Consider the following 115,343-nt stretch of genomic DNA (forward strand, 5'->3'; position numbering starts at 1 on the left):
ATAAAATATATAATTTCTTAGTTGCAACTTCGGGTGTTACATTTCCAAAATTGACGGATTATTTAAACACAGTTGAGTATCACGATGGAACGAATTGGCAACCTATGTTTAATAAAGTTGTTTGGTGAAATTAAATTGATGTTTGTAATTAATTAATTGAATATATTATTAGGGGGGTTCCAAAGTTTTAAAGACAAAAAATGCAATCATCTTTTGAAGGTAGTAGTATAAGCAATAATATTTACATTTGTTTTAATAGTCATGAATGAATGTGAATTTATGATATGTACTACTTCTGTACACCTGAATATTCTGTAATTATGATTAACAAACGAAATTTTACTTTCTGTATCGGAAAATAAAACCTTAATTCCTATTGACCATCCTAAAAACCGTATTAATTACGAAAAATAATAATTGCTAATCCTACATACATCTTTATAATAAGCTAAACAGCTACCTATCTGTATTTTCAGATAAGTAGCTGTCATCTTTATCAGGCCTGAGTGATGGCCGTTTCAATGTCTTCTACAGCTTTCAAAAAACTCGCTTCCCTGAGTTCCGGTATCACTGTACCTTCTGTTTTGAAAACTTCCACATCGGTGATTCCTATAAATTCAAAAAATGTCTTCAGGTATTTTTCCATATTCTCTACGATTCCATTATCATAGACTCCTCCTACCGCAAAATTCAGGTATACTTTTTTATTTTCAAGAAGACCTTTGAGTGTGCCGTCGGCGTAAGAGAATGTTTTCCCTGCAATAGAAATATGATCAATCCATGATTTCAATGTTGAAGGAATCCCAAAATTGTAAAACGGAACACCAATCACAATAATATCTGCTTCCTGGATTTCCTTTATCGCCAGATCTGAGAACCTTGAAACTTCTCTTTCCTGTTCATTTTTTTCTTCGTCTCTTACATTGAAGGCATTGAAGTGCTCGAGTTCCATGTGCGGAATGATATCATTAGCCAGGTCACGAACAACAACCTTGCTCAAATTATCTTTTGCCAATAAATGTTCAATTACTGCCTGTGACAGTTTGCTGCTTACCGAATCTTCACCGCTGATGCTTGTTTTGATATTTAAAATATTTGCCATTTCTAAATTTTTTGTTTTTGACAGGGGCAAAATTATTGTAAATTCACATTCCAAAGTATAGCAGTTACCTAAAGGAAAGCAACATGGAAGAACATCATGATCATAAAGAATGCCTGCAGGCACTTAGACCCATTCGGGATACCCTGGATATCATCAGTGGAAAGTGGAAATTGCAGATTATCATTTCCGTGAATGCAGGAAACAGACGTTTTACAGAAATACGAAAAAGCATTCCAAAGCTGACACCAAAAGTACTGGCAAAGGAATTAAAGGAACTGGAACAGAACGGACTAATTGAACGGATCGTAACGGAGAGTTATCCTGTCATTATTGAATATTTCCCTACAGATTATACCAGTACATTGGATCAGGTGGTAACTTCATTACAGGATTGGGGTGAGAATCATCGAAGACATATTTTTGGGACACCTCATACACCTGCAGAAAAAAGTAAGGTTACCAAAACCACGAATGAACAACACAAAATTATTTCTTCAAAATAGGAATTTACAGGTTGGTTCTTTACCCTCACTACTCCTGGTACATTTCAGTTTCAGAAACGCTCAGTTCAGGAATTCTTCTTTACTCTCCAAGCATAATAATCACTGCAGTTTATTTTTTTAGCCGGAAATAATTTAATTCCCTTTATTTAATCGTTTGCTTTGAAAAATAGCGAAAAAGGGTAATGTTTTAGTATTTGTTTACAGAGGTAACTTTATCAAAAATAAGTACCATGAACACAATTATTAAAAAACTATCCATTTTAAGTGTACTCGTTTCACTTATGGGTTTCTGCTCTATCCTCTTTGCTCAGGTTTATCCTATCGGGCAAATGGTTTTGACCACTTACGGTCAGTCTTTTACCATGTATAACACGGGAGTAATTGTTCAGAATGGAAATCCGGGAAATGCAGGCCAGGCAGTATATGACCAAACCGGAATTAATTATCTGTGTTTGCCTTCAGCAGTTCCTTATCAAAAGGCATTTTTTCTTGACTTTGATAGAAATATTATCGAATTGGATTACCGATTGGGATACCGGATTATTGGTTATTCCACGATTCCTGTCCCTCCCCGACCTGTGATGTTCCTGCCAAAACCAACTTACGATAATCAAATAGGAATTGAAACCGCTGACGGATTGAGACCCTTACCTACACAAATAGTGGATGAACAAAAACCTTTCGGGGACGTCATGATGACAAGCGAACAAACGGCTGTAGACTGTTATAAAAACACCATGAATCCTGACGGAACAATCAATAAGCTGGAATTCGGGGATTGTATGGTAACAAATATGGCTGGCAAAAAAGAACTTGAAATTTATAAGTGTGCAAAAAACTCACAAACGCCTGAGGAACAAAGCCTTTGCATGCTCAGCATATTAGGAGGTTCAAAAGAAAGACAGATTACTCAGGATATGATGAAATGCTATAAAGAATATGGTAATAATTACGAAATGTATCCGCTTTGTTTTGCTGATAAAGTAAATAATCCGGAGTTAAAACAATTAGTTTCCTGCTTTAAAGATCAGGCCAGCAGTGGTCAGGTAACCTTTATGGGAACTGCTGTGTGCTACGGCGCAGGAAAGCTTAATCTGAATACGGAAGCACAAATAGCAGTGGAATGCGCTGTAAGTACCGGAGGCCAGCCTTATGCATTTGCAGGTTGTGCAGGTGGCCAATTAACCTACCGTGAATTAAGCAAATGTTTAACAAACGGTGTAGGTGGAGATCATGGATGTTTTGGAAAGAATAATACAATTGTTAAAGGATTAAATCAAATTGGAGATGCCTTAAAAAATCAGTTCGGACCTAATAATGATATCGTTAAAACATGGAATACGACTGTTCATGATTTACAATACGGTCCCGGAAAAAATCATGAAGCCGTAAAAGTGGTCAGAAACATAAGTAATGAACTGGGGAAAGCAGGAACTAATGTAGCCAAAGAAATAAAAAAAGTAGTTCCTAAAATAAGGATCAAATGGTAATTAAGAAATAAAACAGATGCACTTGTGTAAGTGCATCTGTACACTATTCCTCACTGCATCTACTTCTTCAGCATTTGAAAATTATATTTTATAGGGTTGAAAGGATTGACAGCTGTTCCTTCAACGGTTATTTTACTCGCAAGCAGTTCAAAATTCATATTTTGCTTGCTCTGTTTGGTAAACAATCCTTTTTTGGAAGCTGTGAATGTTATGACAACCTTCTTGTTTACACCATCAATAGGAACCTGAACCGTTAATTCTTTAGGAAGAAGATTAAGTTCTATTTCCTTTTTATACTGATATAAAACTGCTGTATAATCCAGGTCATATTTTATTTTCCCAATGGCTGTTAAGGCTTGATTAGCTTTCACGGGATCAGAAATTACAGAGTAAATAATTTCTTTCATTGGAAATTCTGAATAGGAAATCAAGTTTTTCTTGGCCGTAAAAGCAACCGCTGTTTCTCCGTTTACAGTTCCCTGGGATACACTTGCTTTTCCTGTGTATTCACCATTAAGATCATCAAAACTGATGGTCACAGGATTAGGTTTAGGAGATTCATCATCATTACTGCAGCTTGCCAGAGCAAAAGGAATAGCCAGTAAGATCACAAGCATAGATATCAATTTTACATGAATGAATTTTTTCATTTTGATTTTAATTAATTATTTTGATTAAAAAAATATTTTACTGAGTACTCATCTATATAAATACAGAAATTCCATATCCTTGCTTGGGATTTAAAAAAATAAATTCAATCACCTGATTTACTGTATATTATTTTTAACACCGATTTCTATTGATCATGATTTTTTAAATAAACGTCTCAATATTGAGACATTTGTCGTAAATTTGAGCCAATAAAAAATAATGAGTACTCAACAAAAAATTATTGATACCGCTATAACGGTTTTCAATGAAAACTTTTCGGCAACATTTGAAGAGATTGCAGAACATTGTAATCTTAACAGAAGGACATTGCACCGCTATTTCAAAAACCGGAACGAATTACTGGAAGCCTGCAACAAAAATATGATGCAGGCCTGGGAAAATGCAGCTATTAAAGCTTGTAACAGTTCCACAGATCCGCTGGTACAACTTGAAAACTTATTATATGCAGGAATTGAGAGCGGAACAAAGTATGCTTTTTTGATAAAACTGAATGAAATTGAGCCTACCTATAAAACCGAAACAGGTAAGGAGTATTTAAAAGTAAGAAATGAGCTGTTCAGTACAATTGAAAAACTACAAAAAGAAGGATTGATAGACAGCCAGTTGCCATTAGTCTGGATAAAAATTCTTTTCACAAATACGATCACTGCAACCATCACCGCTTACAGATCCGGAGATATTGCTCCCAATGAAATAAAAAAACTAGCCTGGAATGCCTTTAGCAGAAGCATAGGCATGCAATTAAATAAACAATAATGATACATTCTTTTTTAATGATAGGCCAGTCCAATATGGCTGGGCGCGGCTACGCAAAGGAAGTCCCTCCTATTTTTGACGAACATATTAAAATGCTGAGAAACGGATTATGGCAAATCATGTCAGAACCGATAAATTATGACCGTCCAAGTTCGGGTGTCGGGCTTGCTGCTTCATTTGCAGCAGCATGGAGACTTGATAATACGCAGAATGAAATTGGATTAATTCCATGTGCTGACGGAGGCACCAGTCTTGATGACTGGGCTGTGGATGGTGCTTTATTTGAAAACGCTATATCACAAGCCAGACTTGCCCAACGAACAAGCGAAATCAAAGGAATCTTATGGCATCAGGGTGAGAGTGACTGCTCTCCTGAAAAGGCAGAAAAGTATCAGGAAAAATTTTCTGAAATTATTGAAACGCTGCGTAAAGAATTAAACAGTCCGAAAATTCCTCTTATCATTGGTGGCTTAGGCGATTATCTATCCCATGGAATATTTGGACCGTATTTCATTCATTATCCTTTAGTCAATCAGCAATTGGAACAGTTTGCACAGACTCATGAAAACTGTTATTTTGCCACCGCAAAAGACCTTACTGCCAATCCTGACGGTGTACATTTCAATGCGCATTCACAAAGATTACTGGGAATCAGGTATTATCATGCGTATCGGGATCTGAAAAACATCTTCAATCCTTTACCTGATGAGGACAGCATACTGGAAAAAATCTATAAGCGATCTTACACTAAGACAGAAAAAATCAAACTGCTGGAACACGAATTTGCGGTCGGGAATATTGAAAGTAAAGATTACTTAAACGAACTAAAGGCAATCAGTCAGGAGTAAAAGAGCGCTTTATAATCAGCCATAAAAAATCCAACATCTTTCCGATATTGGATTTTCTTTATTCAATCAATTGATTTTACTTAAAATATAATCTAACAAATCAACAGCAATCTGTATGCTCCATCATTTTCAACAGGTGCTCTGTGAACACAAGGTAAGGCTGATTGCTCAGGATGATCTACAGCAATCCGCCAAAGATGGCCAACACCCAAATTGACAGGCTTTGCATCAGGCTTAGGCTGATAATGAAGATCAAAGAAATACTCTTTCAGGAAGTCTTCAAATTCTTCTTCCGGACCGTCGTGTAATGTTTTGAGCTGTTCCCGGATTTCAGGAATTAAAATTTTCTGTTCAACCTCATCATTGGCTATGATGTCACTTGCTGCCCCGTGATAAGTACATAGAAAAGTATCTGTTCCTACAGGAGAACGGTCTACATGATATGAGTATACATCTGTTGAAATGAAACCAAGTTCTTCGTCACGTTCATAGCATTTAAGTAAATTAAGAACCGGAGATGCACCAAAATCTGTCAATAGCTGTAAATCATTTAAAATAACTCCCCTTGCGATACTGCCTTCTTCTGATAGTTGGAGTGCTAAAAGATCTTCACTGGTGACTTCGGTGATATTATCTTTTAACTGAAGCTTTGCCACAATTTCTTTAAAATCACCCGCCATATTTCGATGCCAGCAAATGGCATTCATCACTCCCTGAAAATGGGTATTTACAAGTTCAGAAAAGGAAGAAACCACCTCAATTTGACGATTATCAGAAAACATATTGTTCATATTTTGGAATAAACAGTTTAGCCATTTAATTCTGTGCAAAAATACGGAATAGGTTATTCAATTACATCAACCAGCAACGATAAAAAAACAGTGCTTTCTTTTGGAGAACACTGCTTTATATATAAGGTTATTAGTTTTCAGTTTTGTTTTTTTTACTTCTTCAATATTTTTTCCGTTACTGTCGAAGATTTGGTTTTAAGTTTAACGTAATATACTCCTGTCTGAAGAGAAGATACTACAATCTGTTCCTGCATCATATTCAAAGTTCCCTGTTTTACCAGTTGTCCCGTAGCCCCAAAAATCTCATAAGAAACCAAAGGCTCTTTACTCTTAATCGTTAATACATCCTGAACCGGATTAGGATATAATTGCATTCCTGCCTGAGCAGCAGTTTCTTCTACTGACATCTGACTGCACGCTGATTTAGCAAATTTTGTAAAAAAAGACTGAGATTTTCCTCCTGCTACATTAACCGCCATTGTATTGACATTGTCATTGGCATCTGTAAATAACTGATCATGAAAAAAACCTCCCACCACATAGTTGCCATCATTATCTGCAGCAACCGCCGTAAATTCATCTATAACATAATAGTTACTGCGGATTTCTCCTGTTCCCAAAACATCTCCGGTATCTTTATTAAGTCTCACCAATAAAGGATCTGATCTGTCTCCATCAGGACGTACCATTGCATAGCTTCCCCAGACATCAGACCAACTTCCTTTAGCAAAGGCTATTTCATTTCCATTTATAGCAATTGTTCCTTTGGTAAAACGATAACCAAACTGAAGACCAGACATTGCTTCCGGAGTTCTTGCCCATTGTACTGTACCTGCTGCGTTCATCTTCATAACAAACGGAACAGCTTCCACATAATTTCTCAGAGGAAAAGTATAGCTTCCGAAAGTTGCAGGCACGGTTATTCCGTTAAAATAACGCCCTGAAATATAAATATCTGAAGTAACCGGGTCTTTTATAATTGCATGAATTTCATCATCCGTACTTGTTGTACCATTATTAAGTTCTTTTCTCCATACCTCAGCTCCGGTAGTACCATCTAAAGCAAGTACATATGCTGCTTTCGTAAATGGAACATTGTTATAGGAAAGATCAACCAGATTACTGAATCCCGGATCCATTCTTTTACCAGCGATATAATAACGATTCAAACTTTCATCGTATACTACATTCACTTTTCCCTCTCTTCCTACAATATTTATTGCTCCTCCTGTAACAGGAAGAAGCAAAGGAGTCGCTGGTGTCATATTCCCATTATCATAATTGAATTTAACGGCATAATACTGATACGTTGATGTAAAGGTTGAAGGCACTGTAATTAATCCGTTTAAATGCGTACCTGCTCTAAACCCCATTATAGCATGAATATTTTTAGATGCATCCATATACATCATCTGAACATCACACATTCGCGTGGAATAGCTAACATCACCCTGTAAAGACTTGCTCCATGCCAATGTACCGTCTGAAGTATTATATTTTAGGAGAAAAGCAGCTTTATGGGCTGGTTCTATCGTTTGGTCATAATAAGTATACAAAGGCTGTGTATGGGTATCATCAAAATGCATAGGAACAGCATTAGGATCTCCTACATATGAATTGTTATAAAGGGTTGCCAGCACATATAATCCTCCGTTATTATCTACTTTAATATGCCATGCATTTTCTCCATCTCCTGAACCTCCTATTGGCCTGGTCCATCTTATATTTCCTGCACAGTCTGCAGAGAACAGAAAAAGATCACTCAGACCGTAATTGGTTACAGAAGCTCCATTCAGATTTTGATCCTGTTCACGCATTGTGGCAAGATAATAGGTATTATTGTTATTATCCACTACAATATCCCTTATAGATTCATCAAATACATAATGAAACCCCGGATCAGCAGAACCTGTTAATCCTCCTGCCTGTTTTCCCCATTGCCATTGATAAGCCTGACTAAAAGATAATCCTGGTACTATCAGAAGTAATCCCCAAAGTTTGTTTTTTAATTGTATCATAAAAATTCATTTAATTATCACATCCTATAAAAAAACAGTGCTCTCCGAAGAGAACACTGCTTTATAAGCTACTAATTTTTAATTAGTTTTCCTTGTAATGAGGTGTCTCCCGTTTGTACGATAACAATATAAACACCCTGCAACCAGCTGGTAACATCCACGTCTACCTCTCCGGAAGCCGTTTTCAGTTCCTTACGGAATTTGACATTGCCCATGGCATCAAAAACTGTAACCTGTTTTGCCTGTAATTTTTCATTGCCCGTATTATACGAGATTTTCACTTTTTCCTTAGCAGGATTTGGGATCATTTTCAGAGAAGAAACTGAAGTCGCTATTACACTTCTTTCTGCACTTTTCATACCCATCCAGTTTGGATCCACCGCTTTGGTAGTAAACTTACATGTCTCATTAGAGAATAAAATCTCATCTGTACCCTGGAAGCCTGAGTTTGGATAGAATGCCAATGGATTAGCGTTCATATCATACACCCCGCCTGCCGGAATCGTAATAATAGATGGAAGATAAATTCCAAATCCATTAAGACTTGAAACGGTAAGACTTATCGGCTGGCTTCCGGTATTGAAGATTACTCCATACACATTATAATGGTCACCAACCCATTTCATATTTTTGATATCTGCTTCCAGTTTACATTCTGTTTCGAATCCACATTCTTTACCTGGATAGTAATTCATGGTTCCGGAAGTAAACTGACATCCCAGATGATCGATTTGCAGCTGATAGGTCCCTGCAACATTGATATACAGCGGATAGATATAATTATTGTTTCCGCTCTGGATGCTGTTTCCGAACAACAGCCAATCATGATGATCGAAGACTCCTTTTGGTCCTAAAACATAATTCTTTCTAAGACATTCATCATAGCATCCCGTTGGGAATACCCACATCAGGCTTTCAAGGCTTAATGGAACCTGTGTATTACCTACAACTTTACATCCACTTGGTGCCGTATAAATAACCTGATAAGCACCACCTTCATTCACTGTAATAGATTGCCCTGTCATCCCGTTGCTCCAGTTATAAACTCCTGCAGACGGTCCAGATGCTGTCAACATCACCTGATAAGGCTGGCAGTTTACCATATTATAAGTTACTGAAATCGGTGCCGGTGGACTATTTACAGTAACTGTAAAGCTTTTGCTGCTTGTACATCCTGAGGTACCCGGAGTTCTTACTTCCAGCGTATACACATAAGTACCAGCAGATAATGGTCCTGTACTTATAGCAATAGGATAAGGAGAAGAAGCCCATGGTACAATCACAGAATTTCCTTTTTTCCACTGATATTCTAGTGTATTATCTGTTACAATACCTGTAAGTACTGTTGAAGATCCTTCGCAGATATTCGCTGTTCCTGATATGTTAACATATGGAGGATTTTTAAGCGTTACCGGTATTGCTTTAGTACTCATAATACTTGTTGTACATCCGTCTGATGATACCAGCACAGGCCAGTAGTTACCTGATTGTGTTGGTGTGAATACAGGAGAGTTTGGTGCTCCTGAAACAGGTTGAGAACCATTCATCCAGATATACTGAGTAGGAGACCCTAGTGTACTGCTGAATATAATATTAGGAGCACTTCCTATACAAGCAACAAGTGTAGGAGGCGCCAAATCTCCATCGAGAGTGGCCTCTTTTACATCAACACCAATTACAGGAGAAAGATATTCACATCCCATAGGAGTTTTAATTTTCAACTGAATTGTTTTTGTTCCTGCTGTATTGTACGTTATTGTAGCACCTGATCCTGTCGTAATATAAGATGTACCGTCAAAAATCCATGTGTAGGTATTTCCGGGAACATAATTTATTGGACTGAACGTTATAGGCGAACGTGCACATAACCAGGCAGGAACCAAGAAAGAGGTATCAGGGATCGGAGCTAATGTAATAGTCTGCGTAGTGGTACATATTGGCTTCCCTGGTGCAGACACCGTCATTGTAAAGGTATAAATCCCTGGTGCAAGATTATAAGTAGCTGACTGCCCTGTTTGAGTAGGCTGTCCCGGCGAAGTGAATGTGTAAGTAATAGACGCCGGATTGATTTCAAATATTGTAGAAGTATTGAAAAGTGTTACACTATAACCATTTCCACTACATACTGTACTGATATTGAATTTAGGTTCATAATTCTTTCTCACTTCTACCCCTTTGCTGTACCAGCATGATCCGTATCTCAGACGTACAAAAACAAGATGTGCTCCTGCAAGATTAGTCTGATATACCGGTGAAGCAGTTCCCTGACCGGAAACCAAAGTAAGCATAGGATCTGACAACCATTGGATTTCATCCGGAGTTCCATTGTATGTTAAACCAGAAACCGTAATATTGTTACAAGCAGACCATGCCGGAACAAAGTTAATCTGAGGATTTGCTGTACAACTTCCACTGCTCGGACAAGACTGAGTCACATTAATATTCTGTGAAGAAACCACACAACCGTTAATATCTACAGCCTGTACTCTATATGTTCCAAAAGCACCTGCTCCTGAAATCGTAAACGAGTTTGTAGTTGCACCTGGTATAATACCATTATTTTTATACCACTGCCAGGACATGATATTGGTAAGTCCTGTAGAGCTGTTAGCCGTAATAGTATACGGTGTCATTGTGGTAGGATCACAAACTGCAATATTATATACCGGAGAAACAGTAATAATGGTTTCAGGATATACAATAAAGTTAGCACTTGCTGTAGGTTTATAGTTACATCCGTTAGTACCTGCATAAGTTACAGTAACTGTGTGGGAAACATTGTTTCCTGAATTATTCTGAATATATCCGTTATTCGGGAAGCTATAAATTCCAGCCGGATTAAAGGCTGTCGTAAACGTTCCGCCAGCAAAAGTGAAAGTAACACTTGTGGCTGAAGTAATAGTTCCCTGATTTACTGTAAAAGTAAGATTTGATCCTAAACAAATTCCACCAACATTGGTAAAGCTTACTACCGGAAGCGTTATTAAAGATACCGGCATAGTGATGATTTTCGTCACTCCACATTTTACTACTTTCAAGATCAGATTGGTAGTATTTGTTGAAGAAATTTCATTGAAGTTTACCGTAATATTAGCTGTACCTTGTCCTCCCACTACACTTCCGAAGTTTGAACTGGCAAATGACCATTCCATAAAATCCGGAACAATACCGTTGAGGTTTGCACTGAAAGTTTGAGTACTACTCGGACAGAAAGGTCCTGAGTTTGGATTAATAACAATCGTGCTAAGATCCAGCTTCGTTACATTGAATGATTTTGGAGCTGAAAGACATGCTGCACTGCTGATTGATTTATTCTGTGCAGACACTGTATATGATGAAGCACCAGCATTAAATATCACCGTAACAGATTGTCCTGCGTTACTTCCCTGAATAGTTCCGTTGGTAACACTCCAAACTGGTACCATTCCTGGATCCACTGTACTGATGGTATAAACATAAGGTTTTCCTGGACACACTTTTGCTTCTCCGGAAATGGTTCCGTTAGGTGCCTGTGGAATTGGTAATACCTTAATAATTCTTCCATTGCTTTCACAACCTCCACCTTGCTTGGTAGCCGTCACAGTATATGTTCCTGCCGTTGCAAAGTTGTAGTTGAATATTCCCGTCATTGGTGGCGAAGTATAGGTAGATGCTCCGGTTGTTACTTTCCAGATCACCGGTACGTTAGGAGAAGCCGTAAATCCCTGGCTTGTTCCGGCGCAGATTTCATCCACACCTCCACTTACCAATACAGGAGCCTCTACTATGATATCTATAGAAGCCTGTCCTTCACATGTCAATAAAGTATTGAAATAATTAGCCGTAAGATGATAAGTCCCTGGCTGATTTGCGGAGAAAACAATTTCATTTCTCTGTTGAGTATTCGTCAACAGACCTCCCGCAGGACCAGAAACATTCCAGTTAACTTTGGTTGTTGGCCACTGAGGAATTGAATAGGTATACTGTCTGCCAGTACATATCACTTCCTGTCCTTTAATTTTTGCATTTTTTAAAACTACAGGAATTTTAATTGTCGTCCACTCAGGACAAGCACATTCTGACATGTACATTACATATCCAAAGCCGTCAGACGGATCTACCTGATCCCAAACCACTTCAATTTCGTTACCGTTATTGTTGACAATTGATCCTCCGATAACTTTCCATTGTCCTTTGTTGCATCCATCCTGTACATTGTATTTTTCAGTACTGCCTTCACATACTACGGAAGCACAGTTAATCTGTACAGGATCAGCTTTTAATACCTTGATCTGTTTTTTAATTTTATCCTGGCAGCCACACTTGTTGGTTACCGTCAGAGTGATCGTATAGTTTCCGGGATTAGCATACAAATGAGACGGCTCAAAAGCGGTAGAAGTTGTACCATCGCCAAAGTCCCAGAAGTAGTTAATGATATCCGATCCACCGTTCTGTTCAGAAAGATTATCGAAATAGATCGTCGTATTTCTACATACAGTATCAGCCAGGTTTAACATTTCGAATTTAGCAATCGGTCTGTTAATCTTTTCGATACAAATGGTCTGGGTTTCAACATTTCCGTCATTATAGGTGATAACCGCCTGTAAAGATCCGTTCCCCGCTGCTCCCCAGCTTACATTCGCTATGGTATTCGCAGGTCCTGAAATAGCTGCAGTACCTCCTGAAACCGTCCATTGGACATTGGAAACATTCGGTCCCTGAATCTCGTATTTTACAGTTGATTGCTCACAGACACGGAGACATTGAGATGAGTTGATGTAGGAATAAGCGATTCCGTTGTCAGGGATCTGACCTTCTTTTTCGCCACGGAATTCCTGGCATCCGACCTGAGCGGTCCATGTAATTCGAGCTTGAGCTTGCAGTACCCAGGGTACCAGAAGCCAACATAGCAGGAGCCATCTGAAGATGTGCTGCCTACCAAAATAGGTGTTGTTTTTCATAGTTATTAAAAAAGTGTTATTAATTTTTTGTCAAATTAATAAAAATAATAATACAAAAATCATTTAATCGTGAAAAAATAACATTATTTCACAGTTGAATTTCAACAATATATATAAATTCATACTTATATGTTATTTCACCAACCTATTAGTTATAAAAAAAAAATCATCTTTTTTTTAATTTCGGGGTTACCAAGGCATTTTCAATCAAATAAAATCCTAAATTTCAAATCAACAAATCCCAAAATCAATAGACAAAATTCAATTTAATTTATTTTTTACTAAATAATATTAATTTTTATTAAAATTAATCACATTCAAAACAGATAAAATAACAAGCTTTTTACCTATTTCTTAATTCTTAAAAAAACTATGTGTATTTCAACAATTTAATCTTCATCTATAAGCTTTTCCCATCCATACCTATATCAATATCGGTAAGGATAATCATTAGAATTGCCGACAAGATTAAAATAATTTATCTTTGTTTTTCAAGGCTTATCATAAACATTATATTCAACAACTCCTATATGAGAAACAAAAACTTTTTATTTTCTGCCAAAGGAATCTGTACTGCAGCTTTTCTTTCCTTAAACACAATCGTTTACGCACAGAAGGCAGCAGATATCTCGACCCTTTCAGAAAAAACATTAAATACCATTCTGGAAAAAAACAGAGCTTATTATGCTCAGGGAAAAGTAGCAGATTACATTCCTGAACTAGGGAAAATGGATGCTAAAGCAATTGCTTTTTCAGTGGTTGATAAAAATGGGAAAGTATTCAATACCGGTGATGTAAGCAAAAAATTTACCATGCAAAGCATTTCCAAAATTATATCCTTAATGGTAGCTGTAAATGAAAAAGGAGAAACTCATATTTTTGATAAAATGGGATACTTTGGATCAGACAAACCCTTCAACCATTTTTCAAACCTTGAAACTACAGGGAAACCGCTTAATCCAATGATGAATGCCGGAGCTATTCTTACCACTTCACTGATCTCAGGAGATGGTGAGAAGCCATTCCTTAAAATACTGGATATGGTAAGGTATATTACCAAAAACCCATCCATAGATTACAATAAATCGGTTTACGAATCGGAAAAATCAACAGGACACCGCAACCGTGGAATGTTTTACATCATGAAAAACAGCGGACTGATTTCAGGAAATGAAGACCAGCTGGACAACTATTTCAAACAATGCTCTATTGAACTTACTGCTGAAGATCTCGCAAAAATAGGATACTTCTTTGCCAACCAGTGTGTAAGATTTGACGGAGATTCCACCTATAAAAACGCAGATATGGCAAAATTAGTAGAATCACAAATGCTTACTGCCGGAATGTATGAGTTCAGTGGGGAATATTCCAGAACGGTTGGTTTACCAAGCAAATCCGGTGTTGGAGGAGGAATTACAGTAAGTGTTCCGGGAAAAATAGGAATCGGGGTATTCAGCCCTGCTTTAGATCAACACGGAAATTCTCTTGCCGGATATCATATGATTTTAGATCTGGCGAAGCAGTACGGATTAAGTATTTTTTAACCCTATTAAAGGTTCAAGAACAATGAATTCAATAAAAGAATATCAATCTCAATTAATTCTTTTAATACAGACTAACAACAAAAATTAAACAATACAAATCCGTTGAAATAAAATATTTCAACGGATTTTTTTATTTTCCAAACTTCACTTTTTCAACAATTTAACATCTACACAATTATATCTTGCCGCCTACACTTAAGTAGTATTATTATATTATCTCAACGGCTTATATCTACAGGATATTTTTTTTAAACATGATTGAATAATATACTTTTACAGAAAGAAAATTCATCTTTATAATTCTCACACCAAGATAAAATACAAACACATGATAAAAATTAAACCAACACTTACATGGTTATTTCCTTTATTAAGAATTACTTCTATTACCATGCAGGCAAATGACAGCTAATTTTAAACAGAAATTTAAATATTTCTTAACGATTCACCGAAAACCTATCTTTTTCTTTATTTTGAAGAAGAGGAAAAAGTCATAAATCTCATTTCATTATTTTATTAACATTACTGTTTTTATGAATTTCGAAATAATATTAATTTATTCTTAAAAATACCTATCTATTTATTTATCAAAAAGATAGAAAAAATTCACAAATAATTCAAATTAAATCACAATATATTGATTAATTTTATTTAAATTCGCCTTGCCATTTTATCAGATTGATAAAGGTAATTCTTACATTTTAGAACCTTATCCATTGTATATTATCTTTTTGTAATATACCTAAAAACAAATCTCTTGTTTTTGAAATATTTTATTTTTTATTCCTATATTTGCTTAACATTTTTTTAACTATAACTATTTATAGTTAAAATTTATAAGATTGTACCGGCCATGTTTCTAAGAATAAGGAAACAATAAATATACTTTAATAGCATTTGAACAATTGATATTTTCATATTAAAAAATCATTATCAAATAGCGTGTATTATTGAAGATATATTATAGTTTTATTATTTTTATTTCCTCATAACAGAAAATTGTTATTTATACGAATAACATTGATGTTTTGCTATGAGATATCATTAATCATTTCTATACCGTAAATGCTATGAAAAACTTGACCAAAATCAGGCTGATGTCTTTTGAAAAGCCGGATATAACTACTACAACCCAAAATCTATCCCATACCGATAGATTATTAAATAATTACCACAAAACAACACCTATTGTTAACGATTTAATAAAAACAATTTTTACTATATCGTAGCAAAGAGTAATGGTCTTACGATCGAAAGACCTTGCATTCTGTTATGGAACTCTTGCTATCATTCAATAATTCAATTAACACGCCATGAAAAAATTAACCATTATTGGACTGACGCCTTTTGAAAAGCCGGACGTTAACCTTATATCTAAACTGCACCAGGCGGGTGCACTTCCCGTTCTAAGTTTAGGAAATGAGCTAGCGAAAGCCCAGGAAGCGTTACATCAACTTGACCAGATAGACGTACCATCGTATGGTATTTATTTTTCTAACGACAATTTCACGACTCTTCAAATTCCGGAAAAAGTACGATTTGCGATCCTACCGTTCGGAATGTCTAAGCCACTCAATGTACCTGTTGTTTATCAGGTAACCAGTTTAGAAGAAGCAAGACAAGCTGAACAGGCGGGAGCACAAGGAATTATTATCAAAGGAAATGAAGCTGGCGGATTAGTAGGCTATGAATCCACGTTTGTATTATTCCAGCGTGTGATCAAAGAAATCCAGAGCATTCCGGTGTGGGTACAAGGAGGAATAGGTCTTCATACCGCAGCCGCAGCAAAAGCTTTGGGAGCAACCGGAGTTATACTGGACAGCCAGCTGGCATTGTTCCCTGAAAGTTCAGTTCCTAAGGACCTGAAAGAAGTATGCTCAAAACTGAATGGTACAGAAACTAAGGTGATCGCGAACCACCGTGTATTGGTAAGACCCAATTCACCAGGTTTACCTGAAAACGTAACCGCTGAAAAGCTGAAACAATATTTTACCGGTTTTGACCTTAGCACATGTTACATCACAATGGGACAAGACATATCCCTTGCAATTGACCTGTATGAAGACTTCAAAACACTGAAAAAACTGATTTTCGGATTTAAAGAAGCCATGTATGGACACCTGAAGCAGGCAAAAGCACTGAATGTCATTGATAAAGGCAACTCTTTAGCTCAGGAACTGGGACTGCAATACCCTATTGCTCAGGGACCAATGACCCGTGTAAGTGATGTCCCTTCATTTGCCAATGCAGTGGCAGATGCCGGAGCTTTACCTTTTGTTGCTTTGTCATTATTAAAAGGAGAATCCGCGAAGTCTTTGGTAATGGACACCAAAAAACTTGCTGGTGAAAAAACATGGGGTGTAGGAATTTTAGGATTCGCACCACAGGAATTAAGAGATGAACAGACATCCTATATATTAGAAGCAAAACCTCCCGTAGTTTTAATTGCCGGAGGAAGACCTGCTCAGGCCAAAGTATTTGAAAAGGCCGGAATAAAATCATTCTTACATGTTCCTTCCCCTGCTCTTCTGGATATTTTCCTGAAAGAAGGCGCTAAAAACTTCATTTTCGAAGGACGTGAATGTGGAGGACACGTAGGTCCACTTTCAAGTACAGTACTTTGGGAAAAACAAATTGAACGTATTTTAAAAGAAGACCATCCTGAAAACATCAGTGTCTTTTTTGCAGGAGGAATTCATAATGCATTTTCAACGGCATTTGTTTCCATTATGGCTGCACCATTGGCTGCAAGAGGAGTAAAAATTGGAGTATTGATGGGTACTGCCTATCTGTATACTCATGAGGCTGTACAAACCGGAGCTATTCAGGAAGAGTTCCAGTCTCAGGCTATGCAGGCAAAAGATACCGTTTTACTGGAAACCGCTCCGGGACATGAAACGCGTTGTTTAAACACTGCATTTGCCCATCATTTCAATACAGAAAAAGCAAAACTTCTTGCTGCCGGAATGGATAAGAAACAAGTCTGGGAACAGCTTGAAAAATTAAATGTAGGCCGTTTGCGTATTGCTGCTAAAGGTATTGAACGCCAAGGCGACAAACTGGTCAATATTCCTAAAGATGATCAACTGGATTTAGGAATGTACATGATAGGACAGGTTGCTACGATGCATAATCGTGTTATCTCATTGGCAGCCCTGCATCAAAGTGTTGTAGACAATTACGAATATATTCAGGATGCTGCATTATCAGAGGAACCTGTTTCAACAGAAAAGCCACTGGATATTGCTATCGTAGGGATGGAATGTATCTTCCCGGGCGCTAAAAACCTGGATGAATACTGGAGAAATATTATTTTAGGAAAAGACAGTGTTACTGAAGTACCAGATGAAAGATGGAATAAAGAATTATATTACCATCCCGATTCTGACGGACCGGATGTATCCCACTCCAAATGGGGAGGATTTATTCCTAAAATTGATTTCGATCCACTGGCATTCGGAATTCCGCCACAGTCCCTTGCAGCAATTGAACCTACACAATTGTTGACCTTATTGGTCGCAAAACGCGCCATGGAAGATGCAGGATATGGTGAAAAACACATCAATAGAGAAAATATCTCTGTAATTATCGGAGCTGAAGGAGGTAATGATCTTGCCAACAGCTATAGTTTCAGAGGATACTATAAACAGGTTTTCGGAGAACTTCATGAAGAAGTAAAAGAAGCCTTCCCACATACCACAGAAGACTCATTCCCGGGTATTCTTGCCAATGTTATCGCGGGTAGAATTACCAACCGACTGGATCTTGGAGGCAGAAACTTTACCGTAGATGCAGCTTGCGCTTCTTCTTTGGCCGCTATTGATCTGGCTTGCCAGGAACTTGTATTAGGTAAATCGGATATGGTTCTTGCCGGAGGAGCCGATTTACACAACGGAATCAATGATTATCTGATGTTCTCCAGTACGCATGCTTTATCCAGAAAAGGAAGATGTGCTACCTTCGATGGTGAGGCAGACGGTATTGCCCTTGGAGAAGGCATTGCCATTCTTGTTTTAAAAAGATATGAAGACGCTGTACGCGATGGTGACCGTATCTATTCAATAATCAAAGGAGTTGGTGGATCCAGTGACGGAAAAGCTTTGGGATTGACTGCTCCTAGACAAATAGGCCAGGTAAGAGCATTAGAACGTGCTTATTCCCAGGCTGGTATCAGTGCTGCTTCTGTAGGTTTAGTGGAAGCTCACGGTACTGGAACCGTTGTAGGGGACAAAACAGAATTAAGTGCCTTAACTAATTTATTCATCCGTTCAGGAGCTTTACCCGGGCAGACTCATTTAGGTTCTGTAAAAACACAGATCGGACATACCAAGTGTGCGGCAGGATTAGCCGGATTAATCAAAGCTTCGCTTGCAGTATATCATGGGGTAAAACCACCTACTCTTCATCTTCAGCAGCCTAATGCTTATTATAATGCAGAAACCAGCCCATTTGCTTTCCATGCAGAAAGTGGACTATGGAGCGAGAAGAACCGTTATGCAGGAATCAGTGCTTTCGGATTTGGAGGAACGAACTTCCATACGGTTATTGCCAACCATCCTAAGCAGGATAATTCAATCGCAATGCAATCGTGGCCTTCGGAACTATTTGTTTTCCGTGGAGATACGTATGAAGAAGCCAAAGGACAGTCAGGCCAGATTAAGGCTTTATTAGAAATTAATGATGGTATTCCATTAAAAGATATTGCTTATAGCTTAAGTATCAGTTCGGAAAAACCAATTCAGTTCAGTATTGTAGCGGATACAGTTGAAGATTTGATGATGAAGCTTGAGCTAGTACTGCTAGGGATTGAGACAAAAGATACTTTTACCGTGAATAAAAAAGAAGGTAAAGTAGCGTTCACATTCCCTGGACAAGGCAGTCAGAGAATCAATATGGCTCGTGATTTATTCGTCGTTTTCCCTGCTATGCGTAAGATTATCGATGAGTATCCTGAACTTGAAAAAGTAGTTTTCCCATCTAAGACCTTTAATGAGGCTGATTTAAAACAACAAAAAGAAACCATTAAAGATACCCGTTTAGCACAACCTCTTTTAGGAATTGTAGACCTTGCCTTGGCTAAATTCCTGGAATCATTGGGTATTATTCCGGATATGCTGGCAGGCCACAGTTATGGTGAAATACCAGCTTTATGTTTTGCCGGAGTATTTGGAGAAGATAAACTGGTTGACTTAAGTGTTCAGAGAGCTCAATCTATTTTAAATTCAGTAGAAGGTGGAGATCCAGGTTCAATGCTTGCAGCAAGTGCCACTGCAGAACGTTTACAGCCTATTATTGCTAAAGTAGAAGGATGCTATCCTGTAAATTTCAATGCTCCTACTCAATGTGTCATTGCAGGAAGTACAGAAGCGATTAATAAATTACTGGAAGTTCTTAAACAGGAAGGTATTTCTGCTAAAAAACTGGAAGTAGCATGTGCTTTCCACAGTCCATTATTGGCAAAATCCAAAGATTTATATGCTGAAGTATTAAAAGATGTTCCTTTCCAGGAAATGCAGATTCCGGTGTGGTCCAATACCACAGCAGAAGTATATCCGGCGAATCCTTCAGAAATAAAAGAAAGACTTACTGATCATCTGGTACAGCCTGTAAGGTTTGTAGAACAGCTTCAGGCAATGTATAATGATGGAGCAAGAATCTTCATCGAAGTAGGACCAGGAAAAGTTCTTACCGGACTCACCAAATCCTGCCTGGAAAAAGATCAGCTGACCTTATATGTTGAAGACAACAGCCGTAATAAATTCAGTCATCTGCTTTGCATGCTGGCTCAATATTTAGGGACAGGCCGCAGCTTCAATATTAATAAACTTTTTGATGGCAGAAGCGTTAAGGTTATTGATATCAACCAACCTGAGCTTTACAAGAAAAGCCCTGCTATCTGGCGTGTTAACGGGCAAACTGCCCATCCAACTACTGGTAATCTGCCATCTAATGGTGCTTTACCACTAATAAACCCTATTCCCATGAACAATTTTACGAATAATCCACAGGCACCTGCAACTGAAGCTCAGTCTACTGCTGAACGTATGCTGCAGGAATATTTAAACAGCATGAAATTAATGATACAGGCACAGCGTGATGTGATGCTTTCCTTTATGGGACAGAATCCTCAGGCATTCCCTGCTCCTGTATACAATTCACCAATACCAACTCCTGCACATCAGCCTGTATCAGCCATTCCGGTTCAGCCTGTTCATCAGGAAAAACCTGTAGCTGTAGCTCCTGTAAAACAAGCTCCGTCAAGAGATATCAAATCCTTATTACTTCAGGTGGTAAGTGACAAAACAGGATATCCACAGGAAATGCTGGGTATGGAAATGGATCTTGAAGCTGATTTAAGTATTGACTCTATTAAAAGAGTAGAAATTATCGGAACACTTCGTAACGAATTGGGAACTCTGGGCAACGGAAACACCAGTGAAGATACCGTTATGGAACAATTAGCCGGAATAAAAACGCTAAGTGGACTTGTTTCATGGCTTACAGAATTCTCAGGAGCAGATACAACAGCTGCCATAGAAAAAAACGGAACAGCAGCTGAATCATCAGTTTCAAAATCACAGGCTCAGCCGGCATTCTCTCTTGAAGATCTTCAAAATGCCATTTTGAATATTGTAAGTGAGAAAACTGGTTATCCAAAAGAAATGTTAGGTCTTGATCTTGATCTGGAAGCTGACCTGAGTATTGATTCCATTAAACGTATGGAAATCATCGGTGATCTTAAAACCAAAATTGGTTTTGGCCAAAACCTTGAACAGGCAGATGATGTTATGGAAAAACTGGCTGCCATTAAAACCCTTCGCGGTCTGGCAAGCTGGATCAGCGAAATGAATGGAGAAACCAACGAAGCAGCTCAGGAAGTGAAAGAAGAAAATATTACAGAGCCAACTCAAAATGTATTGTCACGTCTTCGTTTTGACATCACACCGACTGACGCTTCTTTAGTACAAAATACAGAAGTATTACAGGGAAAACGTTTTGCCATCACTCAGGATGACAGCAAGCAAACCTCAGCGATCAGGGAAGCACTGGAAAAACATGGAGCCATCGTAGAAATAGTAGATACAGAAAAAGATCTTTCAAACATTGACGGATTAATTATGCTGGACCTGTTCTCAACAGTTGATAAACCAAGCATTATCGACCATGTGGATCTGATCAAAAAACTGGATTTTGATAAAGCAAAATGGGTATATCTGATCTCTGATATTCCTGCACATCTTCAGGAAATCTCTGATGTAAGCGTATTACGCCACCACCAGGGATATCCGGGACTTTTCAAAAGTTTAGCAAGAGAATTTGACAATACAACCTGCAGACTGATCAGCCTAAGTACTCCTCAGGAAGTAGATCAGATTGCTGAGATTACTTTAAAAGAGATTTTGACCAACGATAAACCTGCTGAAATCATTTACAAAAATGACCAGCGACACAAAGTAGATATTATCCCTTCTCCATTATCAACAAGTTTGAATGAAGCGCATATTCAATTGGATAAAAAATCTGTGGTTCTGGTATTGGGAGGAGCACAGGGAATCACGGCTGAATTGGTGAAGCATATGTCTCAGGCCTATCCTTGTACTTACATTCTGGTAGGAAGATCAGCTGACCCAAGAAATGAACTTTCTGCGAAAGACTTTGAAGGAATGAAAACCAAAGAAGAAATCAGAAGCTTCTTAATCAAGTCAGGTCAATTCACATCTCCGGCAGAAATAGAAAAAGAAACAACGAAGATTTTCAAAAACAATCAGATTCTGCGTACCATCCGTGATATGGAAAACCTTGGAAATACTATTATTTACCAATCATTAGACCTTTGTGACGAAGAAGGATTAAGTAATCTGATCAGCATTATCTATGAAAAATATAACCGCCTTGACGGAGTCATCCATGGAGCAGGTCTTTTAGAAGATAAACTATTCAAACAAAAGACGACAAGCTCTTTCGGACGTGTATTTGATACCAAAGTGAAACCCCTTCGCGTATTAGCTGAACAGCTTCGTACAGACTGCCAGTTCGTCGTATTATTCTCAAGTATTGCTTCCGTATACGGCAACAAAGGTCAGACAGATTATGCTGCGGCCAACAGTGTACTGGATGATTACGCCAATGCTTTAAATAAAAGATTAAAAGGAAAAGTGATCTCTATCAACTGGGGACCATGGAAAGGTGCCGGAATGGTTTCTTCCACCCTTGAATCAGAATATGAACGCAGAGGTATTTCTATGATTCCATTGGATGAAGGGAAAGAAATCTTCCTTAACGAAATCAAATACGGAACGGAAAGCCAGGTGTTGATCATGTCAGGAAATAATTGGTAAAACACTGCATAAACTCAATATGAAAAAAACAGATGTTGCTGTAATTGGTCTATCCTGTGTCTTTCCCGGGGCACAGGATGCCAACACTTTTTGGCAGAATATTGTCAATAAAGTTGATTCTACCGAGCTCGCTCCGGCAGACCGGATAGATCCTGTTCATTTCAGTGATGCCACAAGTCCCGTTGACCGTTTTTACTGTCAGCGCGGAGGGTTTATCCCTGATTACACTTTCGATCCTACAGCATTTGGTATCTTGCCATTGGCCGTTGAAGGAACGGAACCTGACCATTTGCTTACCCTTGATCTGGTGCAGAAAGCCCTGGAAGATGCCGGCGTATTTCAAAAGAACATTTCTCTTGAAAAAACAGGAATTATCATCGGTAAAGGAAACTATACCGGTCCGGGAGCCACCCGCGCTATTGAAATTGTAAGAACCGGAGAACAGATTTCTTCGTTACTGCAGGAATTACTGCCTCATGTTTCTTCCGCAGATATTGAAAAGGTAAAACATGCTTTCCAACAGCGTAAAGGACGTTTTGCAGCCGATACCGCCATGGGATTAATTCCCAATCTCGTTGCTTCTCTTGTTGCCAACCGTTTCAATTTAGGAGGAGCCGCATTCACTGTAGATGCCGCTTGTGCATCCGCTTTGATTGCTGTAGACCATGCTGTACAGGAACTTCAGAGAGGTCGTTCCGATATCATGATCGCAGGAGGAGTCCACACAGGACAGAACGCTGCTTTCTGGAGTATTTTTGCTCAATTGGGAGCAATGTCCCGCCAGCAGCAGATCAAACCGTTCAGTATGGATGCTGACGGATTACTGATTGGTGAAGGTTGTGGTTTTGTAGTCTTAAAAAGATTGGAAGATGCCGTTCGTGATCAGGATAAAATCTACGCGGTAATCAAAGGAGTTGGGGTAAGCAGTGACGGTACCGGAACCAGCGTGATGAGTCCGGCTGTGAAAGGTCAGTTAAAAGCTTTGGAACAGGCATGGATCAACGCTGATTTAGATAAAAATAAAGTGGGATATCTTGAAGCTCATGGCACAGGAACACCTCTTGGAGATAAAACAGAACTTCAGACCTTAGCTCAGTTCTTCGGAAAAGAAGAAAATGCTCAGGCAGCGGGTATCGGATCTGTAAAGTCCAATATCGGGCATGCTATGCCGGCAGCCGGGATTGCAGGATTAATCAAAACCTGTCTGGCATTACACCATGATATTTTACCGCCAACCCTATACTGTGAAAATCCAACTTCGGATATGCAGAACACAAGGTTTGAACCGGTACAGGAAGCAAAAAACTGGTCAAAAACCGGACTTCCAAAAGTCGCTGCAGTAAATGCTTTCGGATTTGGAGGTATCAATGCACACGTGGTTCTGGAAGGCTATGATATGCCGAAAAAAGACCACGTACTGATATTAGCCAGACCTACACACGAAGAACTGCTTTCCGCATTACAAAATAATGAAACCGCCATTGGTGAAGGAGATTTCAGAGTAGCGATATTCGATCCAACGCCTGCAAGAATAGAAAAAGCCATTAAAATTGTTTCCAAAAATATCATCTGGAAAAACAAACAGGATATCTGGTACACCTCTACTCCATTATTAAAAGATGGTGGTAAAGTAGCCTTTGTATTTCCAGGCTTAGATGGTCTTGCAAAAGGTGAAGTGGAGACAGTAAGCCGTTATTTTGGATTGACAGCACCTATTGAAACAGAAGGTGAAGGTCTTTTAACCGATGCCTTAAACATTTTCAACAACTGCAGTATCCTTGATAATTCATTGAAAAAACTGGGAATTATTCCTGATATGAATGCAGGACACAGTTTAGGAGAATGGCTGGCAGGATATTCATCCGAATTAGCGGAAGCCAATTCTGTAAAAGCGTTAATTGATGTGCTCCACCCTGAAACATTTGAATTAAAAGATTCCAAGTTCATCGCCATAGGAGCCGGAATTGAGGTGATAAAACCTTTTATTACTGAAATTTCAAACCTTTATGTTTCCAATGACAACTGCCCTAATCAGGTGATTCTTTGCGGAAGCAATGCCGCTTTGGAGGAATTGGTTCCTTTGTTAAAGGCAAAACAGATTTTCCATCAGGTGCTTCCTTTCCAATCAGGATTCCACTCTCCTTTTATCGCAGATAAACTGGATGTGATCCTTGCGGGAATGGAAAAAGCGCAGTTCCAGCAGACAAAAATTCCACTGTGGTCTGCAACAACCTTAGAACCTTATCCATCAGATCAGGCAGCGATCAGAAAACTGAGTGCAGAGCATTTGGTTCAGCCTGTTCGTTTCCGTGAACTGACAGATACATTATACGAAGAAGGCGCAAGAGTTTTCATTCAGGTAGGTACAGGAGGATTAATAGGATTTATTGATGATACCTTAAAAGGAAAAGCCTTCAGTACGATTGCTTCCAGCGTTCCTACCCGTTCGGCATTGGCGCAGTTACAACGTGTAGTTGCTTCATTATTTGTAGAAGGGAAAACCATTGCGCTTGACTTTTTAGAAATTCAGAATCATACAAAAAGAGCATCAGGAAAAGGAATTAAGCTGGAATTAGGCTCGCCTATCATCCGTAATTTTAAAGAAGTGAAAGCGTTGGCTCAATCATTTGAGACCCCAAAACAATATACCGCAACAGCTTCAGCTATGGCCACCAAAAGCGGTCATCCGCTGGTACAGGCATTCCAGGACAACGTTGCCGATATGATCCGTATGCAGGAAGAAGTATTGACTTTATTCCAAAACCGTCCGGAGATTACGATCCAACGTCCTGCAGCTCCTATTGCTCCAAAAGCACCGAGAAGTACAACCTTCTCAAAAGACTTATATGTAACGCTTGAAAGTCATCCTTACCTGATTGACCACAGCCTATTGAGACAGCCTAAAGGTTGGGCTCATGTAGCAGATATGGAACCGGTAATTCCGATGACCATGATTTTTGAGCAGCTCGCAGAAATTGCAGAAACCGAAATTCCGGGAACACTGGTTCATAAAATCATGAATGTAAGTGTATTCCAATGGATGAACGTTGCCAAACCTTTCGAAAAAACCGTAAAAGGAGAATGGCGTTCACCGAATCACGCTTATCTTGATATTGAAAACTTTGCGAACGCAGAAGTAATTTTAAAATCCGCTTCAGTTCCAACACCAGCCTTCAATCTTTCCATCGGTAATCTTTTACCTATCGAAAGAACCCCTGAAGAAATCTATGACATGCATATGTTCCATGGAGATAAATACCAGGGAATTACTGAAGTTTCAGCCGTTGGAGACAAAGGAATTATCGGAAAAATAAAAGGTAACGGTGGTAAAGGTTCTTTATTGGACAATGCAGGACAGTTATTCGGACTTTGGCTTCAGCTTACTTTGGTAAAAGACCGTATTGCATTCCCTGTAAAGATCAGAGATATTGAATTCTTCGGTGATATGCATGACCAGGAAGGTATTTTTGAATGCACCTGTATGCTGACCGAACTTAATGATGAATTTGCCATCGCAGATATCATTCTGAAAAGAGACGGAAAAGTATGGTGCGCCATTACCGGCTGGCAGAACAGAAGACTGGAAATAGATGCTCCGTTATGGAATGTTTCCATGTCACCGCTGCACAACCGTCTTTCGGAAGAAATTGCTCCTGAAGTGTTCTTTTTCCATCAGGCGTATACAAGAGTCGCTTCATGGGATTTTATCCTGAAAAGATATTTCAACCAAACGGAAAAACAGCATCACCAGCAGCTATTACCCAACAAGAAGAAAAACTGGATGGTAAGCCGTGTAGCCGTGAAAGATGCTGTAAGAAATCTCCTTCGCCAGGAAAAAAATCATGCCTGCTTCCCGATCACGTTTGAAATTCGTTCCGATGAAGTAGGAAAACCTTACCTCATCAGTGATTTTACAGAAGATATTCATATTTCTTTAGCTCATAAAGGCAAAGAAGCCGTAGGAATCGCGAGATATGGAAAATCTGTAGGAATCGATATGGAACTGATGGAAGAACGCAGTTCAGGATTCTACGACATGGTATTTACCGACAACGAATTAACCTTATTAAAAGACAGAGATCAGGCAGAATGGACCACCCGTTTCTGGGTAGCCAAGGAAGCCTACGGAAAGTTCCTGGGAACAGGACTGAAAGGAAATCCTAAAGCCTTCGAAGTCGAACTTATAAAAGACGATCACCTGTGGATCAACAACATTGAAATCAAAACTATTAAACATAAAAATTATATTATCGGATGGACACTGTAAACGCAACATTAAAAATGAACCACGAAGAACTTTTTACTTTATTAAAAGGTTTTATTACTGAAGTGATAGGGGCTGAATTTGTAGAAGAGATGGATATTACTCCTGAAAGTTCATTCACCAAAGATCTTGAAATGGACAGCATCGAGATTGTCTCTTTCTCTGAAAAGATCAAAGCGCATTTTGGCGATCAGATCGACTTTACAGGTTGGTTATCTTCTATGGATCTTGACCAGCTGATCAATCTTGACCTTAGTATGATCATCAATTATATCTACGAATGCCAATAATCACTGTCAATAACAGACAAGTTCATATACAGGAACTCAACAAAGGAGCCGAACAAACCGTGGTACTGATCCACGGTATGTTCAGTAACCTGTCCATTTATTATTTTAATATTGCCCCTGTGCTGGCGAAGCATTTCCATGTGGTGATGTACGATCTGAAAAGTCACGGTATGAGTGAACGCTTTTTGGATGGGTACGATCTTGACAACATGTCATCCGATTTAATAGGTTTAATAGATCACCTTCAACTGGAAAAAGTACACCTTGTAGGCTATAGCTTCGGAGGTCTTATTGCGCTGAAAACAGCATTAGAATATCCAGACCGTGTAAATCAGCTCGTGGTGATGGAAGCTCCGGATCCTAAGGACGAAAAAGCCCGTAACATCATTGATGAATACAGCAAAGAATTTCTTGAGCATTACGTAGCCAATTTTACAGATACTACCAAAGTGCAGATGGGTAAAAGACAAATGGAAAAGAACCATCGTATGTATGAATTTCTCTTTAATCAGACCACCATTAAAGCAGATATGATCAGGGAAAAACATTTCCTTGGTGAAGCTGACTTCAAGGGATTGGAAACTTCCACTTTATTGCTTTATGGCGCTGATTCCAACTGCAGACCTACTGGTGAGTGGCTTCAGTCTCAAATCAGCCAATCTGAACTTGAATTAATCCAGGGCGATCATAACATTCCTATCCAGGAACCTCAGCTTATCGCTGAAACAATCGCTCAATTTTTATCTAAAATTTTAACACAAAACCATGGCTAAATTTGCATTTATAGTTCCTCCATTGACAGGACATGTCAACCCTACCTTAAGCATCGGTGCTACTCTGCTGGAAAGAGGACATGAAGTAGCCTGGATCAGCCTTGACCCAACATTGGAGGCTAAACTTCCCGAGGGAGGAAAATTATTACTGATCCAGTACGATCAGACCGACGAAGAAAAGAAAGAAAGTGAACAATATCTCGATATTATTTCCAAAAAAGTAGTGTATGGCATAGACAGTGTGAAGTTCCTGTACGAAGAGGTTCTTATTCCGCTGAACAGACATTGCTATAACGGTATTGTTTCATTATTAAAAATAGAGCAACCCGATTTAATTATCGGAGACCACCAGTTATTTGCTGCCCCTGTTGCCGCAAAGACTCTTGGAATCCCTTATGCCACTTCCGTTACCGCTCCGGCCGCCATTAAAATTATGAATGAGCTACCTAAGGTACACGAATGGGAAGTAAATCAGATCATTGAGCTACAGAAAGAACTGGGCTTTCAGGAAGAGCGTTCTCTGGCAACCTCAGACCTTTTAACACTTGTGCTGACCTCTAATTATTTCTTTGGTGAAATGGATGATCTGCCTTCTCAATATCAGTTCACAGGTCCCGTTCTTACCGAAAGACGTGTTTCATGTGAATTCGACTGGGAAAAGTTAAAAAGTAAAAACAACAAAAAGATTCTGGTAAGTATCGGTACTACCTTCGATCACGATCATAAAAAAGCTTTCTTCCAAAAGGTAATTGATGCCTTTAAAGATGAAGATTTAACCGTTATAGTGGTTTCCGATCCGCAGCTTTTCGAACAGTGGCCGGATAACTTTATGGTATATCAGCAGGTTCCTCAACTGGATCTGTTGCCTCATCTTGACAGTGTGGTGTGCCATGGCGGTCACAATACCGTATCCGAAACACTATCACACGGTATTCCTTTGGTAGTGATCCCGATTGCCTATGACCAATCGCACGTTGCAGGACGTGTAGTGCGTACAGAAGCCGGTGAACGTCTTAATTTTAACAGATTTAAAGGAAATCACCTGAGAGAAGCTGTACAGCAGATTCTGAATAACCCAAGCTACAAAGAAGCAGCCCAGAAAGTGGGACAGTCTTTTGTGGAAGCAGGAGGTTCAGCTACGGCAGCCAACTTACTGGAGCAAGCCATATTGAAAGCTTCAAAACCTGAAAAACCGTCTAAGTTTTTATTCGTAGTTCCTCCGTTTTTCGGACATGTGAGCCCTACTTTAAGTGTTGGAGCAAGTTTAATTGCCCGTGGCCACGAAGTAAAATGGTTCGGAATTACGCCTTTAGACAGCAAACATATTCCTGAAGGAGGTTCTTATTTCTATCCCGAAGAAGATCTTATTCCGTATCAGGAGGAAATTGCCCGTATTTTAAAAAGACAGGATGATGGCCCCGCATGCTCCGGACCTGAAGTAATGAAACTGGCACTGGAAGAAACCTATGTTCCTTTCGCTAAAATGATGATGCCGGGACTTACCAGACTGACAGAAAGCTGGATGCCCGATGTGATCGTGAATGACTGTATTACATTCGGAGGTGCTCTTTTCGCTCACAAACATAATATTCCTTGTGTAACCACTACTCCTGTTCCTCCGGATGTAATGGGAGATACAGAAAAAAGTGCCCCTAAAATCTGGGAATGGCAGCAGAACTTAATCAAAGATCTTCAAAAAGAAGTAGGCATTCATGAAGAAGGAATTTACATCCATTCTCATAAATTGAATATGGTCTTTACTTCACAAGCCTTTGCCGGTTTTGAAACCGTTCCGTCTCATATGAAATTCGTAGGTCCGGTAAAAGGCCGTCCGAATGATGCCCCATTCGACTGGGATAAGCTGAACGCTTCCACCACTCCAAAGATATTTGTATCATTGGGAACGCTGCTGGTAGATATTAGAAAAGCTTTCTTCGAAAAGATTATCGCTGCATTTAAAGACCAGCCGGTTACGGTGATTGCCGCTACTCCACCGGAAATCTTTGAAGAATGGCCGGATAATTTTATTGTGAACAGTTTCGTGCCTCAATCTGCAGTGATGCAGAGAATGGATATGGTGATCTGCCATGGTGGTTTCAATACCGTTAACGATACTTTTAGAAACGGATTACCGATGTTAATCACTCCTATTGCTTATGATCATTTCCATATTGCAAAACTGATCGAACAGGCAGGTTGCGGAATCAGTATCCGATACAAAAGACTTCGTGTAGATGCTCTTCGTGAAACTGCTTTTGAATTATTGGAAAATCCGAAATACAGAGCAGCCGCTCAGGAAGTCCGAAACACATTTACCCTTGCCGGAGGGAACGATAAAGCGGTAGAACTGTTAGAAAATTTTGTGCAGGAACATTCAACATTAGCTTCTGTATAGCCTATGAATCAACACATGAAAAGAAAATTGTTATTTGGTGAGCGCATGTTATTGGGAGACGGTACAGAACCCTTTAACGCGGTCATCCCGTTCAGACTGAGAGGTACTTTTACCTTAAAAGAGATCCAGCAGGCTCTGGCTCAAATTCAAAATAAACATCCATGGCTGAGAGCATTGATCAGCCATGATGAAAAAAATATTCCATGGTTTAATGTTCCGGAAAAACCTATTTCTATTCCTGTAAGAATCATCACCCGACAAAGTGAAAATCAATGGCAGGAAGAATCCAGGAGAGAATGGAACACCATTTTTAATTACGAAAAATTACCTTTGATCCGGTTTGTATGGATCAAAGGGGAAAACGTTTCTGACATGCTTTTTGCGTTCCATCATTGCTTATGTGATGGTGGTTCTGCAATGGCTTTTTTAAAAGAATTTCTTCTGGTACTGGATAATCCGGCTGCCGATATTGGAACAGAAAATCCAATCTTAGGCATTCAGGATGTTGTTCCCTCCCATATTCTGAACAGCCGCAGGCAGAAACTGAAAGCTAAGTTTATCGGAAGACTGGCTGCTACTGCAATCAAATGGATTCCGGTAGCTAAAAAAGTCGTTGAAAGACAGAACGACTACCTGATCCACTGGAAACTGGATGAAACCATCAGCAAAGAGTTAATTAATTACTGCAAATTCCAGGAAGTGACCGTCAATACATTTTTGAGCGCATCCGTATTGCAGGCATTTAAAAAAGTAAGAGGAGAAAAATCCTTCAACAAAGTTTCCTGTCCGGTAGATATCAGAAGATTTGCCAATCAGATTAAAGAAGATCATATTTTCGCTTTCGGGCTGATGATTGTGGTTTCTTCTGATGAAAAGCTAAGTTTTGAGGACAATCTAAGGACAATGCAGAAATCTGTGGAACAAAAGACCTCAAAGCTGAATCCTTACATTACAATGATGGTGATGGAATCCGGGCATGATGCACTGAAGAATTTTACCAGGCTGTTAAAAAACGGAAAGTCATCCAATGACTGTATGTTTTCCAATCTGGGACGGATACAGATTCCTCATGAATACAAAGAGTTTACGGTGGAGACGATTTTCAGTCCGTCAGTCATTGGTCCATTAGGAAATACAACGACTCTTGTCGTCTCTACTTACCGTGGAAAAATGGATTTTTCATTCATGGGAAGCGAAGGATATTTGCCTTACACCCATGCTCTGGCAGTCCGTGAGGAGGTGATGCAGATTATACATTCACAACTGAAACAAATGGCAGTATCATGATCAAAAGACCTTTAATGATGGTGGAAAGGATCATGTATGTAGATCCTGAAACGCCTTTAAACTGTGTTTATACAGCAAGAATCAATGGAGAGATTCCCGAAGAAAATTTTAAAACAGCTTTAGTAAGAATTCAGCAGAAACACCCGCTGCTGAGAGCCAACATTGATCATAGCAACGGACGATATCCTTTCTTTATGGGACAAAGAGATATCGAACCCATTCCGCTTCGTATTGTAGAGCGAAAAACGGATGAGGATTGGTTCAAAGAATCTGAAAAAGGATGGTTCCAACTTTTTGAAACTCCTAAAAAACCATTGGCGGAAGTAGTCTGGGTAAAAGGACAGAACACTTCCGAAATCCTTTGGATCATGCCTCACTGTATTTCTGACGGAACTACGGGAGTAACTTTAATGCGTGAACTTTTGAGTTTACTGGATAATCCTTATGCTCCTTTAATTCCTTATGTTGCTTTTGAATCTGTTGATGATTTTCTTCCTTCGGATTTTAATACGGGAATTAAAAAATACAAAGCCAGTCTTTATCTGCTGTTTGCCAAAATTTTCTTTGCCATCCAGCGAAAAAGTAAAAAGAGAAACATAGGAAAAAACTACGCGATTCACTGGAAAATGACACCGGAAGAAACCCAGCAGATCACTGAAAAATGTAAAGCCAACGGAATCTCTGTACATGCTTTACTGTGTTCTTCTGTAATGCAGGCATTCCGCGATGTTCAGGGAGACCGTGCCAAAGGTAAGGTGATCAGCCCTGTAGACGTGCGTCATTTTATTCCGGAAATTAAAGAAGATCATTTATTTGCTTTCGCTCCAACGGTAGAGCTTTCTGTGAAGAAAGACAACAAGAATGTGATGAGCAATGCCAAAGAAATCAAAAGGAATCTCATTGAGAAAATCAGTAAAATGGAAGCCCGTGAACTCCTGTGGATGGGCGAACATATGCATCCCATTGTGGAACGCATGATCCATATGCTGAAATCCAGCGAAGGCGGACATGATGTAACCTTATCCAATATGGGAAAGGTCAATATCCCGAATGATTATAAAAATTTCAATCTGGAAACGGTATTCAGTCCTACTGTGGCTTTCCCATGGCTGAACTCAAATACCTTAGTCACCAGTACGTACAACCAGCAGATGGACTTCACCTTCATGTCCAATGAAAATTTTCTTCCCAAAGAGGAAGCTCATCTGATAAAAGATAAAGCCATTGAGCTTTTGACCACCTCTCTATGAAATTTAAAATAAAACCTCCGAAGCCTAAACCTATAAAGAAAACCACCCTCAAACGCTTTCTCATTAAGCGTACGATTTATTATGTCCTTCCGAATGTATTTTTTAATTTCATTATTGCTTATGCCAGTTTCAAAGAATTAGGCTACACGCATTTTTTCTCTGGAACCCAAAATCTGGCCCGTCTTACCCTGCCAATGGCCATTTTCCTTCCGGTGGTCCTTACCATTGATATCATCAAAAGAGTAACGGATGCCGCCAGTCAGGAAGCCATAGAGTTTACCGTAGATGAACAGCTGAATATAAAAAAACTGATGACCAGACTAAGCATCTTACATGGTTTGATTACAGGACTATTGGTATTATCCCTGCTCTTTATCGGGCAGTATAATTTCTCAAAAGATTATAAGCTGGACGCTACAGCAATGGCTTTGGTCGTGGGAACATTGGCAGGAATTCTGTCGGTAATTTTTGTATATCTCCCGGTTTGGAGGTTGAGAAGATGGATGTGCAAAGTCGCATCAGTACCTGCAGAGGTAAACCCTTGATTTTTGGTTAAAAAACAACTACAGCACTGTATATCATTTAATTAAAATCAAAAAAAAAGATAACGATACCCGGATGATCATGATATCACCGGGTATTTTCATGCACAGACTGTCTTAATTTTTTTCTTTAAAACTAGATATTTGGTAAATTTTTTATATTTATATCAATAATTTACAAGAATTCTTCTTGGACAGAATGACTAACAATGTATGTACAAAATAACGGACCAGTTAAAGAATATAGGATTCAGTATCAATCGTTTAGATTACCTTATCAATAGAAATAAAAACAAAAGAGAATTCAATACCCTGGAATATTTTTGTATCTATATCATTCTGGAAGATATCCAGTTAACGATAGACAATGTTCCTTACCCATTAAAAGGGGGAAATATTGCTTTCGTAGGACCACAAAAAAAAATAGTTTTTGGAGAAACCAAAAGATCGGATGTGTATTCCATTGCTTTTTCATCCAGTTTTTATGAAAGATCAACCAAAGACAGCCTTTTTATCAATTCGCAGCTTTTTTATAATTATAATTCTGAAATATTTATTGCTCCTTTCTTCAATGCAGAACAGATGAGGGTAATATTCCTGGAACGCATGGAAAGTTTCCGGAAAAAAGACGAAAGCCTGTATATATCTGCTGCCCATAATGCCATTGAAAGGCTGATGCTGGATGCCCTTTTACATATTCCCACCGAAGAAATCAAAAAGGACATCAAATTTGACTATATGTACTATGTAAACCGGTTTAAAGTTCTTTTACAAAGAGATTACAAAAAGGCAAAGAAAGTGGCTTATTATGCAGAAGAACTTAATATTTCTTCAAGGAAACTTACCGAGATGACAGAGTATGTACTGGGCAAAACAGCCAAGCATATCATCATTGAAAAACTTATTATTGAATGCCGAAAAGCACTGAATTTTTCAAATTCCACCATCTCTGAAATATCTTACGAACTGGGTTTCAGCAATGAAGGAAATTTTACCAATTTTATTAAAAAACATACCGGAAAAAATCCCTCAGAAATGAAATAATTTGTATATTTACATAAGTAACCTTTTGGGGAAAAATACAGGTTATATGCTTGCAAAGTACATTATATTCATTTTGTTCTATTTTGCTATTACAAAATCATTTGCCCAGGCAGCAGACGGTTTAAGGCTTAATGTAAGGCTTTATCCGGTACAGATGCTCGCTATAGGCTCAGGATTTTCGGACGATGGGAATGAGTCTTCCTTCCGGGAGGTTCAGTCTGTAACCATCTCAAGTCCGACAGGGTTTCAACTGAATGCAAAATATAATGAATATCGCAGTACAATCGGTAATTCCGAAAGCAACCGAGAAAAGTTTGAAGAATATCCTCTTATCAACCATTCTAAAGGAGTGGTTCAGGAGCAATATCCTATCCAACATGAGATTGAAAATGCAATGGAAAATTTAAGCGTTAACAGAAGTGACGACGAAAATTTTTTAATATTAACTCTAATTTCTCAGTAAAAAATTAAGCAAGGCCTGAAAAAATAACTATGCAACGAATAACAATCTTGCAATTTATTCATTCCCTATATATTAAGTAAAATTAATGTTTAAGATTAATAAAACATTCTTTTTACTTTATGGTGATTTTATCAGCATTTAAAAGATACTTTTTATGTAGTTATTCATAAAAAGTACTGATTGGTGCGTGCCTGTTTCTCCGTAAAAATTCACAAATAATAAGTATCTTTTCACAAAGGTCCTGATGTTCTTTGTATTTACCTTTGCATCCGCAATTTTAAAAAAAATTAATACAAAAAAACGTCTTTAACCTTATGAAAAATTTTATCTTAGCATCTTTTGCTATCTTTGGATTCTCAACATTACAAGCACAAAATGTAACACTAAATGTCAGACTTAAGCCCATCCAGACTCTTGTTGTTAACAACGCTCAAAAAGTCGTTAATTTAGACTACATCACTAAAGATGACTATGCCGACGGTGTATCTTCTGTAAACGCAGATCACTTAAGCATTTACAGCACAGGAGGATTCCAGGTAAAAGTAAAAGGAGGTAACGATGTATTAGAGTATGGAGGTAAAAACATCCAGGCTAACAGCATCCAGATTAAAGCAAGCGCAGGTTCTGACGCTGTAAACGGTGCTCAATATGCTCAGAACGTACAGTTATCTACTAACGAAGCAACTTTGGTAACTTCTTCTACCGGAGGAGTAGACAAAAAAATCAACATTGAATACACAGGAGCCGGAGGTAACACTTACCTGAACAATTATATTGCCGGACAGGATCCTACAGTATACACTACTCAACTTACGTATACCATTATTTCTCAATAATAGCTATCATTTTGTAATGATAAAGTGTTGTACCTACCACAGCACTTTATCAACACTTAAAAACTAATCTCCGTCATGAGCAGACTTTCTCTTCTCCTTTTCAGTCTTCTTTTCCTATCCTCTTTTCACGGATATGCACAAACAGGGGTTTCGGTTTCACCGCCAAGACTGTACTTTGAGTCAGGAAACGGAAACAGCAATACCCAGACCATAACGGTAACGAATGTAAGTGCCAAAAATTCTCTGGATCTTGCCATAAGTTTGGGAGACTGGGAATATGACGGCAAAGGTGAGAATGTAACGTATCCCGCCAATACGCTTCCCACTTCCTGCGCAAGTTGGGTTTCGGTCAAAAAAGAAGAGAATTACTTCACGCTGGCTCCGGGAGAAAAAAAAGATATTGAGGTAACTCTTACCGTTCCGAATGCGCTTTCAGACCAGCTGGCTACCCATACGGCAGTTCTGTATGTAAGTCAGATGAATCCGGTAGATGATGTGGATCATAAAGGAGCGAATATCAAAGTAAGCATCCGCTCAGGAATCAAATTATTCCATAAGCTGCCTGCCGCCAAAACGAAAAAACTTGAAATCCAGAATCTGGTATACGGAAAAACAACCAATACAGTCAACCTCTTTTTTGAAAATCAGGGCGATATATGGGGTGACGGAAAAATATACACCGACTTTGTGAATACGCAAACCGGAAAAAAAGTATCTCTGGATCCGGTTATCTTTTACACCATGCCCGGAAATAAAAGGGAGATGAATATCCCTCTTCCGGCAAGCCTTGAAAAAGGAAAGTATACCGCTTCTGTAATGATTGATTATGGAGACAACAACAATCTGGAATTAGGAGAATTAAGTTTCAGCTATGAATAGTAAAAAATTCTTCTATTTCTTTCTGTTGGTTTCCCTGAACTGCTTTTCACAGGTCAATTACAACTCATGGGTAAACAGTTATCTGCAGATTAATTCTTACAGCGGAAATACCAATCCTGATGCTTATACCTTTACTCTGGCTGGTAATGGAGCGTTTAATATTCCTTACTGGAAAATATCCATGAAGCTGAAACAGCCTATCACTTCTACTGACGGAAACTATACGATGCCTGCCAGCAAAATATCATTTCAGCCGGTTTCCACTTCAGGACAGGCTTATCCGGGACCTGTACCCACGATTCCTCAGATCGGAATGCCGCTGAATACTTTTCTTCAGGCCAACCAGGAAGTCTTTTTAATTCCTCAATCCAATGCAGCGTTGTACAATCAGCCGCCACAACCCAACGGCTATTATAACCTGCAGGTAAAATACAGCCTGACCGTTATGGGAGGATCTTATCTGGGAAGCTACCCTTCCTGGACCAGATTTAACGCTCCGGTACAGTTTACAGCGTATGACCAGTACAACAATATTATCGGCAGAGGAGATCACATTTTTCAGTTCCACATCGGACCACTCAGCGGAAGTCCGACCGATGTACCCGAAATGTCGCTTCAATTTTCCGCAAAAGCAGTCAACGGATCACTGGAATTCAAAAGTATGTCGGATTATGTCAACGGAGTAAGTGTCACCTATTCCAATGGACTGATTGTAAAAAGCAATACCAATTACCAGATCAAATTACGTTCTCTTCAGGGGCAGTTCAGCTCTCCGGCCGGAAACTACATTCCTTTAGGAACCGTAAAAATGAATCTCATCCCCGTTTCGGGAAACACAGGTAATGTATATCCTATCCTGCTGAGTGCTTCTCCACAGCTTATTGCAACAGGAGGCTCAACCGGAAGCTCCAGCCTGTATTACGATATCCGATATTCCACCAAAGCTAATGATGAAAGGCTGATTAATGCCAAATCGGAAGAATATTCCACCACCCTTCAATACGAGATTATCCCCCAATAACCATGCTTCAAGACCTGTTCAAAAAAATCTTTTTCATTTTTTTGATTTCGTTCCAGATATGGATTCCGGCACAAAGCAGTTCCGGAATAAGTCTTGATATCCGCAATGAATCCAGAACAGATAAAGCAGGTATTCTGGATCTGATCATCGTTCTTGACAATCAAAGCACAAATGATTTCAAAGGAAAAGTAAACATGACGATTCCTAAAGGCTTCAGAAATATTTCAGGAAACCAGCTTCAGGTCGAAATGAAATCCGGGGAGCATCTTTTTCTTCCTGTAAAGATCGTGGTCAGCAACAATGCTGTTTCAGGAGAATCCCGCCTGGGCTTCCGTCTTTCAGACCAGCAGAATAAAACAATGGCGGAAAAAGAAATACCCTACACCGTCACTGAAAATAATGCCATGCGCATCACAGCAGAAAACCCTCTGATCTATGTGAATAAGGCTACCGATTCGGTAGAAGTAAGGGCAAGAGTTTCCAATCTTGGGAACAGAAAGCAGCATGTAACAGTTGTATTTAAAATCCCCGAAGCAGAACAAGGAAATGCTTTTATAGAGAAAACAGGAAGTATTGGCGTGCAGAAAGATTCGGTATTTGTATTCCGTTTTCTGCCTTCCAGAATCAGATCCCGCAGCACTCAGATTTCCGTCAATATTGCAGGCTTCAGGGAGCCGGACAGAGAAATATTCGGTAACACCAGTGTTTCCATCCAGAACGTTTCTTCGGTACAGCGTTATGAGGATCTTGAATCTACCGCCTTTTCAAATTTCACCAAGAATACCATCACGGCAAGCTACAGACATGCCGGGGAAAATCTGGATATGTATCAATTGGTAGGTTCCGGAGGTTTCAATCTTCCGTCAGGATATATTTTCATCCGGGGGAATATCTATACCATGACGAATCAGAGCGATCCTGTTGTTAACAATACCTATCTGACCTATCGCCGCGAAAACAGTGAATTCACCATCGGAAACATCAACAAAATGCTGGAACTTTCCCTGTTCGGAAGAGGGCTGGAATATGCCTACACTTCTCCCGATAAGGATACCAAAATTGAAGCAGGTTTTGTAGATCAGACCTATAGCCTTATAGAAAGAAATTCATTTCTGAAGTATGGCTACGGGTTCTATACCAGAGGAACTCTTGGAGCCCAAAATGCGTCCCGCAATATCTCCGGAACATATATTTTCAGGGATGATCCTTATGAAAAAGCCAGACATCATGTAGCCGGAACAGATCTTCAGTATGCTTTCGGCAAAGACTGGAAAACCAATACCAAGGTGTATGGCGGACTGAGTTTCTACGAAAACAACCAGCCCGCTAAGCCTTCATTAGCTTTGGAATCCCAATATTCAGGAATGATAAAAAAGGTCAATCTGAACGGAAATTATTTCTACAGCACCGATTATTACCCTGGAAACAGAAGAGGAATTTTACAGATCCAGCAGAATTTTTCTACCATGATTTTCAAAGACCATTATGTATATGCCAACATTGTGGCTTCTCATTTTTCGCCTAAGTTCTACTTTTACGACAACACTCTGAATTCAAGCAATATAAGACTGGACACAGGAATCAATTTCCCTAAAAAAGGGAATTTCGGGATGGGACTTGGGTATCAGTATCAGGAAGAAAATTCCAACTCTTATAATAATTTCTTCAATGCCCAACCTCATGAGAACACCAAACAACTTAAAGCACAACGTTTTACAGAATATCTTACCTGGCTGAGCCCGGATAAACAGCATACCTCTATCCTGAGCATGGAGACAGGATGGGTACAATATCCGGACAACAACAAACAGCAGTTCCAGATGAAAGTAAGTGGAACCTATGGCTACAAATGGCTTACCGTGAACGGGATCTATCAGCATGGAAGCTACTTCCTTTCTGAATATGCTTTTTCAAAAATGATGAACCAAAGCACGCCCTACGAAAAGCTTTCCCTTTCTGCTTTTGTCAATAAAAACTTCTTCAACCGTCAGCTGAATGTCACTTCAGGGGTTTCTTATACGGATGATGTTCTGTACGGAAAATCGCCTTCCGGTTTTATGAACCTGAAGTATTCAAGGGAAAAATATGCCCTGTACCTGAACTCTTCCTACTTCAGTTATACTGCAGGAAGCTTCACCAATAATCTGTTGACCGTGGAAGCTGGTGTGACTGTCAACCTTAGAAACAGCACCCTGGATCCGGGTAAAAAAGGGAACATCAAAGCATTCGTCTATTATGACCTGAACGAAAATAATATCTATGATGAAGGCGACAAAGAAGCGGCAGGTTACCTTATTATGCTCAACAATATTTCATTTAAAACCGACCCTTCAGGTTCTATCAGTTACCGTTCTATCCCTTACGGAAAGTATGCCCTGAAACAGGTGATCCAGCAAGGCTGGTATTATGATGAAACCGAATTTACCGTAGACAAGCACCACTACTCTTTTCAGATTCCCCTTCATCAAAACGGAACGACCCAGGGAAAAGTAACCTACGATTTTGATTCCAAAACCGCAGTAGATTTCACCCCAAAAACCGGAGGTATCCTGTTCAATATTTACCGCAATGAACAGTTAGTACATCATATTATCACCGATGATAACGGAGAATTTGCCTCCTTCCTGCCCTCCGGAAATTACAGAATTGAACTGAACAAAAACTCCCTGCCTGCCAATACCTACTGTGAACATTCTACTAATACTTTCAAAGTAGAAGCCGGGAAAATAGTGCAGCTGGAGTCTTTTGTGATTAAGGTAAGGGAGAAGGTGATTAGGGTGAAGAAGTTTGGGAGTTAACAAGCCGTTATTTCTTTAAAATTCTCAGAAGATTATAAGCTGGATACTAAAGCAATGATTGCCGTGGTTGGGACATTGGCTGGAATTCTATCTGTAGTATTTTCTGGTTGTGGAGATGAATGTGTAGTGGAGTATAGCTATCCGAAATATATCTTATAGAAAATTTATTATTATAATCTTGGTTCTAAAGTGTTTTAAAGCAGAAAATCTTTTATTTATAGCAGGTTTTTACTAAGTTTGTCTTTTACAAGTGATTTTTTAAAAGACGATAACCTATACTATTAAAAACACCTAATGCCATCAAACTTTTTATTCCTAGAATTAAGATATCCTGAATTATTTACAATTTGTGAATTATCTGAAAAGCTTATCCATATAGACCCCAGTTCATCGCTTTCAAAATCCAGACTTTTTTCTGAAAAGTTATCTCAACTTATTTGGGATTTTGAAAACCTAGGATCTTTTGAAGGTAATCAACTTTATCGTATTAATCAATTATTTTATCTAGATATTATCCCTGATATCGTAAAAGAACTACTTCATACTATTAGAAAGTCTGGGAACAAAGCCAGTCATGATGGAAGTGGATCCTATTCTCAAGCTTTATCTATACTTAGAAATTGTTATCAACTTGCCAGATGGTTCTATGAAACATATGAAGATGAAAGCTTTGAAGAAATAGAATATAAACTACCTATAGATAATCAAAAGATTAGTATAGAAAAACTTACTACCCAGCTTGAAAAATTATCTCAAGAAGTTGTAAACTATAATTCTAAAATAGAATCTATTAATGCAACACCTGAGCTCATAAAGGAAAGAAAGAGAAGATCTGTAAATAACGCAAGAAATATTGACAAAACTGAAAGTGAAACACGAGAGTCTATTGATGAAAAGTTAAGGTTAGCAGGTTGGGAATGTGATACCAAGATTCTTAACTTTAAGAAGAATAAATCATTGCCAGAAAAAGGAAAAAATAAGGCAATTGCAGAATGGCCATGTGATGGAAAATGGGCAGATTATGCATTGTTTATAGGAAAGGAACTTTATGGTATTGTCGAAGCTAAAAAATATTCTACTGATATATCCACAGATTTATATCAATCCAAAAAATATGCTGAGCTAATAAAACCTCATGAAAGTTTTATCTTTTTAGGCAATTGGGATTCATATAAGGTTCCATTCTTGTTTTCAACAAACGGGCGGAATTACCTTGAACAACTCAAAACTAAAAGCGGAATTTGGTTTCTTGATATTCGAAATAACAGAAATCAAGCACTTGCTTTAAAAGGATGGTTTTCTCCACAAGGCTTAATTGAACAATATAAAAGAAATATTGATATAGCGAATATTCGCTTACAAGACAGTGAATATAGCTACCTCCAAAATTCAAATGGGTTAGGATTAAGATATTATCAAATTGAGGCTATAAAAGCTGTAGAGGATAAAATTATTCAGTACCCTTATGATAAACGTTCATTATTAGTTATGGCTACTGGTACAGGTAAAACCAGAACTACTATTGGCCTAGCATACCGTCTCATAAAGTCTGATCGTTTTCGGCGTATATTATTTTTAACTGATAGAAAATTACTTGCATCTCAGGCTTTAGGTAGCTTTAAAGACAATAAAGTGGAAGATATTAATACTTTTTCAAATATTTACAAAATTGAGGAAATGAAAAATGTATTTCCTGAGATGGAAACAAGATTACATTTTGCTACAGTTCAAAGTATGGTAAAAAGACTTTTCTACAATGAGAACCCTTTACCTATTGATACTTATGACTGTATTATTATTGATGAAGCTCACAGAGGATATACTCTTGATCTTGAAATCAGTGAGGAAGATCTTAGCTTTAAAGATGAAAACGATTATATAGGACAATATAAAAAAGTAATAGAATATTTTAATGCCTATATTATTGGGCTTACAGCTACTCCAGCGCTTCATACAACAGAAATATTTGGTAAACCTGTACATAATTATTCATATAGGGAAGCTGTAATAGATGGTTATCTGATTGACCATGAACCTCCATATATTATTAAAACTCAATTAAGTGAAAATGGAATATTATGGGAGAAAGGAGAAAAACCTAAAGTTTTAAACCCTGAAACAAATACAATAGAAGAGCTTGCTGAATTAGAAGATGAATTACATATAGAAATTGAGCAATTTAATAAAATGGTTATTACAGAACCATTTAACAGAGCTGTTATCAAAGAACTTATTCAGCATTTGGATCCTGAAAGTGATGAGAAAACATTAATTTTTGCTGCTAATAATCAACATGCAGATTTAATAGTGAAAATTCTTTACGAAGAATATGGAAAAATAGGAATCGACGCTCCCAATAATGCGATTAAAAAACTAACAGGAATAGTATATGAAGTAGAAAAATTGACCACAGAATTTAAAAATGAAAAATTTCCATGTATTGTGGTAACTGTGGATCTATTAACCACAGGAATTGACATACCACAAATTACCAATCTTGTTTTCTTACGTCGTGTACGCTCAAGAATTTTATTTGAACAAATGTTGGGAAGAGCAACCAGACTATGTCCAGAAATTGATAAACAGTATTTCAGAATCTTTGATGCCGTAAGAGTTTATGAAGCGCTTCAAGATTTCACCCAAATGAAAACAGTTACTAATCCTTCTATGTCATTTCAGAAACTTATAGAAGAACTGGAATATATTGAAAAACCAGAACGTGCCAGATTACAATTGGAACAGATTGTGGCTAAGCTTCAACGCAAAAAAAAAGATATTGAAGATTACGGTTTAGAAAACTTTATGTATATGACAAAAGGAGAAACACCAAATGATTTTATAAGAAATCTGTTGGTTATCGAAAATACAGATATACAAAAAGTATTGACAGGATATGCTACTTTATGGGAGTTTTTAGGTACAAGAGTTTCTGAACCAAAGAAACAATTTGTCTCAGATCATGACGATGAAGTTATAGGTATTAAGAGAGGATATGGAAATGCTGAAAAACCTGAAGATTATATTCAAAGTTTTAAAAAATTCATTAATGAGAATCAAAACGTAATATCAGCAATAAAAATTATTTGTACAAAACCAGCTGAACTTGATAGAAAATCACTTAAAGAATTAAAGCTACTTCTTGATCAAGAAGGTTTTAACATTCCAACATTAAATGCAGCTTGGAAAAATGTGAAAAATCAAGATATTGCTGCCGATATTATTTCTTACATTCGCACGTTGGCTTTAGATGCTGTTTTGGTAAGTCATGAAGACAGAATTAAAAATGCGATCAATAAGGTAAAAGCTATGAAGCCTTGGAATAAGCATCAATTAAAGTGGATTGAACGTTTTGAGAAACAAATACTTTATGAAGATATTTTTGACCGTGACTATATCAATCAAACTTTTAGAGAAGATGGCGGAATTCCAAGAATTCAAAAAATTTTCAATAACGAACTGGAAGAGATGATTGGAGTTTTAAATGAACATTTATTCACAGCCTAATTTCTAAAAACAAATTAATTTTCTTTAAAATAAGAGAAATTTAAAGTATAAAAATAAACTGAAATAAAAATGAGTGCACAGGAAATCGCTAACAGATTATGGAACCTCTGTAATGTTTTGCGTGATGACGGAGTAACATATCATCAGTATCTAAACGAACTTACATACATCCTATTTCTAAAACTAAGCGAAGTAAAAGGATTTGAAGATCAAATTCCTAAAGAATATCATTGGAATTATTTCGTCAATGAACATGATAATGCTGAAGCATTTTCAAAATACCGTGAATTTCTAGCAACTGTAAGCAATAAAACAGAAAGCCCTAGCATCAAAGAGATTTATAGCAATGCTTCTACAAGTTTACGTAAACCAGTTAACTTTAATTCATTGGTAGTTGCTATCAATCAGCTTGATTGGTATGAAGAAAATGACCGTGATGTAATGGGGGACATATACGAAAGTCTTCTTGAAAAAAACGCAAGTGAGAAAAAAAGCGGAGCGGGACAATATTTTACTCCACGACCTTTAATCAATGTTATGGTTGATCTAATGGCTCCTAAAATAGGAGAACGATGGACGGATCCTGCAGCAGGAACTTTTGGATTTATGATCTCAGCAGATCATTATCTGCGTGAAAAAACAGATAGCTATTATCATCTTTCTGAAAAAGAAAGAAAATTCCAAAAGTATGACGCTTTTTCAGGTGTTGAATTAGTACCCGATGCTCATCGTTTAGCATTGATGAATGCCCGATTGCATGGAATGGAAAGTACAATTCATTTGAATGATACACTCACAGAATTTGGAAAGAGTCTAAAAAACTTTGATGGAGTGTTAGCTAATCCACCATTTGGAACAAAATTAGGAGGGGAAAAACCTACCCGAGATGACTTCACATTTTCAACTAGCAATAAGCAGCTTAACTTTTTACAACATATATACAGAAGCTTAAAGAAAGATGGAAAAGCAAGAGCAGCTGTTGTATTACCTGATAATGTTCTCTTTGAAGACGGGGATGGACAAAAGATACGTCGTGACTTGATGGATAAATGTAATCTACATACTATTTTACGCTTACCAACAGGTATTTTTTATGCAGCAGGAGTAAAAACAAACGTACTATTCTTTACTCGTGGGAAAACCGAAACGAATAATACACAAAGCGTTTGGTTCTATGATATGCGTACTAATGCTCCAAACTATGGAAAACGCACTCCTTTTACAAAGGATGCCTTTGACTGTTTTGTAAAAGCCTATACCGGAGGTATTGGTATTGATAAAGTAGAAAAAGATTTTGATGGAATTGTATCTGATGAAAAAAGAAAATCCATACAAGATGAAAGATGGCAATGGATTTCCCGTGAAGAAATCGAAAAAAGAAACTATAATCTAGATTTAGGACTAATTACAGATAATAGTTTAAGTAAAGATAATGATTTTGGAGAGCCTATAGATATTGCAACAAAAGCTTTATTAGAATTACAAAGCATTACGGAACATTTGAATGCAATCATTAAAGAATTGAAATAATGGCTAGCAGAGGGGATATAAAAATTGAAGAAGTTCAACCCGAATTAATGAAAAATTGGTTGAAATTAAATTTTAATGAAACTATTGATAAATCTGGAAGATTTGTGAAATTGAAATCAAAAGATTATTTTGAAAAAGGAAACTTTCCTGTGATAGATCAAGGTGATAAATTTATCTCAGGCTATGTAAATAATGAAAATTTACTGTATCAAGGTGAATTACCTGTTATCATTTTTGGAGATCATACAAGAAATGTAAAGTTTATAAACTTTACATTTGCAGCAGGAGCAGATGGAACTAAAATTCTAAAACCAAAATCATTTTATAATCCTAGTTTCTATTATTATTATTTTAAAAGTTTACGTATACCTGATCTCGGCTATAGTAGGCACTCGTCAATTCTAAAAGATATTAAGTTTCCTTTACCACCCTTAACTGAACAAAATAATATTGTAGAAAAACTTGATTCTTTATTTGGACAACTAGAGAATATAAAAGGTAAAATTCACAATTTAAAAATTACTTCAAACAAATTTACTCAATCCTGTTTAAAAAATCCTAAGCAAAAAGAATGCTATAAATACCAAAAGATAGGTCAATATTTAGAAGAGTGTACAGAAAGAATTGGAGAAAATTGGAAAGGTATTAGGTTAGTAGGCGTTTCGGCCAAAGAAGGTATAATAGATCTGAGAATTGGTCAAAAAGATTCTTTTGAAAAGTATAAAATTGTTAAAACTGGAGATTTAATATATAATACAATGAGAGTTAATATAGGATCTATTGCAATTTACGAAGGAATTGAAAATGCATTAACGAGTCCAGATTATGTTGTATTTAGAGTAAAAAGGCACGTTTCACCACAATTATTATTGAATTATTTAAAATCAGAACAAGGTTTATTAGAAATTGGTACTAATACAAAAGGAAGTGTAAGAGCTAGACTATATTTTAGCGCCTTGTCAGAAATAAAAATGCCCATTGCTCCTGTTCAAATCCAATCCTTAGCCGAGAAATTTTTAAAAGAGTTTAGTAACAGTTTAAAAAAAATACATAGAATAGAAAAGGTGACTCTTGAAAGCCTTTCGAGAGCTATTTTAGTGAAGGCATTTAAAGGAGAGCTTACGGAACAATTAGATACTGATGAAGATACAAAAGAATTTTCAAATGATAATTGAAACTAATTCTAAAAGAAATAAAATAATATGAAAATTAAGTCTCTATGGGTTTCTGAATATAAGAACTTAAAAGATATAAATCTAGTATTCAACTCCAATCTCATTACTCTTTTAGTGGGAAAAAATGGATTAGGGAAATCTAATCTAATAGAAATATTAGCATTAATCTTTAAAAATTTGGACTTATTTAATAATGTTGATGACTTCATTTCTTGGACTTATGATACTAAAAACAATTTTCAATTTATAATTAATTATGAATGTTATCAAGATGACATACTAATCAAATGTAATGAAAAACAATTTTCAATTAGTACAAGATCAATTAACTCTACTAATAATACAGAATTCTCAATTATCCCTTTTAAAGACTTCCTTAAAGATCGGAGTATTAGATATATACCTAAATACATTATTGGATATTATTCAGGAGAGAATAAGAGAATTAAAAGTATAATCAAAGAACATGAAGATAAACAAAAAGAAATTCTAAAAACTTTTCAAAGAAATAAGAAAGAGGAAAAGGAAGAAGGTTTAAGAAAATTGTTTTTCACTGAAAACTATCATAGCCAATTATTAATACTAACATTAGTTTTATTTAGAGGTCATTCAACTTTCAAAAGCAAAATAGATGATTTGTTTATCAATTACATTGGCATTGAAAGTATTGAAAATTTCACAATTCTTTTTAATAATCCCGATTGGAATTATAAAAACATTGATGGAAAGAATAAAGGAATGGAATATTTAATTTCTAATATAAATGACAAAGAATATATTAAAAATCCATTTTGGAATCTTAAAGGTAAAATAGACAGCCTTTTAACACGCTTTTATAATCATCAGATTGATAATAGTGTTGAGCCTATTTATTATGATAACGAAGGAGATGATAAAAGAAATTTTGTCAACGAATTTTTACTATTTGATAAAATAGTATTTGAAACTTTTATCACAGAAATTATAGAGTATTATCCCCATCCAGTTGATTTTTTTGATGCTATTGAATCAGCTGTGATAGTTGATATTTTACATTCTATAACTTTTGAGGTAAAAAAGAAAGATATAAAAGATTCAATTAGGTTTGATCAATTAAGTGAAGGGGAACAACAGTTATTGACTGTACTTAGTCTACTTTTAGTTGTTAGCACTGATGAGTGCTTATTCTTGCTTGATGAACCAGATACTCATTTAAATCCAGAATGGCAAAGAGATTATATCGAACTTTTGAGAAAGTTTAATACAAATGATTTTAATAGTCACATTTTTGTAGCCACTCACAGTCCTTTGATTGTCCAAAGTTCAATAGATTCAGAAATTCTTCTGCATAGAAAAGAAGGTGACGAAATTATTATAGAAGAATCTGAAATTGAATTTGATACTTGGCGAATTGATCATGTTTTAACAAGCAAATATTTTGGTTTAGAAAGTGCAAGACCAAAAAATGAAAAAATTGACAGTTTTTTTGCAATGAGAAAACTTTTTTTAGAAGGAAAGCTTTCGGAAAAAGAAAAAGAGGAGATGAAAAAATTAAGGGAAGGGCACTTATTTCCATCTGGAGAAACATATAATGATTTAATTGCTTTATCAAAGATTTTAAAAAAAGATGGTCCAAATCAATAAACCAATAGCAGAACCAGTCATACCTTATTCAGCAAGCAGAGCAGGGCAATGTAAACTTATAAATTATACTCAGAGTGTAAAAGAACAATACATTCTGGATAATGACAAATTTCATAATTCTAGCCGAAGGTGGAGACCAGCTCAATCTATTTACGGACATGACATAATTAAAGATTTATTAAAAAGAAGTATCCAAAAGAATAAATGTTGTTATTGTGAGAAAGAGATTTTAAGTAGTTATGAAGTTGAACATTACAGGCCGTGTGCTGCCTATCAACAAGAATATAGAGGAAGAACTTTTAAACCAGGATACTATTGGCTGTCCTATAAGTGGAATAATTTATTTTATGCCTGTTCTAGCTGTAATAAAAGTAAAGGAGAATATTTTCCTTTGTTAGACAATGCTAATAGAGCTATTCCTCATACGGTGAATGAAAATTGTGAAAATGAAGTTCCATTACTTATAGATTTAGTTAATGAAAATCCAAGATCTTTTATTTTCTATGATGGTTTAGAACCTAAGGGAAAAGATGAAAATTTTGATAGAGGGGAGTTAATGATTAAGACCGTAGGATTAAGAAATCAAGACATGTATGATGAAAGAAGTTCTCATTGGAATACACTTTTAGCTTACAAATCCAAGATTGAAATATCCATTAGTCGAATGGATGAAGTTAATAAGCAAAGTGAAATAGATGATTATAATGCTTATTTAGATGAAAAATGTAATTCAGAATTTCCTTTTTCATCTTTAATATCAGATAACAGATCAATATTTGAGTTAAATCTATAAAATAGGATACATTTTAAAATACAATATTATAAGAAAAGTTCAGTACCTACTGAACTTTCGTTATTTCTCAAAAAATTATCCCTTCTCAATCAACCTCTCCAGCCTCAACATCATCTCATCCTTCTCCTTCAGCATCCTTTCATAAAGCTCAATTTTTTCTTCATGCAATTTCTTTATTTCTTCAATGGGATTGAAGTTGAAAGTTGAATTTGGATTTCCAACACAAGCATTATCACCAAACGTATTAGAAATAATATTCACCGCCTGCTCCTCATCAAAATTCTGAAACGCTTCCACCGGAATTTTCAATACCTCAGAAATTCTTTTCAGTAGAGGGTCTTCAATAATTTCCTTCTGTTCCAGCAGAGAAACTTTCTTCTGGTTCCAGTCGTCCCCAAGGTCAAGAGCCAATGCTTCCTGCTTGATGCCCAGCATTTCCCTGAATCGTTTTACATTGCGTCCCTGATGTATTGTATGTTCCATGATAATTCAACATTTATGAGGTTTAAATATAGAAAAATATTTATAAAAACGGTGCTTAAAAAACAGCTTAATTACAATCTATGTTCTTCATGATGATCCTGTGAAAAGGGTCTCCTCTCCTATTTCGCCATTTCCGTTTTTATACCCTCTTTTTTTCTTTAAAATCCCAGAAAAAACAAACCCCATTATCCCGTTTTCATTTTCTGATGAACAAGCTCTGAAAATCTTACAGCACACTATTTTTCTATGCTTTGCACTCGCTATATTTGATTCAACAAACAACCAAAAAACACAATATTATGGCACTAGACAATTTAATCAGTGTAAGCTTTTCAAAAACAGATTTAGAAACCATTGACAAAGCGATTCAGGACATCCAGTCTGTACTACTGGGAAAAACCATCAACCTTACTCCGGATCAGCGACAGCAATACGGAAGAATTGCCGAACAGAACAAACTCTTCGTCAATAAAGCCAAAATCTATATGGAACAATATGCCCAATATGTTCCTAACTTCCTGGATAAAGCAGAATTCGATAAAGATTATATTGCAAGAGAACAGATTGAACAAAGACTGCAACAGCTGGATTCTTTAACTGAACAGCTTTCAGACACCAAGGTATTGCTGGATCACGATAACTATCATAATGCCATCAGTTTCTACCGAAGCATCAGATATCTTTCCGAAGAGAATGTACCGGGTACCAATGTTATTTATGATGATATGAAGCAGTTTTTTGTAACGGGACAGACTTCAGTACCCACTGAAACACCGCCTACATCCGGTTCAAACAACAATCAGTAAGAATAAATACTTTTTTGAGAGCACGTGAAAAACGTGCTTTTTTGTGGTTATTTGTTTATCATATTTTGGTTGGAAATCGCAAAGACGCAAGATTTTATTATAGGGGCGCTGTTTAAGGCGCAAAGATTTTATCTCCGATAAAATTGCTATAACCCAATATCCTTACCTGCTGAAAATCTTTGATTTTCTTGCGCCTTAAAAAACATATCAATATTTAAAAACTTTGCGCCTTTGCGCTTAAAACAAAATAATAAGCCATTGTATTAATCAGTAAGAATAAATACTTTTTCTGGGAGCACGTGAGAACGTGCTTTTTTTATGATGATCCATCTGCTTTTTTTGGTTGGAAATCGCAAAGACGCAAGATCTTATCATAGGGACTTTTTAAGGCGCAAGGATTTTATCTTCGATAAAATTGCTATATCCTGATACCCTTACCTGCTGAAAATCTTTGATTTTCTTGTGCCTTACAAAACATATCAATATTGAAAACTTTACGCCTTTGCGCTTAAAACAAAATAATAAGCCATCGTATTAATCAGTAAGAATAAATACTTTTTCTGGGAGCACGTGAAAACGTGCTTTTTTTATAGTGATCCATCTACTTATTTTTGGTTGGAAATCGCAAAGACGCAAGATTTTATTATAGGGGCGCTGTTTAAGGCGCAAAGATTTTATCTCCGATAAAATTGCTATAACCCAATATCCTTACCTGCTGAAAATCTTTGATTTTCTTGCGCCTTAAAAACATATCAATATTGAAAACTTTGCGCCTTTGCGCTTAAAACAAAATAATAAGCCATTGTATTAATCAGTAAGAATAAATACTTTTTCTGGGAGCACGTGAGAACGTGCTTTTTTTATGATGATCCATCTGCTTTTTTTGGTTGGAAATCGCAAAGACGCAAGATCTTATCATAGGGACTTTTTAAGGCGCAAGGATTTTATCTTCGATAAAATTTCTATATCCTGATATCCTTATCTGCTGAAAATCTTTGATTTTCTTGCGCCTTAAAAAACATATCAATATTTAAAAACTTTGCGCCTTTGCGCTTAAAACAAAATAATAAGCCATTGTATTAATCAGTAAGAATAAATACTTTTTCTGGGAGCACGTGAAAACGTGCTTTTTTTATAGTGATCCATCTACTTATTTTTGGTTGGAAATCGCAAAGACGCAAGATTTTATTATAGGGGCGCTGTTTAAGGCGCAAAGATTTTATCTCCGATAAAATTGCTATAACCCAATATCCTTACCTGCTGAAAATCTTTGATTTTCTTGCGCCTTACAAAACATATCAATATTGAAAACTTTGCGCCTTTGCGCTTAAAACAAAATAATAAGCCATTGTATTAATCAGTAAGAATAAATACTTTTTCTGGGAGCACGTGAGAAACATGCTTTTTTTATGGTTATCTGTTTACCATATTTTGGTTGGAAATCGCAAAGACGCAAATTCTTATTATAGGGATACTGTTTAAGGTGCAAGGATTTTATCTTCGATAAAATTTCTATATCCTGATATCCTTACCTGCTGAAAATCTTTGATTTTCTTGCGCCTTACAAAACATATCAATATTGAAAACTTACGTCCTTTGCATTTTTTAAAAAAAGCCATTGTATCTGAAGAAACAGGATATTTTTAAACGCAAAGGTTTTATTAATAAGTCTATGATTAAAGGGAGCAAAGGAATGATGGCTGCGCCATTGATGAAGCCAGATGAATAATGCTCATGATTCTTACAATAGTATTTTACTCCTCTTACCTCCTTCCCTAACCTCCTCCAGGTAGTATAGCAACCGTCTCTACCCCTTTGGACAACGGCCTCTACCCTCTTATATAAGTAGGTGGAGCCCCTTATCCAAGTCTGTCTACCCCCTTACCCAAGGGGGTATAGCCCCTTCAGTAAGGAGGTGGGGACCGTTCATAAAGTCCCTCCAGAGGCTTGGTAAAGGGGTTAAAGAGACTTCCGAAGGGCCTATGGGTATTTCTAAGCAATATTTATAGTGACTTTTAAGAAAATTTACGCTTTCCCGTAAGCAGAAGCTGGAGATTTTTATTATTATTGCGATCTTAATTGGATCATACAGCCTAAGCTGTTTGTCAGAATATGAAAACTATAACCAAAAATGACTTTTACAGAATTAATTGACAAAATAGAAATCTGGGATCACTGGCAGGGTGAATATAACCGTTTTGTGCCCCAGTTTGTAGCAGAAGCAAGTACAGGAAAAAATTGGGAAGATTGGGACAACGAACTTTTTTATGAGTTTTTTATGCGTTCTGCAGACCAATGTGTTTCGTCTCTGAGACAGGGATATTTTACCCATGCAGAAAAAGACCTTATCAAACGTAACTGGCCTGAGCTTTCCGCATTGTTACAGAAAATTGCCTTAAGCCAGGAGCAACCTTTATTTGAGACCTATCATCAGATCAAAGAACTGATCCGAATGTATACAGGCAATAATAAAAAAGCCGCTACCAACAGACTGATTGCCGGTTTGCAGCCTCAGCTGTTGTGCACCATTGTCAATCAGGACAAACTGGGACAGCTGGTGTACCTGTTGAATACTCATGTTGAGGATTTCAAAATGGAACTTACCTATGATTGGTTTGAGGATAGCCACCATCTGCTTCAGATATTCAAAGAAAAGCTCAATAAAAACGGTTTTGAAATTGTGACCCTTCCATGGCAGGTTTACGATTATTTTCAGGAACAAAATACCCCATCTTCCGAAGAACAAAATGATATGAAAAAAAATAAACTGGAACAGCAGATCCAAATTTTAGAATATAAAAAACAAATCATCCTGCAAGGTCCTCCGGGAACCGGGAAAACCAGACAGGCCAAAGAACTGGCTGTTGAATTATTGGGATTGACTGATACTAAAGAATTAAAAAATCACCCCCAGTTTAAACTTATCCAGTTTCATCCTAGCTATAGTTATGAAGATTTTGTAAGAGGAATTGTAGCGAAACCTGACGAGGAAGGAAATGGAATTATCTATGAGGCTGAAAACAAAGTTTTAGGTGATTTCATCAAAAGAGCATGTGAACATTCTCAACTTATCAACGAATTCCCACATGCAGAATGGCTTGATGAAATGTTTGAACATTTTAAAACTTCCATAGAGGAGGAACTGATTGCCAACGATCATAAAATACAACTTACCAATAAACTCTTTCTGACCCATATCGGAGAGAATTCTTTTCACATTTCCAGTGAAGGATGGAAAGGAGATCGATTAAAGTTTAGTGAGATTAAAAAATTATATAAATATAATATCACAAGAAAAGGAGAAACAATAGGATTTGATGATCTTGCAAAAACAGTGTATCACAGAACATCATATTATTTCCCAATGGTAGATAAATTCAGAAATTTTTTGGAAGGTAAATCTGCACCTGTTGATAATAAAACGCAATCTCATTCAGAGAATTATGTTCTAGTAGTTGATGAAATTAATCGTGCTAACCTGTCATCTGTACTAGGAGAATTAATTTACGCTCTTGAATACAGAGGTAAAGCAGTAGAAAGCGTATACGAAGTGGATGGTAATAGGGATCTCATTCTTCCTCACAACCTGTACATCATTGGCACCATGAACACTGCAGACCGTAGTGTAGGACACATTGATTATGCGATCAGAAGACGTTTTGCTTTTATTGATGTATTGCCGGAATCTCTTGAGCATGATGCCAGTATTCATTTTAATACTGAAGGTTTTGAAAAAGTTTCACAATTATTCTTAAACGGAAATGTAAGTGGTGAATTTGAAGCTAAGGATGTTCAACTGGGACACAGTTATTTTATTGCCAAAAATGAAGATATACAGGATGGGCAGACAAAAGAGGAAATTTTCAGAATGAAAATGAATTATGAAGTAGTTCCTATTCTTCTTGAGTATGTGAAAGATGGTGTCCTTATCGGAAGCCATGACGGAAAAGATATTAAAGAATATATCAATGATCTGAAAATAAATAATTAATGGGAATTTTACTTTCGGAACATAAAAGTTTTCTGATCAAACGGGTTGCTGCTGAAGAGTCTTTTACCAATATAGCAGACGAACTGCTACATCTTGATGACGACTCTTTTCAACTGTTTGCGGCTTTGGAAAGTAAAAAGTTCAACCATCAGTCTTTTTCTTTTTCGGTGGTAAAAAGAGAAAATCATTGTGAGATTAAGGCAGATTATTTTGTAGGTATTGACTGGCTGGGAAATACCGGCAGAACCATTTATGTAGAACCTAAGATCAATGCGGGTTTATCGCAATACTTCCGGAACTGCCTTAACGAAGAAGAAAATTCTGCTCCTCTCCCTGAAACATATGATAGCAAGGAAAAGAAAGAGACTAAAGAAGTCAATTATCTTAAAATTCTTTTGGATGTCATGGCTTTGCCACAAACCGCACACTATTCAAAAGATGTTATCCAAATAGACTGGGATGCAAAATATATTGAAATAGATCAAAAAGATGATCGTTTGACCCCTTTTCTTATTACACAGTTTTTACAGCATTTGAAAATAATTGTAAGAAAAGGACTGAAAAAGGCATATTATAAAGTCCAGGAAAATCTTAATAGTAGAGTGAAGGGCAAACTATTAACAGGTCCGCATATAAAAAAGAATGTTTTTAAAAATAAACCTACCTCTGCTTTTTGTGAATTTCAGGTTTTTGGTGAAGATTATTTTGAAAACAGGTTTCTAAAGAAGGTATTGGTGTTTGCAACCAGCTATATTGAGAACAATCCTTCACTATTTTCTTCCAATATAGAATCTGTTCAACATATTTTAAATTATTGCAAACCAGCATTTGAACATATCGGTACCGATGTTGATGAACATCAATTAAAACATGGTAAAAAAAATCCGTTCTTCAATGAATATGGAGAGGCTTTACAAATAGGGAAATTTATTCTCAAAAGATTCTCGTATACCATCACGAAAACGACGCAGAAAAAAATAAAAACACCTCCCTTCTGGATTGATATGCCGAGGTTATTTGAGCTTTATTTTTATTATCAATTGATCAAAGCTAATCCTGAAGATGCTCATCATATTCATTATCAATTTAGTACTTATGGAAATCATCTGGATTTTCTGATCAGTAAACCGGGCTATGAAATGGTCATTGATACTAAGTATAAATTAAAATATACTAAAAGTCATATCCACAAAGACATCCGCCAGGTCTCAGGATACTCCCGTTTAAAGAAGGTTATCAACGAAATGAAAAGTAAAAATAAAGATTGGAAAGAAGATCAGATATTGGATTGCCTGATTATTTATCCTCATCTTCACCAGCTTGATAATGAGGAATCTAACAATCCTCCCTCATTATTGCATAACTTTTCAATTGAAAACATAAAAAGACAGTTTGATAATACTGATAATCAAATCACTGCTTATCATAAAATTTTTAAACTGGGAATAAATTTACCTGTAAGCTAGTAAAGAAGCTTAATGACAATCAAGGATTAAAATAATGTGAATAGAAAGCTTTCTGATGATAAACGATGACAATATAAGAGTTTAGATTCCTGCGGAATGACAAATTGGGTGCTTATGTGTGCGTGCATGGCCACTTACTTGCTCCAGACATAACGCGAACTGTTCACTTAGCCTATCCACAACGCTTGTCATTCCGTAGGAATCCAGACACAAATAGCTTGTGATAATGAATGAGGATAAAATAAGAGTTTAGATTCCTACGGAATGACAAGGTGGGTGCTTCTATATGCATGCATAGCCACTTATTCGCTTCTGACAACGATACAAACTATTCGCTCAGACTATCCACAACGTTTGTCATTCCGTAGGAATCTAGACACAAAAAGCTTGTGATAATGATTGAGGATAAAATAAGAGTTTAGATTCCTACGGAATGACAAGGTGGGTGCTTCTATATGCATGCATAGCCACTTATTCGCTTCTGACAACGATACAAACTATTCGCTCAGACTATCCACAACGTTTGTCATTCCGTAGGAATCCAGACACAGAAAGCTTGTGATAATGATTGAGGATAAAATAAGAGTTTAGATTCCTGCGGAATGACAAGGTGGGTGTTTCTGTGTGCTTGCATAGCCACTTACTGCTACAGACATAATGCAAACTGTTCACTTAGCCTATCCTCAACGTTTGTCATTCCGTAGGAATCCAGATACAGAAAGCATTCTGATGATAAATGATGACAATCTAAGAGTCGAGATTCCTGCGGAATGACAAAAGGTGGAATAAAAACAATAAAATTCAATTGAAAAAAGTGGAACTATATTTTTTGTACCTTTTGTAAAACAAATACACAAATGACTGCGTTTTCAAAAGGAAGATATACTTACTATATCTATATTCTTACCAATAAAAACAGAAGAGTTCTTTATACAGGTGTTACAGGCAATCTGCACAGGAGAGATTGTATCAACACAAAACAAAGCTAAATCCAGGCGGTTTCACAGCAAGATATAATCTTGAATTTCTAATTTATTATGAAAAATATGATTGGATTCACCATGCCATTCAAAGAGAAAAGGAAATCAAAAATTGGTCAAGAATTAAGAAGCTTGAACTGATAAGGAGCACAAATCCTAATTTAGAATTTTTGAATTACATGTTTGAAAATTGGCTTTGATACGTGCTTCTATAGCCACTTACTTGCTCCAGACATAACGCAAACTGTTCACTTAGCCTATCCACAACGTTTGTCATTCCGTAGGAATCCAGATACAGAAAGCATTCTGATGATAAATGATGACAATCTAAGAGTCGAGATTCCTTCGGAATGACAAGGTGGGTGCTTATTTGTGCGTGCATAGCCACTCACTTGCTCTATACTTAATACAACTAGTCACTTAGCCTATCCACAACGTTTGTCATTCTGTAGGAATCCAGACACAAAAGCTTGTGATAATGATTGAGGATAAAATAAGAGTTTAGATTCCTACGGAATGACTAGGTGGGTGCTTATTTGTGCGTGCATAGCCACTCACTTGCTCTATACATAATACAAACTAGTCACTTAGCCTATCCACAACGTTTGTCATTCCGTAGGAATCCAGACACAGAAAGCTTGTGATAATGAATGAGGATAAAATAAGAGTTTAGATTCCTGCGGAATGACAAAGTGGGTGCTTATGTGTGCGTGCATAGCCACTTACTTGCTACAGAAATAATACAAACTGTTCACTTAGCCTATCCACAACGTTTGTCATTCCGTAGGAATCCAGACACAGAAAGTTTGTGATAATGAATGAGGATAAAATAAGAGTTTAGATTCCTACGGAATGACAAAGTGGGTGCTTCTAAGTGTTTGCATAGCCACTTATTTCCTACAGACATAATGCAAACTGTTCACTTAGCCTATCCACAACGTTTGTCATTCAGTAGGAATCCAGGCATAGAAAGCCTGTGATAATGAATGAGGATAAAATAAGAGTTTAGATTCCTGCGGAATGACAAAGTGGGTGCTTATGTGTGCGTGCATAGCCACTCACTTGCTCTATACATAATACAAACTAGTCACTTAGCCTATCCACAACGTTTGTCATTCCGTAGGAATCCAGACACAGAAAGCTTGTGATAATGATTGAGGATAAAATAAGAGTTTAGATTCCTGCGGAATGACAAGGTGGGTGCTTATGTGTGCGTGCATAGCCACTCACTTGCTCTATACATAATACAAACTAGTCACGTAGTCTATCCACAACGTTTGTCATTCCGTAGGAATCCAGTGCCAGAAAGCATTCTGATGATAAACGATGACAATATAAGAGTTTAGATTCCTTCGGAATGACAAGGTGAGTGTTTCTGTGTGCGTGCATAGTCTCTTATTTGCTCCTGACATACAAACTATTCACTTAGAGTATCCGCTCTGTTTGTCATTACATAGAATCTCAATATAACACATTTAATTTCAAGCTAAAGCCAAAGAAATGTTTTCTTATTAAAATGAGCTAATGCCCATTTTCATTGAATTTCTACTAAAGGCTAAGCTAGAAGAGCACTGTCGAACCCAAACTCCTACGCCCTTCATAATACTTTAACACCCTTTATACCCTCTCCCCCGATAAATTTTCGTTCTTTTGCAAAAAGTTTTAATTTTTACCTAACCGCATGTCTAAGTTTGATGAAATCCGGTATTTCTATGATCAGGAAGTGAATGAGAGATTACAGAGCATAGCCCGTGATCCCATGATGAAAGCCTTTATGAATTTTACTTTTCCTGATACAGATGAGCAGGTTTGGCTGGAACAGTTTAAGAATGTTCATTCCATCAGTGATTTTCAGCATCAGTTTGTAGCCTTTGCCGTTCGCCAGATTCTTGCAAAAAGTTCTGACGGCTTAACGACTTCAGGCTTTGATAAGCTGGATAAAAACACCTCTTACCTTTTCATCTCTAACCACAGGGATATTGTTCTGGATACTTCACTGCTTAATCTGGTATTACTGGAAGGTGGTTATGTAATGACCGCTTCTGCCATTGGAGATAATCTTGTGCGCAAGAATTTCTTAAACGTACTGGCTAAACTAAACCGAAACTTTCTGGTACAAAGAGGCCTGCCGCTTCGTGAACAACTTACCAGTTCACAGACGATGTCTGAGTATATTAAAGAGTTACTCCTTCAGGAAAACCGCTCTGTGTGGATTGCCCAGCGTGAAGGCCGTACCAAAAACGGTAACGATTCTACCCAGCAGGGTGTTTTGAAAATGCTTGCCATGGCAGCCGGAGATCAATCATTGACAGATTATTTTAAAACATTAAAGATTGTTCCCATCTCCATCTCCTATGAGTATGACCCTACAGATTCCTTAAAAATGCCTCAACTGCTGGCACAGCATAGGGATGAGGAATATATCAAAGGAAAAAATGAAGATTTCACCAACATCATCAGCGGAATTCTGGGCCAAAAGAAACGCATTCACCTTCATGCCGGCGATGTGCTGGATAAAGAACTGGATGAAATAGCAGCCACCATTGACAATAAAAACAAACAGCTGCAGGCCATTGCACAGGTAATTGACCGTTCTATCATCAGTAATTATAAGCTTTGGCCAACCAAGTATATTGCGTATGATCTTCTTCACAACACGAATACATATGCTTCCGAATATACGGAACAGGAAAAACAGTTATTTGTCCGCAGACTTGAAATGCGTATTGATCCATCCGATCCTGTTTCCAGAGAGTATTTCCTGGCGATGTATGCCAATCCTTTGGTAAATAAACTGAAGGTTGAAGAAGAATCTAAAAACTAGTTTAGGATACTATAAAGATAAAAAACCACTGTTCAATAACAGTGGTTTTGTTTTTATTCTTTCAGATTTTTATTTGGATTGCGATATGGAATCCACCTCTATAATTGCATCTGCAAATGCTTTTGGAGCTTCCTGAGGCAAATTGTGTCCAATTCCGCCCGTTAAAGTATGATGCACATATTGACCTGTAAATCTGGAAGCATAACTTTCCGGTGCTGGAAACGCCGCTCCGTTGGCATCACCTTCCAGAGTTACTGCTGGAACTGTAATTGATGGAGATTTTGCCAGTCTGGCTTCCAGAGCATCATATTGTTTTTCTCCTTTAGCCAATCCCAGACGCCAGCGGTAATTGTGAATTACGATATCTACATGATCAGGATTATCGAATGCTTTAGCAGAACGCTCGTAGGTCTGGTCATCAAAAGCCCATTTTGGGGAAGCTGTTTTCCATATCAATTTGTTAAATGCCATAGTATTCGCTTTATAACCTTTATACCCTCTTTCCGTGGAAAAGTAATACTGATACCACCATAAAAATTCAGCATTGGGAGGAAGAGGTTTTTCGTTTGCCGTTGGACTTCCTATTAAATATCCGCTCACAGCCACCAAACCTGTACAACGTTCAGGCCATAGTGCTGCCATGATATCTGCCGTTCTTGCTCCCCAGTCGAAACCGCCTATGATTGCTTTATCAATTTTCAGGGCATCCATAAAAGCAATGATGTCCAGTGCAACCGCACTCTGCTGACCGTTGCGTTTTGTATGGGGTGACACAAAAGTAGTGGTTCCATAGCCTCTTAAATAAGGAACTAACACACGATAACCTTTTTCAGCAAGTATAGCGGAGGACTCTTCAAAACTATGGATATCATAAGGCCATCCATGAAGAAGAATAACAGGTCTTCCATTTTCAGGGCCTACTTCTGCATATCCTACGTTCAGCAGCCCGGCTCTGATTGACTTTGTATTCTGAAATGCAGATCTTACTGTTGCATTTTCAAAATCCTTCTCACTTGTGGTATACGTCTGTGCTTTTAAAGACAAAAATCCCATTCCCATCAAAATAAACAGGGATAAAATGGATTGTATTTTTTTACTGAAATTCAATGTAGTATTCATAATAGTGATGTTTTGTGATGGTAAAATTATGATAAAGCAGAGATCGAAATAAGGACAACTACTTTGAACAGGTCATATTGAAAGGTGAATACTGATTTTCGGGCGGTAAACCAGACAACTTCCCTACTCTTCTTCATTGGATTTAATCTCAAAAAAAAAAATCTGATGAATAAAAAAATACCACATTTGGTAAAAACATCATGATAATCATTCTATTAAAAGTAAAATTGTTTATATTTAATTAGATATATGCAAAGAATTGTCATGTTGTAAAAGGCAGGATAATTGCAATAATCTACGAAATCACACAAAATAAGACTTATGAATGTACAGTTAGACCCACAATCTAAGACTGAAGAGAATGCTGCTGATCATTTCCGTTCAGATGTTTTGAACGGACTCCAAAATACTCCTAAAAAATTATCTTCAAAATATTTTTATGATAAGATCGGCGATCATCTTTTTCAGCAAATCATGGCCATGCCTTCCTATTATCTGACCCGTTGTGAACTCGATATTTTCAAAAATAAAACAGATGAGCTTATTGATCTGCTTATTCCCGGAAACGAACCTTTTGACCTGATTGAATTAGGAGCAGGAGACGCCATGAAATCGACCTACTTACTTGAACAGCTGATCAGGAAAGGGATTGACTTTACTTACATGCCGATTGATATCTCAGGAAATATTCTTTCCATACTCCACAAAAAACTAAGCAGTCAGCTTCCGGAACTGAAAATTACCTGTCTGGAAGGAGATTATTTTGAAATGCTTCAAAAAGCAGCTTCCTTATCGGACCGGAGAAAAGTGGTTTTATTTTTAGGAAGTAATATCGGGAATATGTCTCCTGAAGAAGCTGATGATTTCTGCCTGCATCTGAATAGCAATCTATCCGCAAAAGATCGTGTATTGGTAGGATTTGACCTAAAGAAAAATCCGCACATTATTCTGGAGGCTTATAATGACAAAGAAGGAATTACCGCTTCTTTTAACCTAAATCTTCTTACCCGTATCAACAATGAGCTGGGCGGTAATTTTGATCTGAAACAATTTCAGCATTATCAGACTTATGATCCGGTTAGCGGAGCCTGCAGAAGTTTTCTGATCAGCCTTATCAGCCAGGAAGTGACGATTGACCATACAAAGATTTCTTTTGAAGAAAACGAACTTATCGATATGGAAATCTCTCAGAAATTCTCTCCTGAGAAGATCAGGGAATTGGGCGAAAAATCAGGTTTTACCATCACAGGAGAAATCAAAGATGCAAAAAAGTGGTTTGTAGACAGCATCTGGCAGGTAAAATAAAAAAAGATGATACACGCAGCACATCTGGAAAAGTGAAAAAATAAAACATCCTTATTTCATTGAAATTCAATCATTAAAAAACTAAAAAGACATGACACCAGAGATCACCACAAAAGATATTACTAAAAAGTATAAGGACATCCGCAGACGTTCTGAAGAAATCTGTGCTCCACTGGAAATCGAGGATTATGTAGTACAGCCGATTGTAGATGTAAGCCCTCCGAAATGGCATCTTGGTCATACCACCTGGTTTTTTGAGACCTTTATTCTTACCCCGCATTTTCCGGATTACAAAGTTTTTGATCCGCAGTATAATTTTGTTTTCAACAGCTACTATGAGACCATCGGAGCACGGGTGATCCGGACCGACCGCGGAAACCTCAGCCGTCCTTCCGTTTCAGAGGTGTATCAATATCGAAAATATGTAGATGAGCATATGGAAGCTTTTCTTGAAAGCTCATTTCTGACAGAAGCTCTTGAGCCGCTTTTGGAACTGGGGCTTAATCATGAGCAACAGCACCAGGAATTATTAGTGACTGACATTAAATATATTTTAGGGCATAATCCTCTTTTCCCGGCGTATACAAAAGAAGAAAAACCCAGACAAAACAACTCTGAAGATCTGGAAATGCTCAGGTTTTCCGAAGGAGTTTATGAAATTGGATTTAAAGGAGATGGATTTTGCTTTGATAATGAATTAGGAAGACATAAAGTATATCTTCCAGACTTTGAAATTGCCAACCGGCCTGTCACCAACAGTGAATATTTAGAATTTATGAAAGCAGGCGGGTATGAAGATTTCAGACACTGGCATGCTGAAGGATGGGACTGGGTGAAACAGAATGCTGCAAAATCTCCACTATACTGGCATTATATCGAAAACAAATGGCTGTATTATACCCTCAATGGCTTACAGGAAATAGACCCTGATACCCCATTATGCCACATCAATTTCTATGAAGCCTCTGCTTTTGCCTCCTGGAAAGGAATGCGTCTGCCCACTGAAGAAGAATGGGAAACGGCTTCAGATTATTTTGAATGGGGAACACGCTGGGAATGGACAAATTCTGCTTATCTGCCCTACCCTCATTTTAAGAAAGAAGCAGGTGCTGTAGGGGAATACAACGGAAAATTCATGATCAATCAAATGGTTTTAAGAGGAGCTTCGGAAGCCACACCTCCGGGACACAGCAGAAATACCTACCGCAATTTTTTTCAGCCTAATTTAAAATGGCAGTTCACAGGAATCAGACTTGCTCAGTAATTTTTCACCGATGATCACAGTAGAATCAATTTCAAAAAGTTTTAACGGACAAAAAGCGGTAGATCAAATTTCTTTTCAGGCACTTGATCAGGAAATCCTTGTTCTTTTAGGAACCAGCGGGTGCGGGAAAACAACCACGCTTAAGATGATCAACCGTCTCATAGAAGCAGATTCCGGAAATATTTTCATAGATGGCAAAAACATCCGTGATCAGAAAGCTGAGGAACTGAGAATGGGAATTGGTTTTGTCATGCAGCATTCAGGGTTATTTCCCCATTATACAATTCAGCAGAATATTGCGGTAGTTCCTGAGCTATTGAAATGGGACAAAAAGAAGACGCAAAGAAAAATGGATGAGCTTTTGGCCAAACTCCATCTTTCTGAAGAGATACTTTCCCGATTCCCCTACGAGTTGAGCGGCGGACAACAGCAGCGTGTGGGTATTGCAAGAGCACTGATTGCAGACAATCCCATTTTACTGATGGACGAACCTTTCGGAGCGCTTGATACGATTACCAAGGCTGATATTCATTCGGAATTTAAATCGCTGGAAGAACTTAAAAGTAAAACCATCATATTGGTTACTCACGATGTACAGGAAGCCTTTGAGCTGGGCCACCGGATATGCCTGATGGATCAGGGAAAAATTGTACAGACCGGTACTCCCAGTGAAATGCTTTACCATCCTGAAAATGACTTTGTACTTGATTTTTTTGCCAAAAACCGTCTTTTATTAGAGTATAAAGTAACATCATTACATCACATCAGTCCGTTTCTTACGCCAGAAAATGTATACTACAGACCAAATGGTACAGGCAGTACAAGTGTGTGGGATATTTTACAGCAATTGAGTTCTGATCACCAAAACGCTGAAGTCTATGAAGAAGTGGTCAGAGCGTTTAATCAGTATAGAAAATCACAGATGGTATGACGCAGCAACAGAGTCTTTGGCAATTTATTGCGGAACAGCACGAAAAACTAACCACTCAGATCATTCAGCATCTTGGGCTTACCTTTTTGTCTTTGCTTCTGGCTATCATTGTTGGAGTACCATTAGGAATACTGATTTCCAGAAAAAAGAAGCTTTCCAGCCCGGTATTGGTTATTGCCGGTATTTTACAGACCATTCCGAGTATTGCATTGCTGGGATTTATGATTCCTGTTTTAGGCATTGGTCCTAAACCTGCCATTGCCGCTTTATTGATCTATGCTCTTCTTCCCATTATCCGGAATACCTATACCGGAATTACGGGGGTAGATCCGACAGTGATTGAGGCAGCGAAGGCCATGGGAATGAACAGAAGCCAGCTTCTTTTTAAGGTGAAACTTCCTTTGGCCATGCCGGTGATCATCGCTGGTATCAGGACGGCTGCTGTTATTAATGTTGGAGTGGCTACTCTGGCCTCTTTTGTGGCAGCAGGTGGTTTGGGAGAGTTTATCTTTGGAGGAATTTCGCTCAACAATACGAATATGATTCTGGCTGGAGCCATTCCGGCGGCATTATTGGCTGTTTTTCTGGATCAGGTTATTGCTATGATTCAGAAATCGGGGTACCGGTTCTTTCAAAAATTGAAATATATTCTTCCTGTTATCCTTATTATTCTGGGAACAGGGTATCTTCTGATTTTTGTGTCACACCGGACGATTAAAGCGGGTTTTACACCAGAATTTATGGGGAGACAGGATGGAGATATCGGGCTTCGCTCGGTATACGGACTCAATGTGAATCCTCTTGTGGTAAGTGATGCGATTATGTATAAGGCTGCTTATGAAAATGAACTGGATCTGATCAGCGGATATTCTACAGACGGAAGAATCAAAGCTTATGATCTGTATGTACTTAATGATGATAAAAAAATATTTCCCCCTTATTACGCTGCTCCCATCATCAAAACCAAGAGTCTGAAAAAATTTCCGGAATTGGAAAAAACCTTAAACTTACTGGCGGGAAAGTTCAGTGATTCTATCATGACGGATCTGAATTACAGAGCTGATCATCTCCATCAAACCCCGGAAAAAATTGCAAAAGATTTTCTCATCAGAAATAATTTGTATAAAAGTTCCCGGAAAGGTAATGCAGGAATCGTCAGGATCGGCTCAAAAATCTTTGGGGAACAGTATATTCTTGCAGAAATGTATACCATGCTGATTGAAGGATATACAGATTATAAAGTAGAAACCAAAACAGGTTTAGGAGGAACAAAAATATGTTTTGATGCCTTAATGAATGATGCCATAGATTTCTATCCTGAATATACGGGAACAGGGCTTCTGGTTCTTTTAAAACCTACTACAGAGACTATCAGAAATGTTTCCAAAAGTCCTACTACAACCTATCAATATGTGAATGCAGCGTTTGAAGAACAATATGGAATTCAATGGCTGAAACCGTTGGGTTTTAACAATGCTTATGCTCTGATGATGCGAAGAAAACAGGCTGAAGATCTTCATATCAAAAGCATATCTGATCTTGTTCATTATTTTGATCAATAGTCTTTTGAAAAACAATCAGTTTTTTCAAAAATAGTATCTTCGTATCTTAAAAAATTTGACAAAATGAAGAAAATGCTATTGCTGGCCTCCGCTCTGCTTGTTCTCAACTCATGTGTGGTAAGAACGGCTACAAAAGTAGTATCAGGCGCAGTAAACTTAAGTTATAAAGCGGTAAAAGGAACCGTTAACGGCATCAGCTGGGCTGTAAGCAAGGCGAAAGGAAAAATTGATGAAGACCGTGTGGATGGTACGTGGAAAGTAGTTGGAGTTTATCGTGGTTCTTTCGAGGATTTTTCAAAAGATCAGAATCCTGATGGTTCATTTACTTCGGAATGTACGGAAGGTTTTGACCAGATTGTTTTCAAGGCTAAAAAGTCTAAATTTAAGCCTGTACATTGCAGCACACAGGATGAAGATTGGGTAAAATATTCTATGGAATTTGGAAAAAATCCTTCCACAAAAGAAAAGGAAAACTATATTGAGTACAATTCCAACAATTATATTTCTGTGATTGATGTTACTAATAAAACTATGGTTCTGGAAGGCAATCTGATGTCTAAATTAGCATTTTCCGGAGCTAAATTATATCTCCTTGAGAAAGTAAAATAGAAATACAGAGGTTGAGGTTATTTCAAAAACTGCTCTGCAATAAAATAACCTCCTCCTACTACCAATAATGGCAAGGCGATAGAAATCAGCACCAAAGGCCAGACAAAAATTCTGAAATAAGTATACAAACTTACGGAAGACGGATCGTCAGGATTATAAATAACAGTTTCTGTCTCCCCTACTGACCAGGCTGAAGGATTGGTACCTTCCGGCAGTTCATAGGTATATTCAATATTATTTTGGGTACGGAAGGTAAAGAGAGGGCTGAATACTACTCCATCCGACTCAAATTCCCGAAGTGAGGTAACGGTTGCCGTTGCCTTTTCAGCTTTCTTTAAAAATAAGAGTGTACTTTTGAGGCTCAGCAATGCTGCAACAAACAGAATCACTCCTGCTCCAAGGATAAAATAATATTGCCACATAGCTTTCGTTTTATTTCTGTTCATAGTATTGCATTCCGGAAACAAATATTTATCTATTGTATTTATTTTCAGATTGATACTCTAAATATACAAAGATTTTCATTGTAGAAGCAGTTATCTGGTTTCTATGTCTACAATCCTCTTTCCCTGTTCTCCCAGATAGTGGACAACCAGTTTTTCATATACTTTGTAACCGTCATCAACATTGGTAAATATTACAATCCCTTTACCTGAATTAGGCAGTACAATAGCAATACAATGGGTGCCATGATCCGACCCGCCGTGAGCCAATGCATACTCCCTATTTCCAAGGTCATATATTTCAAAACCTAATCCGAAATACTTGTTCTCTTTTGTTTTTACCTGCTTTTTGATCATTTCCTGAAAAACGTCTGGTTTCAGATTTTTCTTTTTCATGACACTGACCATAAAATTCCCGTAATCTTCTACCGTAGTATGAAGATCATCGGCAGCATTAGCCGTTTTAGTTTTTTCTATGGGGTAAGCTTCTCCTTTTTCATTGTATCCTGTTACAAATCTTAATTCATCCATGCTTTGATCCCAGACGTAGCTTGTATCACTCATTTTGAGGGGTTTAAAAATCAATTCTCCGGCAAGCTGTTCCAGCGATTTCCCAAACTTCTTTTCTAATGCTTTCCGAAGGTATTCAAAACCTTCTCCTGAGTATTGGTATTTTGTGCCGGGATCAAATTGAAAATTCAGTTTTTTATCTGTATTCATCCATCTCCAGTTGGGAAACCCGGTCTGATGGGTCAGAATCATTCTGGTGGTGAGTTTTTTATGCCTCGGATCGTTGGCAATATCAGGATCTGTCCAATAAGTATCTAAGGGTTCATCCAGTTTCCATTGTCCTAAACTTATCAGACGTAAAGTGACCATTGCTGTGACAGGTTTGGTGAGAGATGCTACATTAAAATAGGCATTACGGGGAGCTGGCATTCCTTTTTTATAATCTCCAAAAACTTTTACCTGCTGAAGTTTTCCTTCTTCAATAATTCCTAGCCCCAGCGCGGGAATATTATTTTCTTTCAGCCAGCTTTCCATGGAACGATCGTTATCAAATAGGGTTTCACTATCCGTAGTCTGATTTGGATGGTGATTAAAACTCAATGAATTTTTAAGTTTCCATTCATTATTTTCCAGCATCCAGAGGTGGGTAAACTTTGCTTCTCCAACTAATTTTTCAACGTGATTTCCGGTGTTTTCGTAAAACAGATGATCTCCATTCTGAATAGCTGCATATATTTTACCATCTTTATACATGGGATAAATTTCAGTACTTTTCTCCATCAGAACTCTTTTTAACTGATACGTTGCGGGAGATTTACATAATCCGTTTTTAAAATCAATGATGAATTTATTTCGGTCTTCAAAACCACCTTTATCATGATAAAATTCAAAAGTATCGCTTAACAGATTTTCCATCTTTCTTATGTTGCAGGTATTGTAGCCTGCTGAAAAAAACAGGCTGTCTTTAGAAATAATGGTTTTATAAAGAGGATCTGTATTTTTGAGTTGCGCCTGGTGTATGCTAAAGAATAGGGTGCAAAAAGAAAGGAAAAACTGAGTAGGCTTTGTCATTGTTATTTTTTTGACAAAGATTCAATTTCATTTCGTTTTTTTAATAAAAATGAACCCGACAAAAACCCGACAAAGCCACGACACAAATTATAACATGCTGAATTTCAGCTTGAAATATAGTTTCTTTTTACGATCAATCTCAGCAACATTCCGGAGGATCATCAACACGTTGGATAATACAATAAGGATCATCAGAATAAGGGTAAACTCTTTTCCGAGCTTTAAAAAGATACCGAGCATAAATACAATGGGCGCCATAGCAGTCCAAAACATCTGCAACGAAATAATCTGTTTAGTAAGAGTGTTTCTCTGCTTCATGAAAAACATCAGCAGAAAGGGAGCCAGAATATTTAATGGGGGTACAACTACAAATAATAAGGAGGAGAGATTGATCATTTTAACCAAAGAATAATTGATTGTTTCAGGTTCTTCTGCAACTTCTGTTGTTACCTCATTATTTTCCGGGAAAATAATAACTTCTTCCTTTAATAATAAAGATTCGTCTATTTCCAAAGTCTGAGCCAGGGCTCTCAGAGTATGTCCTTTAGGTTCTGTTCCGGATTCTATCCTTTGAATGGTTCTTACAGAAATCTTTGATTTTTCTGACAGCTCCTCCTGAGTCAGGTTTTTTTGTTCACGTAGAGTTTTCAGTTTTGACATAGTGCCGGTAAATATTTTTCGAAGTATTTCTGATGGCAAATGTAGACATCTTTTTCAATATGATAAAGAACGGCATTCAATCATCGGAACAGTATTCATGTAATTTCAAGCCACCCTTAAATAATTAAAAAAATTCATCAAAAAGACAATTAAAATGAATAAAATACCTACATGTAATTAAAAATAAGTAAATTACAAATTAAACCAATAATCATTATTACCATGAGAAAATTTATTTTTACCTGGAGGCATATCTGTCTCCTGATGTTCTTCTTATTTTTATCTTCATGCCAGAATAACCTGGATGATCCCCACGAGGATAAACCCAACCGTACAGCCAGTATGAAAATAAGTGTAGATGATGCAAAAAAAGCTGCCATCAACTTTTTAAATCAGAAAACCAGCGATTCTTCTTCAAAAGGCCTTCCGATGTTTACTGAAAGTAATATTGACAACGTACAGACCATTGAAAATGACAACGAAATCCCTATCATGTATGCGATCAACCTTAAAGAGAATCAAGGATTTGTGATTATGTCAGCTTCGCGGGTAGAGCGCCCTATCCTTGCTTATAATAATGAAGGTCATTTTGATTTTGAGAATATTGAAGAATTTGGAGGAGTGGCAGACTGGGCTGTTACACGATACCTTACCATCAATGCACTTATTGAAAAAGGTGAAGCTCCCAATGAACAAATAACTCAGCAATGGGCAGCAGTGAACCCGTCCATCGATCTGGGTTTTGTAGATCATAACGGAAATCCTATCCCATGGACACCACCTTCCATAACAGATCAATGGGATGAGACGAAAAGCTGGGGTCCTTATCTTACTACAAAATGGACTCAAAGACTGACTGCCACCCCAGGATCGTCACTAATAGGTTATAATAATTTTGTCCGTTTTAATAATTGTACATCAGGAATTGCTCCTTCCGGATGTGTAGCCACGGCTATGGGACAGATCATGAGATATCACAAATGGCCGAATATTTACAATATTGCCAATATGCCTGCTTCTATTAATTCGGGTAATTATACTTCAGCAGACGCCGTAAATATATCATATCTGATGCAGAATATTGGAAGTAAAGTAGCCATGACCTACAGCTGCTCAGGGTCAGGGGCACACTCTGATAATGCAAGAAATGCTTTTGTAAGCCAGTATCAATATTATACTACTCCTTTGGCTGCGCTTAATTTTACCCCATTGATGAATAATTTAAAAATAGCAAAACCCGTATATCTGGATGGATATCGCACCAGAGAAATTAAAACAAAACCTAAAAAGGTTGGAATATTTGGCTGGACCATCGGGCATACTACTTATTCTTACAGTAACGGGCATGCATGGGTAGCTGATGGTTTCGAATCGATCAAAAGAACAACTGTTTATTCCAATGGTTATAGCAATTCTGCTGTTATTGCAGAACATATCCATATGAATTGGGGCTGGGGAGGAAGCTACAATGGATGGTATGACTATCAGAGCTGGGACGATGCCAATACCGGGCAGAATTTTCCTGCTGTTGATTATATTTATAATCAGCATATGATCTATAATATTACTCCAAACTAATGATATCTATTCTACAAATGTAATATAAGACCGGATTTCAATAATAAAAAAGCAGCATTATGTCCTAGAACATAATGCTGTTTTCTATGTATTATTTTATTACAATGTTTCCCTATTCAGCAATCTATCGTAGATTTTTGTCCGTTGTGGGATATACTGTTCATATGATGTTTCTCTTTCTACCCAGTCTGCCGGTTGCAGATAGCTCAGAATAATCTTCATATCGTTTTCGCTGAAACCTTCTGAAAAGCTTTCTTTATCTTTTTTAGATATGGGAGCCGGAGGCATGTTATCTTTACGGGATGGAGCCATTTCGGGACCTGCATATCTTTTCTTTCTGGCCTCGCCTTCATCGTCTATTTCTTTTATCTTTTTTTCAAGGTTTTTGATAGTCTGACTTTGCAGATTTTCCCCGCTTTGTTTTAATCTTTCAATATGATCTTCAAATGGTTGTTTCCTTCCCCTGATCTCTGTGTTTATTTCCTGAATCTTATATTGAATAAATTTACCGGATCTTGTAGGCGGTTCTGCCAATACAAGCCTTTTATATCCGGTTGCTTTACCTTTCGCCTCTGTAAGGCCATCTCCTCTATCAAACCAGCTTGTCATTCTCTCTCCACTTTCACTGCCCTTTTCTTCCATATACCGAACCTGATATCCCAGCATGGCCATCACTTCAAGATTCCCGCTTCTGAAGCCAAGATGTTTTACATTCTGAAAGTGGGTCTCAAAATACTCATACAGCTTAAACTGTCCCATACGGGTGTTTCCTCCCCATGCTTTCAGTTCCGGAGAGTTTCCTTTCCAGAATTCTGTAATATTAAATACTTTTTTCGATTGAGACTTGCTGTTTATCTCATCAGCTGTTTCATCATATTTCTTTGCTCTTTCTTTTATGTATCCCTTATCTCCGGTAATAATGATGGCATCATACATATCTGCCACTCTATGCACAATCTGCTTGATTCCCCAATAACTGGTGTCGTGTTCGATATGAATATCACCTCCCTTTCCACTGAATCGGGACCATAAAATCAGTAGATTATTACCACTCGTGGGTATTCCCTGGGTTTCCAGCCAGATTCTTATCGCGTCATCCTGGCTTCCATTGATGTCCCACGCATTTCTTACTGCAATTCTCATATTGTCAGAAAAGTTTTCGGCGATGTACTGGGTGCCTTCTCCTACCGGCTTGTAGTATTTATTTTCAAATGCTCTCTTTGACAAATCTTTTTTATATTCGTCCTTTATGATATTGAATGCTTTGGTTTTCAACTGACTTGCCAGCCCGGGAGCCCGCACTTCTGCAACTGTATGAGTATGTATTCTGCTTTGAGGTATTCCTGAGTTCCTGTAGAATTCTATAATAGATTTACTGTTATCATAAGGATCCGTCACATTTTCGTCTTCATCCATGGTTGTAGAGATCAATACATGGTATCTTTCATTGTTAATTAATGTCGCTGCAATGGCAAACATATCTCCTGTGGCATATCCTGGCTGCACTATGATAAAGGGAGTTACATCCTCTGTTTCGTTGTTCTGATTATTCATAATATAATTTTAAATGTTAGAATAGGTTATCAGACAAATTTCAAGGTAAAGCAATGATTGGTATAGAGGGGATGCTCCCATTTTCAAAAACTAAGGGTTTACCCTTATTTACAGGTAATGTATTTGTTTATTTCATTCATTAAGTTCTCATATATAGCAAAGACTAATGATTAAAATTTCACTCATAGGAGAATTCCCTTATTTTTTAAAATTCCGTTTTTTCCCTTAATGAAGATTTATTTTGTTTGATGAAATTTGTATCAGACAAAAGAGATCAACAATCTCATAGTCAACATTAGATTTAAAAAAATAGTAACCCATTAAAACCAGAATATGGCAGATACAGTAAACACCCAGACTACAGATGCAGTAACGCAGACTAACGTTACAGTACTTGGTGAGTCTCCCGCACAGGCTATGAGTATGCTTTACCAGATGGCCACCCATGCCAGTGGAATTTCCATTCAGAATTCTGTAACCAACCAGCAGAACTTGAACCAGCTCAACCCTGCGATTGTTGCAGATGCCATTAAAATTTTAAAAGGATAATTTAAAACCTTACCATCATGAGTGAAAACAACAGTGAAACCCAACAATCCCAGGCAGCCAATGCTACCACTCCGGCGGAGAAAGCTGTAGTATTTGTGAACAGTGAGGTATTGGCTCCGCCTAAAGCTTCTCCAATGACCGGAGTAACCAAAGTAATGATAGAACAGTCTACAGGAATGATGGTTCAGGATTTACAGTCTTTCTTAAAAGGATTTGAGCAGGTAGGTTTGATTGCATTGAGCAGATTGGCTAATAATCTATTGACCTACGGAACGACTTTCGGGCCAGCTCCGGGCAGTAAAGAGACCTCTGTTCAGATGGCCGAAAATATTCAAGGTCAGGATGCAGGAAAAGGCAATGAAATGATGAAAGACTTATTCAAAATGGTAAGTGATTATGCTGAAGTAAAAGCAAAAATTTCCAATACTATTTATAATGTCAACACGCTTCCTGTCTCAGAAGCTCTTCCTTCTCCCCCATCTTACACGGAAGTTTCTCCTGAAGCTGAAGATCCTGAAAAAAAAAACGAGTAGATCCGGTTCCGGAAGAAGTCTCATCAGAAAGAGAAAGTATGAGAAAAAGTTTTATAACGGCTGATCAAGGGGGAAAATTAGTATTAAAGTCGGTTAAACTGACACAGCCACTCGTAAAGCCAGAGATTAAAGAAGCGGTAATTCCTTCTGTAGAAGCGGAAGTGAATTCCAAGAAAAAAACAATTATAGCCCAACTCATTGAAAAAATTAAAATAAATAAGAGATGAATTATTCCTCAGTAACCAAACCCGCCAAAATTTTAAATCTGGAAAGTTTAGATGATTTAAATGAACGACTTTACCTGCTTAAAAACAATGAAATCAGTTATCTGGACACCAAAAGTGCAGAACCTAAAAAAACGGAACATAATTCGGAACGATTTGTATTTAATCTTCAGACATCAGACATTAATCTTCAGCCTTCTTTAAGACTGGTCAACTGCATCGGCAGAGGAGGTAAAAGATACAATCACTTTCAGTCTTTTGTAGTGGAACCTAAAGATAAATCAACCGGAATTGCCGTGATCATGGTCAAGCTGGATGATCCAAAGATATTTTACTGCAATGTCAGAATTATGCCTCTTACTACCCTGAACGAAATTGCTGTTTCTGATTATGATTCAAAACTTCTTACGATCAATCTTGAAAGATCAAAATGTGTACTGAAAGCAGATATTACGATCACACCGTCTAATACGGGTGAAGCACAATATTCTGTGCATGATGTGGATGTAAGTGCCATTTCCGAACTGGTTACCCAAGATGAAATGGTGGGATTAAAAAGAGAGTTGGAATTTCAGGCCTCCAAGCTGATTGCCCATTATTTTCAGGAAATTCTGAGTATCATCGTCAATGAAGTTCCATCTGGCAATAAACCACTGATGATTCCGAATGATTATGTCCTGACCCTTCCTCCGCATCAGTTAAAAGAAATGCTGACTGCCAGTGCTATTTCCGCATGTATAGCTTTGGAAATTACAGGATATAACGTTGTTAAAGACCTTAACCGCGACTGGAAATCTGCGTCTGCATTTATTAATTATCTGCTGTAAAGAATATATGTTTTTACCCATAAAAATAAAACGTATGCGCAGAAAAATCCGTAAGAAAGCTCCCGCTCCCAAGCCGCCTGTGCCTGTGACAGAACCTGAAATGGTAGAAAAAGAAATCATGCCTTTTGTTTTAAGACATGAAGATGAAATCATCAATTACATCAAGGAAAAAGCCATCAAAGAGACCATGAAGTCACTGGCTCCTCTTCTGGAAAAACTTGAAGAAGCTGTAAAACAGCATGAAGCAGCTCCTGTTCCTCTGGTCACTCCTCCACCGCCTGAAACTCCTGTAATGAATTATGAAGAACAGCTTAAAAAACTACAGGAAGCCTCAACAGCAAAGGTAAAAGAGAAAGAACTTAAAATAATGGAGCGAATGAATAAGCTGAATACAAGATTAGGCAACATCCAAACTTAGAACCACCAAAACAAATAAATATGAACGAAATTGATACGATAGTTACAGGAATGTCTACCGCTGTACCTCAGGCTATTTCCACACAGGTAAGCGCACACTCCACCGGACAAATGCAGATCAATTCTGCATTGAACCAACAACGGAATGCCATAACCGGTATCAGCCATTATGTGATGGGATTAAAAAAAATGAGTCCAAAAAATATAAAGCTCAAGCAAATGGAAGCCATTAAAAAAGAACGTTTTTAATCCAGGTCTTTAAAAACTACAGATGCGGTTTATTTCCCTGCAAAGATGAAATCCGGTGCCCTCAGCATAATACAATCAGGTCAGCATTTATTCTCGCACCGCTTTTCAGATGCTGTCAATGCCCAAAAGCAATCATTCAGAATCCGTCTTTAGCCCAAAGGAATCCGGCATTGCCAGTATACCTGCAGCAGGAATTTATTTTTGAGACAGATATTAAAAATAAGGACCGCATCCTTTTACAAAAAAATATGCTTTAAACTCGCGCAGATTTTACAGATAGGGTTTCAACCATTGTATTCAGAGCCACCCTCAGATCCAATTTATTCATAACCTGTTAATACCAATGCTTTTGAAATATATTCATCTGCAGGATCTGTGGTGAGTTTAAAACTCCAACATAAAACTAGTTTACCTCAATAATTTATTAACCGAGATCAGATCTCAAAAAAAACAATTACAATTATGCCAGTTAATGAACAAATCACAGACGCAGTAACGCAATCGAACGTAAAAGTAGTAGGAGAATCTCCTGCAATGGCTTTGGCCAACGTGTATCAATCTGCAGCACATTCTACAGGAATCATGTTTGAAAATGCGGTAAATACGCAAAATCAACAGAACATTTTAGGCCAGGCAGCAACCACTCAGGGTATTCTGCAAATCTATAGCCTGGATACTGTAGCAGACGCAGTTTCTATTGCGAAGATCCTTAAGCCTTAATTTTTAAGCTATTTGATCAAAGTAATGACCTCAACCGGAAAGCCCGGTTGTTTTAACCCAATAAACCTTACTCATTATGCCAGTTAATGAACAAATCACAGACGCGGTAACGCAGTCTAACGTAAAAGTAGTAGCAGAATCACCTGCCATGGCGTTAAGTAATGTGTATCAATCTGCTGCACATTCTACAGGAATTATGTTTGAAAATGCAACGAACGCTCAAAATCAACATAATATTGTTACCCAGGCAGCCACTACACAGGGTGTAACTCAAATCTACAGTAAAGATACCATCGCTGATGCGCTTTCTATTGCTAAAATTCTTAAACCTTAAACCTATTCTGCAGACCGCAGATAAATTAACCCGCCGGAAAACCCGGTGATTTTAATCCAAATAAACAATAATCATTATGCCAGTAAACGAAAAAATCACAGACGCAGTAACTCAATCCAACGTAAAAGTAGTAGCAGAATCTCCTGCAATGGCTCTAAGTAACGTGTATCAATCTGCAGCACATTCCACAGGAATTATGTTTGAAAATGCAATTAACACTCAAAATCAACAAAATATTGTTACTCAGGCAGCCACTACACAAGGGGTTACTCAAATCTACAGCCTGGATACGATAGCCGATGCGGTTTCTATTGCTAAAATCCTTACTCCGTAATCCCATTTTGCCAAGAGCTTATATCCTTATCCGAACAGCCGGAAACTCCGGTTGTTTTTTAAACCAAAATAAACAATAATCATTATGCCAGTAAACGAACAAATCACAGACGCAGTAACGCAATCCAACGTAAAAGTAGTAGCTGAATCTCCAGCAATGGCTATGGCCAACGTATATCAATCAGCAGCACATTCTACAGGAATCCTGTTTGAAAATGCAGTGAATACTCAGAACCAGCAAAACATTGTTACTCAAGCGGCTACTACGCAAGGTATCGCACAGATCTACAGCCTTGATACAGTTGCCGATGCAGTTTCAATTGCAAAGATCCTTAATCCGTAATCACTTTTTGCGAACAGCTTAAATACCATTATCCGAACAACCGGAAATTCCGGTTGTTTTTAACCCAAATAAACAATAATCATTATGCCAGTAAACGAACAAATCACAGATGCAGTAACGCAATCGAACGTAAAAGTAGTAGGAGAATCTCCTGCAATGGCTCTTGCCAACGTATATCAATCAGCTGCCCATTCTACAGGAATTATGTTTGAAAATGCTGTGAATGCACAAAACCAACAGAACATTTTAGGCCAGGCAGCCACTACACAGGGTGTAATCCAGATCTACAGCCTGGATACTGTGGCAGATGCAGTTTCTATTGCTAAAATTTTACATCCTAAATTATAGTGTTTTTAGATTTCTTGTTATCAGGGAGTACATCAATGTGCTCCCTGATTCTTTTTGGATCAAACTATTTATCAAATAATACAATTTCATCCGGATCTATCACCTTATTCTGTACAGCATAAATAACAAGTCCGGCCATATTTTTCACTCCGGTTTTGATCATCAGATTGGTCTTGTGAGTTTCTACTGTTTTGGGTGAAATAAACAATGAATCTGCAATTTCTTTGGTGCTCAACTGTTGGCAAACCAATTTTAGAACATCAATCTCTCTGTCCGTCAGTTCATTTTTGGAGAATGCATGAAATTCCGGAAGCTTATTGGAAAGCTGGGTTCTCATGACATCAATCTGGTCATTGGAGAAATAATGTCCTTTATGATAAACCGTTTTGATAACCGATAATAATTCCTCAAGTTCAATTTCTTTGGGCAAAAAAGCATGGACGCCCATTTTCAGCATTTGTCCCATAAATGAGCGCCGGTAGAAACTGGAAAGAACAATGATTTTTGTTTCGGTTTCTTTTTTGGCAAGTTCAGCCATGACTTCAATTCCATCGCCATTGGTCATCCTCAGATCCAGAATAAGTATATCTAAAGAATTAGAATCCTGCTCCGCAAGAAACTGATATCCTCCTGTAGAAGTCAGGATAACCTGATAGTCTCCATTATTTTCAATATAATTTTTCAAAAGCTGTACAAACAGCAGATCATCATCTACAATTCCGATTTTAATTTTTGAGTGTTCCATGTTTATTTTTATTGTATGGCCATACAGGCAATGAATTTTGTGCCTTTTTCAGGCTGGGTTTTAAGTTTATAAATTGCTTTAATTTTTTGTGCTCTGGACTGAATATTCCTCAGCCCAATACCTCCTGATTGTTTTTCAATGGCGAATCCACGACCATTATCCTCTATGGTTAATATTAAATAGTTCAGAGAGATTCTTAAGGAGACATCCACTCTGGTAGCTTCAGCATGTTTTAAAATATTGGTAATTAATTCCTGAATAATTCTGAAAAGGTTAAGTTTTACAGGGTTACTGATGGTTGTCCTTATCGTCATATGGCGGAAAATAACCTCTATATTTTTATTGATCTGATCAAGATAATCTGCAATTAAATCTTCCAGCTCTATCTCATCGAGATCAGGTGGCGTAAGATTATGAGATAACTCCCTTATCAGCTGCATCGATTTTTTTAAATCATGATTAAGATCTTCCGGTTTTTTATCATTGATATTCAAACGGATAAGATTCAATTGTGAAATAATATTATCATGAAGTTCTTCTGCCAGGCGTTCCCTGTCCTGTTCCTGCCAAAGCAGCATGTTGTCCCAATATTCCTTTTGGGTATTCCGGACCAGCCTTGAAACCTTCTGTTTGTTTTTCTTTATACTTTTCAAATAATTAATCACCAATAACGTAATGAATAGCGTTGTTAAAAAAAACAGCCCAATACCGATCCATATCCATAGAACTATCTGATCCTGATTTTCCCAACGCCACATCCCAGATTAATAAATGCTATATAAAAAGACAATAGTAAGATCCCTCTAAAAAGCCAGATAGGTGCTACCCAACTCAGATGATTGCTGATTAAAAAATTAAAGGTAGTGGATATGATACATTCTATAGAAAAAAACAAGAATACAAGGATGTTCACAATAAACATATCCCTGTCTGCCCTGCCTTCCCTAATGATTTTCATAAAATAAGAAGCGGCATAGCTACAAATAATAATACTGGTGATAATATTGGAATAAAAAGTAATCCGTGTATCGTTTTCCACATATAACAGGTTAGTAATCAATGCCAATATAGCATAACAATAGATCATCCATCTTAATTTCAGGGAAAGCTGGATATAATAATGGTTATAAATCACAGTAAGAATCATCAAACCAAAAAACTGACTCAATGTATAATTGTAGATATTGAGTGTATTTAATTTCATCAGCCGGTCCGTTAAGTCCGTCAGCTCCAGCATCAATTCTCCTGAGAGCAATATAATCACAGGAAGTTTTGTTTTGATCCCTTCTTTTATCAGTACAATCAATCCGGTACATAAGACCAGGTTAATCATAATTTGTAAATACAGGGATAGGCTGTTATACGAAAACACTGGTACTTTGCTTCAGAAGTTGATAATCATTAAGAGTATCAATAATCGTAAAAGGAGGCCTTGGTGTAGAATAATTTTCAGCAGTCTCGCTCATATGATTAATGGCCAGACTTTTCACTGTAATGATTTCGATATGATAAGGGAAGTCGGGGTCTTTTTTTTCCAGATCATTTGTAAGTCCAAAGAAACTGGTACATGTCTGCCCTTCTGTAATTCCTATATTTTCATAATCTGAAAACGGTATGGAAATCAATTGAAAAATATCTTCTGTTTTCTGAGCCTGCAGCCACGAACTTCCAAACATATTCCATCTGAAACTACGGTTAATGGCTGATTCCGCAGTAATAGGAGGAACATCTATCACCATATTATTACTGCTTTCTATTTTTGATTCACTGAATTCTGCTAAAAAGTCTTTTATAAGAATGGTATTGAAATGTGCGTCTTTATCACTTTTAGAATCAATGAGAAAAAATTTCAGCTTACCTTCATGAATTCCCACATAGGCATGGATCATTGGGATCTCTGTAGTTCCAAGATTTCTTTTCCATTGTTCAATGTCTTCACCTGAAACGCTGAAGTGAGTTCCCTGATTCAAATAATTCAAAATTTCTGCTCCATTTGTATCAATTCCGTTTTTGTAAGAATCAATAAGATGTTTCCATTTTCTGATAGCTTCAAAGATGTTTTCAGTAGTCATGATAATATTTATTTGTGAATGATAATTATTTTATGAGTTGAAATTTACAAAAAAAACAGACTGATCTATTTTTTAAATCACATTCAGGTGGAAAATAAAATATAATTTTTAAAAAAAATACTTTTTCTTGTGTCTCTGAAAATTTAAACCGGAAATACCTCTTATCTTTGCACCGGAGACCTCCTCATTTAAATGTACTAACATGATTCCATTTCACGAACTTATATTTTTCATTCTGGCCGCACTTATTTTAGTAATCAGTCCTGGTCCAAATATGATTTATCTGATTTCAAAGTCTATAACGCAGGGAAAAAAGTCCGGGTTTATCTCATTAGCCGGAGTTGTCTGCGGATTTTTGTTCCATATCATCATGGTATCTTTTGGTCTCACCGCTGTTTTACTGGCTGTTCCGCTTGCGTATACCGTTCTTAAAACACTGGGAACTGTCTATCTTTTATATTTTGCTTATCAGGCTATAAAACCGAAAAGCAAAAATATTTTTGATGTTGACAAAAATATTGCCCATGATAGTCCGAAAAAGCTTTTCACCATTGGTTTTTTAACGAATGTATTGAATCCGAAAGTAGCTGTTTTTTACCTGTCTTTCTTTCCTCAGTTCATCAAACCAGAGTATGGTTCGATATTTACCCAAAGTCTGGAACTTGGGATCATTCAGGTTCTGATCAGCTTCAGCATCAACTTTATCATTGTATTAACAGCTGCAAGAGTTGCCTTATTCTTTTCCAATAATCCGGCCTGGATAAAAGTCCAGAAATGGTTTATGGCCAGCGTATTAACTTATTTAGCCATAAAAATGGCATTTTCAAAAGCAAAATAAAATCCGGAACAGGTTTCTTTCTGTTCCGAATTCCGGTGTATATTCATATAAAATCTGACTTGAAGAAAGCATCATGGTTATGCACCGCGAATTTGAGATTAATATTCCGAATGTAAAACCGTGAAAATACGTAATTTTACCGTTGCGTATTATCCTCATCACAACAGGTTTAAAGATGAAACAGACCATTCCCACCTATGATTTAAACGGTATTACCCATCATCAGTTCCATGTCAAAAGGATGGATAAAAGGACTCATGATGCCGGGGATATTCTTCTGGACAAAGGCATACACCGAGACAGTCATTATATTTTTACCTGCATGGAAAGTGGTCATGTAAGAATGATGGTTGATTTTAAAACAGTTGAAGCCAGAGAATCCACTATTTTCTGTGTATTGCCTGGGCAGGTACATCAGGGACTTTTAATGAAGGAAGTCTGTGGATGGTTTGTGGCGGTAAAAGCAGAACTTGTTCCTGACACAGTGCGTTCTTTTTTTGATGAATCGTTGGGTGAAATACAACCGCTGCCTATGGATAGAAGTCTTGTCAAAAAGATTAATACAACAGCAAGTCTGCTTCATGCTTCCTATACGAACGAAATGCTTTCCACTAAAGAAGGATTTCTCATCGTTCAATCGCTACTTAATGCTTTTCTCGGAATGTTTGCTCTGATGTATTCCCGGAAGAATATTTCTCCGGCTTCAGATGAAAACCGTGCTTTACAGTTGTCAAGAGCATTCAGAATTTTGGTTCGGAAAGATTTTAAAACCATGAAAAGTCCATCTGAATATGCAGCAGCTTTACATATCACAAGAGGATATTTAACGGAAACGGTTCGTGAAGTTACAGGAAAGCCTGCGCAACACTGGATTCATCAGGAAATTTTGATTGAAGCCAAAAGATTACTGGTCTTTACCAATCTGAGTATAAAAGAAGTGGCTTATGAGCTTGGATATAGTGATCACACCTATTTCAGTCGTTTATTTTCCAAACTGGAAGATCAATCTCCATCAGAATTCCGGAATCAGCACCAATAGAGAACCAACCACGAATAGTCCAATTAATTCCCCGAAACCGCTATCGGTATTTTATGATTTTGCAACGTCCTTTGCAATAAAAATAATTTATGCCAAGCCTACCAAAATGGATCAATGACACCGTAGAAAATGTTTGGTCCTCCAAATTTAAAGAATGTACCGTTAGCCATATAGAACAGATTACAAATGATCTTCGACTGATACGCTTTGAAACTGAATTACAGGATGTACTTTATGAACCAGCCTATGCCATTGGAATAAGGATCAACGATAGGGATTTCAGGAATTATTCTCCTTTTAATTTTAACAAAGAAGCAGGAACTTTCGATGTTTTGTTTCATTTGCATGATATGTCTGCTGCGGGAAGTAATTTTATCACTCAACTCGTAAAAGGAGCTTCCATCAAGCTTTTAATGCCCAGAGGAAAACAATTTTTTACTCCTGATGCTAAAATTCATTTTTCTGTGGGTGATGAAACTTCTTTGGGAAGTTCTATTTCCATCAAGGAAGCCGTAGAGGAATGTGGTTCTTTATTCATTTGTCTTCATGAACTGGATGAGTGTTCCGCTCTGGAAAAACTTAATTTATATGGGTATCACAGTCCCAAAAATAATACCATGAGAATGATTGAAGCCTTGAATGACTTTCTGAGAGAAGAAAAAGAATCTATTTCTGATGATGAAGTTGTGTTTTATCTTACAGGAAACGGAGAAAGAATGTCATTAATCAGAAAATTTCTTAAAGCCAGAGGTGTATCACCAAAATGTATCAAATCACAGGCATATTGGATTGAAGGTAAAAAAGGATTGTAAAAATGGAGAAATAAAGTTTTTTCACTTTAACAATGAAACTTTATCTGATAATAAAAACAATTATTACCGGATAAAGTTATCATTGCTCAATACCTAAAAATATTGTGCGGGTTATTTCTGTTTCCTTCCTAATTCCTTCACTTTTCTCAACCATTTGGATCGCTGCTCCTCTTTAGAATTTCTGATAATTCCAATATAAGTCACCTTCACCGGTTTTACTCCACAGTATTCTAAAATAGATTTTCTAAGCTGATTTACACTAGGCCTGCCAAAAAACAGACGGTAATACCATCCCGGTTGGTCTAATGTTGTTATGATATGGGCTGTTTTGCCTTTTAAAAGTTTATCCCACCATACCGAATTTTCACGGTATTTATAAGCCATTCCAGGTAAAAAAAGTCGGTCTATAAATCCTTTCATTAAAGCAGGAAATCCTCCCCACCAAACCGGATGTACCCAGACCAAATGATCTGCCCATTGAATAATTTCCCAGGCTTTCAGCAAATCCGGCTCAAGCTCCATTCTTTTCTGATATCCAAACTGTAAATTGGGATTGAAGTGTAAATCCCTTATTACTATTTCTTTTACCTCAGCTCCTGCTTCTATTGCTCCTGATCTGTAAGCTTCTGCTATCCCAAAATTGAAAGAATCTTTATTGGGATGTCCGTTGATAATGACTATTTTTTTCATCGTGTTATATTAATATTGATGGAATCATAGGCATTAAGCTGTGCCATTAATGATAAAGGCTCATGCAGCTGATGGCTGAAATAGACCTTGTTTTCATGAGGATTTCTCAACAGTTCTTCGGTATGCAGAACAGCAGATAAAGCGGTTAATTCCGCCTGTCCTTTTTCACTCTTCAAACTTAGTTTCTTTTGTCCTGACTGATCATCAACTACAATTTCAAAGACTGCCTGATCCCCGTTACCACTGGATCCAAAAATCATTTTTCGTTCTTTTAAAGATAAAATATTATAGATTCTGAGATACTGAAAAGAACCCAACAGCCAGGTAATGAATTTTGAGTTGTAGGTCATCTTCACACTCACATCAGAAATTCTTTCCACTTTGTTGAGAATATACAGATCCGGCACATCAAAATTATAAGCACTTCTTTTCCCTATTCCAAAGGAAAAATTAAAAGCTTCTGTATCCAGGAAATGTCTGATGGAAACCGGTTTGTCATTCTTATAATGTACAAAAGGAACGCCTACATTTTCTGCCATAAAGTGAGCTGAACTCTCGCCTGCACGATCCTTTACGGAATAATAGACAAAGAGTTTTACTTCATTAATATCTCCTGAGTCTGAAAGGATATTAGCCAATCCTGGGACAATCCCACCCATCCAGCCGGAACTGAAGACAATTCTACTGTTTATATCTGATTTCCCTGCAATATCATAAGCTTTCACCAAAGCCGGAGTAGGTTTTGTAATATCCAGATAATCTATTTGATGATCAATGGCAAAACGTAGTACATGATCTTCTTTATCATTCACAGAAAGAATAATGAGGTGTATTTTTTTGTCGGAAATAATTTTAAAAGATGAAGGATCTGTAACATCAATCTTCAGATCTTTATCTGTTTTTCCTCCTTTTCTTCCCCCGATAAAAACAGTAAGATGAGGATTTCTTGATTTCAGTATACGGGAAATTGTTTTACCTACCAGTCCATTTCCTCCAATTATAAGAATATTTTGCTCCATAACTTTTTTTGACAAAAGTAGAGCGCTCCAATTTCAATAAGCAGGACAAATGTCTAAAAAGAAATTTCCTTTCTGATACGGCTCAGGTGGCGTTGGGTAATGCCCAGATAAGAAGCCAGATACTGTAATGGAATATTTTGAATATAATCAGGATGTTTTTTTACTAATGTTTCGTAACGCTGGGCAGCACTGTCTCTTTGCAGCTGAAAAAACCGTGTTTCAAGTTCAAGATATTCCTGCTCTGCAATGATTTTTAAAAACTTTGTCCAGTTAAGACTGTTCTGAACGAGTTCATCTACAGCATCTTTTTTAAGGATAATCAGCTCTGCATTGGTAATGGCCTGCATACTTTCTTTGCTTGGGCAACCTGAAACAAATGATGAATAGGCCGCTATCATATGATTGGGAAACCTGAAGCAATACGTCATATCTTTTCCTTCATCAGAAGTATAAAAAGAACGGAAAATACCAGACTTCACCAATCCTACTTCTTTGCAAAGCTCTCCTTCCTGTATGAAATAATCATTTTTACGGATAAGTCTGAACTCAGAAAACTTCAGAAATTCTTCAATTTCATCTTCTGAAAACAGATTAAAGCTTCGGAAATATTCACGTTCCATGATATCAAATAAGTTTCAGCGAAAATAAATAAAAAAAATCATCTCAGGACGAGATGATCTACCGTTTTGAATTTACTTGAGTTATTTATGAAGATATGAATGATGTTTTGTTGTAACAAAGATAGGTCAACCCTATTTTTTACGCATCAGTGGAATCCCTGGAATTATATCCGTAAAAATACGGTTGTATAAAAAGAAAAGCCCTGCAGGAAATACCTTACAGGACTTTGGATTATCTAACAATATTCAGTTTACTGTTTACCATTCAAGGTTTAACGTTATGATTGTCATCTGCTTTCACCTTGAATCTTTATTAAAGAGGACTTACCAACTGAAGGAACCATTCTTTAACTTCTCCTTCCAAATGTGGAGCAAGCTTTTCTTCACATGTTTTATGATAACCGTTCAGCCATGCGATTTCGCTTTCTGAAAGGATTTCTTTTACTACTGTATCTTTGAAGAACGGACAGAATGTTAATGTTTCAAATTCATAGAATGTTCCGTGAATTGTTTTTTCTGCTTCTTTTACGGCAATCAGGTTTTCGTGACGAATTCCATAGTGCCCTTCAAGATAGTAACCAGGTTCATTGGAGCATACCATTCCCGGAAGAAGTTCCTGAGGGTTCAGGTCTTTCCTGATGTTTTGCGGTCCTTCGTGTACATTCATGAAACTTCCTACCCCATGTCCTGTTCCGTGGTTGAAATCTTTCCCTTCCATCCATAACGGAAGTCTTGCAATAGCATCAAGATGTACTCCTTTTGTTCCTTTCGGGAATTTCACCATAGATAAACGGATTAATCCCTGTAGTACCAATGTCGAATTTCTTTTAAACTCTTCCGAAGAGGTTCCTAAGGCAAAAGTTCTTGTAATATCTGTAGTTCCTTCAAGGTACTGACCTCCTGAATCTACCAGGATGGTCTCCTCGTTGGTCACTTCTTTGCTTCCTTCTTTTTTGGCAGAATAGTGCATGATAGCACCATTGTCTTTATATCCTACGATAGACCCGAAACTTTCTCCGACAAAATTTTCACCTTCTGCACGGAAGCCTCTCAGTTTTTGTCCGATAGAAAACTCATTCATGGCTTCTTTTCCTGCATTGTGCGTTAGCCAATAAAGGAATTTCACCATTGCTACTCCGTCTCTTACCATTACTGTTCTGAAACCTTCCAGCTCAGTTTCATTTTTCTGGGCTTTCATCAGGTTGCCGGGAACGGAAGCTTTGATAAACTGATTGTCAGTTTTTAATGTTTCAAAAATCTGTTGGTTGCTGTTCGGAGAAACCAGAACTTTTTCGTTTTTGAAGGTCTTCAGGTAATTGTAGAATTCTTCGTAAGGCATCATTTTTACAAAGGAATCATCCATTTGTTTTCTTGCAGCCACTTCCATTTTCTCTAATCCTGTGAATAAAACAGCATCATTTTTAGTAATCACAATATATCCTAAGAATACAGGATTGCTTTCTACATCACTTCCTCTCAGATTCACTGTCCAGGCCACATCATCAAGACTTGATATAATGTGTACGGTAGCTTCCTGCTCTTCCATTTTCTGACGGATTGCAGAGATTTTATCGGATACTGATTTCCCGGCTCTTTCTATCGGATGTACGAAAATAGGATTAGCAGATGGAGTTCCTCTGTCTTTCCAGACTTCTTTTAAAAGCGGAACATCTGCCAGTGTAATATTTTTGGAATTGAATTTTTGAGAAAGCAGTTCCCAGTTAGCATGAGAAGCTGCAACAGCATTTACCGCCACTTTACCGCCTGCTGGAATTTCCGAAATAATCCAGTCGATATAATTGGGAGTTCCTTCCATTCCATCTTTGAAAAGATCAATTCCGGAATCCTTCAGCTCAATAGCAGCTTGTGTAAAGTATCTTCCATCTGTCCAAAGTCCACCTTTATCTTTGGTAATCACCACGAAACCGGCAGAACCTAAGAAACCTGACAGCCAAGCTCTCTCCTGCCATTCTTCAGGAAGGTATTCGCTCATATGCGGGTCTGCAGAATATACTATAAATGCATCAACATTATTTTTCTGCATTTCTTCACGAAGCGCAGCAACTTTTTCCTTTGAAGTCATTCTTTTTATTTTTAACCACCGAAAGTTACAAAAAATTTGATGTCGGAAAGGTAAATATATCCGCTATTTTGCTTAATAATTCTTTATTGTTAAAGAGGTCTAAAAAAATCAAACCACTAAACATATTTCATAAAATAAATCATTTTTAAGTAAAAAAAACTACCACATTATCAAAATAATAAATTTTTGGAAGGATTATTGCTTCATTTTACTTCATGAAACAGCAAAACTACAATAACCACAGAAAATTTTATCCGCCACATCATTTTATTTATCTTCCATTGCTTATTATATTGGAGATTTTAGGAATTTATAAAATCTGGGATGATCCCGGAAATCAACTGATCTGGATACTTTTTTCTGTTGTGATTTTTTTGCTTTTTTATCTGGCATTTATGACACGGCAGCATTATGCACTGGGACTTCAAAACCGTATGGTGGTTCTTGAATTTAAACAGCGTTATTTTGAGATCTTCAATAAAAGATCTGATGAAACTGCTGAGAAACTGAAATTCGATCAGATTGCTGCATTGAGATTTACTTATGATGATGAATTCAAAGAGTTTTTATACAGAGCGCTTCATGAAAACATCTCAGGAGATGAAATTAAAAGGTCTATCAAAAAATGGAGAGCTGACCGACTCAGAATTTAGCACACCCACAAAAATAGATACCTATGAAAAAATGGAGCTTTTACAGTATTATGATATTAAGTGTAATGACACTTACAAGTTGTGAAGCCGTAGAAACGATTTTTAAGGCAGGAATGTGGTGGGGAATAATCTTAGTCTGTGTGATAGTAGGGATTCTTTTACTGATTTTTTCGAAGGGTAAAAACTCTTAACCATGTTTTATGGAGAAGAATACAGATTTGGAGATGATTTCTCACCTTAAGCCTTCAAAAATTGTTAAAATAATGAAGGACCCGGAAGCTTCTGCAAAGGCGGTACATCTTGTATATACCACCGATGCAGAAACCGCCGGAATTATTCGTAAAAAAACCGGAAAGAAATATTCCTATTATAAAGATGGGGAGAAAATAAAGGATAAAGAAGAAATTACAAGGATCAATAAACTGGTCATTCCTCCTGCCTGGGAAAATGTATGGATCTGTGCTCTTGATAACGGCCATCTTCAGGCAACAGGCTTTGATGTAAAACAAAGAAAACAATACCGCTACCATCCTCTGTGGAGCGCTTTAAGAAATCATACAAAATTTTATAGAATGCTTCAGTTCGGGTATGCATTACCGGACATTCGTCTGCATGTAGAACAGGATCTCGCCCTGAGAAATTTTGAGAAACGAAAAATCCTGGCCTTAATTGTAAGCCTTATGCAAAGAACCAATATCCGTATCGGGAATAATGTATATGAAAAACTGTATGGTTCTTTTGGTCTTACCACATTAAGGGATAAGCATGTAAAAATAAACGGCCAGAAAATCACTTTTTCTTTTAAAGGAAAGAAAGGTGTTATGCATCAAATTGACCTCAAGAGTAAAAGGCTGGCAAGGCTTATTCAGAAATGTAAGGATATTCCCGGGAAAGAACTTTTTCAATATTTTGATGATGAAGGAAACCGTCATTCTGTAGATTCCGGAATGGTGAACGATTATATCAAAGAGATCAGTGGCGAGGATTTTACCGCTAAGGATTTCAGAACATGGTCCGGAACGGTAAGTGCTTTGATCGCTTTCAAAGAAATAGGATATGCTGAAAATAACACTCAATACAAGAAAAAAGTAAAAGAAGCCCTGGACATTGTTGCAGAACACCTGGGAAATACATCGACGGTTTGCAGAAAGTATTATGTTCATCCTTTAGTTATCAACCTTTACGAGAATAATACCATCAAAAAATATCTTGATGAACTGGAAGTTATAGAAGAAAATGATGGAAAAGCCGATCTGACAAAAGAGGAAAGACTGGTTCTGAAGATCCTGGAAAACGAGAAAATGTAAGGGAACCCAATCAATAGTGAATGGTGAATTTGCTTCGCAGTGAATTTTTTATTCTGTACTTCATCAACTCATTGACTATTCACTTGCGCAGCAAAGATTGACTATTGACATTACACAAATTCTATTCTTTATATCAGACAGAAATTCTACTATTGTTCAAGAACTGAACCCTGTATTCCTTCGGCGTAATTCCTGCAATTTTTTTGAAAAGCTGGGTAAAATGAGATGCGGTATGAAAGTTCAGTTCGTAGGCAATCTCTGCAATATCTTTACTGGAGTGAAGTAATGCTTTGCTATAATTGATATCAATCTCATTGATCCACTGTTTGGGAGATTTTTGAGTTACTCCTTTTACACATTTATTCAGATAACTTTCCGTAACAGACAGTTTGTCCGCATAAAAAGCCACTCTTTTTTCCCCCACATGATATTTAAACAAAAGATCCCGGAACTGAAGAGACAGCTCCATCGGACGGGTTGCAGATTTGTGATGGTTGTCAGAATCTGTGCTGAGCATTTTGATTAAAATAAGATGAAGCATAGTTACTACGACATCATTAACATTGAGGTTATTCAACCATAATTCCTGTTCCATAATCGGGAGAAGCTGAGTAATGGTGCCATACGTCAGGCTGTCCAGATTCAGGAAGGGAGTCATGAAGAAAATACTGCTTTTATGTTTTGGAAGTTCCTGTTCAGACAGAATATTATTTTCATAAGCAAGGAAGAATCCTTCAATATCATCTGATAATTCAACAGTTGCAGTAATTGTTCCTTGCTTAATAAAAATCACACCTCCTTTTTCAGCATGATATTCTTTATTTTCAAGATACTGTCTGATATGGCCGTTAGTAACGAAAATAATAAAATTGAATGTGGTACGGTACGGAATGACCGGCATCAGAATACCTTTAAGATAATTTTCTATCCGATACAGCTGTATATCAGCATTGTTAGCTAATATCTTGTCAGTAATATTGGGCAGAAAAAGCTTTTTATATTGAAAATTGGATAGCACTTCCATATCCTTGTTATGATTATTTAAAGTTATACAAAATTTGCAATGCAGAAATTAAAGAATTTGAAAATTTGAGAATGCACTAATTTGAAGATCTCTTCATTCTTAAATCATCACACTCTCAAACTCTCCCAATTTAAAACTTGTAGTACACTCCTACTCTCACTCCAAAAGGGCTTCCCGGTGTGTAGGTAAGATCTGTAATAGGTTCTGCTTCTCCTTTTAGCTGTGTTTCAGTTGCAAACTGGGCTTCATTCCATTTTACATTGAAAAGATTGTTCAGCTGAACATTTGCACCCCATTTCTGACGGTTATAGGAAAGCATCAAATCATTCACAAAATAGGCTTTCGTTCTGATACTGTTATCTTCTACGGCAGGTCTTGCTCCCAGATATCTGTACTGAAGTCCCAGAGAAAAACCATTCAGGAAATCCCAGTTCACAGATCCTGTACTGGTAACTACCGGAGCCAATGGAACATAATCCTGGCCTTTCTCTTCTTCGGTAAATCTTGCGTGGGAATAATTGATATCTGCATTCAGATAAAAGTTCTCCAGTGGCTGGAAGCGAACTCCAAGATCAGCACCAAAACGTCTTGATTTTCCGGAAGGCTCTACTACGGCATCATCACCTACATATACAAATTCCTGCTGAAGATCCATATACCATAAGGCCGGAGTAATGATCAAAGATTTGAACGGGTGTAATCTTACCCCGAAATCCGCACCTATAGAGTATGGAAGCGTATTTTCATTTTTATTGGGAACAACCACTCTCAGATCATTGGAGTGAAAGCCCATTCCTGTTTTCAGGAACCACATCACATTGTCATTCTGAGCGTATGAGAAATTCAATTTTGGACTAAGCCTTGTTGCTTCTTTTGATTGTCCGGATGGCAATTGTTCCACATCCAGCAGATTATGCATGTTGAAAATAAAATGATCTACTCTCAAAGCCGGATTGATGGTCCATTTTCCGACTTTCCATATCAATCCTGAATACGCATGAAGATTGGTTTCTGTTCCCGTCACATCTGATAATCTGTCCAGCAGAAGATCCCTGTGATAAACGTGATTAAGCTGGAGCGTATTAATATCATCATTTCTTAATCCGATTCCTGACGTCCAGTTTAAAGAACTGTTAGCCAAGGAAAAAGTCTTTGTATACTTTACTTCAGCTCCGTAAATATTTCTTCCGTCCGTCTGCTGAATCTCATCACCATGCTCTTTATCTTTTAAATTAAAGGTAAAATCAGAATACAAGTTGAAATTGTATTTTGAATAGAAAGCCATGGCATCAATCTGCTCGGAAGGAGAAATAATGTGCTTAAAGTTCATCTGAAGGTTTGTTCTGGAAGTTTTTCCGCCTTCTGTAGGATCAATACTTCCCCATCGTCCGATGATTCCCTCATCTACAGCACGTTCCGGAATTTGTCCGGAAGCATTCCATGAAGAATTGAATGTTGAGAACTGGATGTTGAAATAGTCTTTATCCGTAAGCCACTGGTTGTATTTTCCGAAGATATTGACTCTGTTAAAATTCTGTTTTACATCAAAAGGGCCGTCTGTATAATTGTATTCTGCAGCTATGTAAGCATTTTTTCTTCCCAGATCATCATGCAGAATATTGAACATTCCCAACACTCTTTTGGAGTTGAAAGAACCTCCTTCCAGCTTAATCATACTGTTTTTCAACCCATTGTAGGTCTGAAAATCTACATATCCGGCTGTATTAAAGTCTCCACGATCCATGTAATAAGCTCCTTTTCCAAAATCGATATTATTGACCGTTTCAGGAATCACAAAGTGCAGATCAGAATATCCCTGACCATGGGCATGGGAAACGATATTCACGGGCATTCCGTCTACATTCACACTTACATCGGTACCGTGATCGGCATCAAATCCTCTTAGAAAAAGCTGTTCTGCTTTTCCTCCTCCGGCATGTTGTGCAATAAACAGTCCCGGAACTTTTCTCAACAAATCCTGCGCTGAGCTTACCGGGAATTTATTCAGATCAACCTTGGTAATGGCAGACAAAAACGAACTGTGATTGATGGCTACTTCAGAAATCTGAAAAGGCTTATGCTGTAAAAAAATAACTTTATTTTTATCATCATCATTGGTCACCACCCATTTTACCTCATCGTATCCCTGACGGCTGATTACAAGGGTATCAGGAAGAGTTTTTACAGGAACAGCAAATGTTCCGTCTGTTCCCGTATGGGTATGATTGTTTCCGTGGTCGTATTTTACCAAAGCATCTGCAATGGGAAATTTGTCATCTGCATCTTTTATCAGCAACTGTTTTTCTGCTTCCTGCGCCATTATTTTTCCACTGAATGCCATGACCAGAAATACTGCGGCTATTTTTGTTATTTTCATTTTTTAGTTTAATTATATTTAAATTTTAGAAATTAAGGTTAGAGTAATATCAATAGTGAATTTTGTTTCGCAAGTGAATGGTCAATCATCGTGAAAAAAAACTTTAAACCTTGAACTTGAATATTGAACTATCTCACTCTCAAACCCTCAAACCCTCCAACTCTAAGACTCTCTAACTTTTTATTTTTTTGTTTTAAGAAATATTTTTTGAATCAAAAGCGTAATCCATGTTCCCGCTACAAAAGGGAAAGTAAATACTCCTCCCACAATATCCAGACAGTGATTGTCTATCAATACGTCATCAATGGCAATGGTGATAAGAACAGCTATCAATACCCATAAACCATCCGTTTTTTTAACTCCGGAAAAAACGATAGCGGAAAGTACTGCGTTAAAACCAAATAATCCCATGTGGATTTCTTTGATAGGCTCTCCGTTCAATTGTGATAATCCTGCTCCCAATATAGAAGCGGCCAATCCATATAAAGCCGCTATGGGAGAACTTATGAAAACAGCCAGGAAGAAAATCATTCCTGAAAGTATTCCTCCCTGAAATATCACTTCCCCAAAACCGTTGGTACAAGCAAGAAAATCATCATATTCTGTAGGAATAACTTCACTACTTAACATCGCAGAAGGCGGAATATGCGTAAAATGATGGAGCGCAAATACCAATACCCAAGTGATAATGATAAATGGAAAAGTAAATACCGGAATTTTCTTTTGAATAAAGAAATGCTGAATAACAGCAGCCAATGCACCTCCCAATACGATAAGAATCCAGATCAAGAATGTTGTCTGAAACAAAAATGACAATGCTACTCCCACAAGGGCTGCACTGAAGCCGTAAAGTCCTGCGTTGATTTCAGATTTGGTATAGTTAAGTTTCATCGCAGTAAAAGTTCCGGCGGCGGTTGAAAGCAGTACTGCCACTCCACACTGCCAACTTCCCATAAAGATTCCTATAAGAAACAAAAGACCTGTCCATCGGTTTTCCTGGAGCATAATCTGCCCGATTCCTTTTAAAATATTGTCTATAAAGGGGAGTTTTTTGAAAAATTCGTCCATAGTTTTTTTAATTGTATTAATAATGTAGAGTGATTTTAGATGGTTGTTTTTTGTTGCTAGATGCTAGATGCCAGTTTCAGGGTTAGAGGTACTAGATGCGAGGGGCGGGGATTAGATTAAGATAAAAAGATACTAGATTGAAAGTCTATCATTTTTTAGCTTCAATTTTTTCTTCAACCTTCGAACTCTCATACTCTCTTACCCTCAAACTCTACCACTCGCATCCCGAAACTCGTTTACCATCCAAGAAAGACCATCCCGACACCGCAAACGGTTACTACCGCTCCGCTTACCACGCCCATATACCGTTCCAGTTTTTCAGTGTTGAATAATGTTGAGTAACCATAGCGTCCTAAAAGAACCATTCCAAGCATAGTCAACACAGTTGTTGCGGTGAAAGAAGTAACCAGTACAGCAATTTCAGACATAGAATGTTTTACTCCGGAATAGAATAATAAAGGAATCAAAGGTTCACTTGGTCCCATCACGAAAATCATGAACAGTACAAGCGGTGTTACTTTTATTCTTTTTTGAGGCATTACGATTTCACTATGATTATGTTCATATACATAAACATCATCCCCCATCACATCAAAATGTTTGTGAGGTTTGTTTCTGATTGCCTGAATGAGGCCATATACCAGATAAACTCCTCCAAAGATCAGCAATGCCCATCCTGAAAAATTCCCTCTGATATCCTGAAACCAGGAGATTTTATTCAACTGCCATCCCAGAAAAACTCCGATAAATCCTAAAATCAGGGAACTGAACACATGTCCAAATCCGCAGACAACGGTTAATATGGCAGTTTTCATTCCGCTCCATTTTTTGGATTTGGAAATAACAATGAAAGGCAGATAATGATCCGGCCCTGAAGCTGTATGTATAAAACTTATTGAAACTGCACTTAAAAGAAGTGCCCAAACTGTACTATCCATTTTTATTAATTCTGTTATTTCAGATTCTTTATTAAGTTTTGGCTAAAGCCAGTGGAAGATTTCTTTCTATTAAGCGGGCTAAAGCCCACTTCTATTGAATATGCTTCTCGCAAATTTTGTAAATGAATCAATATGAGGATCCTTTTACTCCAACGACCATAGGATTTCCTGAATATGAAGGAAAAAGTTGTACATCATTTCTCCGCCATGTCCCAAAGCTCTTACTACAAAACCATTATCTTCCATAGCGGAAACACCCACTTCCATTTCTTCATGATGCTGTGTTGCAGCTTCAACAATCTCCTCAATCAATCCGGTTTTATCTACATTTTCTTTCGTACTGTAAAAAATAAGGGTTCCCTGGTGGGTATATTGTTCCAGATTTCCGATGCTGTTGATTGGGATCATATCAGGCTGGATCAGGACATTATCTTTCACTACCAGTTTATTGTTGTGGTAGATTTCCATCACATTCTGAAAACGTTTCAGTTTAAAAACCTCTCCATAATGTTTTCTACCACAGGTAATAATCTCACTGATGATGATCTGACTGTTTTTCCCGATATGAATATTGGCTTTACTCTTAAAGTTTGAATCTTCGTGAGGAACAATTGGATGAGGAACATAAGCGAAAGAAGTTTCATCTTCCATAGAAACATTGAGTTCCTGAAGCGCTTTGTCCTGCATGTTGAAAAGCCTTTGGTAGGATTGTGACTGTAACTGCAGCGCTGCTCCTTTTTCAAGGGTAACCTCCAACTGATAGTGATCTCCATCCAGAATTCCCGGAGAGGAGCTCATTACCATCTGATAGAGCTTTTTGTCACTTTTTCGCTGTCCTACAGAAACCACTCTGAAAGGAAGTGAGACATAAAGATCTTTCACATAGGATTCTCCTCCCTTGAATCCTGCAATAATTTTTAAATGACTATCCATTTATCTTACCAAATTCGGTTCTTCAATTTCTTCTAAAAGAGCATATTTTTTAATCCAACCTATTACTTTATCCAGTCCTTCATCTGTTTTCAGGTTGGTGAACACGAACGGATTTCCTTTTCTCATTCTTCGGGCATCATTTTCCATGACTTCAAGGCTGGCACCTACGTGAGGAGCAAGGTCAATTTTATTGATGATCAATAAGTCTGATCTTGTAATACCGGGACCACCTTTTCTAGGTATTTTTTCTCCTTCTGCTACGTCAATGATGAAAATAGTAACGTCAGCAAGGTCCGGGCTGAATGTCGCTGAAAGGTTATCTCCACCACTTTCAATCAAAACCAATTCGATTTCCGGGAAACGTGCTGCCAGCTCATCTACGGCTTCAAGGTTCATACTTGCATCTTCACGGATGGCGGTGTGGGGGCAACCTCCTGTTTCTACTCCGATAATTCTGTCGTGGGGAAGAAGACTGTTTTTCGCCATAAATTCAGCGTCTTCTTTGGTATAAATATCATTCGTGATGACTCCAAGATCATAAGTTCCGAATAATTTTCTGCTTAAACGTTCTAATAGTGCAGTTTTTCCTGAACCTACAGGGCCTGCTACTCCTACTTTTATGTATTTTCTGTTTTCCATTTTTTTAAAAAATTTTGATTGAATTCTTAACGCCAGGCGCGCTAAGTTTTCTTTATTGTGAATATTTTACAATCGCAAGGGCGTTTCACTTAGCAAAGAGCACCTTGTTTCACGTATATATTTTTTTTAATTGAGAATATTGTAAGGGATTCAAAGGCATTTCATTCGGCTAAGAAGCATATTCATTGGGTCTTGCGTTTCTTCATTTTCTTAGCTTTCCCAATCTTCTTTTATCTTTTGCCTTCCCCCCTTTTTGTCATTTATTTTTACTTTTTAGGACATATAAAGTCTTGAATACAATCTTTCATGCTGCATACATCTGATATCAAAAGCGGTATTACAAAGTCCCACCATATCCCTGTCCAACTCCATGGTTTCCCAGACTGTCTTTTCCATTACGGGATATAGTGAGAATAAAATATCTTGTCCGTCCAATTGCCCAAGAGGAACTAGTTTTACAGCATTGGTAATCATTCCCGCAACCGAAGTGTAATAGAACCCTAAAAGTGCTTCATACAAAGGAATTTTCATCAGATAAGCATACACTCCAAATACAATACAGTAATGAGAATTGGCTTCTTTATGCTGAACGGCTTTCTCAAAAGCTTCCATAAAAGAAAAACTTTCTCTTCTTTTGAAGATTTTAATCAGTCTGAGTCCCAGTTTCTGGCTCGCCTGGCGAATTTCCTTTGGACATTTTATCGCATTACATTCGTTATCCAGTTCTAAAAGCTGCTGTATATCTCCCTTTTTTGCCGCTTCATAAGCCAGTTTTACAAAAGCTCCGTCATTGAATTTAAGATTGTACTGAAGCATATTCTGTACAAATTCTTTCGCGGTTGCCAGATCATGTACAATTCTTTCCTGCACATACGTTTCAAGTCCGTTGGAATGGGTATAGCCTCCGATAGGAAGTGTAGGATCTGCGAGATGAAGCAATCCTGATAAGAAATTGATATTCATATTATTCATCTTTCGGAGCGGCCATTTTTAAGATTTTTGTAAAGATTGTGGAGCCCAGACTTCCGTGTCCATGAGGTTCTACATTCGATTTAAGAAGATTCAGCAGTTTCACAGATTGTTTTTCCGGTTTGAAACCGCTTGCCTCCAGCCATCTGAACATCGGCATTTCAAAAGGAAGTAATACTTTATTATTCTGAATGAAAAGCGGAATATGTTTGTTTCCGATCTCATAGCACACGGTACCCATTTCCAGCAGTGAAGCTGGTGACATCACAATGGCTTCTGTTTCCAGAACATTGATTGCTATTATTTTTTCTGCATCCTCAAAAAGAATATCTCCTTCACGTAATCGTTGCCCTTCTCTGAGAAATTTGATGGCAATATCAATTCCCTGTCTGGTTTTTTTACGCTGGATTCTTTTGGTGGTTTCAAACCATTCCAGATCAAGATAGTCTATGGTTTTCTCCGAAGGATTTTCAGCAATATTGCCTATGATTTGATTAATTATCATTTTTCGTTTTTTTTCTGAAGTCTAAGTTTTTGGAGATTCCTACCCCGAATGTTGAACCACTGATTCCGGCTACATAGCTTTTTGTCCAGCCTTCTTCTTTTGTTTTGGTCTGAAGCATTGAAAGTTCTGCGAATTTGAATTTCAGTGCCCAGCCTCCTCCTAATACGATTCCGATCAAAGGATAAGCACGAAGGCGGAATCCGTTAAAATTCTGCATAGCATCCGCTGCTGTCGAAAGTTGTTGTCCCCAAACATAGTGGGCATCCACCTGACCAATCAACACAAAATATTTTCCAAGCATTACCGAAGGACTATACCAGATTCCTGCTTCATTTTGTTTGTATACTACATTGTGGTCCACAGTATTCTGCGAGTAAGCATAATTAACCCCTATAAGATCATTATTATTGATGAAGTAGCCTACTCCAAGCGGTGCACTGGAAACAGTACTGCTGCTGCTTGACGGTGTTGTAATTTTAGAATAGTCTAATGAACCATACACCATAAACTGTCCTTTGGGTCCGTCTTCATCACTTTTAAGCCTGTGACCACCCAGAAACTGAGCATTCAGATGTCCTGAAAGTATAGACATACCCGTTATGGCAAGAGAAAAAACTGTTTTATTTAAATATTTCATTCTACACTTAGAGTTCTATAATTGTTTTACAATATGGTCTGATAAATCTTTTTTTGTTGTTTAATAAACCTAACAGGTTTTTGAAACCTATTAGGTTTTATTCGTAAAATTTATCTTAGAACAAGTAATACAGCTGTGTTAAAGGAAGTGTCTCTGCCGGTTCACAAGTGATGTATTCACCGTCTACCGTTACTTTATAGTTTTCAGGATTCACTTCAATTAAAGGCGTCTTATCATTGTGAATAAGGTCTTTTTTACCAATATTTCTACAGTTTTTCACCGGAAGAATCATTTTTTCCAGTTTGTAAGAAGCGATTGTTCCGTTGTCGATAGAAATCTGAGAAACGAAGTTCGCGCAAGTACCAAACTTGGCTTTTCCGTGAGCGCCGAACATATTTCTGTAAATAATAGGCTGAGGCGTTGGAATAGATGCGTTGGGATCTCCCATTTTAGCTGCAATGACAAATCCTCCTTTTACAATCATTTCCGGCTTTACTCCGAATAATGCAGGTTTCCAGATTACTAAATCGGCTAATTTCCCTTCCTCAATGGATCCTACATATTCCGAAATACCATGTGCTATAGCTGGGTTTATGGTATATTTAGCCACATATCTTTTTGCACGATAATTGTCATTTCCGCTATCTTTATCTTCAGCCAGATCACCTCTCTGCTCTTTCATTTTGCTCGCTGTCTGCCATGTTCTCGTAATCACTTCTCCCGGTCTTCCCATCGCCTGAGAATCTGAACTCATGATACTGAAAACCCCCATATCATGAAGGATATCTTCTGCTGCAATGGTTTCGGGACGAATACGTGAATCTGCAAACGCTACATCCTCAGGAATGTTTTTGCTCAAATGGTGGCAAACCATCAGCATGTCTAAATGTTCATCAATGGTATTGATGGTGTAAGGACGTGTAGGATTGGTAGAAGCCGGTAATACATTCGGATACATAGCTGCTTTAATGATGTCTGGTGCGTGACCTCCACCTGCACCTTCTGTATGGAAAGTATGGATTACCCTTCCATTGATGGCTCTCATGGTATCTTCCAGAAACCCTCCTTCATTCAAAGTATCCGTGTGGATGGCCACCTGAACGTCATATTTATCAGCTACTTTCAATGCGGCATCAATGGTTGCAGGAGTTGCTCCCCAGTCTTCGTGAATTTTTACTCCCAAAGCACCTGCTTCTACCTGCTCTTCAATAGGTTCTTCAGCTGAACAGTTTCCTTTTCCGAAAAAACCAAGGTTCATAGGATATTCTTCTGCTGCTTCAAGCATTTTCTGCATATTGAACCTTCCGGGAGTAACCGTTGTAGCATTTGTTCCGTCATTTGGACCTGTACCACCACCAATCATTGTGGTAATTCCGCTGTAAAGAGATGTCTCAATCTGTTGAGGGCAGATGTAGTGAATGTGAGTGTCAATTCCTCCGGCCGTTACGATATACCCTTTTCCACCATGAACTTCCGTTGAAGCCCCGATAATCATATTAGGTGTTACACCATCCATCGTATCAGGGTTTCCGGCTTTTCCGATTCCTACAATCTTTCCGTCTTTGATTCCGATATCTCCTTTTACAATTCCCCAGTGGTCAATAATTACGGCTCCTGTGATACAAAGATCCAAAACACCTTCATCTCTTTTAGCTGTCACATTCTGTCCCATTCCGTCACGAACTGTTTTTCCTCCTCCGAAAACAGCTTCGTCTCCGTAGTGCGTGAAATCTTTTTCGATTTCAATAATAATTTCAGTGTCTCCCAATCTGATTTTATCTCCGGCTGTAGGACCTAATATATTGGCGTATTGTTTTCTGTCTACGTGTAAGCTCATCTTAATGATTTTTAAAGTTTAACTCTTCAACTTTTGCAAGGCTTACTTTTTTTTGTTGTTCAGAATCTATCTGTCCGTCAACAAGATTGTTGAAGCCCATTGCTTTTTTGGTCCCTCCTATCTCTACCAGTTCCACTTCTTTTTCTTCTCCCGGTTCGAAACGTACGGCAGTACTTGCTACGATATTCAATCTCTTTCCGAAAGCTTTTTCACGGTCAAAGCTCATCGCTTTATTGACTTCAAAAAAATGGAAGTGTGAACCTACCTGAATAGGACGGTCTCCTGTGTTTGTTACTTTTATTTTTACAGTTTTTCTGCCTTCATTGCAGATAATTGTACCTTCTTTTACAAAAATTTCTCCTGGTATCATAATCAGTAGTATTAGCGGATTGGATTGTGTACGGTTACCAGCTTAGTTCCATCAGGGAAAGTAGCTTCAATCTGAACATCATGGATCATTTCTGAAACGCCTGGCATCACATCTTCTTTGGTAAGAAGGTTTGCTCCTTCCTGCATGAGTTCAGCTACTTTTTTACCATCTCTTGCTCCTTCAAGCAAAAAGTGACTGATCAGAGCTATTGATTCCGGGTAGTTTAATTTAAGGCCTCTTGCCTTTCTTTTCAGAGCGAGTTCGCCTGCCAGAAATAGCATAAGCTTCTCCGTTTCTCTCGGTGTTAAGTGCATAATATTTTTATTTAAAATTGGACAAACAATATCCGGTTCACCTCTCCGTAAAGGCAAACAGACATGTTCAAAAATGTAAATTGGGAATGATTGTTATGAGTCTGTACTCGTGAGAATACAAACCATAGCAGATCATTAAAAATTGAAAAAGAATTAGCAGCCCGCTATCTGCAGGGAATGATACAGAATGTACCTTGGTGCTGTAATATAAATGCGGTTTTGAACAGCCGCAACCTGTGTATTGTAAGTGTAACCTGCAAAGAAATAGTGCAACCACTGCTGTGCAAGTATTGAGTAATCAAATTTTACTTTCTCCCAGTCATTGGAATCCTGCACATCCTGCACATCTGAAAAACTATAGATTTCAGGTTGTGTTTGCTGATCAGATTTCTGTTGTAAAAGATGAATTTTTGAAAGGACATCAGTGTATGATTGAGTTTTCCCTTTATGTGCAAAAAGACCTGCACACAACGCTGAGAAAAATATCACAAAAGAGAAAAATAAGACTCTTTTTTTCATACCTGTTAATAATGGTGTAAAATTAGAACAATCTTATCCCTCCGGCTATCAAAAAAATTATTTAAAATGTTCAAAATCGCAACAAATGTGAATTTATATAATTTTAACACTCTGCCATAAATCCTTTATTTACAGCAATTAATAACTGTTTTTAAACTATGACAAATATTTTATTGTCCTAATTCCTATAATTATAACAAAATGATGCATTTTTTTCTAAAAGCTAAAGAATTATCAAAACATACCAGGGTTTAACAAAATCTATCATCAAAAAAAGCTTAAATATTATCAGAAAACATATTTTATATTTTATTTGACAAAAACAGATGGTATTTTTTCTTTCTTTATAATTATTGTAAATTTGTATACACATCTTATTTAATTTAATAAAATAATAAAACGTAATATGTCAAAAGCAATTTCGCAAGTACCATTAGCGGTAAACGAGCCTGTAAACTCATACGAACCGGGATCTCCGGAAGTTAAAAGCCTTATCGACACGTATAAAAAAATGTGGGCTGAAAAGGTAGAAATCCCAATGATCATCAATGGAAAAGAAGTAAAAACTGAAACAAAAGTACAACTTCAGTCTCCACAGGATCATGCTCATGATTTCGGGTTCTACTATCAGGGTGGTATGCAGCATGTGGATGACGCTATCAACGCGGCATTGGCAGCTAAAAAAGAATGGAATGAACTAGGCTGGGAACAGCGTGCAGCAATTTTCTTAAAGGCAGCTGATCTTTTGGCTGGTCCTTACAGAGATGTGATTAATGCAGCAACAATGATCGGGCAGTCTAAAAATGTACACCAGGCTGAAATTGATTCTGCTTGTGAATTCATCGACTTCTTAAGGTTCAATGTAGAGTTCATGACAGAAATGTATGCTGAGCAGCCGGTTTCTGACAATGGAATCTGGAACCGTGTTGAATACAGACCATTAGAAGGATTCTGCTTTGCGGTAACTCCGTTCAACTTTACAGCGATTTCTGGAAACCTTCCTACTTGTATGGCTATGTTAGGAAATGTAGTGGTTTGGAAGCCGTCTGACAAGCAGGTATATTCTGCAAAAGTAATCATGGATGTATTAATTGAAGCGGGTCTTCCTGCAGGGGTTATCAATATGATCTTTACTGATGGAAAGGAAACTGCTGAAAAAGTATTGGCTCACCGTGACTTCGCTGGTCTTCACTTTACAGGGTCTACAAAAGTATTCCAGGGAATGTGGAAAATGATCGGTGATAATATCCACAACTACAGAACATATCCAAGAATCGTTGGAGAAACTGGTGGTAAAGACTTTGTTATTGCTCACCCTTCTGCTAACGTAGAAGCTGTAGCGACTGCATTGGTAAGAGGTGCTTTCGAATATCAGGGACAGAAATGTTCTGCAGCTTCAAGAGCTTATGTACCTAAATCTCTTTGGGCTGATGTGAAAAAAGTAATGGAAGCTCAGATGAGCACCATCAAAATTGGTTCTCCGGAAGATACTTCTAATTTTGTAAACGCTGTAATCGATAAAAATTCTTTTGAAAAATGTAAAGGATATATCGACAGAGCAAACGCTTCAGGTGAAGCTACTGTAGCTATTGGTGGTAAAGTGGATGATTCTAAAGGATGGTTCGTACACCCAACAGTAATTGAAACTACAAATCCTCAATACGAAAGTATGGTAGAAGAGATCTTCGGCCCAATCCTTTCTGTATTTGTATATGAAGATCAAGACTGGAAAGAAACTCTTAAGTTAGTAGATTCTTCTTCTCCATATTCATTGACAGGTTCTGTATTCTCACAAGACCGTTACGCAATCAATGAAGCGTACAAAGCTTTAGAGAATGCATCTGGTAACTTCTACATCAATGATAAACCAACTGGTGCTGTAGTAGGACAACAGCCTTTCGGTGGTGGTAGAGCTTCAGGAACTAATGATAAAGCAGGTTCTAAAATGAATCTTCTAAGATGGACCTCTGTAAGAAGCGTAAAAGAAACGTTTGTTTCTCCAAAAAACTACAAATATCCATATTTAGGGTAATAAACGATAAACAATCAATGATCAATGATCATTGATAAATGATTTACAGCCTCGGAATTTTTGTTTCGGGGCTTTTTTGTGGGATACGAGATTAGAAATTCGGGTTCAAGGTTCAAGGTTACTGGCAGTTAACAAAGTACTTTCATTTCCATAACACACTCCCACTAACTCCTAATTCCTAATCCCTAATCCCTAATCCCTAATCCCTAATCCCTATTCCCTATTCCCTGCTACCTGCTACCTAACATCTTTTAACAAACTTTACCGATATTTTACGATTCTTCAGGCCCTGTTAGGAATAATTGTTGATTTTTTCATTACGACAACACCACAAAATAGAAGAATATGAAAAAGTTATTGCTAGCAGCCGTTGGAATAGGAATATTTGCAGTGAGCTGTGGAACCAAAGAATCGACAATGTCAACGAGTAGCCGGGATTCAGCGGCAGTAGGTAATACGCAAAAAAGTATGACGCCTACTACTACTGACACCATGACTACAAAAATGGCGAATCCTGATACTACCAAGATAAAAAGGGATTCTATGGCAACATCTCCTGTCAAGTAGTAATGATAACATTCAATCTAAAAATGGAAAATCTGCAGATGAAAGCTCTGCAGATTTTTTTATTTTTTATGAAGAAAAGAATTTTATCCATTTTGAGTTAAAATTTATTCCTTTTATTTTTGGTTTTGGCTACAGCCAACAGAAGGATAATTTATCTTTAGCTGGGTTAAAACCCAGCCCTATTGAATTTTAATAACAAGATCTTTTATCTTTTATCTTTTATCTTTTATCTTTTATCTTTTATCTTTTATCTTTTATCTTTTATCTTTTATCTTTTTAATCCTTATATTTGATTAACATCAACAATCAAAATTAACTATTATGAGAAAATTATGGATAGGGGCAGTTCTTGGACTTCTTTTCCTTGGAAGTTGTGCTCAAAACAAAGAGAAAAGAGAGGAATATAAAGATGCCCACAATAAAGATTCTTTAAGAAACAGGATGGGTGATTCTGCCGTAGCGAACTCCATACCTTCAACCGCAACCTCTGATACTTCAAAAGTAAAAACCGACAGTACGAAAGTTAAATAAAATCACAAATCCACAGAAATCTGTGGATTTGCACTTAAAAAAACTTGACTGAAAAAAAACCGGGCAATCAACCCCGATTATAATATATGGTTCATATTCCTGATCAGAAGAATATTTTCCTTAAAAGCTAAAAAAAGGGAATTGCAGTTTGGGCTTACTCTTATCTTGAAAGAAGAAAATAAAAATGATAAGCTGCAGCAGAATTACATCATGTCCCGTGAAACTGACGCAAAGATATACCAGCAAAGCTTTTCTTTAAAATAATAGGTTGTTCATTTTCACGAAAATGGTAAGGTAGAATAAAAAAAACAAGTTGTTTTTAATCATTTTCAGGAAAATGGACATTTTTGTCTGATTGATTTTCAGTATCCAGATATTTGATATAGGCTGATGGAGAGTGGTCTGTAACCGCTTTAAAGACGGCAGCAAATTTACTATGTGAAGAGAATCCGCATTCGTCAGCAAGGATACTTATCTTATATTGCCTGTACTTCTCATCATTGATCAGCTTATCTACAATATAATTGATTCTTAAACGATTTACATAGGTTTTGAAATCTGCATTTTTATGCTGATTGATTACATAGGACAGATATTTTGTATTGGTATTCAATTCACCTGCAAGAAAAGACAGAGACATCCCTTTATTGTTATAAAGATCACCTTTTTCAAAATCTTCAAGCAGTTCAAGCAATTTCGATTCTGTCTCGGAAGTCATCAGGGAATCATTTCTTCTTCGATCTTCTTCAGAATCTTTTTCATCAATTTCTTCCACAAATATTTTCGAAAACTCAGCATCGTCAGATTGAGCTAAAGGATAATAAGTTCTGTTACTGACCATATTTAACTGAGCTCTTATAATATTTCTGAATTTTGAACGCTGCTTTCTCTGCTTTGTCCTGAAGAAAACAAGTAAGCCTACCAGCGAGATAAACAGAATAATAATAGCTGTGTTTTTAATCAGATTCATATGCCCATCATTTTTATGACTCTTTCCTTTCAGAATCTCAGCACCTTTTGGTGTAAAACTTTGATTACGGGCCGCAATACTGTCATAAGCTCGGATATATTTCACAGCATATAGTGAAGCTTTAAAATTGTCTCCAATTCCTTCATAATAATCATTAATATTGGAATAAACAGCTTTTTTAAGCTTAAGACTTCTGGATGTATCCGCAATCTTTTCTGCTTTTTTAAGATATAACTCAGCATCTTTCCAGTTTTTCTCCTTCAGACGAATACCTCCTAAGCCATTATACACCAATCCCAGTGTACAACTTCCATTTTTCAGCAGGCCTTCTGCTTTTCGATAATAGTCTTCGGAAACAGAATAATCATTAAGCTTGAAATAGACATCTCCCAGCAGCTGATAAGAAGCTGCAGCTGTTCTGTTTTCGTTTTGGCTGTTTATTTTTTCAAAATATTTCAGAGATGACTCAATATTACGTATTGCATTGGGAAAATTCCCCATCTCCATTTCATAGAAGGCCATTTCCTGATTCAGCAGTCCTGCAGCTTCACTACTTTTCTGAAAATCAACAATCTGACCTGAAGCCTGAAGTCCTTTTACAATGTATTTTTTTGATCTTTCGTATAACCCTACCTGTCTATATTGTCTCGCAAGTAATCTGGTCACCACAGTCATCCATTCCGGATCATTGATCTGATTGATTACCGAGTGGGCATTTTCACTGTAACAGATTGCTTTTTTAAGTTCACCTGCATGATGGTATAGCTCTGAAGAGAGCACAAGGCATTTTATTTTCTCTGAAGGTTTTTGTGCCTTCATATAAAGAGAATCTGCGGTTTTGATTGCTTTGGGTAAATCTTTATAGGCGGTAACGGAAGAAGTCCTCTCACAGATGAGGTCAAAGTTATTTTTTTTCTGAGCGAATATGGGGACTGCTGTTGCCAGCAGAAATAAAAATTGCAAAAGACTTTTAGGCATAGAAAAATAAATTATTATTTTGATTTTATAATAATTCATCATTATTTTCACGGGGTGTCTTTTTGTTTTTTACAAAACTAGTGATATTTTATTTTTTATTAAAATATTATATTGAAATTTAATCATTTAACCCACAATAGTAATTTACATTAATTTTAATAATAAGACTAAAATAATAGATGATTATCTTCAATACAAGCTGATGCCTGTTTTAAAACCAAAGTTCCTGTATAATTATTTTCAATATGAACGGCTCATGTGTCATCATATTTATTACATTTGCATGGAATAAAAAGTTTTTATGAAAAAAATAGCAATACTTTCCTCAATCTTTATAGGAGCTCTTGCATGGGCGCAGGGAATTAAATTTGAAGAAGGCAATTTTGCCTCTATTCTGGCCAAAGCAAAAAAAGAAAAAAAACTGGTCTTTATTGATGCATATGCTTCATGGTGCGGGCCTTGTAAACTGATGGTTAAAAATATTTTCCCACTTCAGTCTGTAGGAGAATATTACAATTCTCACTTTATCAATGCTAAAATTGACATGGAAAAAGGAGAAGGAATTGAGCTGGCAAAAAAATATAATGTAAAAGCGTTCCCTACTTACCTGTTTATTGATGGAAGTGGTGAAGCTGTACACCGAACTTTAGGATATGTGGAAGAAAAAGACTTTATCCAGTTTGCAAAAGACGCAGAAGATCCGAACAAAAGACTTACTTCTCTGAAGCAACAGTTTGAAAAAGGAGAAAAAGATCCTGAGTTTTTAAAGAATCTTGCCGGCCTTACCATGTATAACCACGCTGAGTTTGCCGGGAAAGTTCTTAACCGTTACTTTCAACAGAAAGCAAGCTTAGATCAGGAAGATATCCAAATGCTACTTTCGGGAGTACAAACTACAGACAGTCCTTTGTACAAAATTTTCCAGGATAAAAAAGCTGATATCGTTAAATTCTTCCCGGAAGATAAATATGAAAAGTTTGATAAAAATATTAAACTGAATACTGTTTCTAAAAAAGCCTATAATCCGGATACTAAGAAATGGGATGATAACTATTTCATGACTGAAACCCAAAAATTCCTAAGCAAAGAGGAAGCTGACAAGATCTTAAAAAGAATGAAAGCCAACAGAGCTTTGAAGAATAAAGATATTCCTGAATATGAAAAACTAATTCTTGACCTTTACAAAGATTATACTGCTGCCGGTTCTGAAGAACTGAATTCTCTTGCCTGGAACTTCTTTGAAAATGTAAGCAATAAGACTTCTCTGGAAAAAGCCATTACATGGGCACAGGAATCTGTAAAGAAAGATCAGAACTTTGCCAATACAGATACTTTGGCGAATCTTTACAATAAAGTTGGTGATAAGAAAAATGCTAAAATGTGGGCTGAAAAGTCTATTGAACTGGCAAAAAGTACCGGACAGGATTCTTCTGACACGGAAAAGCTATTGAAGAGTCTTTAACAGATACTCTGATAAAAGCAAAAAAACCGCAAAACTTCAGTTTTGCGGTTTTTTATTTATTGTATATATGCTTAGTTATTATACACTAAAACCTGCATCTTAGTAAGCATAGATTCTGTATCACCATTATACCCCAAATACGTAGAAGGAACAAAATTAACAGTAGCACTTCCAGACCAGGCAGCATATTGAACTTTAAAAGTATAAGTTCCTGCTGTAAGGGTTACTGATTTCAAAAAAGTTACAGGAACCGGCATACTTGACAACGCTGTTCCTCCGGGGAAAGTTCCAGCTTTAGAGGCAAAGGCGGAAGAAATTTTCACCCCATTTTGTAAAAGCATAAAAACACCTTGACTCGAATTGCCGTCTAATAATGTTGAATACCCTAAAATAGTAAATAAAAAGGTCTGAGTTTTTCCCGCAGGAACCGTCAAAGTAATGGTAACACCCGGAACATCAATTGTTGTTCCCTGAGTAGCTGTAGCAGCAGTAGTTCCCTGAACATAATAAGCATTGTTAATTGTTCCGCTTATTGTATTCAGTGTTTGCCATGAAGGAGCTACCGCAGATCCGTTAGAAGTCAAAATCTGGCCGGAAGTTCCTGCTGATCCGGCTGTTGTGGCATTTCCACCCACGTTTATTTCATTTACAACCTGTAATGAACCATTGACATGTAAGGTTTTCTGAGGAGTTGAAGTTTGTATCCCTACTTGCGCTACATGAAATAAGGGAACTAAAAAAGCCCCAAGTAATAAATAGTTTTTCATTTTTTTGTTTTTAGAATTTTTAACATAATAAAATTACGACAAAAAGTAACCCAAAAATTCACAACGATATGAATATTTTCAATCAAAAAAAAACAAACTATATTATAAATTCTATAATTGCAAAAGCTTCACTTATAAATATTTAAAATATAGAGATAAAAGAATTAAAACTTAAAAAAAAGCCTGTGGTTTTTAGTCTTATTTTAAAAATGTTTAGTTATTATATACCAGCACCTGCATCTTAGTAAGCATGGCTTCTGTATCACCATTATAGCCTGCATAACCAGAAGGGACAAAATTAACAGTAGCATTCCCAGACCAGGCAGCATATTGAACTTTAAAAGTATAAGTTCCTGCTGTGAGATTTACTGATTTCAAAAATGTCACCGGAACAGGCATACTTGCCAACGTTGCTCCTCCGGGGAAACTTCCTGCTTTAGATGCAAATGCTGAAGAAATTTTGACCCCATTTTGCAAAAGAGTAAAAACGCCCTGACTTGAATTACCATCCGTTAAGGTTGCGTATCCTAAAATAGTAAATAAAAAAGTCTGAGTTCTTCCAGCGGGTACCGTCAAAGTAATCGTAGCCCCCGGTACATCAATTGTAGTTCCCTGACTAGCTGTAGCAGCAGTAGTTCCCTGCACATAATAAGCGCTATTGATAGTACCGCTTATTGTATTCAGCGTCTGCCATGAAGGAGCCGTCCCAGGCCCGTTGGAAGTCAAAATTTGTCCTGTCGTACCAGAAGAACCAGCTGTCGTGGCATTTCCACCTACGTTTATTTCATCTACTACCTGTAAAGAGCCATTGACATGTAAGCTTTTTTGAGGGGTTGCAGTTCTAATACCAACTTGAGCATATAGGGACAAGGAGAATAATAGAGTCCCAAAAAATAAGTGTTTTTTCATTCGTTGTGTGTTTATAGATTACCAAGACAAAAGTATATTAAAAAATATAAAAATCAGTAACAATTAATAAAAACACAACGATTTATCGAAAAAAATCTATAAAATCAATTAATTTATTAAAAAAAATAAAATTTATACAGAACACTTCCCCACATGAATCCGCTTCCGAATGCTGAAAGAAGTACAAGATCTCCTCTGTTTATTTTTCCCTGTTCGATCGCTTCACTTAGGCCAATAGGAATAGAAGCAACGATTGTGTTTCCGTATTTCTGAATATTGTTGAAGATTTTTTCGTTTGGTAATCCGAATTTCTCATGAACAAACTGAGCAATTCTAAGGTTCGCCTGATGTGGAATGAACTATTAATATGCAAAGTTTTTAAGAAACTTGAAGTATTACTTTAAAAAAGTCCAAGATAATAAATAGCCTTTCGCATTTTATTCTATATTTATTTACTAAAATTACTTTACAAATCTCTTCCCAACTCAATATTCCATACATAATTGGAAGTGATTCTTGAAGTAAAGGTAATACTTCCTCCATGGTCTGATGAAGCACTGCTCGAATGAGATGCTGTACTATGTACCCTTTGAGTACTGGAACTCCCCAACCGGAAAATCCACAAAATAAGAAGAAAGATTGCAGGATCCATTGTTATGGTCTGCTTCATACGTAAAAGTAATCATGTAAAGCCCTGGAGTAAATGTGATCTGAGAAGCTCCCGTATAAGTAACCCCACTGCCTGAACTGTTGGCTATCTCCAATACAGGAGCAAGAATCTGTGTCTGCCCAGCAGGTTGGGTACTTAAAAAATTATTCATAGTGGAATTTAATTGATAAATGGCCGGTCTTGGGATACCTAAAGTATTCAAAGTAGAAACATTCACAACAGTACTTCATTAGCTACCATCATTATAATAGATACCAGGAGTCACATTGTTAGGAGAATACCCACACTTCCCGTTTGAGCAAAAGCATGGGCTGTTAATGATAATACTACCATTGATAAAATAATTTTTTTCATCATTTCTTATTATAAATTAAACATTGTTCTTTAAAATTGTGTTTTATATTTTAAATGACTTCATTGTAATAAATAACTGAAGTTCATTATGTTGATGTAAATTTTAAACAAATTCAAAATCAACTACACAAAGATATTCAATAAAACACATCATTCAAAGCATTCCGTTGAATATCAATCAATTAATAAATAATGATTTTAAAAAAAAACGTTTAATTTATTAAATGATGAAAAAAATTAAAAATTAAACAAAACACTCCCCCAGGTGAATCCGCTTCCGAATGCTGAAAGAAGTACAAGATCGCCTCTTTTTATTTTTCCCTGCTCGATCGCTTCACTTAAAGCAATAGGAATAGAAGCAGCAGTTGTATTTCCGTATTTCTGAATATTATTGAAGATTTTTTCGTTCGGTAATCCGAATTTCTCCTGTACAAACTGAGCAATTCTCAGGTTCGCCTGATGTGGAATGAACATATCAAGATCTTCCACTGTTTTTCCTGCTTTGTTCAATGCTTCCATCATTGTTTCAGGGAATCTAGTTACCGCATGTTTGAATACAAAGTTTCCGTTCATGATCGGATATACTTCTTTATTCGTTACATTTTCAGGATCTTTTCTCATTCTGTCACTCCATCCGTATTTTGAACCCGGGAACTGAGTACAAAGATCATCAGCATATTTTCCTTCAGAATGCATATTCATCGCTAAGATATCTCCTGCATTTTCATCTTCTGATGCAGAAAGAACAACAGCTCCTGCTCCATCTCCGAAAATAACAGAAACCCCTCTTCCTTCATCAGAAAAATCCAACCCAAAAGAATGAACCTCAGCTCCTACCACAAGAATATTTTTATAAGTTCCTGATTTAATAAATGCATTGGCAACGCTCATAGAATAGACAAATCCTGAACATTGATTTCTTACATCCAATGCTCCAATGGTATCGCATCCCAACATATCCTGAAGCAATACTCCACATCCGGGAAAGTAATAATCCGGTGAAAGAGTTGCAAAAACAATATAATCGATATCTTTTGAGGTAAGCCCGGCATTCTGGATGGCTTTTTCTGCAGCTTTAAAACCTAGATAAGCACTGGTTTCCTGAGAGTCATATCTGTTTTTTCTGTGTCTTCTTTCCTTGATCCCTGTTCTTTCCGTAATCCATTCGTCATTGGTAGTCATTAGTTTTGCCAAATCATCATTGGTAACAACGTTATCTGGAACATAAAATCCCACCCCTTTTATGGTACTTTTAATCATATAGTTTTTTAATTTTGGCAAAGATAAAACTTATTTAACACATAGTTTTTCAAAATATTAGTATTTTTACTTTATGCCAATTGATACGATATACAGAACCTCCCAGTGCGAATGGGTAGATGTAGAGGCTCCTACTGCAGAAGACCTGAAATTTCTTCATGAAAGATATGAAATCAACAATCTTCTTCTGGAAGATACCATGGATCCTAATCACCTTCCGAAATATGAAGAAGACGGAAATGTAAAATTCTTCTTACTCCGTGAAAGTACAGAGCTGGAAAGAAAGAATCTGAATACCATCAGCGATATCAGCACCAAAATTGGAATTTTTTTGGTTGAAAATACCATTATCACCATCCACAGGATGAAAACCAGAAGCATCACTGAAGTCAAGAAGAAAGTGTCTTTGATTCAGGAAGATCTTAATCCTCAGCAGATCACACTGATGATTGCTATATTGATCATGAAAAGTTTTGATGATGAATCTTTAAGTCTGTTTGAAACAATGGACAATATTGAGAATGAAATTTTTCTTAAAAACACCAATCATACCAGCCAGATCCGCCGTCTTTACAAACTGAAACGAAAATCTGGATTAAATTCCCGTGTACTGGTAATTTCTACAGATGCTATTGACAAATTTAAATTACTGAATTTACAGGACTCAGAAATTGTGGATTTAAAAGATAAACATAAAGACGTGGTTGCCGATTTTGATCATTTGAATATTCAGATTACCAACCTTATTTCCATGTTCCTGGCACTTTCGGATCAAAAGGCCAATCAGGTGATGAAGGTTCTGGCAATTTATTCAGTCTATTTCTTACCCATCACTTTTATTGCTGGAGTTTACGGAATGAACTTCGATAATATGCCTGAGCTTCATCATAAGTATGGATATTTTATCACATTGGGAGCAATGGCAACCGTTGTCATCAGTACCTTTATTTATGTGAGACGAAGACAGTGGTAATTAATCTTTAATAAACGCAAAGGCTCGAAGTTTTTACTTTCAATAAAATATAACTTGGTGATTACTTTTTGTCTTTAACCTGAACACCATCAAAACAAAATACCATGACTTCTGAAAACCTCAACAAAATTCTTGAAGATCCTTCTCTATCAAAGGCATCCAAAGATAAATTGCTTGCTTTGCACGAGAATATCTCTTCCAAAGAATTCTCTGATCTCCTGGATCAGTCCGGGAATCAGTATGTAGAGTTTGTACAGGAAGGTGGTGGTGTCTGGGGAAGCGCATTGGTAGGCTATCTTTATGGACTGGAAATATTCGGAATCCGTTTTCTGAAAGTAGCAGGAACGAGTGCCGGAGCTATTAATACCATGCTTATTGCTGCCTGTAAGACCAAAGAAGAAGCTAAAAGTGAGCTTATCAAGGATATTCTTTTCAGCTGGAATTTTGCAGATTTTATGGATGGGAAAACCTATGTAAAGACCACTCTGCATGCGATGCTGAACAACAAAGACTTCTTTAGGATCAATGCTGTTATTGCCGCTATTCTTTTTATGATTCTGATCAGTATTCCCTTTCTGGCACCTTCAATGACGATCATGAATGCGAAGCTGATGTTTCTGATTCCTCTGATTCCGGCTGTCATCCTCTTTTTCTGCATCCAAAAACTATATAATAATTTCAGGAAAGAAAACAGCGGACTGAATCCCGGAAATGTTTTTCAGAATACCATGCAAAATGCGCTGGATCAGTTTGGAATAAAAACTGTTGCCCATCTCAACGAAAAATTCATCCAGAAAGAAAAGGAGCTTAATCTCAACTATCGCTATGGAAACGGCCAGGAATATTATCTGATGGCATTGCAAAGTATCGAAAAAATTAAAATCAAAAATCAGGAACACATCGACCAAACCCGATACAGAATTTTCTACGAAAGCGCCGTCAACAATGATTATTATAAAAACAATCCCTTCTACCTTCTCAAGTCTGAATATGTAGTTATTACCACAGATATCAATGCTAAAATTAAGGTAGAACTTCCTACGATGGCCAATCTCTATTGGTCTGAAGAGGAGCTGAAACACATCAGCCCGGCTGAATTTGTGAGAGCTTCTATGGCAGTTCCTTTTTTCTTTGAACCTTTTCAGAAACAGATCAATAAGGATGACGATTCTGTAAAGTACGCCTGGAAATACTGGATGAATACAAAACCTGATGATATTAATCCTGCAGGAGTTTTCATTGATGGTGGAAGTATTTCCAACTTTCCTATTGACCTGTTTCATGCGGATGAAGTTTTTTATCCGAGAATACCTCTTTTCGGGGTACAGCTGACAAGCGATTCTGCGATTCTTTCTGAAAGAGGAAAAACCAGTGAAGAAATTCTTAAAACACCATTCAGCTATGCCGGAAATATTATCAGTACTCTGAAAGGTTTTAATGATAAGACATTCCTTACCAAACATACTTTTTACCGTTCGTACAGTATACAGAGTGTCAACTGTGGTACCAGCAGCTGGCTGAATTTCTTCATGAAAAAAGAGGAAAAGGAAGAACTTTTTAACAGAGGTTTTCAGGCCGCTCTTGATTTCCTAAATACGTTCAGCTGGGAAAAGTACAAATATGAAAGAATGATGCTTACGATGAAAGAGAAAAAAATATTAAAGGAAGAAGATACGCCTACGGTTGGATAAGGATTTTTAAGTATTTTAGCTTTTTAAATAACCATGAAAAAGAGACCTGTTTTTATCCTGGGGATGGTCATGATCCTTATTTTTATTTCGATTCCTGTTATTCATGTTCTTAAAACAAAATGGAGTGAATCTGATGTTAAAAATGAAATCCCAAAAGGATATACCAATGATGCAAGCCAACTGAATTTAACGAAAATTGATACACTCATCAAAGTTCCTGATTCAAAACCCGAAATTGAAAACCAACTCCATCAGATCATAAAATATGCAAAGGAGAAGAACTTAAAAATCTCTATTGCCGGTGCCCAGCACAGTATGGGAGGGCATACCATTTACCCTAACGGAATCCTACTTAATATGCTCCCTTACAAACATATGGAACTGGATAAAAAGAACAATATTCTTACCATTGGCTCCGGAGCTCTTTGGGAAGATGCGATCAAATATCTGGACAAACATGGAAAATCTATTGCTGTGATGCAGGCTTTCAGTTCTTTTTCAGTGGGTGGATCAATGAGTGTCAACGGTCATGGATGGCAGAAAAATCTTCCTCCAATTTCTTCCAGTGTAGTTTCATTTTCACTGATGGATCAGAGTGGGAAAATTCTCAATTGCAGCAGAGAAGAAAACCCTGAGCTTTTTAAACTCGTGATTGGTGGATATGGTCT

At 37.3% G+C, this 115,343-nt stretch carries 96 protein-coding genes and 2 pseudogenes (2 of these 98 only partly in view); 60 read left to right on the forward strand and 38 right to left on the reverse strand.

Annotation, left to right across the window (positions count from 1 at the left end):
• Window positions 1-128: the final stretch of an ATP-binding protein gene (locus BUE84_RS15550; protein ID WP_079242460.1), read on the forward strand. The gene continues 1,777 nt to the left of window position 1, outside the view; the window shows 128 of its 1,905 coding nt (coding positions 1,778-1,905); its start codon lies beyond the left edge, outside the window; its stop codon occupies window positions 126-128.
• A 368-nt stretch (window positions 129-496) separates the two neighbouring features.
• Here BUE84_RS15550 and BUE84_RS15555 read toward each other — a convergent pair whose 3' ends face one another.
• Window positions 497-1,102, reverse strand: coding sequence for an FMN-dependent NADH-azoreductase (locus BUE84_RS15555; protein WP_079242461.1), 606 nt, complete (start codon window positions 1,100-1,102; stop codon window positions 497-499).
• 83 nt (window positions 1,103-1,185) lie between these two features.
• Here BUE84_RS15555 and BUE84_RS15560 point away from each other — a divergent pair, with 83 nt between their 5' ends.
• Both BUE84_RS15560 and BUE84_RS15565 read left to right on the forward strand, forming a co-directional pair.
• Entirely contained in the window at window positions 1,186-1,605 is a 420-nt protein-coding gene (locus BUE84_RS15560; protein WP_079242462.1) for a winged helix-turn-helix transcriptional regulator, read from the forward strand.
• Window positions 1,606-1,835: 230 nt separating this feature from the next.
• Complete coding sequence (locus BUE84_RS15565) at window positions 1,836-3,095, forward strand: hypothetical protein (protein WP_079242463.1); 1,260 nt, start codon at window positions 1,836-1,838, stop codon at window positions 3,093-3,095.
• Window positions 3,096-3,154: 59 nt separating this feature from the next.
• On the opposite strand, the gene BUE84_RS15570 is transcribed toward BUE84_RS15565, so the two are convergent.
• Window positions 3,155-3,745: a DUF4840 domain-containing protein gene (locus BUE84_RS15570; protein ID WP_079242464.1), complete on the reverse strand. Its 591-nt coding sequence runs from the start codon at window positions 3,743-3,745 to the stop codon at window positions 3,155-3,157.
• A gap of 220 nt (window positions 3,746-3,965) precedes the next feature.
• Between BUE84_RS15570 and BUE84_RS15575 the strand changes: the two genes are divergently transcribed.
• Both BUE84_RS15575 and BUE84_RS15580 read left to right on the forward strand, forming a co-directional pair.
• The gene (locus BUE84_RS15575; RefSeq protein ID WP_079242465.1) at window positions 3,966-4,523 is read left to right on the forward strand and encodes a TetR/AcrR family transcriptional regulator; all 558 of its coding nucleotides are present in this window, start codon (window positions 3,966-3,968) and stop codon (window positions 4,521-4,523) included.
• The gene (locus BUE84_RS15580) at window positions 4,523-5,371 is read left to right on the forward strand and encodes a sialate O-acetylesterase (protein ID WP_079242466.1); all 849 of its coding nucleotides are present in this window, start codon (window positions 4,523-4,525) and stop codon (window positions 5,369-5,371) included. The genes BUE84_RS15575 and BUE84_RS15580 overlap by 1 nt, the downstream gene beginning before the upstream one ends.
• A gap of 92 nt (window positions 5,372-5,463) precedes the next feature.
• Here the strand turns inward: BUE84_RS15580 and BUE84_RS15585 are convergent, their stop codons facing one another.
• From BUE84_RS15585 to BUE84_RS15595, 3 genes are all read right to left on the reverse strand, one after another.
• Window positions 5,464-6,162, reverse strand: a complete 699-nt coding sequence (locus BUE84_RS15585) for a DUF1826 domain-containing protein (RefSeq protein WP_079242467.1) — start codon at window positions 6,160-6,162, stop codon at window positions 5,464-5,466.
• 152 nt (window positions 6,163-6,314) lie between these two features.
• Window positions 6,315-8,180: a T9SS type A sorting domain-containing protein gene (locus tag BUE84_RS15590; protein ID WP_079242468.1), complete on the reverse strand. Its 1,866-nt coding sequence runs from the start codon at window positions 8,178-8,180 to the stop codon at window positions 6,315-6,317.
• Between the two features lie 71 nt (window positions 8,181-8,251).
• Entirely contained in the window at window positions 8,252-13,120 is a 4,869-nt protein-coding gene (locus BUE84_RS15595) for a PKD domain-containing protein (protein WP_079242469.1), read from the reverse strand.
• Window positions 13,121-13,650: 530 nt separating this feature from the next.
• Between BUE84_RS15595 and glsA the strand changes: the two genes are divergently transcribed.
• The 20 genes from glsA to BUE84_RS15695 all read left to right on the forward strand — a co-directional run bounded on the left by glsA (window position 13,651) and on the right by BUE84_RS15695 (window position 49,470).
• Window positions 13,651-14,664: a glutaminase A gene (glsA, locus tag BUE84_RS15600; protein WP_099049852.1), complete on the forward strand. Its 1,014-nt coding sequence runs from the start codon at window positions 13,651-13,653 to the stop codon at window positions 14,662-14,664.
• 1,313 nt (window positions 14,665-15,977) lie between these two features.
• Window positions 15,978-23,003, forward strand: a complete 7,026-nt coding sequence (locus BUE84_RS15605) for a type I polyketide synthase (protein ID WP_079242470.1) — start codon at window positions 15,978-15,980, stop codon at window positions 23,001-23,003.
• Window positions 23,004-23,022: 19 nt separating this feature from the next.
• Window positions 23,023-27,270, forward strand: coding sequence for a type I polyketide synthase (locus BUE84_RS15610; protein WP_079242471.1), 4,248 nt, complete (start codon window positions 23,023-23,025; stop codon window positions 27,268-27,270).
• On the forward strand, window positions 27,258-27,557 hold the full coding sequence (locus tag BUE84_RS15615) for an acyl carrier protein (RefSeq protein WP_002977699.1): 300 nt from the start codon (window positions 27,258-27,260) through the stop codon (window positions 27,555-27,557). The genes BUE84_RS15610 and BUE84_RS15615 overlap by 13 nt, the downstream gene beginning before the upstream one ends.
• On the forward strand, window positions 27,548-28,330 hold the full coding sequence (locus BUE84_RS15620; protein ID WP_079242472.1) for an alpha/beta fold hydrolase: 783 nt from the start codon (window positions 27,548-27,550) through the stop codon (window positions 28,328-28,330). Before BUE84_RS15615 ends, BUE84_RS15620 begins: the two co-directional genes overlap by 10 nt.
• Entirely contained in the window at window positions 28,323-30,725 is a 2,403-nt protein-coding gene (locus tag BUE84_RS15625; RefSeq protein WP_079242473.1) for a glycosyltransferase, read from the forward strand. Before BUE84_RS15620 ends, BUE84_RS15625 begins: the two co-directional genes overlap by 8 nt.
• Before the next feature lie 15 nt (window positions 30,726-30,740).
• Complete coding sequence (locus BUE84_RS15630; RefSeq protein ID WP_238594270.1) at window positions 30,741-32,012, forward strand: condensation domain-containing protein; 1,272 nt, start codon at window positions 30,741-30,743, stop codon at window positions 32,010-32,012.
• Entirely contained in the window at window positions 32,009-33,262 is a 1,254-nt protein-coding gene (locus BUE84_RS15635) for a phthiocerol/phthiodiolone dimycocerosyl transferase family protein (RefSeq protein ID WP_079242475.1), read from the forward strand. Before BUE84_RS15630 ends, BUE84_RS15635 begins: the two co-directional genes overlap by 4 nt.
• Window positions 33,259-33,807: a hypothetical protein gene (locus BUE84_RS15640; RefSeq protein WP_079242476.1), complete on the forward strand. Its 549-nt coding sequence runs from the start codon at window positions 33,259-33,261 to the stop codon at window positions 33,805-33,807. The genes BUE84_RS15635 and BUE84_RS15640 overlap by 4 nt, the downstream gene beginning before the upstream one ends.
• A 210-nt stretch (window positions 33,808-34,017) precedes the next feature.
• Complete coding sequence (locus tag BUE84_RS15645) at window positions 34,018-34,848, forward strand: helix-turn-helix domain-containing protein (protein ID WP_079242477.1); 831 nt, start codon at window positions 34,018-34,020, stop codon at window positions 34,846-34,848.
• A 46-nt stretch (window positions 34,849-34,894) separates the two neighbouring features.
• Entirely contained in the window at window positions 34,895-35,311 is a 417-nt protein-coding gene (locus tag BUE84_RS15650) for a hypothetical protein (protein ID WP_145953271.1), read from the forward strand.
• A gap of 314 nt (window positions 35,312-35,625) precedes the next feature.
• Window positions 35,626-36,147 carry a hypothetical protein gene (locus tag BUE84_RS15655; RefSeq protein ID WP_079242479.1) on the forward strand — a complete coding sequence of 174 codons (522 nt, stop codon included), beginning with the start codon at window positions 35,626-35,628 and terminating at the stop codon, window positions 36,145-36,147.
• Between the two features lie 75 nt (window positions 36,148-36,222).
• The gene (locus BUE84_RS15660) at window positions 36,223-37,026 is read left to right on the forward strand and encodes a molecular chaperone (protein ID WP_079242480.1); all 804 of its coding nucleotides are present in this window, start codon (window positions 36,223-36,225) and stop codon (window positions 37,024-37,026) included.
• On the forward strand, window positions 37,019-38,047 hold the full coding sequence (locus tag BUE84_RS15665; protein WP_079242481.1) for a hypothetical protein: 1,029 nt from the start codon (window positions 37,019-37,021) through the stop codon (window positions 38,045-38,047). The genes BUE84_RS15660 and BUE84_RS15665 overlap by 8 nt, the downstream gene beginning before the upstream one ends.
• Window positions 38,048-38,088: 41 nt before the next feature.
• Window positions 38,089-40,845, forward strand: coding sequence for a hypothetical protein (locus BUE84_RS15670; protein WP_145953272.1), 2,757 nt, complete (start codon window positions 38,089-38,091; stop codon window positions 40,843-40,845).
• 294 nt (window positions 40,846-41,139) lie between these two features.
• Entirely contained in the window at window positions 41,140-44,349 is a 3,210-nt protein-coding gene (gene hsdR, locus BUE84_RS15675; protein ID WP_079242483.1) for a type I restriction-modification system endonuclease, read from the forward strand.
• Window positions 44,350-44,418: 69 nt separating this feature from the next.
• Complete coding sequence (locus BUE84_RS15680) at window positions 44,419-45,879, forward strand: N-6 DNA methylase (RefSeq protein ID WP_079242484.1); 1,461 nt, start codon at window positions 44,419-44,421, stop codon at window positions 45,877-45,879.
• Complete coding sequence (locus BUE84_RS15685; RefSeq protein WP_079242485.1) at window positions 45,879-47,054, forward strand: restriction endonuclease subunit S; 1,176 nt, start codon at window positions 45,879-45,881, stop codon at window positions 47,052-47,054. The genes BUE84_RS15680 and BUE84_RS15685 overlap by 1 nt, the downstream gene beginning before the upstream one ends.
• Window positions 47,055-47,081: 27 nt before the next feature.
• Entirely contained in the window at window positions 47,082-48,677 is a 1,596-nt protein-coding gene (locus tag BUE84_RS15690; RefSeq protein ID WP_079242486.1) for an AAA family ATPase, read from the forward strand.
• Window positions 48,661-49,470, forward strand: a complete 810-nt coding sequence (locus BUE84_RS15695) for a hypothetical protein (protein ID WP_079242487.1) — start codon at window positions 48,661-48,663, stop codon at window positions 49,468-49,470. The genes BUE84_RS15690 and BUE84_RS15695 overlap by 17 nt, the downstream gene beginning before the upstream one ends.
• A gap of 75 nt (window positions 49,471-49,545) precedes the next feature.
• On the opposite strand, the gene BUE84_RS15700 is transcribed toward BUE84_RS15695, so the two are convergent.
• Window positions 49,546-49,953 carry a helix-turn-helix domain-containing protein gene (locus BUE84_RS15700; RefSeq protein WP_079242488.1) on the reverse strand — a complete coding sequence of 136 codons (408 nt, stop codon included), beginning with the start codon at window positions 49,951-49,953 and terminating at the stop codon, window positions 49,546-49,548.
• A 299-nt stretch (window positions 49,954-50,252) separates the two neighbouring features.
• Between BUE84_RS15700 and BUE84_RS15705 the strand changes: the two genes are divergently transcribed.
• The 5 genes and pseudogenes from BUE84_RS15705 (at window position 50,253) to BUE84_RS15725 (ending at window position 60,020) form a co-directional block, all read left to right on the forward strand.
• Window positions 50,253-50,759: a hypothetical protein gene (locus tag BUE84_RS15705; protein WP_079242489.1), complete on the forward strand. Its 507-nt coding sequence runs from the start codon at window positions 50,253-50,255 to the stop codon at window positions 50,757-50,759.
• A gap of 2,131 nt (window positions 50,760-52,890) precedes the next feature.
• Window positions 52,891-54,750 carry an McrB family protein gene (locus BUE84_RS15710; protein WP_079242490.1) on the forward strand — a complete coding sequence of 620 codons (1,860 nt, stop codon included), beginning with the start codon at window positions 52,891-52,893 and terminating at the stop codon, window positions 54,748-54,750.
• Window positions 54,750-56,216 carry a 5-methylcytosine restriction system specificity protein McrC gene (locus tag BUE84_RS15715; protein WP_079242491.1) on the forward strand — a complete coding sequence of 489 codons (1,467 nt, stop codon included), beginning with the start codon at window positions 54,750-54,752 and terminating at the stop codon, window positions 56,214-56,216. The genes BUE84_RS15710 and BUE84_RS15715 overlap by 1 nt, the downstream gene beginning before the upstream one ends.
• Window positions 56,217-57,073: 857 nt before the next feature.
• A pseudogene (locus tag BUE84_RS15720) lies at window positions 57,074-57,396 on the forward strand (GIY-YIG nuclease family protein).
• 1,481 nt (window positions 57,397-58,877) lie between these two features.
• Window positions 58,878-60,020 carry a 1-acyl-sn-glycerol-3-phosphate acyltransferase gene (locus tag BUE84_RS15725; RefSeq protein WP_079242492.1) on the forward strand — a complete coding sequence of 381 codons (1,143 nt, stop codon included), beginning with the start codon at window positions 58,878-58,880 and terminating at the stop codon, window positions 60,018-60,020.
• Window positions 60,021-60,089: 69 nt separating this feature from the next.
• On the opposite strand, the gene BUE84_RS15730 is transcribed toward BUE84_RS15725, so the two are convergent.
• The gene (locus BUE84_RS15730) at window positions 60,090-61,139 is read right to left on the reverse strand and encodes an alpha/beta fold hydrolase (RefSeq protein WP_079242493.1); all 1,050 of its coding nucleotides are present in this window, start codon (window positions 61,137-61,139) and stop codon (window positions 60,090-60,092) included.
• Window positions 61,140-61,460: 321 nt separating this feature from the next.
• Here BUE84_RS15730 and BUE84_RS15735 point away from each other — a divergent pair, with 321 nt between their 5' ends.
• The 5 genes from BUE84_RS15735 (at window position 61,461) to BUE84_RS15755 (ending at window position 66,810) form a co-directional block, all read left to right on the forward strand.
• Complete coding sequence (locus tag BUE84_RS15735; RefSeq protein ID WP_079242494.1) at window positions 61,461-62,444, forward strand: L-histidine N(alpha)-methyltransferase; 984 nt, start codon at window positions 61,461-61,463, stop codon at window positions 62,442-62,444.
• A 91-nt stretch (window positions 62,445-62,535) separates the two neighbouring features.
• Complete coding sequence (gene egtB, locus BUE84_RS15740) at window positions 62,536-63,708, forward strand: ergothioneine biosynthesis protein EgtB (protein WP_079242495.1); 1,173 nt, start codon at window positions 62,536-62,538, stop codon at window positions 63,706-63,708.
• A 10-nt stretch (window positions 63,709-63,718) separates the two neighbouring features.
• A complete protein-coding gene (locus BUE84_RS15745; RefSeq protein ID WP_079242496.1) occupies window positions 63,719-64,639 on the forward strand; it encodes an ABC transporter ATP-binding protein in 921 nt (306 codons plus the stop codon).
• Entirely contained in the window at window positions 64,636-66,201 is a 1,566-nt protein-coding gene (locus tag BUE84_RS15750) for an ABC transporter permease/substrate-binding protein (protein ID WP_079242497.1), read from the forward strand. The genes BUE84_RS15745 and BUE84_RS15750 overlap by 4 nt, the downstream gene beginning before the upstream one ends.
• A 63-nt stretch (window positions 66,202-66,264) precedes the next feature.
• Entirely contained in the window at window positions 66,265-66,810 is a 546-nt protein-coding gene (locus tag BUE84_RS15755) for a hypothetical protein (RefSeq protein ID WP_079242498.1), read from the forward strand.
• A 17-nt stretch (window positions 66,811-66,827) separates the two neighbouring features.
• Here BUE84_RS15755 and BUE84_RS15760 read toward each other — a convergent pair whose 3' ends face one another.
• From BUE84_RS15760 to BUE84_RS15770, 3 genes are all read right to left on the reverse strand, one after another.
• Window positions 66,828-67,256 (reverse strand): DUF3592 domain-containing protein, encoded by a 429-nt coding sequence (locus BUE84_RS15760; protein ID WP_079242499.1) that lies wholly within the window; start codon window positions 67,254-67,256, stop codon window positions 66,828-66,830.
• 90 nt (window positions 67,257-67,346) lie between these two features.
• Window positions 67,347-68,834, reverse strand: a complete 1,488-nt coding sequence (locus BUE84_RS15765) for a serine hydrolase (protein ID WP_079242500.1) — start codon at window positions 68,832-68,834, stop codon at window positions 67,347-67,349.
• An 87-nt stretch (window positions 68,835-68,921) separates the two neighbouring features.
• Entirely contained in the window at window positions 68,922-69,494 is a 573-nt protein-coding gene (locus tag BUE84_RS15770) for a helix-turn-helix domain-containing protein (RefSeq protein ID WP_079242501.1), read from the reverse strand.
• A 222-nt stretch (window positions 69,495-69,716) separates the two neighbouring features.
• Here BUE84_RS15770 and BUE84_RS15775 point away from each other — a divergent pair, with 222 nt between their 5' ends.
• Entirely contained in the window at window positions 69,717-71,072 is a 1,356-nt protein-coding gene (locus tag BUE84_RS15775) for a C10 family peptidase (protein WP_079242502.1), read from the forward strand.
• Window positions 71,073-71,171: 99 nt separating this feature from the next.
• Here the strand turns inward: BUE84_RS15775 and BUE84_RS15780 are convergent, their stop codons facing one another.
• Entirely contained in the window at window positions 71,172-72,626 is a 1,455-nt protein-coding gene (locus tag BUE84_RS15780) for a hypothetical protein (protein WP_079242503.1), read from the reverse strand.
• Between the two features lie 333 nt (window positions 72,627-72,959).
• Here BUE84_RS15780 and BUE84_RS15785 point away from each other — a divergent pair, with 333 nt between their 5' ends.
• From BUE84_RS15785 to BUE84_RS15835, 11 genes are all read left to right on the forward strand, one after another.
• The gene (locus tag BUE84_RS15785) at window positions 72,960-73,175 is read left to right on the forward strand and encodes a RebB family R body protein (protein WP_047433885.1); all 216 of its coding nucleotides are present in this window, start codon (window positions 72,960-72,962) and stop codon (window positions 73,173-73,175) included.
• Between the two features lie 17 nt (window positions 73,176-73,192).
• Entirely contained in the window at window positions 73,193-73,708 is a 516-nt protein-coding gene (locus BUE84_RS15790; protein ID WP_079242504.1) for a hypothetical protein, read from the forward strand.
• 38 nt (window positions 73,709-73,746) lie between these two features.
• Complete coding sequence (locus BUE84_RS15795; protein ID WP_079242505.1) at window positions 73,747-73,935, forward strand: hypothetical protein; 189 nt, start codon at window positions 73,747-73,749, stop codon at window positions 73,933-73,935.
• Window positions 73,932-74,759 (forward strand): hypothetical protein, encoded by an 828-nt coding sequence (locus BUE84_RS15800; protein ID WP_079242506.1) that lies wholly within the window; start codon window positions 73,932-73,934, stop codon window positions 74,757-74,759. The genes BUE84_RS15795 and BUE84_RS15800 overlap by 4 nt, the downstream gene beginning before the upstream one ends.
• 34 nt (window positions 74,760-74,793) lie before the next feature.
• Entirely contained in the window at window positions 74,794-75,177 is a 384-nt protein-coding gene (locus BUE84_RS15805; protein WP_079242507.1) for a hypothetical protein, read from the forward strand.
• A gap of 20 nt (window positions 75,178-75,197) precedes the next feature.
• Window positions 75,198-75,425: a RebB family R body protein gene (locus BUE84_RS15810; protein WP_079242508.1), complete on the forward strand. Its 228-nt coding sequence runs from the start codon at window positions 75,198-75,200 to the stop codon at window positions 75,423-75,425.
• A gap of 462 nt (window positions 75,426-75,887) precedes the next feature.
• On the forward strand, window positions 75,888-76,145 hold the full coding sequence (locus BUE84_RS15815; protein ID WP_034697220.1) for a RebB family R body protein: 258 nt from the start codon (window positions 75,888-75,890) through the stop codon (window positions 76,143-76,145).
• 76 nt (window positions 76,146-76,221) lie between these two features.
• Window positions 76,222-76,479 (forward strand): RebB family R body protein, encoded by a 258-nt coding sequence (locus BUE84_RS15820; protein WP_034697223.1) that lies wholly within the window; start codon window positions 76,222-76,224, stop codon window positions 76,477-76,479.
• Window positions 76,480-76,555: 76 nt separating this feature from the next.
• Entirely contained in the window at window positions 76,556-76,813 is a 258-nt protein-coding gene (locus tag BUE84_RS15825; RefSeq protein ID WP_034697225.1) for a RebB family R body protein, read from the forward strand.
• Window positions 76,814-76,897: 84 nt separating this feature from the next.
• Window positions 76,898-77,155, forward strand: coding sequence for a RebB family R body protein (locus BUE84_RS15830; RefSeq protein WP_034697227.1), 258 nt, complete (start codon window positions 76,898-76,900; stop codon window positions 77,153-77,155).
• An 84-nt stretch (window positions 77,156-77,239) separates the two neighbouring features.
• Window positions 77,240-77,503, forward strand: coding sequence for a RebB family R body protein (locus BUE84_RS15835; RefSeq protein WP_034697228.1), 264 nt, complete (start codon window positions 77,240-77,242; stop codon window positions 77,501-77,503).
• Between the two features lie 64 nt (window positions 77,504-77,567).
• Here BUE84_RS15835 and BUE84_RS15840 read toward each other — a convergent pair whose 3' ends face one another.
• From BUE84_RS15840 to BUE84_RS15855, 4 genes are read right to left on the reverse strand one after another with little or no spacing between them, the layout of a single operon-like run.
• Entirely contained in the window at window positions 77,568-78,248 is a 681-nt protein-coding gene (locus BUE84_RS15840; RefSeq protein ID WP_079242509.1) for a response regulator transcription factor, read from the reverse strand.
• Between the two features lie 8 nt (window positions 78,249-78,256).
• Window positions 78,257-79,006 carry a sensor histidine kinase gene (locus tag BUE84_RS15845; RefSeq protein WP_079242510.1) on the reverse strand — a complete coding sequence of 250 codons (750 nt, stop codon included), beginning with the start codon at window positions 79,004-79,006 and terminating at the stop codon, window positions 78,257-78,259.
• Window positions 78,976-79,581 (reverse strand): hypothetical protein, encoded by a 606-nt coding sequence (locus BUE84_RS15850; protein ID WP_079242511.1) that lies wholly within the window; start codon window positions 79,579-79,581, stop codon window positions 78,976-78,978. Before BUE84_RS15850 ends, BUE84_RS15845 begins: the two co-directional genes overlap by 31 nt.
• 25 nt (window positions 79,582-79,606) lie before the next feature.
• Window positions 79,607-80,320, reverse strand: coding sequence for a hypothetical protein (locus tag BUE84_RS15855; RefSeq protein WP_079242512.1), 714 nt, complete (start codon window positions 80,318-80,320; stop codon window positions 79,607-79,609).
• A gap of 202 nt (window positions 80,321-80,522) precedes the next feature.
• Here BUE84_RS15855 and BUE84_RS15860 point away from each other — a divergent pair, with 202 nt between their 5' ends.
• From BUE84_RS15860 to BUE84_RS15870, 3 genes are all read left to right on the forward strand, one after another.
• Complete coding sequence (locus BUE84_RS15860; RefSeq protein WP_079242513.1) at window positions 80,523-81,158, forward strand: LysE family translocator; 636 nt, start codon at window positions 80,523-80,525, stop codon at window positions 81,156-81,158.
• A 175-nt stretch (window positions 81,159-81,333) separates the two neighbouring features.
• The gene (locus BUE84_RS15865) at window positions 81,334-82,197 is read left to right on the forward strand and encodes a helix-turn-helix domain-containing protein (RefSeq protein ID WP_079242514.1); all 864 of its coding nucleotides are present in this window, start codon (window positions 81,334-81,336) and stop codon (window positions 82,195-82,197) included.
• Window positions 82,198-82,286: 89 nt separating this feature from the next.
• Entirely contained in the window at window positions 82,287-83,009 is a 723-nt protein-coding gene (locus tag BUE84_RS15870; RefSeq protein ID WP_079242515.1) for an FAD-binding oxidoreductase, read from the forward strand.
• Window positions 83,010-83,120: 111 nt separating this feature from the next.
• On the opposite strand, the gene BUE84_RS15875 is transcribed toward BUE84_RS15870, so the two are convergent.
• The 4 genes from BUE84_RS15875 to BUE84_RS15890 all read right to left on the reverse strand — a co-directional run bounded on the left by BUE84_RS15875 (window position 83,121) and on the right by BUE84_RS15890 (window position 87,421).
• A complete protein-coding gene (locus tag BUE84_RS15875) occupies window positions 83,121-83,699 on the reverse strand; it encodes an NAD(P)H-dependent oxidoreductase (protein WP_079242516.1) in 579 nt (192 codons plus the stop codon).
• Window positions 83,696-84,718, reverse strand: coding sequence for a saccharopine dehydrogenase (locus BUE84_RS15880; RefSeq protein WP_079242517.1), 1,023 nt, complete (start codon window positions 84,716-84,718; stop codon window positions 83,696-83,698). The genes BUE84_RS15875 and BUE84_RS15880 overlap by 4 nt, the downstream gene beginning before the upstream one ends.
• A 53-nt stretch (window positions 84,719-84,771) precedes the next feature.
• On the reverse strand, window positions 84,772-85,338 hold the full coding sequence (locus BUE84_RS15885) for a Crp/Fnr family transcriptional regulator (RefSeq protein ID WP_079242518.1): 567 nt from the start codon (window positions 85,336-85,338) through the stop codon (window positions 84,772-84,774).
• A 313-nt stretch (window positions 85,339-85,651) separates the two neighbouring features.
• Window positions 85,652-87,421 (reverse strand): aminopeptidase P family protein, encoded by a 1,770-nt coding sequence (locus BUE84_RS15890; RefSeq protein ID WP_079242519.1) that lies wholly within the window; start codon window positions 87,419-87,421, stop codon window positions 85,652-85,654.
• 215 nt (window positions 87,422-87,636) lie between these two features.
• On the opposite strand from BUE84_RS15890, the gene BUE84_RS15895 reads away from it, so the two are divergent.
• The 3 genes from BUE84_RS15895 to BUE84_RS15905 are packed head-to-tail and all read left to right on the forward strand — an operon-like array spanning window position 87,637 to window position 89,381.
• Window positions 87,637-88,074 carry a DUF6526 family protein gene (locus BUE84_RS15895; protein WP_079242520.1) on the forward strand — a complete coding sequence of 146 codons (438 nt, stop codon included), beginning with the start codon at window positions 87,637-87,639 and terminating at the stop codon, window positions 88,072-88,074.
• Window positions 88,075-88,097: 23 nt separating this feature from the next.
• Window positions 88,098-88,265, forward strand: a complete 168-nt coding sequence (locus BUE84_RS15900) for a phosphatidate cytidylyltransferase (protein WP_079242521.1) — start codon at window positions 88,098-88,100, stop codon at window positions 88,263-88,265.
• 9 nt (window positions 88,266-88,274) lie between these two features.
• Complete coding sequence (locus BUE84_RS15905; RefSeq protein ID WP_079242522.1) at window positions 88,275-89,381, forward strand: DNA topoisomerase IB; 1,107 nt, start codon at window positions 88,275-88,277, stop codon at window positions 89,379-89,381.
• 133 nt (window positions 89,382-89,514) lie between these two features.
• Here the strand turns inward: BUE84_RS15905 and BUE84_RS15910 are convergent, their stop codons facing one another.
• The 13 genes from BUE84_RS15910 to BUE84_RS15970 all read right to left on the reverse strand — a co-directional run bounded on the left by BUE84_RS15910 (window position 89,515) and on the right by BUE84_RS15970 (window position 101,511).
• Complete coding sequence (locus BUE84_RS15910; protein WP_079242523.1) at window positions 89,515-90,405, reverse strand: helix-turn-helix domain-containing protein; 891 nt, start codon at window positions 90,403-90,405, stop codon at window positions 89,515-89,517.
• 130 nt (window positions 90,406-90,535) lie between these two features.
• Entirely contained in the window at window positions 90,536-92,782 is a 2,247-nt protein-coding gene (locus tag BUE84_RS15915) for a TonB-dependent receptor (protein WP_079242524.1), read from the reverse strand.
• Window positions 92,783-92,962: 180 nt separating this feature from the next.
• Complete coding sequence (locus tag BUE84_RS15920) at window positions 92,963-93,850, reverse strand: urea transporter (protein ID WP_079242525.1); 888 nt, start codon at window positions 93,848-93,850, stop codon at window positions 92,963-92,965.
• A gap of 236 nt (window positions 93,851-94,086) precedes the next feature.
• On the reverse strand, window positions 94,087-94,788 hold the full coding sequence (locus BUE84_RS15925) for a hypothetical protein (RefSeq protein ID WP_079242526.1): 702 nt from the start codon (window positions 94,786-94,788) through the stop codon (window positions 94,087-94,089).
• A gap of 144 nt (window positions 94,789-94,932) precedes the next feature.
• A complete protein-coding gene (locus tag BUE84_RS15930; protein WP_079242527.1) occupies window positions 94,933-95,721 on the reverse strand; it encodes an urease accessory protein UreD in 789 nt (262 codons plus the stop codon).
• Window positions 95,722-96,360: an urease accessory protein UreG gene (ureG, locus tag BUE84_RS15935; RefSeq protein ID WP_034697252.1), complete on the reverse strand. Its 639-nt coding sequence runs from the start codon at window positions 96,358-96,360 to the stop codon at window positions 95,722-95,724.
• Window positions 96,361-96,633: 273 nt separating this feature from the next.
• A complete protein-coding gene (locus tag BUE84_RS15940; protein WP_079243961.1) occupies window positions 96,634-97,323 on the reverse strand; it encodes an urease accessory protein UreF in 690 nt (229 codons plus the stop codon).
• Between the two features lies 1 nt (window position 97,324).
• Window positions 97,325-97,834: an urease accessory protein UreE gene (ureE, locus tag BUE84_RS15945; protein WP_079242528.1), complete on the reverse strand. Its 510-nt coding sequence runs from the start codon at window positions 97,832-97,834 to the stop codon at window positions 97,325-97,327.
• Complete coding sequence (locus BUE84_RS15950) at window positions 97,824-98,471, reverse strand: hypothetical protein (RefSeq protein WP_079242529.1); 648 nt, start codon at window positions 98,469-98,471, stop codon at window positions 97,824-97,826. Before BUE84_RS15950 ends, ureE begins: the two co-directional genes overlap by 11 nt.
• 115 nt (window positions 98,472-98,586) lie before the next feature.
• The gene (gene ureC / locus BUE84_RS15955; RefSeq protein ID WP_079242530.1) at window positions 98,587-100,308 is read right to left on the reverse strand and encodes an urease subunit alpha; all 1,722 of its coding nucleotides are present in this window, start codon (window positions 100,306-100,308) and stop codon (window positions 98,587-98,589) included.
• Between the two features lies 1 nt (window position 100,309).
• Window positions 100,310-100,678, reverse strand: coding sequence for an urease subunit beta (ureB, locus tag BUE84_RS15960; RefSeq protein WP_079242531.1), 369 nt, complete (start codon window positions 100,676-100,678; stop codon window positions 100,310-100,312).
• Between the two features lie 11 nt (window positions 100,679-100,689).
• Window positions 100,690-100,992 carry an urease subunit gamma gene (ureA, locus tag BUE84_RS15965; RefSeq protein ID WP_034697260.1) on the reverse strand — a complete coding sequence of 101 codons (303 nt, stop codon included), beginning with the start codon at window positions 100,990-100,992 and terminating at the stop codon, window positions 100,690-100,692.
• 153 nt (window positions 100,993-101,145) lie between these two features.
• The gene (locus tag BUE84_RS15970) at window positions 101,146-101,511 is read right to left on the reverse strand and encodes a hypothetical protein (RefSeq protein WP_034697262.1); all 366 of its coding nucleotides are present in this window, start codon (window positions 101,509-101,511) and stop codon (window positions 101,146-101,148) included.
• Window positions 101,512-101,917: 406 nt separating this feature from the next.
• On the opposite strand from BUE84_RS15970, the gene pruA reads away from it, so the two are divergent.
• From pruA to BUE84_RS15985, 3 genes are all read left to right on the forward strand, one after another.
• A complete protein-coding gene (gene pruA / locus BUE84_RS15975; protein ID WP_079242532.1) occupies window positions 101,918-103,543 on the forward strand; it encodes an L-glutamate gamma-semialdehyde dehydrogenase in 1,626 nt (541 codons plus the stop codon).
• Window positions 103,544-103,960: 417 nt separating this feature from the next.
• Window positions 103,961-104,110: a hypothetical protein gene (locus BUE84_RS15980; RefSeq protein ID WP_238594271.1), complete on the forward strand. Its 150-nt coding sequence runs from the start codon at window positions 103,961-103,963 to the stop codon at window positions 104,108-104,110.
• A gap of 321 nt (window positions 104,111-104,431) precedes the next feature.
• A complete protein-coding gene (locus tag BUE84_RS15985) occupies window positions 104,432-104,641 on the forward strand; it encodes a hypothetical protein (RefSeq protein WP_079242534.1) in 210 nt (69 codons plus the stop codon).
• A gap of 319 nt (window positions 104,642-104,960) precedes the next feature.
• Here the strand turns inward: BUE84_RS15985 and BUE84_RS15990 are convergent, their stop codons facing one another.
• The gene (locus tag BUE84_RS15990) at window positions 104,961-106,589 is read right to left on the reverse strand and encodes an AraC family transcriptional regulator (protein ID WP_158521374.1); all 1,629 of its coding nucleotides are present in this window, start codon (window positions 106,587-106,589) and stop codon (window positions 104,961-104,963) included.
• A 301-nt stretch (window positions 106,590-106,890) separates the two neighbouring features.
• Between BUE84_RS15990 and BUE84_RS15995 the strand changes: the two genes are divergently transcribed.
• Complete coding sequence (locus tag BUE84_RS15995; protein ID WP_079242536.1) at window positions 106,891-108,051, forward strand: thioredoxin family protein; 1,161 nt, start codon at window positions 106,891-106,893, stop codon at window positions 108,049-108,051.
• Between the two features lie 71 nt (window positions 108,052-108,122).
• Here the strand turns inward: BUE84_RS15995 and BUE84_RS16000 are convergent, their stop codons facing one another.
• From BUE84_RS16000 to BUE84_RS16020, 5 genes and pseudogenes are all read right to left on the reverse strand, one after another.
• The gene (locus BUE84_RS16000; RefSeq protein ID WP_079242537.1) at window positions 108,123-108,818 is read right to left on the reverse strand and encodes a hypothetical protein; all 696 of its coding nucleotides are present in this window, start codon (window positions 108,816-108,818) and stop codon (window positions 108,123-108,125) included.
• Window positions 108,819-109,031: 213 nt separating this feature from the next.
• Window positions 109,032-109,727 carry a hypothetical protein gene (locus BUE84_RS16005; RefSeq protein ID WP_079242538.1) on the reverse strand — a complete coding sequence of 232 codons (696 nt, stop codon included), beginning with the start codon at window positions 109,725-109,727 and terminating at the stop codon, window positions 109,032-109,034.
• A gap of 116 nt (window positions 109,728-109,843) precedes the next feature.
• Window positions 109,844-110,083, reverse strand: a pseudogene (locus tag BUE84_RS16010) (3-oxoacyl-ACP synthase III family protein); the annotation flags it as partial.
• A 222-nt stretch (window positions 110,084-110,305) separates the two neighbouring features.
• A complete protein-coding gene (locus BUE84_RS16015) occupies window positions 110,306-110,548 on the reverse strand; it encodes a hypothetical protein (RefSeq protein ID WP_079242539.1) in 243 nt (80 codons plus the stop codon).
• Between the two features lie 440 nt (window positions 110,549-110,988).
• The gene (locus BUE84_RS16020) at window positions 110,989-112,011 is read right to left on the reverse strand and encodes a 3-oxoacyl-ACP synthase III family protein (RefSeq protein ID WP_079242540.1); all 1,023 of its coding nucleotides are present in this window, start codon (window positions 112,009-112,011) and stop codon (window positions 110,989-110,991) included.
• Window positions 112,012-112,084: 73 nt separating this feature from the next.
• Here BUE84_RS16020 and BUE84_RS16025 point away from each other — a divergent pair, with 73 nt between their 5' ends.
• From BUE84_RS16025 to BUE84_RS16035, 3 genes are all read left to right on the forward strand, one after another.
• Window positions 112,085-112,984: a CorA family divalent cation transporter gene (locus tag BUE84_RS16025; RefSeq protein ID WP_079242541.1), complete on the forward strand. Its 900-nt coding sequence runs from the start codon at window positions 112,085-112,087 to the stop codon at window positions 112,982-112,984.
• 104 nt (window positions 112,985-113,088) lie between these two features.
• Window positions 113,089-114,675 carry a patatin-like phospholipase family protein gene (locus BUE84_RS16030; RefSeq protein ID WP_079242542.1) on the forward strand — a complete coding sequence of 529 codons (1,587 nt, stop codon included), beginning with the start codon at window positions 113,089-113,091 and terminating at the stop codon, window positions 114,673-114,675.
• A 33-nt stretch (window positions 114,676-114,708) separates the two neighbouring features.
• On the forward strand, window positions 114,709-115,343 hold the beginning of the coding sequence (locus BUE84_RS16035; protein ID WP_079242543.1) for an FAD-binding oxidoreductase. 835 nt of this gene lie beyond the right edge of the window; 635 of the gene's 1,470 nt are visible here — the first part of the coding sequence; its start codon is at window positions 114,709-114,711; its stop codon lies off the right edge, out of view.

Source organism: Chryseobacterium indologenes, from assembly GCF_002025665.1.
GTDB lineage: Bacteria > Bacteroidota > Bacteroidia > Flavobacteriales > Weeksellaceae > Chryseobacterium > Chryseobacterium metallicongregator.

Excerpts from the sequence above, each read along its gene's own strand:
- BUE84_RS15910 (WP_079242523.1), bottom strand. The coding sequence starts at position 90,405 with ATGGAAGTGCTATCCAATTTTCAATATAAAAAGCTTTTTCTGCCCAAT.
- BUE84_RS15915 (WP_079242524.1), bottom strand. The coding sequence starts at position 92,782 with ATGAAAATAACAAAAATAGCCGCAGTATTTCTGGTCATGGCATTCAGT.
- BUE84_RS15830 (WP_034697227.1), top strand. The coding sequence starts at position 76,898 with ATGCCAGTAAACGAACAAATCACAGACGCAGTAACGCAATCCAACGTA.
- BUE84_RS15880 (WP_079242517.1), bottom strand. The coding sequence starts at position 84,718 with ATGGAGCAAAATATTCTTATAATTGGAGGAAATGGACTGGTAGGTAAA.
- BUE84_RS15620 (WP_079242472.1), top strand. The coding sequence starts at position 27,548 with ATGCCAATAATCACTGTCAATAACAGACAAGTTCATATACAGGAACTC.
- BUE84_RS15785 (WP_047433885.1), top strand. The coding sequence starts at position 72,960 with ATGGCAGATACAGTAAACACCCAGACTACAGATGCAGTAACGCAGACT.
- BUE84_RS15980 (WP_238594271.1), top strand. The coding sequence starts at position 103,961 with ATGTCAACGAGTAGCCGGGATTCAGCGGCAGTAGGTAATACGCAAAAA.
- BUE84_RS15730 (WP_079242493.1), bottom strand. The coding sequence starts at position 61,139 with ATGAATACTACATTGAATTTCAGTAAAAAAATACAATCCATTTTATCC.
- BUE84_RS15885 (WP_079242518.1), bottom strand. The coding sequence starts at position 85,338 with ATGGAACGTGAATATTTCCGAAGCTTTAATCTGTTTTCAGAAGATGAA.
- BUE84_RS15595 (WP_079242469.1), bottom strand. The coding sequence starts at position 13,120 with ATGAAAAACAACACCTATTTTGGTAGGCAGCACATCTTCAGATGGCTC.
- BUE84_RS15990 (WP_158521374.1), bottom strand. The coding sequence starts at position 106,589 with ATGCCTAAAAGTCTTTTGCAATTTTTATTTCTGCTGGCAACAGCAGTC.
- BUE84_RS15610 (WP_079242471.1), top strand. The coding sequence starts at position 23,023 with ATGAAAAAAACAGATGTTGCTGTAATTGGTCTATCCTGTGTCTTTCCC.
- BUE84_RS16000 (WP_079242537.1), bottom strand. The coding sequence starts at position 108,818 with ATGAAAAACTATTTATTACTTGGGGCTTTTTTAGTTCCCTTATTTCAT.
- BUE84_RS15760 (WP_079242499.1), bottom strand. The coding sequence starts at position 67,256 with ATGAACAGAAATAAAACGAAAGCTATGTGGCAATATTATTTTATCCTT.
- BUE84_RS15640 (WP_079242476.1), top strand. The coding sequence starts at position 33,259 with ATGAAATTTAAAATAAAACCTCCGAAGCCTAAACCTATAAAGAAAACC.
- BUE84_RS15635 (WP_079242475.1), top strand. The coding sequence starts at position 32,009 with ATGATCAAAAGACCTTTAATGATGGTGGAAAGGATCATGTATGTAGAT.
- hsdR (WP_079242483.1), top strand. The coding sequence starts at position 41,140 with ATGCCATCAAACTTTTTATTCCTAGAATTAAGATATCCTGAATTATTT.
- BUE84_RS15680 (WP_079242484.1), top strand. The coding sequence starts at position 44,419 with ATGAGTGCACAGGAAATCGCTAACAGATTATGGAACCTCTGTAATGTT.
- BUE84_RS15615 (WP_002977699.1), top strand. The coding sequence starts at position 27,258 with ATGGACACTGTAAACGCAACATTAAAAATGAACCACGAAGAACTTTTT.
- ureG (WP_034697252.1), bottom strand. The coding sequence starts at position 96,360 with ATGGAAAACAGAAAATACATAAAAGTAGGAGTAGCAGGCCCTGTAGGT.
- BUE84_RS15930 (WP_079242527.1), bottom strand. The coding sequence starts at position 95,721 with ATGGATAGTCATTTAAAAATTATTGCAGGATTCAAGGGAGGAGAATCC.
- BUE84_RS15805 (WP_079242507.1), top strand. The coding sequence starts at position 74,794 with ATGCGCAGAAAAATCCGTAAGAAAGCTCCCGCTCCCAAGCCGCCTGTG.
- BUE84_RS15555 (WP_079242461.1), bottom strand. The coding sequence starts at position 1,102 with ATGGCAAATATTTTAAATATCAAAACAAGCATCAGCGGTGAAGATTCG.
- BUE84_RS15820 (WP_034697223.1), top strand. The coding sequence starts at position 76,222 with ATGCCAGTTAATGAACAAATCACAGACGCGGTAACGCAGTCTAACGTA.
- BUE84_RS15605 (WP_079242470.1), top strand. The coding sequence starts at position 15,978 with ATGAAAAAATTAACCATTATTGGACTGACGCCTTTTGAAAAGCCGGAC.
- BUE84_RS15705 (WP_079242489.1), top strand. The coding sequence starts at position 50,253 with ATGGCACTAGACAATTTAATCAGTGTAAGCTTTTCAAAAACAGATTTA.
- BUE84_RS15970 (WP_034697262.1), bottom strand. The coding sequence starts at position 101,511 with ATGAAAAAAAGAGTCTTATTTTTCTCTTTTGTGATATTTTTCTCAGCG.
- BUE84_RS15875 (WP_079242516.1), bottom strand. The coding sequence starts at position 83,699 with ATGAAAAAAATAGTCATTATCAACGGACATCCCAATAAAGATTCTTTC.
- BUE84_RS15800 (WP_079242506.1), top strand. The coding sequence starts at position 73,932 with ATGAATTATTCCTCAGTAACCAAACCCGCCAAAATTTTAAATCTGGAA.
- BUE84_RS15865 (WP_079242514.1), top strand. The coding sequence starts at position 81,334 with ATGAAACAGACCATTCCCACCTATGATTTAAACGGTATTACCCATCAT.
- BUE84_RS15630 (WP_238594270.1), top strand. The coding sequence starts at position 30,741 with ATGAAAAGAAAATTGTTATTTGGTGAGCGCATGTTATTGGGAGACGGT.
- BUE84_RS15755 (WP_079242498.1), top strand. The coding sequence starts at position 66,265 with ATGAAGAAAATGCTATTGCTGGCCTCCGCTCTGCTTGTTCTCAACTCA.
- BUE84_RS16015 (WP_079242539.1), bottom strand. The coding sequence starts at position 110,548 with ATGAATAATTTTTTAAGTACCCAACCTGCTGGGCAGACACAGATTCTT.
- BUE84_RS15770 (WP_079242501.1), bottom strand. The coding sequence starts at position 69,494 with ATGTCAAAACTGAAAACTCTACGTGAACAAAAAAACCTGACTCAGGAG.
- ureB (WP_079242531.1), bottom strand. The coding sequence starts at position 100,678 with ATGATACCAGGAGAAATTTTTGTAAAAGAAGGTACAATTATCTGCAAT.
- BUE84_RS15700 (WP_079242488.1), bottom strand. The coding sequence starts at position 49,953 with ATGGAACATACAATACATCAGGGACGCAATGTAAAACGATTCAGGGAA.
- BUE84_RS15650 (WP_145953271.1), top strand. The coding sequence starts at position 34,895 with ATGCTTGCAAAGTACATTATATTCATTTTGTTCTATTTTGCTATTACA.
- BUE84_RS15795 (WP_079242505.1), top strand. The coding sequence starts at position 73,747 with ATGAGAAAAAGTTTTATAACGGCTGATCAAGGGGGAAAATTAGTATTA.
- BUE84_RS15900 (WP_079242521.1), top strand. The coding sequence starts at position 88,098 with ATGAAAAAATGGAGCTTTTACAGTATTATGATATTAAGTGTAATGACA.
- glsA (WP_099049852.1), top strand. The coding sequence starts at position 13,651 with ATGAGAAACAAAAACTTTTTATTTTCTGCCAAAGGAATCTGTACTGCA.
- BUE84_RS16025 (WP_079242541.1), top strand. The coding sequence starts at position 112,085 with ATGCCAATTGATACGATATACAGAACCTCCCAGTGCGAATGGGTAGAT.
- ureC (WP_079242530.1), bottom strand. The coding sequence starts at position 100,308 with ATGAGCTTACACGTAGACAGAAAACAATACGCCAATATATTAGGTCCT.
- BUE84_RS15570 (WP_079242464.1), bottom strand. The coding sequence starts at position 3,745 with ATGAAAAAATTCATTCATGTAAAATTGATATCTATGCTTGTGATCTTA.
- BUE84_RS15840 (WP_079242509.1), bottom strand. The coding sequence starts at position 78,248 with ATGGAACACTCAAAAATTAAAATCGGAATTGTAGATGATGATCTGCTG.
- BUE84_RS15580 (WP_079242466.1), top strand. The coding sequence starts at position 4,523 with ATGATACATTCTTTTTTAATGATAGGCCAGTCCAATATGGCTGGGCGC.
- BUE84_RS15750 (WP_079242497.1), top strand. The coding sequence starts at position 64,636 with ATGACGCAGCAACAGAGTCTTTGGCAATTTATTGCGGAACAGCACGAA.
- BUE84_RS15790 (WP_079242504.1), top strand. The coding sequence starts at position 73,193 with ATGAGTGAAAACAACAGTGAAACCCAACAATCCCAGGCAGCCAATGCT.
- BUE84_RS15815 (WP_034697220.1), top strand. The coding sequence starts at position 75,888 with ATGCCAGTTAATGAACAAATCACAGACGCAGTAACGCAATCGAACGTA.
- BUE84_RS15940 (WP_079243961.1), bottom strand. The coding sequence starts at position 97,323 with ATGAATATCAATTTCTTATCAGGATTGCTTCATCTCGCAGATCCTACA.
- pruA (WP_079242532.1), top strand. The coding sequence starts at position 101,918 with ATGTCAAAAGCAATTTCGCAAGTACCATTAGCGGTAAACGAGCCTGTA.
- BUE84_RS15905 (WP_079242522.1), top strand. The coding sequence starts at position 88,275 with ATGGAGAAGAATACAGATTTGGAGATGATTTCTCACCTTAAGCCTTCA.
- BUE84_RS16030 (WP_079242542.1), top strand. The coding sequence starts at position 113,089 with ATGACTTCTGAAAACCTCAACAAAATTCTTGAAGATCCTTCTCTATCA.
- BUE84_RS15925 (WP_079242526.1), bottom strand. The coding sequence starts at position 94,788 with ATGGATAGTACAGTTTGGGCACTTCTTTTAAGTGCAGTTTCAATAAGT.
- BUE84_RS15695 (WP_079242487.1), top strand. The coding sequence starts at position 48,661 with ATGGTCCAAATCAATAAACCAATAGCAGAACCAGTCATACCTTATTCA.
- BUE84_RS15560 (WP_079242462.1), top strand. The coding sequence starts at position 1,186 with ATGGAAGAACATCATGATCATAAAGAATGCCTGCAGGCACTTAGACCC.
- BUE84_RS15715 (WP_079242491.1), top strand. The coding sequence starts at position 54,750 with ATGGGAATTTTACTTTCGGAACATAAAAGTTTTCTGATCAAACGGGTT.
- BUE84_RS15745 (WP_079242496.1), top strand. The coding sequence starts at position 63,719 with ATGATCACAGTAGAATCAATTTCAAAAAGTTTTAACGGACAAAAAGCG.
- BUE84_RS15625 (WP_079242473.1), top strand. The coding sequence starts at position 28,323 with ATGGCTAAATTTGCATTTATAGTTCCTCCATTGACAGGACATGTCAAC.
- BUE84_RS15765 (WP_079242500.1), bottom strand. The coding sequence starts at position 68,834 with ATGACAAAGCCTACTCAGTTTTTCCTTTCTTTTTGCACCCTATTCTTT.
- BUE84_RS15775 (WP_079242502.1), top strand. The coding sequence starts at position 69,717 with ATGAGAAAATTTATTTTTACCTGGAGGCATATCTGTCTCCTGATGTTC.
- BUE84_RS15585 (WP_079242467.1), bottom strand. The coding sequence starts at position 6,162 with ATGAACAATATGTTTTCTGATAATCGTCAAATTGAGGTGGTTTCTTCC.
- BUE84_RS15995 (WP_079242536.1), top strand. The coding sequence starts at position 106,891 with ATGAAAAAAATAGCAATACTTTCCTCAATCTTTATAGGAGCTCTTGCA.
- BUE84_RS15655 (WP_079242479.1), top strand. The coding sequence starts at position 35,626 with ATGAAAAATTTTATCTTAGCATCTTTTGCTATCTTTGGATTCTCAACA.
- BUE84_RS15895 (WP_079242520.1), top strand. The coding sequence starts at position 87,637 with ATGAAACAGCAAAACTACAATAACCACAGAAAATTTTATCCGCCACAT.
- BUE84_RS15725 (WP_079242492.1), top strand. The coding sequence starts at position 58,878 with ATGTCTAAGTTTGATGAAATCCGGTATTTCTATGATCAGGAAGTGAAT.
- BUE84_RS15920 (WP_079242525.1), bottom strand. The coding sequence starts at position 93,850 with ATGGACGAATTTTTCAAAAAACTCCCCTTTATAGACAATATTTTAAAA.
- BUE84_RS15575 (WP_079242465.1), top strand. The coding sequence starts at position 3,966 with ATGAGTACTCAACAAAAAATTATTGATACCGCTATAACGGTTTTCAAT.
- BUE84_RS15850 (WP_079242511.1), bottom strand. The coding sequence starts at position 79,581 with ATGATTAACCTGGTCTTATGTACCGGATTGATTGTACTGATAAAAGAA.
- BUE84_RS15870 (WP_079242515.1), top strand. The coding sequence starts at position 82,287 with ATGCCAAGCCTACCAAAATGGATCAATGACACCGTAGAAAATGTTTGG.
- BUE84_RS15735 (WP_079242494.1), top strand. The coding sequence starts at position 61,461 with ATGAATGTACAGTTAGACCCACAATCTAAGACTGAAGAGAATGCTGCT.
- egtB (WP_079242495.1), top strand. The coding sequence starts at position 62,536 with ATGACACCAGAGATCACCACAAAAGATATTACTAAAAAGTATAAGGAC.
- BUE84_RS15660 (WP_079242480.1), top strand. The coding sequence starts at position 36,223 with ATGAGCAGACTTTCTCTTCTCCTTTTCAGTCTTCTTTTCCTATCCTCT.
- BUE84_RS15985 (WP_079242534.1), top strand. The coding sequence starts at position 104,432 with ATGAGAAAATTATGGATAGGGGCAGTTCTTGGACTTCTTTTCCTTGGA.
- BUE84_RS15845 (WP_079242510.1), bottom strand. The coding sequence starts at position 79,006 with ATGTGGCGTTGGGAAAATCAGGATCAGATAGTTCTATGGATATGGATC.
- BUE84_RS15690 (WP_079242486.1), top strand. The coding sequence starts at position 47,082 with ATGAAAATTAAGTCTCTATGGGTTTCTGAATATAAGAACTTAAAAGAT.
- BUE84_RS15665 (WP_079242481.1), top strand. The coding sequence starts at position 37,019 with ATGAATAGTAAAAAATTCTTCTATTTCTTTCTGTTGGTTTCCCTGAAC.
- BUE84_RS16020 (WP_079242540.1), bottom strand. The coding sequence starts at position 112,011 with ATGATTAAAAGTACCATAAAAGGGGTGGGATTTTATGTTCCAGATAAC.
- BUE84_RS15825 (WP_034697225.1), top strand. The coding sequence starts at position 76,556 with ATGCCAGTAAACGAAAAAATCACAGACGCAGTAACTCAATCCAACGTA.
- BUE84_RS15780 (WP_079242503.1), bottom strand. The coding sequence starts at position 72,626 with ATGAATAATCAGAACAACGAAACAGAGGATGTAACTCCCTTTATCATA.
- BUE84_RS15855 (WP_079242512.1), bottom strand. The coding sequence starts at position 80,320 with ATGACTACTGAAAACATCTTTGAAGCTATCAGAAAATGGAAACATCTT.
- BUE84_RS15645 (WP_079242477.1), top strand. The coding sequence starts at position 34,018 with ATGTACAAAATAACGGACCAGTTAAAGAATATAGGATTCAGTATCAAT.
- BUE84_RS15590 (WP_079242468.1), bottom strand. The coding sequence starts at position 8,180 with ATGATACAATTAAAAAACAAACTTTGGGGATTACTTCTGATAGTACCA.
- BUE84_RS15810 (WP_079242508.1), top strand. The coding sequence starts at position 75,198 with ATGAACGAAATTGATACGATAGTTACAGGAATGTCTACCGCTGTACCT.
- BUE84_RS15950 (WP_079242529.1), bottom strand. The coding sequence starts at position 98,471 with ATGAAATATTTAAATAAAACAGTTTTTTCTCTTGCCATAACGGGTATG.
- BUE84_RS15860 (WP_079242513.1), top strand. The coding sequence starts at position 80,523 with ATGATTCCATTTCACGAACTTATATTTTTCATTCTGGCCGCACTTATT.
- BUE84_RS15890 (WP_079242519.1), bottom strand. The coding sequence starts at position 87,421 with ATGACTTCAAAGGAAAAAGTTGCTGCGCTTCGTGAAGAAATGCAGAAA.
- BUE84_RS15685 (WP_079242485.1), top strand. The coding sequence starts at position 45,879 with ATGGCTAGCAGAGGGGATATAAAAATTGAAGAAGTTCAACCCGAATTA.
- BUE84_RS15710 (WP_079242490.1), top strand. The coding sequence starts at position 52,891 with ATGACTTTTACAGAATTAATTGACAAAATAGAAATCTGGGATCACTGG.
- BUE84_RS15835 (WP_034697228.1), top strand. The coding sequence starts at position 77,240 with ATGCCAGTAAACGAACAAATCACAGATGCAGTAACGCAATCGAACGTA.
- ureE (WP_079242528.1), bottom strand. The coding sequence starts at position 97,834 with ATGATAATTAATCAAATCATAGGCAATATTGCTGAAAATCCTTCGGAG.
- BUE84_RS16005 (WP_079242538.1), bottom strand. The coding sequence starts at position 109,727 with ATGAAAAAACACTTATTTTTTGGGACTCTATTATTCTCCTTGTCCCTA.
- ureA (WP_034697260.1), bottom strand. The coding sequence starts at position 100,992 with ATGCACTTAACACCGAGAGAAACGGAGAAGCTTATGCTATTTCTGGCA.
- BUE84_RS15565 (WP_079242463.1), top strand. The coding sequence starts at position 1,836 with ATGAACACAATTATTAAAAAACTATCCATTTTAAGTGTACTCGTTTCA.